Genomic DNA, 113,778 nt, shown 5'->3' on the forward strand with positions numbered 1-113,778 from the left:
GTTTCTTGAAGAAGAGCTTCTAAACCAAACTCCTTATATTTTTACAAATTACTCCAAACAGTTGTTTTATTGCAATCTAGCAGATCCATGATTTCTTTATAACTCTTTTCTTTTGAACGAAAATAAATAATCTGTAGACGTTTGTGATATTTGGCGTACGATGAATCTCTTAGGAGTTTCTCAATTTTTTGTATTTCTTCATTTGTAAGTTTCATAACTACTATTATAAGATGTTTTTTTGATTTTAGTCTAGTATTAAAAGGAAAAAGTGCATTAATGATGTTTGACAAATACGTTAATCTCAAGTACAAGTTTGGGAGTCGGTATTTCTGGGCGGAAGGTTATTATGTAAGTACAGTAGGGTTTAATGAAGCCACAATTATGATATAGCACTAGATAAATTAAGTGTAAGAGAATATGAGGATCCCTTTAGGGATAGTGGTAAGTAATACTAAAGCCTCTTTGAGAAGCAAGTGACGAGTCAAGAGCAATAAGGCTTGAACAACGTGAAAGCCAGCATCTTTAGGCGCTGGCTGGTAATTTGGGTTTATAGCCCTGGTACAAGAGTCTGAGACAAAATAGTTCTCGACTACAAAAAAGCTAGAGATTTCCAATTACGGAACTCTAGCTTTTTAATTTTGAGTCGTTCTCTTATTGTATTTTAGGAGGTTATTGGCCATAAGTACCAATCCCATGTCAATTCTCACTTGACGCTTCCCTCTCAGATTACATCTCTTGTAACCCAAACAAGCCTTTATCTGCCCAAAGACAGGTTCCACATCAATCTTGCGTTGAGCGAAAATCTGTCTACCTTCAGGAGATAAAAGCGCCTGACATTCTTTAGCTTTCAAGTGTTGATAGCGTTCGTTCATATACAGTCCCTTTTGAGGGACTGATTCAGGTTCATCAGCGTAGTAAACCTTGATTTCCTGTTGAAAGTCCGTCTGTGTTTTCTGGTGCTTGATATGGTGAAAACGATAGTACCAGCCATCAGGATGTGTGTAGCTATCCTCCTTGTCATTATAGTGCCAATTCGCTAAGTTTTTAGCTGACTGTTTATACCCTCTCTTTTGTTCCTTATCAAACATGGCATATTTAATCAGATGGTTCACCTCCTTTTCATCTAAACGAAGGAGGTTCTCTTCACTTCCATATCCAGCATCTGCGACAACTGTCTTCAAGTCATGCGGATAAGTTTCAAGGAAGGGGAGAAGAGTCTTGGTGTCTGTCGGATTTGAGAAGACATCATAGTGAAGAACAAATTGGTTTTCAGTAGCGATTTGAAGATTATAAGCAGCCTTGAGTTGGCCATTTTTCATATAATCTTCTTTCATGCACATAAAAGTAGCATCTGGATCGGTGTTGGAAAAGCTGTTGCGCCCTTCAAATGTCTCCTGATAGCTCTCATATTTTTCAGCACATACTGAAAAATCATCTTTGACTCTACGCAAGACTTTCTTGAGTTTACGACGCTGGGTTTTACGTTCATCCTTTCCTTTAACGGGTGCCTCCTCAATGTCCTGGTTCAGTTTTTCCAATTCTTCTTCAAGGACTTGAGCGAATGCAAGCAACTGCTCTGAAGAAATTGGTTCTTCTTCATCCAGCTTAATAGCCTGATGGATAAGGGGTGTGATTTCTTCTTGAAAATAGACCTGTATCTGTTCTTGAAGTTTGGCGGAGAATTTGTCCGTTGCTTTTTTTGGAGATGAGAGACTATTGTCCCAGACTCCATGATTATGTAATTAATAATCTATCTCGTGTTATTAGAGGCGAGACATTTTTCTTGGCTAGAAAAGTTTCAGAGACCTCCATTTTGAGCAATGATAGCACTTAAAACGGCGTTTTCTAAGAAAGATTCTGGTTTGAATTTTTTTTATACTACAAAATCAAATCCAAAATACCTATATAAAAATATTATAGGTATAATAGGGTTTACCCAAAAGTTTTAAGGTGGTCTTTTTAGGACTTTAATCTTTTGAAATTTAGGTAGTAGATTTCTTCCTATTCTGTTAACTTTTCCTTTTTGTTATTTTGTTGAGGTTGGTATTTTAACAATTCAGGAATTGTTAATAACTGTTTATAATTTTTTGTTAGAATAAGGTCATAAAAAGAAAAGGAGTATATATTTATGCTACAAAAAATTTATGAGCAGATGGCGGATTTTTATAGAAATATTGAAGAAGAGTATGGTACTGTATTTGGTGATAATTTTGATTGGGAACATTTCCATTTTAAATTTTTGATTTATTATTTAGTGAGATATGGTATTGGGTGTCGTAGGGATTTTATCGTTTATCATTATCGTGTTGCTTATCGTTTGTATCTTGAAAAGATAATAATGAATCGGGGATTTATTTCGTGTTGAGATGTTTTGAGTAAATTTCCGAACTAATTTACTCTTTTATGAAAATATAATAGTAAATAGCTAGTAATTTTTTTTAAATCTTTTTTAATAGTTGGAAATAGCAAATCTTTCTATTGTTTCTTCTTGATAAAAAGGCGATTTTTTCTTATAATAAATTGTAAGATATAATTGCAGGTGAGAGTCCTGCCATGTATGTGAGAAAGGAAGAGCCTAAGGGCTCAGACAAGATTATGACTTCAGTTGTTGTTGTAGGTACCCAATGGGGTGATGAAGGTAAAGGGAAGATTACAGACTTCCTTTCAGCGAATGCAGAAGTGATTGCACGTTATCAAGGTGGTGATAATGCAGGGCACACGATTGTGATCGATGGTAAGAAATTTAAGTTGCACTTGATTCCATCTGGGATTTTCTTCCCTGAAAAAATCTCTGTTATTGGAAACGGAATGGTTGTAAATCCTAAATCTCTTGTAAAAGAGTTGAGCTATCTTCATGAGGAGGGTGTGACAACTGATAACTTGCGTATTTCTGATCGTGCGCATGTCATTTTGCCATACCATATCGAGTTGGATCGTTTGCAAGAAGAAGCTAAGGGCGACAATAAGATTGGGACTACAATTAAGGGAATTGGTCCTGCTTATATGGACAAGGCTGCTCGTGTTGGGATTCGTATCGCAGATCTTTTAGATAAAGATATTTTCCGTGAGCGTTTAAAACGTAACCTTGCTGAAAAGAATCGTCTTTTTGAAAAATTGTATGACAGTAAAGCGATTGCTTTTGATGATATTTTTGAGGAATATTATGAATATGGTCAACAAATCAAAAAATATGTGACCGATACATCTGTTATTTTGAATGATGCGCTTGATAATGGTAAACGTGTACTTTTTGAAGGTGCACAAGGTGTCATGCTCGATATTGACCAAGGGACCTATCCATTTGTTACGTCATCAAACCCTGTGGCTGGTGGAGTGACAATTGGTTCTGGTGTTGGTCCAAGTAATATTGATAAGGTTGTAGGTGTATGTAAAGCCTATACGAGTCGTGTAGGAGACGGTCCTTTCCCAACTGAGTTGTTTGATGAAGTGGGAGAACGTATCCGTGAAGTTGGTCATGAATATGGTACAACAACTGGTCGTCCACGTCGTGTGGGTTGGTTTGATTCAGTTGTCATGCGTCATAGCCGTCGCGTTTCTGGTATTACTAACCTTTCTTTGAACTCTATTGATGTTTTGAGCGGTTTGGATACTGTGAAAATCTGTGTGGCCTATGATCTTGATGGTCAACGTATTGACTACTATCCAGCTAGTCTTGAGCAATTGAAACGTTGCAAGCCTATTTATGAAGAGTTGCCAGGTTGGTCAGAAGATATTACTGGAGTTCGTAATTTGGAAGATCTTCCTGAGAATGCGCGTAACTACGTTCGTCGTGTGAGTGAATTGGTTGGCGTTCGTATTTCTACTTTCTCAGTAGGTCCTGGTCGTGAACAAACAAATATTTTAGAAAGTGTTTGGTCTTAAGAGATTTTTAAGATTTGTTTAAGATAGGTCGGGTATACTATAGACAGTTACAAGAAGACCTCCTAACTTGTTGTAACAAATATCCTAAACTTTTCTTTTTCATAATAATCTCCCTATAAAGTCACCGCATTCGGTGGCTTTTTTTGTCTTGGGATTCATGATATAATAATAAAATCGAGAAGTAGAAAAAGGGAAATTGATGAATTATACAGTTGAAGAAAAAGAAAGATTCATGAGAGAGGCTTTGAGAGAGGCTGAGATTGCTCTTGAACACGATGAAATTCCAATTGGTTGTGTGATTGTCAAGGACGGAGAAATCATTGGTCGTGGGCATAATGCGCGTGAGGAGTTGCAGCGAGCGGTTATGCATGCGGAGATTATGGCTATAGAGAATGCGAACTTGAGTGAGGAGAGCTGGCGCTTGCTGGATTGTACACTTTTTGTGACCATTGAGCCTTGTGTCATGTGTAGTGGGGCGATTGGGCTTGCCCGTATTCCAAACGTGGTCTATGGGGCTAAAAACCAGAAATTTGGTGCTGCTGGGAGTTTGTACGATATCTTGACAGATGAGCGTCTCAATCATCGTGTAGAGGTTGAAATAGGAATTTTGGAAGATGAATGTGCAGCTATTATGCAGGATTTTTTTAGAAATAGACGGAAAAAATAATTTTGCTTTTAAAATGAATAGGAATGTGATATAATAAACAGTGGAGCAACAGTTCTGCGTGAAGCGGGTCAGGGGAGGAATCCAGCAGCCCTAAGCGATTTGAATTGTGTGCTCTTTTTTTCGTGCTTTTTCCGAATAAATAAGATAGAATAATCTAGAATAAATGATAATAGAAAAGAGAAGATGATGAAAATTCGTGGTTTTGAATTGGTTTCGACTTTTACAGATGAAAATTTATTGCCCAAGCGTGAGACAGTGTATGCGGCTGGTTACGACTTAAAGGTTGCTGTGCGTACGGTTATTGCGCCAGGAGAGATTGTCTTGGTTCCGACAGGGGTTAAGGCTTATATGCAGCCGACGGAGGTTCTATACCTCTATGATCGCTCTTCAAACCCTCGTAAGAAGGGCTTGGTTTTAATTAACTCGGTTGGGGTCATTGATGGGGATTATTATGGAAATCCTGGGAATGAAGGGCATATTTTTGCTCAGATGAAGAATATTACAGATCAAGAGGTTGTTCTTGAAGTGGGAGAACGTGTTGTCCAGGCTGTCTTTGCTCCTTTCTTGATTGCAGATGGAGATGCGGCTGATGGTGTGCGGACTGGTGGTTTTGGGTCAACTGGACACTAAGATGAAGATTATCTTTGTACGCCATGGGGAGTCAGATTACCGTGAGTTAGAGGAGCGTTCTTATACGGGATTTGGGATAGATTTGGCGCCCTTATCTGAGAAGGGACGGCAGCAGGCTCAGGAACTGAGCAAAAATCCTTTACTCTCGTCAGCTGAAATAATCGTATCTTCTGCAGTCACAAGAGCTTTAGAAACGGCTTCGTATGTGGTTTGTGCTACGGGTCTTCCTTTGAGAGTGGAGCCATTATTGCATGAATGGCAGGTCTATGAAAGTGGCACAGATAATTTTGAAAAAGCTCGTACTATGTTTCTAGAAAATAAGGGGGAATTACTTCCTAATAGTCCTATTCAATATGAGACAGCTGCGGAGACGAAGTCTCGTTTTCTAGAATGTATGTCTAAGTATCGAGAACATCAGACTGTGGTAGTTGTTGCTCATCGAATGCTCATGCGCCAATTTGTACCAGACGAGAAGATTGATTTTTGCCAAGTGATTGAGTATGAGTTAGAGATATAGAAAGAGGTTTATCATCGCAAAGAAAAAAGCGACATTTGTATGTCAAAATTGTGGGTATAATTCCCCTAAATATCTGGGACGTTGCCCCAACTGTGGGTCTTGGTCTTCTTTTGTGGAAGAGGTTGAGGTTGCCGAGGTCAAGAATGCGCGTGTGTCCTTGACAGGCGAGAAAACCAAGCCCATGAAACTGGCTGAGGTGACGTCAATCAACGTCAATCGAACCAAGACAGAGATGGAGGAATTCAACCGTGTACTTGGAGGCGGAGTGGTACCGGGAAGTCTTGTCCTCATCGGTGGGGATCCTGGGATTGGGAAATCAACCCTTCTTTTACAAGTTTCAACCCAGCTGTCTCAAGTGGGGATAGTTCTCTATGTCAGTGGGGAGGAGTCTGCTCAGCAGATTAAACTACGTGCAGAGCGTTTGGGTGATATTGATAGCGAGTTTTATCTCTATGCAGAGACTAATATGCAGAGTGTTCGCGTAGAGGTAGAGAGAATCCAGCCAGACTTCCTCATTATTGACTCCATTCAGACTATTATGTCTCCTGAGATTTCAGGGGTACAGGGATCTGTTTCTCAAGTGCGTGAGGTGACAGCTGAACTTATGCAGCTGGCCAAAACCAATAACATTGCCATCTTTATCGTAGGGCATGTGACCAAGGAAGGAACCTTAGCTGGTCCTCGTATGTTGGAGCATATGGTGGATACGGTGCTTTACTTTGAAGGGGAGCGTCACCATACCTTCCGTATTCTGAGAGCGGTCAAAAACCGTTTTGGTTCAACAAATGAGATTGGAATTTTTGAGATGCAGTCAGGTGGCTTGGTTGAGGTCCTCAATCCGAGTCAAGTTTTCCTAGAAGAGCGTTTGGATGGAGCGACTGGTTCGTCAATCGTTGTGACCATGGAAGGGACGCGTCCGATTTTGGCGGAGGTTCAGGCTTTGGTAACACCGACCATGTTTGGAAATGCCAAGCGTACTACGACAGGACTTGATTTTAATCGTGCGAGTCTGATTATGGCTGTTTTAGAAAAGCGTGCAGGGCTTCTCTTGCAAAATCAGGATGCCTATCTCAAATCTGCTGGCGGTGTCAAATTGGATGAACCTGCGATAGACTTGGCCGTTGCGGTTGCTATTGCTTCGAGCTACAAGGACAAGCCAACCAACCCTCAGGAATGTTTTGTGGGAGAACTTGGTTTGACGGGAGAAATTCGCCGTGTCAATCGTATCGAGCAACGCATCAATGAAGCTGCTAAACTGGGCTTTACTAAGATTTATGTACCTAAGAATTCCTTGACAGGAATCACTCCACCTAAGGAAATTCAGGTTATTGGGGTGACAACGATTCAGGAAGTCTTGAAAAAGGTATTCTCCTAATAGTTATGGTCAGCTTTAGATGACTAATTATTTTATTACTAACATTTATTAAAACAAGGAGGAATTTCTTATGAAATTTTCTATGGACAGTCATATGCAATTTCCTTTGGTAGAGTTGTCACTCAATCAAGGAGAAACCGTCTATATCCAGCGAGGTAGTATGGTTTATCACACGCCTAACGTAAGTCTCAATACCCAGCTCAATGCTAGCGGTTCAGGTTTGGGACGTTTTGTTAAAGCTGTAGGACGTTCAATGGTTTCTGGTGAAAGCACCTTCATTACTCAAGCTGTAGCAGAGTCTGATAACGGGAACCTTGCTCTAGCACCAGATACTCCTGGGCAAGTAATTGCTCTTGAACTAGGTGAAAAACAATATCGACTGAATGATGGGGCTTTTCTAGCTCTTGATGGTACAGCTTCCTATACTATGGAGAGTCAGTCTATTGGTAAAGCTCTGTTCGGAGGGCAAGGCGGTCTCTTTGTGATGACTACCCAAGGCCAGGGAACTCTCTTGGCCAATGCTTTTGGCTCTATCAAGAAAATTGAGCTACAAAACCAAGAAATAACCATTGACAATGCCCATGTGGTGGCTTGGAGTCAATCTTTGGACTATAATATCCACTTAGAAAATAGCTTCTGGCAGTCTATTGGTACAGGCGAAGGAGTGGTGAATACCTTCCGAGGAACTGGTGAGGTCTACGTACAAAGTCTCAATCTTCAGAGCTTTGCAGGATCGCTCAATAAGTATATCCAAAAAGGTTCATAAAAATAAAACTAGGACAGAAGCCCAAGCTAGAAGCTGGATGTCTCTGTCCCAGTTTTTTTATATGAAGGTTGACAACTGACAAGACAAAGAAAAGATGGTAAGATAGGATATAAATAATTTGGTTTTCAAATTATCTGATAGACTAGAAAGTGAGTTGTCATGTCCTATTTTGAAAATTTTTTAAAAGCCAATCAAGCCTATGTAGAACTGCATGGAGATCTTCATTTATCAATCAAACCAAAGACCAAGGTTGCAATCGTAACTTGTATGGACTCGCGTTTACACGTTGCGCCAGCTCTTGGGTTGGCTCTGGGAGATGCTCATATTTTGCGGAATGCGGGTGGTCGAGTGACGGAGGATATGATTCGCTCGCTTGTGATTTCCCAGCAACAAATGGGGACAAGGGAAATTGTGGTGCTCCATCATACAGACTGTGGTGCACAGACATTTGAAAATGGTCCTTTTCAGGAGTATTTGAAAAAAGAACTAGGAGTGGATGTTTCTGACAAGGACTTTTTGCCTTTTCAAGACATTGATGAAAGTGTTCGTGAGGATATGAGATTGCTACAGGAAACTCCTCTAATCCCAGATGATGTTGTTATTTCAGGTGCAGTTTACGATGTGGATACAGGAAGGATGACAGTCGTAGAATTATAAATATTTCATTTAGAAAGAAAGTGTATGAAGAAAAACAGTATTTTATTTATTTTTATCTTATTGCTATGTATTGGTTTACAGTATGAAACCATCTACTATACGGATGGTTCGATGTCAGCTGCGGAATATGGACTCATGGGAGTTTCTATCTTTCTAGCTCTCTTTTACATGATTCCGGCTCTTTATTTCCTTTTCTGTATTGGGAAAAAATGGGAATTGCCAAAGAATGCCTTGATTTTGTCTTTATTGGGTGGGATGTTCCTTTCGGGTTGGTTGTCTAGCTTTGCGAATACCTATATCCATGATTTGCTGGGTGCTCTTTTCCCAGATAGTGCATTTTTAAATGCCTTTGAAAGTGCTATTGTGGCTCCTTTGGTAGAAGAACCCTTGAAATTGTTGCCACTTGTCTTTGTTTTAGCTTTGATTCCTGTCCGAAAATTAAAATCTTTGTTTTTACTAGGGATTGCTTCTGGTTTGGGATTCCAAATGATTGAGGATATTGGCTATATTCGTACAGATTTACCAGAGGGCTTTGACTTTACTATTTCGAGAATTTTAGAGCGTATCATCTCAGGAATTGCCTCTCACTGGACTTTTTCAGGTCTGGCTGTAGTAGGTGTTTACTTGCTTTACAGAGCCTATAAAGGGCAGAAGGTTGGCAAGAAACAGGGGCTTATTTTCCTAGGTTTAGCCTTGGGAACTCACTTTTTGTTTAATTCTCCTTTTGTAGAATTAGAGACAGAGTTGCCACTAGCGATTCCAGTGATTACGGCTATTACTCTTTATGGTTTTTATCAGGCTTATCGCTTTGTTGAGAAGCACAATGAGATAATGAACTAGAATATTTTTCAAAAGAATGATGCAGGGGTACAAATATGGTGCCCTTCTTTTATTTTTGATTGAAAAATAGTGTAAAAAGCGCTACAATGGTAGATAGAAAAATCTTGTGAAAAGCACAAGTGATACATATATACCGGAGGAAATCATGTCTTTTTCTGATTTAAAGCTGTTTGCCCTTTCTTCTAATAAAGAATTGGCAAAACGTGTGGCGCAGGAGATTGGGATAGAGTTGGGGAAATCAAGTGTTCGCCAATTTTCAGATGGAGAGATTCAGGTCAACATCGAAGAATCAATCCGTGGGAAACACGTCTTTATCCTACAATCAACTAGTTCGCCTGTAAATGACAATCTGCTTGAAATTTTGATTATGGTGGATGCTTTGAAGCGTGCGAGTGCAGAATCTGTCAATGTTGTCATGCCTTACTATGGGTATGCACGTCAGGATAGAAAGGCGAGAGCGCGTGAGCCAATCACTTCAAAACTTGTCGCAAATATGCTTGAAGTAGCTGGAGTGGATCGTTTATTGACCATCGACTTGCATGCTGCGCAGATTCAAGGATTCTTTGATATTCCTGTGGATCATTTGATGGGAGCTCCTCTGATTGCGGATTATTTTGAGCGTCGTGGTATGGTTGGTTCTGACTATGTGGTTGTCAGTCCAGACCATGGAGGGGTGACTCGTGCTCGTAAGTTGGCAGAATTTTTGAAAACATCTATTGCTATCATTGACAAACGTCGTAGCGTTGATAAGATGAATACCAGTGAAGTCATGAACATCATCGGTAAGGTCGAAGGCAAGACTTGTATCTTAATTGATGATATGATTGATACCGCTGGAACGATTTGTCATGCGGCAGATGCCCTTGCGGAAGCTGGTGCTGTTGAAGTCTATGCAAGCTGTACGCACCCAGTTCTTTCTGGTCCTGCTATGGACAATATCCAAAAATCAGCTATTAAGAAATTGGTTGTTTTGGATACCATCTATCTGCCAGAAGAGCGTTTGATTGATAAGATTGAACAGATTTCGATTGCTCATCTACTGGGTGATGCTATCGTGCGTATTCATGAAAAACGCCCATTTTCTCCACTTTTCAGTATTGAGAAAAAGATTTAATGACCAAGCCTGAGATAATTCTCAGGTTTTTTTCGTCTCTTTTGCGAATAAATAGATAGTAGCAGTGAATCTAGTAAACCTAGATTTAAAACTGTGGTATAATAAAAGGAGGAAAAGGATGATTCTAAGACATCCGGGCATCAGCCCGACTAACGATTTGGTTGCTAAGAAAATTTTTAGCAATCCAGAAATCACTTGTCAATTTATCCGCGATATGCTGGATTTACCAGCAAAAAATGTAACCATTTTGGAGGGGAGCAATATTCATGTCTTGCCTTCCATTCCGTACTCGGCGCAGGACTTCTATACAAGTATAGATGTTTTGGCTGAGTTGGACAATGGGACACAGGTTATCATTGAGATTCAAGTTCATCATCAGAATTTTTTCATCAATCGTCTGTGGGCTTATCTGTGCAGTCAGGTCAATCAAAATCTTGAAAAAATTCGCCAACGAGAAGGTGATACCGACCAGAGCTATAAACACATCGCACCAGTCTATGCCATCGCCATTGTGGATAGCAACTACTTCCAAGATGATTCTGCCTTTCACAGTTTTAGTATGCGAGAGGATACGACAGGTGAGGTTTTAACTATCACAAATAACGGTCAAGAAAACCATCTGGTTAAGATGGCATTCTTGGAACTAAAAAAATATAGAGAAACCAGCAAAGATAGTATTCGCAAACCATGGTTGGAGTTTTTCGGGAACAAACCCTTTACTCAACAACCCGAGCGAGCTATCAGCCAAGCAGACCAACTGCTGGACTACAAGAGTTGGTCCGAGGAGGACAGAAAAATGTTTAGTCAACTACGTATGCGCGAAGAACAGGCCTTGTTAGCACAGGACTATGCCTTGGAAACTGCTAGGGTGGAAGGTATTGAACAGGGACTGGAGCGTGGTCTTGAACGCGGTCGTGCTGAGGGTCGTGAACAAGGACGAGAAGAAGGCATTGAAGAGGGATTAAAAGTAGGTTTAGTAAATCTAGTACGTCAAGGTCTTTTGACTTCAGAGGTTGCCAGCCAACAATTGGGTATGTCAGTAGCTGAGTTTGAAGAACTATTGAAGGGTCATCATACATAAGAACTAAAAAAATACAGAGAAACCAGCAAAGACGAGGTTCTCAAGCCGTGGTTGGAGTTTTTCGGGAACAAACCTTTTACCCAGGAACCCGAGCGAACCATCAGCCAAGCAGACCAACTGCTGGACTACAAGAGCTGGCCCGAGGAGGACAGGGAGATGTTTAGTCAACTACGCATGCGCGAAGAACAAGCCTTGTTAGCGCAGGACTATGCCTTGGAACAAGCTGAGGAGAAAGGTTTAGAGCGTGGGAAAGTTGAAGGAAGTCTGTCTATGCTACTAAATCTCGTTCGCCAACATCTTTTAACTTCCGAGGTTGCCAGCCAGCAGCTAGGCATGACTGTCGCTGAGTTTGAGTCCTTGCTATGAGGTCACATTTTAAATAGTAGAAAGTTAATGAAGTGGCGAGTTATTTCTAAAATACTTGTCATTTTTGCTTGACATTTGGAAGAGGTTATAGGATAATATCATGGAAGTGAGTTCTGTCCAACTATCGATGTGGATTAGCTATGTGAGGTTTGACTCAAGGTTTAAGAAATTTGCGAGATTTTCACTTGGGAGATACGGTATTTGAAGAGTATTTCATCCCACAAAGACGTTTTTTCACCTTTTTTGAGAAAAATAGGTAAAAAGTTAAAGAAAACCCTTGACAAATCCTGCAAATATTTATATACTGTATGGTAGTAAGATAGTCTTACGAAAAAATTTTAAAGAAAAACAAAGGAGATAAAACGATGAAAAAAGTTTTATTGACAAGCGCAGTCGCTCTTGCAGCATTTGGTGCTGTACAAGCTGTTTCAGCAGCTGATGATTATACAGTTGATTACAACAAACAACAGCAAGCTGAAGCTGATGCTGCAGCTAAGAAAGCAGCAGAAAAGGCATCTCAGAAAGCAGCAGAAATTACAAAAGCTTTGCAACCAAAAAATAGAGAAGTTCTTAAGACTTATAATGAACTTCAAAAAGCAGAAAAAGCTTATTCTACAGTAGAAGCACGTCTTCGTGCAGTTCAAGATGAGTTGACAAAACTATATCTTGCTTCAAAAACAATTGCAGATATCGAAGGTGATATTACTCAGTTTGACAAATATCTAGATGCTTCAAAAGCAGCTTTGAAAGTAGCTGAGAAGTTTGTTGATGGATATGCTGAATACACAGATGAAAATGGTGCTACAGTAGCTACAACTGTTGCTGCACTTAAAACTGAACGTGATCAAAAAGAAACTGAAAAAGAAGCAGCTGATAAAGCGCTAGCTGAAGCAGACTTAGATTTGACAAGTGCTCGTCAAGCTGGTCAAAAAGATCTAAAAGCACTTGAAGATAAATTTAAAGATGCTGAAAAGAAATCAAAAGATGCAGGCAAAGCACTTGAAACTGCGGAAAAACGTTACAAAGAATCTGTTGCAAAACAAGATGCTTCAATTGTTGAAGTAGCAGAGATTACTGCTCGTATTGCTGCAATTCAAGCAAAACAATCTAATGACGCTGTTGGTTATGGCCGTGCAGTTGCAGGATTAGATCGCAAACTTGAGGAAAAAGAAGCAGAAAAAGCAAAACTTCTTGTAGAACTAAGCGACCAAAACGGCAACGTTCGTAAAAATCGTGATAAAGCTAAGGCCGCATTTGAAGCAGCGGAAAAAGCAGCAAAAGAAGCTTATGCTGAGTATGGTTTGACATATAATCTTGATTCTATCACTGCATCTAATGATGTTCCAAATCAAGTAAAAGTTGGTTGGGTTAAAGATGATAAAGGACAATGGAGTTATGTTGTCAATACAAAAGGTCAAAAAGCTACTGGTTGGCAATTAGTTGATGGTGCATGGTACCACTTTAACGCTGAAGGCGTAATGCAAAAATGGTGGGTTAAAGATGGTAACACTTGGTACTACCTAAATGGTTCAGGTGTAATGCAAACTGGTTGGTTGCAAGACGGTGGTAAATGGTACTACCTTGAAAACTCAGGTGCTATGAAAGCTAGCCAATGGTTTGAAGTTGGTGGTAAATGGTACTATGTTGACGGTTCAGGTGCCCTTGCAGTAAATACTACTGTAAATGGTTACACTGTAAACGGAAACGGTGAATGGGTTTAATTTTAAGTAATTAAATCATAACAGGAGAGAAATCTCCTGTTTTTTTGTGGTATATAATGGCGTGAGGGTTTTGTTGGACAGTATAATGGATTGAATTTAGAATAGTATGCTACGGATTCTAAAACATCTCTAGAAATTAATTGGACTTTCCTAATCAATTTATTCATATCTTATTTCAATCTACTATAGAAAATAAAAAGTGAACAAGACAATATTTCATTCTTGTTCGCTTTTATGTTATTAGTGATTGTATAATCTTATAACAATGCTTCAAACTCAGCGACAGTCATGCTCAACTGCTGGCTGGCAACCTCGGAAGTCAGGAGACCTTGGCGGACTAGATTTACTAAACCTACTTTTAATCCCTCTTCAATGCCTTCTTCTCGTCCTTGTTCACGACCACGCTCTAAGCCTTTTTCTTCAGCTTGTTCCAAGGCATAATCATGAGCCAATAATGCTTGTTCTTCACGCATACGTAGTTGACTAAACATTTTCCTGTCCTCCTCAGACCAGCTCTTGTAGTCCAGCAGTTGGTCTGCTTGGCTGATGGCTCGCTCGGGTTGTTGGGTAAAGGGTTTATTCCCGAAAAACTCCAACCACGGTTTACGAACCTCGTCTTTGCTGGTTTCTCTATATTTTTTTAGTTCCAAGAATGCCATCTTGACCAGATGGTTTTCTTGTCCGTTATTGGTAATGGTTAAAACCTCACCTGTCGTGTCCTCGCGCATACTAAAACTATGAAAAGCCAAATCATCTGAGAAGTAATTACTATCCACAATTGCGATAGCATATACTGGTGCGATATGCTTGTAGCTCTGGTGAGTATCACCTTCACGTTGGCGAATTTTTTCAAGATTTTGATTGACCTGACTGCAAAGGTAAGCCCACAGGCGATTGATGAAAAAATTCTGATGATGCACTTGAATCTCAATGATAACTTGCGTTCCATTATCTAACTCCGCCAAAACATCTATACTGGTATAGAAATCCTGTGCCGAGTAAGGCAGGGAAGGCAAGACATGAATATTACTTCCCTCCAAAATGGTTACATTTTTGGCTGGTAAATCCAGCATATCGCGAATAAATTGACAAGTGATTTCTGGATTGCTAAAAATCTTCTTAGCAACCAAATCATTGGTCGGGCTAATGCCCGGATGACGTAAGGTCATATTTCTTCTCCTTTCATTATAGCACATTTTTTAATCTAGGTTTGCTAGATTCTATGCTTCTATCTATTTATTCGGAAAAAGTATGAAAAATATTGGGTATGGCTCTTTCCAATGGTATTTTTTGGTGCTTTCCTTTATAATGGGTGTATGGATAAGAAAAAATTATTATTGATTGATGGGTCTTCTGTTGCTTTTCGGGCGTTTTTTGCGCTCTATCAGCAGTTGGACCGTTTTAAGAATGCGGCTGGTTTGCATACCAATGCGATTTATGGTTTCCAGTTGATGTTGAGTCATTTGTTGGAGCGGGTTGAGCCTAGTCATATTTTAGTAGCCTTTGATGCGGGAAAGACGACCTTCCGGACAGAGATGTATGCGGACTATAAGGGTGGTCGGGCTAAGACTCCTGATGAGTTTCGTGAGCAATTTCCTTTTATTCGTGAGTTGCTGGATCATATGGGGATTCGTCACTATGAGTTGGCTCAGTATGAGGCGGATGACATCATTGGGACACTGGATAAACTAGCTGAGCAAGATGGTTTTGATATTACCATTGTCAGTGGGGACAAGGATTTGATTCAGCTGACGGATGAGCATACGGTGGTTGAAATTTCCAAGAAAGGTGTGGCTGAGTTTGAGGCCTTTACGCCAGACTATCTCATGGAAAAGATGGGCATCACACCGACTCAGTTTATCGATCTCAAGGCGCTTATGGGTGATAAGTCGGATAATATCCCTGGAGTAACCAAAATCGGTGAAAAGACGGGTATCAAGCTCTTGCTGGAGCATGGTTCGCTTGAGGGTATTTATGAAAATATCGATGGGATGAAGGCTTCTAAGATGAAGGAAAATCTCATCAATGATAGGGAACAGGCCTTTTTGTCTAAAACACTGGCGACCATTGATACCAAGGCACCGATTGAGATTGGTTTGGAGGATTTGGTCTATAGTGGTCCGGATGTGGAAAATCTCGGGAAATTCTACGATGAGATGGGCTTCAAACAGCTCAAGCAGGCTTTAAATGTGTCGTCAGCTGATGTTGCTGAGAGTTTGGACTTTACTATCGTTGACCAAGTCAGTCAAGATATGCTGAGTGAGGAGTCTATTTTCCATTTTGAACTTTTTGGTGAGAATTACCATACGGATGATTTGGTTGGTTTTGCTTGGTCTTGTGGGGCTAAGCTTTATGCTACAGACAAACTTGAGCTTTTGCAAGAGCCTATTTTCAAGGACTTTTTAGAAAAAACACCTCTGAGAGTTTATGACTTTAAGAAGGCTAAAGTCCTCTTGCATCGTTTTGGTGTGGATTTGCAGGCACCTACTTTTGACAGCCGTTTGGCTAAATACCTCCTTTCGACTGTGGAGGACAATGAAATTGCGACTATTGCTAGTCTTTATGGTCAGACTTATTTGGTTGATGATGAAACTTTCTACGGTAAGGGGGTCAAGAAGGCTATTCCTGAACGCGAGAAATTCTTGGAACACTTGGCTCGTAAGCTTGCTGTTTTGGTTGAAACAGAGCCTATTTTACTTGAAAAACTCAGCGAAAATGGGCAATTAGAGCTTCTTTATGATATGGAGCAACCTCTGTCTTTTGTCCTTGCTAAGATGGAAATTGCTGGGATTACGGTCAAGAAAGAGACCTTACTTGAGATGCAGGCTGAAAATGAGCTTGTCATTGAAAAACTGACTCAGGAGATTTACGAGTTGGCTGGTGAGGAGTTTAATATCAACTCGCCTAAGCAGTTGGGCGTACTTCTCTTTGAAAAATTGGGACTTCCTCTAGAATACACTAAGAAAACCAAGACTGGATACTCGACTGCGGTGGATGTCTTAGAGCGCCTAGCTCCTATTGCGCCGATCGTTAGGAAAATTCTCGACTACCGTCAGATTGCTAAGATTCAGTCTACTTATGTGATTGGCTTGCAGGACTGGATTTTGGCGGATGGCAAGATTCATACGCGTTATGTGCAGGATTTGACCCAGACTGGGCGTTTGTCTAGTGTGGATCCAAACTTGCAAAATATCCCTGTTCGTTTGGAACAAGGGCGTCTCATTCGTAAGGCTTTTGTGCCTGAGTGGGAGGATAGTGTATTGCTAAGCTCGGACTATTCACAGATTGAATTGCGTGTTTTGGCGCATATTTCTAAAGACGAGCACTTGATTAAGGCCTTCCAAGAGGGGGCAGATATCCATACCTCGACAGCCATGCGGGTCTTTGGCATTGATCGTCCTGAGGATGTGACTGCAAACGACCGTCGCAATGCCAAGGCCGTTAACTTTGGAGTGGTTTACGGGATTTCAGATTTTGGTTTGTCTAATAATTTGGGCATTAGCCGTAAGGAAGCCAAAGCCTACATTGAGACCTACTTTGAACGCTTCCCAGGTATTAAAAACTACATGGATGAGGTGGTGCGTGAGGCGCGTGATAAGGGCTATGTAGAGACCCTCTTCAAGCGTCGTCGTGAATTGCCAGATATTAATTCGCGTAACTTCAACATTCGTGGTTTCGCAGAGCGGACAGCTATCAACTCTCCTATCCAGGGTTCGGCAGCAGATATTCTCAAGATTGCTATGATCCAGTTAGATAAAGCTTTGGTTGCCGGTGCTTATCAGACTAAGATGCTTCTGCAAGTGCACGATGAAATCGTCCTTGAGGTTCCTAAATCTGAATTGGCAGAGATGAAAAAATTAGTGAAACAAACCATGGAAGAAGCTATTCAACTCAGTGTTCCCCTCATCGCAGATGAAAATGAAGGGGCAACCTGGTACGAGGCTAAATAAAAAGGGGGGCTAGTCCTCCTTTTTTGTAGTAGAATTTTGCAAGCCTTTTCAAAATGTGCTATACTGATGAAAAAGGAGGATTTATATGAGTCAAGAATTTATCAATCCAAGTGATGGCGTGATTCGTCAATATCTAACAGCGAGTAAAACCCTTGCTGTGGTGGGTTTGTCTGACCGCGAGGAAACAACCAGCAATCGAGTGACTAAGGAAATGCAGGCTCGGGGTTATAAAATTATTCCAGTCAATCCCAAGGCGGCAGGTGGCGAAATCTTGGGTGAAAAGGCTTATGCTAGCTTCGCAGAGATTCCTTTTCCTGTAGATATTGTCAATGTTTACCGTCGCAGTGAATTTCTGCCAGATGTTGCACGTGATTTTCTCAAGGCTGATGCCAAGATTTTTTGGGCACAGCTGGGACTTGAAAGTCTAGAAGCGGAAGAAATCTTGCGTGCTGGTGGATGTGATGACATCGTGATGAATCGTTGTATCAAGAGAGAACATACACGCTTGATTGAGGAAGCATAAGAAAAAGGTAGCTGATGGGCTACCTTTTGTGTTAGAAAATACCGATAAGAGTCTGCATACCAAGACTAGTGAGGATGATGGCAATCCAGCAGATGGCTCCGAGAACAATGGATTTTCCGCTGGATTTGACCATAGCGACCAGATTAGTTTTGAGACCGATAGCACTCATGGCCATGATAATGAGGAATTTGGAAAGTTGTTTGAGAGGGGTAAAGAAACTACTGGACACACCGAGAGAGGTCAGGAGGGTAGTTAGAAGAGATGCGAGGATAAAGTAAAGGATAAAAAGTGGGAAGACTTTTTTCAGTTGCAAGCCTTGCTTATTTTTTTGTTCACGACTTTGCCAGTAGGAGAGAAAGAGAGTGATGGGGATGATAGCTAGGGTGCGCGTGAGTTTGACAATGGTTGCGGATTCGAGGGTATTGGTCTGGTAGAGACTGTCCCAGGCGCTGGCGGTAGCAGTTACAGAGGAAGTATCATTGACCGCAGTTCCTGCAAAGAGGGCGAAGCCTTCATTAGATAGATGAAGCCAGGTGCCGAGGGTTGGAAAGATGAGCGCAGCCAAGACATTGAAGAAAAAGATAACGGAGATGGCTTGGGCTACTTCCTTTTCCTTAGCATGGATAACAGGCGCTGTCGCTGCAATGGCAGAGCCCCCACAGATAGAAGAACCTACTCCAATCAAGGTGGCCAGTTTTGTGTCCAGTGCAAAGAAGCGCTGGAAGAGATAGGCAACAATCAAGGCTATTGAGATGGTGGACAGAATGACAGGGAGTGAAGATTGCCCAACTGCGAAGACTTGCGAGATATTGAGACCAAAACCAAGCAAGATAACAGCATACTGGAGCAATTTCTTGGAACTAAAGGTCAATCCAGCATCCAGTTGTTTATATGACGAGAGAAAGGGATGTAGGAGCATGCCCATAAAAATCGCAAAAACAGGAGCGCCAATAACAGGGAAGAATCCTCCTAAGTACCAAGATAGGATGGAAATGAGAAGGCAGGCCAAGATGCCTGCTCCATTTTTTGATAGAAATGACATAAAAACCTCCAAATAGAATCTGTTACCATTATAGACCTGTAAACAGGAAAAGTAAAATAGAAAGTGGAGCCTAATAATTATTTGACAAGTAGTGCTAATTATGTAATAATAATCTTACAAGAACTGTAACGAAGTCTTGGCAAAAACAAAAATACCAGAGCTCCACCTCTGGTATTTCTTTTTGTCCAGTTACATTAAAACTAAACTCAGGTTATATTTTTTTGTCGCGCTTATCTAACCACTTTCTGACTATCCACTCAGAAATGACATTACCGATAATAGTAATCAGTAACGGTGCTAGAATAACTGTAACGAAGATTAGCAAAAACTCACCTCCAAACTAAGTTCGTTAGTGGAGTTGCGACAACTCCATTTTAACATACTTCAATTTGTCATGCTAGCGTTATTCTATCATGTATTTTTGCGGTCGGGGGGCTTTTGTAGTATAATAGAGATACGTTTTGAAAGTAGGAGGTATCTATGGACTTAACTAAGCGCTTTAATAAACAGTTAGATAAGATTCAAGTTTCGTTGATTCGTCAGTTTGACCAGGCTATTTCGGAGATTCCTGGGGTTTTGCGTTTGACCTTGGGGGAGCCTGATTTTACAACGCCAGATCATGTCAAGGAGGAGGCCAAGCGAGCGATTGACCAGAACCAATCCTACTATACAGGGATGAGTGGTTTACTGACTTTACGTCAGGCAGCTAGTGACTTTGTTAAGGAAAAGTACCAACTGGACTATGCTCCTGAGAATGAAATCTTGGTTACAATTGGGGCGACAGAGGCCTTATCTGCTACTTTGATGGCTATTTTGGAAGAGGGAGATAAGGTGCTCTTGCCAGCTCCTGCTTATCCAGGTTATGAACCGATTGTCAATCTAGTTGGGGCAGAGATTGTCGAGATTGACACGACTGAAAATGGGTTTGTCTTGACTCCTGAGATGTTGGAAAAGGCCATCTTGGAGCAAGGCGATAAGCTCAAGGCGGTTATTCTCAATTATCCAGTCAATCCGACAGGAATTACCTATAGTCGGGAGCAGTTGGAAGCTTTGGCAGTTGTTTTGCGTAAGTACGAAATTTTCGTAATCTGTGATGAGGTTTACTCAGAATTGACCTACACAGGGGAAGCCCATGTATCTCTAGGTATCATGCTAAGAGATCAGGCTATTATCATCAATGGTTTGTCTAAATCGCATGCCATGACAGGTTGGCGTTTGGGCTTGATTTTTGCTCCTGCGGCCTTCACAGCCCAGTTAATCAAGAGTCACCAATATTTGGTCACTGCCGCAAATACCATGGCGCAACATGCTGCGGTGGAAGCCTTGACGGTTGGTAAAAATGATGCGGAGCCTATGAAGAAGGAATACATCCAGCGTCGAGATTATATTATCGAGAAAATGACTGCTCTTGGTTTTGAGATTATCAAACCAGACGGTGCCTTCTATATCTTTGCTAAGATTCCAGCTGGCTACAATCAAGATTCCTTTGCTTTTCTGAAGGATTTTGCTCAGAAGAAGGCTGTTGCCTTTATCCCTGGAGCAGCCTTTGGGCGTTATGGTGAAGGTTATGTTCGCCTATCTTATGCAGCCAGCATGGAGACTATCAAAGAAGCCATGAAACGACTTGAGGAGTACATGAGAGAATCATGATTCAGTCTATCACGAGTCAAGGCTTGGTGCTCTACAATCGCAATTTTCGTGAGGATGATAAGCTCGTCAAGATTTTTACTGAGCAGGCTGGCAAGCGCATGTTTTTCGTTAAACATGCTGGCCAGTCTAAGCTGGCGCCGGTTATTCAGCCCTTGGTTCTGGCTCGATTTCTCTTACGAATCAATGATGATGGGCTCAGTTACATTGAGGACTATCATGAGGTGATGACTTTTCCCAAGATTAATAGCGACCTCTTTGTCATGGCTTATGCGACCTACGTGGCAGCTCTTGCAGATGCTAGTTTGCAGGATAATCAGCAGGATGCTCCCTTGTTTGCTTTTTTGCAAAAGACTTTGGAGTTGATGGAAGCTGGCTTGGATTATCAGGTTTTGACTAACATTTTTGAAATTCAAATCTTGACTCGATTTGGGATTAGCCTCAATTTTAATGAGTGTGTCTTTTGCCATCGGGTCGGTCAGGCTTTTGACTTTTCTTTCAAATATGGCGCTTGCCTCTGTCCAGACCATTATCATGAAGATGAGAGACGTTGCCATCTAAACCCTAATATCCCTTATCTGTTCAATCAATTTCAAGCCATTGATTTTGAAACCTTGGAGACCATTTCGCTCAAGCCTGAAATCAAGCAAGAGCTACGCCAATTTATGGATCAACTCTACGAAGAGTACGTTGGGATTCACCTAAAATCAAAGAAATTTATTGATTCCCTATCAGACTGGGGACAATTACTAAAAGAGGAAAAGAAATGAAAAAAATCGCAGTAGATGCCATGGGGGGAGATTACGCACCTCAGGCCATCGTTGAGGGTGTCAATCAAGCCCTAGCTGACTTTTCAGATATCGAGATTCAACTCTACGGAGATGAAGATAAAATCAAGCAATATCTGACAGCGACAGAGCGCGTCAGCATTATCCATACGGATGAGAAGATTGATTCAGACGATGAACCTACGAGAGCTATTCGGAAGAAGAAGGATGCCAGTATGGTATTGGCGGCCAAGGCTGTCAAAGAGGGAGAAGCAGACGCTGTTCTCTCAGCTGGGAATACAGGTGCTTTACTAGCAGCAGGATTTTTCATCGTGGGTCGTATCAAGAACATCGATCGTCCTGGGCTTATGTCAACTTTACCGACTGTAGATGGGAAGGGGTTTGACATGCTGGACCTCGGTGCTAATGCGGAAAATACAGCCCAGCACCTCCATCAATATGCGGTTCTAGGTTCTTTCTATGCTAAAAATGTTCGTGGCATTGCGCAGCCACGCGTTGGCTTGCTCAACAACGGAACAGAGAGTAGCAAGGGCGACCCGCTTCGTAAGGAAACTTATGAACTACTAGTAGCTGATGAAAGTTTGAATTTTATCGGAAATGTGGAAGCGCGTGATTTGATGAATGGCGTTGCGGATGTTGTCGTGGCAGATGGTTTCACGGGAAACGCTGTGCTCAAATCCATCGAAGGGACAGCCATGGGAATCATGGGCTTACTCAAGACCGCTATTACAGGTGGTGGTCTTCGAGCAAAACTCGGCGCACTTCTTCTCAAGGATAGCCTCAGAAGTTTGAAAAAACAGCTCAACTACTCAGATGTTGGTGGAGCGGTCTTGTTTGGTGTCAAGGCACCTGTTGTCAAGACTCATGGCTCAAGCGATGCCAAGGCTGTTTATAGTACAATTCGCCAGATTCGTACCATGCTAGAAACAGACGTAGTTGCCCAGACTGCGCGTGAATTTTCAGGAGAATAAAAGAGATGACAGAAAAAGAAATTTTTGACCGTATTGTGACCATTATCCAAGAGCGACAGGGAGAGGACTTTGTCGTGACAGAATCCTTGAGTTTGAAAGACGACTTGGATGCTGACTCCGTTGACTTGATGGAGTTTATCTTGACACTGGAAGATGAATTTAATATCGAAATCAGTGACGAGGAAATTGATCAACTCCAAAGTGTAGGGGATGTTATCAAGATCATTCAAGCAAAATAAAGATAAGAAGTTCCAAGGCATTTGCTTTGGAATTTTTTCTTTGACTTAATACTCTTCGAAAATCTCTTCAAACCACGTTAGCTCTATCTACAACCTCAAATCCGTGCTTTGAGCAACCTGCGGCTAGCTTCCTAGTTTGCTCTTTGATTTTCATTGAGTATAAGTGACAGTTTAGGAACAGATTTAGTCTTTCTAGGGACAGTAGAAATCTGAGGAGAAATAAGGGATATAATAGAGTCAGAAAAAATCAATCTCCAAAAAGGAGAAAAAAGAAAGGATTTTTATAGAGTTGTATCAATACGGTATTACTCAAAATACAATTCGTAGATATTGGTAATATTGTCTAATTTTTCACAATATTATTGACTTTGACAATGAAAAGTATTAGAATATAGCTAAATAAAGAGGGGAAGCCCTCTTATAGCTGTTCGATAAAGGAGGAAATAGCTATGAAAAAATCTAAATTACTTACTCTTGGTTTGCTTGCAGGTGCTGGTCTGCTTTTGTCTATTAACCAAGCACAGGCTGCAGATACTTGGGTTAAAAATGGTGCTGACTGGAATCTTTCACAAGATGGCAGTCTAGCTAAGGATAAATGGGTACAAAATGCTGGGTCATGGTATCACTTCGATAGCGCTGGTAAAATGCAGACAGGATGGCTCAAAGACGGTGATACATGGTATTCACTAGCAGATAGTGGAGCTATGCGTACTGGCTGGTACAAGGAAGGCAACACATGGTACTCACTAGCTAATAGTGGTGCCATGCGTACAGGTTGGTACAAAGAAGGGTCTACATGGTACTATCTTCATTTTAGTGGTTCTATGATGACAGGTTGGGAGTTCATAGATGGTAAATGGTCTTACTTTGAAAAATCAGGTGCTATGGTCGCAGATAGAGCTGTTCCAGCCAGTGATGGGGAAAGTTATGTCATTGGTAAGGATGGCTATCTAGCAAATAGAAAAGATGCTGGATACAATATTCATGATATTGTCAAACTTGGAGATGGGCAAGAATATTTGCTAAATGCTAAAGGTGACGATGTTATTATTGAAAAAAACACTTGGTATATCAGACCAGAGTTCAAGAAGTTTTCTAATAAATATGGAGATGAGGTTGCAAATACTACCTTAGCTTTAGTGGATAATAAAGAAGAAGGACAAGAAATTGATCCTAAGGCAGTTGTACAGAACTTCCAAAACTTACCAAATCGCTACTACTTTGATGAAAATGGACATCGTGTGGTTAATATCCCAGCAATGACAACCTATTCAGAGATTAAAAAAGTTGGCAATGATGTCTATTTAGAAAATCCAGGTGCACGACTTCGTCTTGGAGCTACCCACTTTACAATCAATAACAATAAACTATACTATTTAGAAAATGAGCAAGGTAAGCTCAAAACAGGTTACTTTGTATTAATTGATGATGGTATGGCTACAACCCACTATCACTTCCTAGCCTATGCGGATCAATCTGGTGAAATTCTTAAGATGAAACGCTTGCCATCAGGAGTTTCAGATTATCTGGATAAAGAAATCGATGGTTTATACGGTGAAAAAATTAAGATTGAATCTCCACACTCAAACGAATATTATAAAGTGGTTGTGGTTAAATAAAAATAACATCTTCACAACTAATCGTTAACGCTCTAACCAATATACCATTTTCAGGAGGCTTTAGATTTCTTGTATTTTAAAAGGAAACTAAAGCCTTTTGTAGATGGAGCAGGGGATAGAGTTATCTATAAAATAATGAAAAGGAGTCTGTCATGGAAATGAAAAATACATTTGTAGAATTGGAACAATTTGAAGAGTTAACTCCAGAGGTTTTGGAGGAAGTGAATGGTGGAGGGATTTTTGAAGATACTGTAAAATGGTGCAATAAATTATTTGGTACGGGTAGACACGTTGCTTAAATTCACAGTATTAGTTAGAGATTAGATTTATTTATGCTTATTTTAGAATTCTTATTTTCTGTGATATATCTACTGTTGGTAGTCGTTTCAACCATAGTGCCTACTATTTATTTGGGTGCTCAAATTTCCCCAGAATTTTATAAAAAACGTTATTGGATACTCATATTTTTAATTAGTTTATCTGCTCGTCAAACATTTGGAGAATTATTTCATATAGGAGTTCTTATCTACTTTTACTGTATTTTTTTATTAGTATTGCACAAGGGAAAAGGGGAATCTCTTTTTCTTTCTCTGTATCTTTTTCTCTTCTTTCAAAGTATTCGTTATTTATTTTTGACAATTTGGATTCGTGTATTATCTGGTGAGCATTGTTGTTTCGTAGATTCGTTTTCTACTTTATATATATCTATATTTGATTTATTATCAATCTTTCTATGTTGTAAAATTATGAAGCGTTGGTCTTTGGATTTGGATTTATTCTTTTCAGATACTTTTAAAACCCACTATCGTAAGAGCTTTTTCATTATCCTACCTCTGACTGGATTTAGGATATTCTCTTCGTTCATGACCAATAGAAATAGTTCTTTTTACGTTCGCTTTGACACGACCATTTCTCTCCTGATTTTCATTCTCTTTTTCTCCTGGCTCTTTTATATCAGACACTTAGAGCAGGTTTATCGTGATGAGCAGACCATTCAGAGACAGGAAGAAGAAAATCGTTCCTTGCAAGGGATGGTGGATAAGTTGGGTCATCTCTATGATGAGGTTCGAGGTTTCCGTCATGATTTTGCAGGGATTGTCGCTAGCATGGAGCCTGCCATAGCGAATCAAGATATGGCTGAGGTGTCTACCATTTATCAAGATGTCTTTCTGAAGACCAATGAAAAGCTGAGAAAGGCGGACTACACGGCCTTTAATCTTCACAATATCCATGACATAGCCATTCGTAATACCTTGGCAAAAGCCATGATTGTGGCAGATAATCAGGGAATTCATTTTAGTTTGGAGACGGTGGGGGTTGTCGAAGAGCTGGCTTTGCCTATGTTGGAGGCTATCCGTATCCTCTCTATCCTCACGACAAATGCCTTAGAGGCAGCCAGTGAGGCGGAAAATCCGCAGATTAGGGTTGCTTTGTTGGCAAGTGATAGGAGTGTCCATTTTATCATTGAAAACACTCGTAAGAAGGAAGAACTAAATCCCAGCATTCTCAGTCAAAAGGGATACTCTACCAAGGGAAACCACAGTGGACTGGGTTTAGCGACCTTGGAGGATATGGTTTTTCATTATGATTTAAACTTAGATACCCAGCTAGGAGAGACGACTTTTAGACAAGATTTAGAATTGCCATTTAAGGATGAGAAACGAGGGGGAGAGGAATGAGAATTTTAGTTTTGGAAGACGATAGAGTCCAGCAAGGACGGATAGAGCAGACTTTACTAGATATCGGTCGCTCTCGCAATTTGAGATTGGAAATTGATATTGCTAAAAACTATGGAGATGTTGAAAAGTATTCTCAGTATTTTGACCATTACCAGCTCTATTTATTGGATTTAGAGATTGATGGAGAGCGTGAACGGGGCTTTCAGGTTGCTCAACAGGTTCGGGAGCGGGATCCTTTTACAAGCATTGTCTTTGTGTCCACACACTCGGAGGCCTTGCCTCTAGCTTTTCGCTACCACTTGTCTGCCTTGGATTTTATTTCCAAGGATCAGCCAGAGGCGGACTACTGTCATCAGATGGAGCGCTGTCTGGACTATGTACTGGCAGTGGACAAGAGGGAAAATATGCGTCTCTTCACCTATAGTTTTGAGGGAAGACGGGGCTTTACTCTGCCCTACCATGAAATTTTAGCCTTTGAAACCTCAGTGGAATCCCATCGTATCAAGGTCTACTATGCCAATCATTCTATCAAAACCATTTATGGTAGTCTCAAGGATATCGCTGCCAAGGCTGAAAAAGATTACTTTGTCTATGCCAATCGCAATACTTTAGTCAGTTTACAGGCAATTGAAGAGATGACTGCCACAGAAGTGACCTTGTTAGAAGGCTTGCACTTCCCCGTATCACGAACAGCCAGAAGAACACTTAAAAAACATCTCAATGTCTAATATCTGTTAGAATTGGATGAGTTTATCAATAAGAATGTCGGAAAATTTTCTGATATTCTTATTTTTTTGACTTCCTTTTCGAATAGATAAGTAAGAGGAAAAGGAAAGGAGCCTAGTTCATGTTTATATCAATGTTCTACCCATGGTTGACTGAGTTATTTTTTAAATAAATTTAATTTAGTTGTACATTTTCGAAAATTTTTTCGAATAGATAAGTAAGAGGAAAAAGAAAGGAGTCTGGTTTATGTATCTACCAATTTTCTATTCATGGTACATTAAATTATTTTTCAAATAAATTTTGATTTAGTTGTTTATTTTCGAATTCTTTTTCGAATAAATAAGTGAGAGGAAAAGGAAAGGAGTTTGCTTCATGTATCTACCAATTTTCTATCCATGGTTTACTAAATTATTTTTCAAATAAATTTAATTAGTTGTACATTTTCGAATTGTTTTTCGAATAGATAAGTAAGAGGAAAAAAGAAAGGAATAAAATAATGAAAGAACATTACTATGGATTTGTTGAGCTAACTTCGGAAGAATTGACCGATATTCAAGGTGGAGAAAATTGGGTGAAGACCCTTGCAGATTGGTACATTGGATTTCGTAGAGGTTTTGGTTTTTAGGAGGATAAGAGATGAATGAAATGAATGATAAGTATACTATTGAAGTATTAAAGGAGAGCGACTTAGCTTTGCTGGTGGGTGGTAGCAAGGAAAGTTATCAACGGGGTCTAATTACAGGTCTATTGTTACGCGGTATATTTATTGGAACCCCATTTTTTAGAAGATAAGATTTAGAAAAAATAGAACAAGAGGAGAAAAAAGATGACAAATTTTGACAAAATGGAACAGAACTTTGTAGCTCTTACAGAAGAAGAGTTGATGGATGTGGATGGGGGAGCATTGCCTCTTGTAATCGCCGGAGTGTCTATCTGGAAGATAGGTGCAGCAGTAGCAGGTGGAGCAGCAGCGCTTTTTGCTGGAGGAGCAGCTTTGGGGTATTATGCGAATAGACCATAATCTGATTATAGTCAGAGAGGCATTTCTATGTTTTTAAAAAAAGAAGTGATATTACTAGGGGTATTGTTATCGCTACGTATTATTTTTACTATCGTTCAAATTTTAATTGACTATAAAATATTATCTGGACAGTATAGTATAAATTTTATGGATATTTCAGAAGTATTTACTTATCCAATACTCATTTTAATCATTTACATAGCAATAAAATATAATACAAAGGAGTAATGACGAACATGAACTTAGAACAATTTTATCAATTATCTGACGATGAATTAGTGGGAACAAAAGGTGGTTTTGGTCTTGTGGAAGCAGTTGGGATTGCAGGAGTACTGAATGCTGCTGTACAAATTTTTAATGCTGGTTACAAATTTGGTTCAGATTTTGCTCGTCGTGGGCGTTAGATAATGAACAGTCGCAACCTTAATCTCAATACATTGTTACCTAAACTAGCCACTATATTTCCTTTGTTGGGAATAATTCTTAATGTCGCGCTTCATGTGATTCGTACAGGTTCGTTAGTATCCTTTAATTGGCAAGGGACTTTAGTTGGGTTGCTTTTCTCAGCATATTTTGGTATTTTTCGCAAAGATTTGTCAAAAAATAATCAAAACTATAAATGAAGAACATGAATCAAAAGGATTTTGTGCATATGAATGGTAGCGTTTTTCCGCCATTCTTGTCAGGTAATTAGGAGTTTCTTATGAAAACATTTTTATTAGGCTTTGCTGAGGGTTATTTTACCGTATCGCTCATAATCTACATCGTAACGTATTTGATTTTGAAAAATCCAATCAATACCCTATTTTATCCAGAAATTTACCCCGTTTTATTTGGGCTCTTTTATCTAGGATATAAGGCCAATAAAAAGCAAGTAGAGTGAGCAGTTAAGAATGATTTGTTAGTCTGTGCTAAAATGACTAGGCTAGAATCTCAGAATGCATCACATTGGAGTTTAATATGAAATTTGTTAAATCAATACTGAAAGTTTGGCCTGAAATCATGGTATTACTTAGTTCAATGTCTTATATCATCATCAGATTAGTAGCTGACATAAATAAAGTATCTTTACCTACTTGGCTTGATAGTTTCAATATACCAACGATTGCATTATTTATGATGGTCTTCATTCTTTTATATAGAAGTAAAGAAAAAAAGAATAGATAAATTTGAAGCAGTAGACGCTCTATAGGGAATAGGTGTCTTATAGTAACGAATCAACAAAAGGAGTAACTATGAATCGTAATTTAGAACGGTATAATCTATTCTGACTATGAATAGATCATACCATAGGTGGCTTAGAAATAGCAGGGACATTAAAAATTGAAGTAACTTTAAATAGGATGTCGTAAAGGTTACTATCAATGATTTATTTGTCCCAAGCTTGCCTAGGGTGTCAGAAAAAAATCATTTTCCTTTCAATAGCATATTTTTAGTAGGTAGGACGTTTGTTCTGCCTATTTTTTGCCAAAAAAAGTGTAGTTGAGGTGTTTATTTGGAGTTTTATACTCTTCGAAAATCAAATTCAAACCACGTCAGCGTCGCCTTACCGTACTCAAGTACAGCTTGCGGCTAGCTTCCTAGTTTGCTTTTTGATTTTCCTTGAGTATTACATGTATTTTTGATAAAATAGTTATAGAAATTAGGAGAGTTGAAGAAAAAAATGAATAAGATTTTAAAATATTTTTTAGTATTTGTTTTTCTATTTTTGATGAATATTTTCATCTTTAAGATACTAGCAACTCTGGGATTTCATCTGACAATGAGTGAAAAGAGTTATATTGTACCACCGCTGTTTTCGATTATCATTTTGTACATGATTGACAAAAAAGTTAGGAAGAAAAAGAAATAAATATATATTTTAGGTAGGACGTTTGTTCTGCCTATTTTTTTATCTTAAAAGTGCAGTTGGGAGGGAGATAGGTGCATTTGGGAAGGAAGTCCAGTTTTTGTTTGGGGATTGGGGTAAGATAGTTGTTATCAGATGAGTTTATACTCTTCGAAAATCAAATTCAAACCACGTCAACGTCGCCTTACCGTATATATGAGACTGACTTCGTCAGTCCTATCTACAACCTCAAAACAGTGTTTTGAGCAGCCTGCGGCTAGTTTCCTAGTTTGCTCTTTGATTTTCATTGAGTATTAGGAAAAAGGAGATGAATATGAAATTTGGGAAACGTCACTATCGTCCGCAGGTGGATCAGATGGACTGCGGTGTAGCTTCATTAGCCATGGTTTTTGGCTACTATGGTAGCTATTATTCTTTGGCTCACTTGCGAGAATTGGCCAAGACAACCATGGATGGGACAACGGCTTTGGGCTTGGTCAAGGTGGCAGAGGAGATTGGTTTTGAGACGCGAGCAATTAAGGCGGATATGACGCTCTTTGACTTGCCAGATTTGACTTTTCCTTTTGTTGCCCATGTTCTTAAGGAAGGAAAATTGCTCCACTACTATGTGGTGACTGGGCAGGATAAGGATAGCATTCATATTGCCGATCCAGATCCTGGGGTGAAATTGACCAAACTGCCACGTGAGCGTTTTGCGGAAGAATGGACAGGAGTGACTCTTTTTATGGCACCTAGTCCAGACTACAAGCCTCATAAGGATCAAAAGAATGGTCTGCTCTCTTTTATCCCTATATTAGTGAAGCAGCGTGGCTTGATTGCCAATATCGTTTTGGCAACACTCTTGGTAACCTTGATTAACATTGTGGGTTCTTATTATCTGCAGTCTATCATTGATACCTATGTGCCAGATCAGATGCGTTCGACGCTTGGGATTATTTCTATTGGGCTGGTTATCGTCTATATTCTCCAGCAGATTTTGTCTTACGCTCAGGAGTATCTCTTACTTGTTTTGGGGCAACGCTTGTCGATTGATGTGATTTTGTCCTATATCAAGCATGTTTTTCACTTGCCCATGTCCTTCTTTGCGACACGCAGAACAGGGGAAATCGTGTCTCGTTTTACAGATGCTAACAGTATCATTGATGCGCTGGCTTCGACCATTCTTTCGATTTTCCTAGATGTGTCAACGGTTGTCATTATTTCCCTTGTTTTATTTTCACAAAATACCAATCTCTTTTTCATGACCTTATTGGCGCTGCCTATCTACACAGTGATTATCTTTGCTTTTATGAAGCCGTTTGAAAAGATGAATCGGGATACCATGGAAGCCAATGCGGTTCTGTCTTCTTCTATCATTGAGGACATCAATGGTATTGAGACTATCAAGTCTTTGACCAGTGAAAGTTCACGCTACCAAAAAATTGACAAGGAATTTGTGGATTATCTGAAAAAATCCTTTACCTATAGTCGAGCAGAGAGTCAGCAAAAGGCTCTGAAAAAAGTTGCCCATCTCTTGCTCAATGTCGGCATTCTCTGGATGGGGGCTGTTCTGGTCATGGATGGTAAGATGAGTTTGGGGCAGTTGATTACCTATAATACCTTGCTGGTTTACTTTACCAATCCTTTGGAAAATATCATCAACCTGCAAACCAAGCTTCAGACAGCGCAGGTTGCCAATAACCGTCTAAATGAGGTTTATCTGGTAGCTTCGGAGTTTGAGGAGAAGAAAACGGTTGAGGATTTGAGTTTGATGAAGGGAGAGATGACTTTCAAGCAAGTTTACTACAAGTATGGCTATGGTCGAGATGTCTTGTCAGACATCAATTTGACCATTCCCCAAGGCTCTAAGGTGGCTTTTGTGGGAATTTCGGGGTCAGGTAAGACGACCTTGGCCAAGATGATGGTTAATTTTTACGATCCAAGTCAGGGAGAGATTAGTCTGGGTGGTGTCAATCTCAATCAGATTGATAAAAAAGCCCTGCGCCAGTATATCAACTATCTGCCTCAACAGCCCTATGTCTTTAACGGAACGATTTTAGAGAATCTTCTCCTTGGAGCCAAGGAGGGGACGACACAGGAAGATATCTTACGGGCGGTCGAATTGGCAGAGATTCGGGAGGATATCGAGCGCATGCCTCTGAATTACCAGACAGAATTGACTTCGGATGGGGCAGGGATCTCAGGTGGTCAACGTCAGAGAATTGCTCTGGCGCGTGCTCTCTTGACAGATGCGCCGGTCTTGATTTTGGACGAGGCGACCAGCAGTTTAGATATTTTGACAGAGAAGCGAATTGTCGATAATCTGATGGCTTTAGACAAGACCTTGATTTTCATCGCCCACCGCTTGACCATTGCTGAGCGGACAGAGAAGGTGGTTGTTTTGGATCAGGGCAAGATTGTTGAAGAAGGAAAGCATGCTGATTTGCTTGCACAGGGTGGATTTTACGCCCATTTGGTCAATAGCTAGAAAGAGGAGAGGATGAAACCAGAATTTTTAGAAAGTGCGGAGTTTTATAATCGTCGTTACCATAATTTTTCCAGTCGGGTGATTGTACCCATGTCCCTTCTGCTCGTGTTTTTGCTTGGCTTTGCAACATTTGCAGAGAAGGAGATGAGTTTGTTTACTAGAGCTACTGTTGAGCCTAGTCGAATCCTTGCAAATATCCAGTCAACTAGCAACAATCGTATTCTTGTCAATCATTTGGAAGAAAATAAGTTGGTCAAGAAGGGGGAGCTTCTTGTTCAATATCAGGAAGGGTCAGAGGGTGTCCAAGCGGAGGCCTATGCTAGTCAGTTGGACATGCTTAAGGATCAAAAAAAGCAATTGGAGTATTTGCAAAAAAGTCTGCAAGAAGGGGAGAACCACTTTCCAGAGGAGGATAAGTTTGGCTACCAAGCCACCTTTCGCGACTACCTCAGCCAAGCGGCTAGTCTTAGGGCTAGTACATCGCAACAAAATGAGACCATCGCGTCCCAGAATGCAGCAGCTAGCCAAACCCAAGCTGAAATCGGCAACCTCATCAGCCAAACAGAGGCTAAAATTCGCGATTACCAGACAGCTAAGTCAGCTATTGAAACAGGCACTTCCTTGGCCAGTCAGAATCTAGCCTACTCTCTCTACCAGTCCTACAAGTCTCAGGGGGAGGAAAATCCGCAAGCTAAGGCACAAGCAGTTGCGCAGGTTGAAGCACAGCTTTCTCAGTTAGAATCTAGTCTTGCTACTTACCGTGTTCAGTATGCAGGTTCAGGTACCCAGCAAGCCTATGCTTCAGGCTTAAGCAGTCAATTGGAGTCCCTTAAATCCCAACACTTAGCAAAGGTTGGTCAGGAATTGACCCTTCTAGACCAGAAAATCTTGGAAGCAGAGTCAGGTAAGAAGGTACAGGGAAATCTTTTAGACAAGGGGAAAATTACGGCGAGTGAGGATGGGGTGCTTCATCTTAATCCTGAGACCAGTGATTCTACCATGGTAGCAGAGGGGACTCTACTAGCCCAACTCTATCCGTCCTTGGAAAAAGAAGGGAAAGCTAAACTAACAGCTTATCTTAGTTCAAAAGATGTAGCAAGAATCAAGGTCGGTGATTCTGTTCGCTATACGACGACTCATGATGCCAATAATCAACTTTTCCTAGATTCTACTATTACAAGTATTGATGCGACAGCTACCAAGACTGAAAAAGGGAATTTCTTTAAAATCGAGGCGGAGACAGATCTGACTGTTGAGCAGGCTGAAAGACTTCGATATGGGGTGGAAGGCCGCCTACAGATGATTACGGGCAAGAAAAGTTACCTACGTTATTATTTGGATCAATTTTTGAACAAAGAGTAATGTTCGTGTTTTTAGAGTTAAATGATTTTAAAACTGTGAGAAAGATACTTCTTGCAGTTTTTTCTTTACGATTTTTGAGACGACCATTCTATTTATTCGGTTAAATTCTTGTAATTTTAAGTTTTTTATGGTAGAATGTGCTCAAGTAATACGAAAGGCGAACTTTTAAATGTCAAAACAATTGATCTATTCGGGAAAAGCTAAAGATATCTATACAACTGAGGATGAAAATCTTATTATTTCAACTTACAAGGACCAGGCGACTGCTTTCAATGGTGTCAAGAAGGAGCAGATTGCAGGTAAGGGAGTGTTGAATAATCAGATTTCATCTTTTATTTTTGAGAAATTAAATGCGGCTGGTGTGGCGACTCACTTTGTGGAGAAGCTTTCAGACACGGAACAACTCAATAAAAAGGTTGAGATTATTCCTCTCGAGGTTGTGCTTCGCAACTACACGGCTGGTTCCTTTTCAAAACGTTTTGGCGTAGACGAAGGTATAGCATTTGAGACTCCGATTGTCGAATTTTACTACAAAAATGATGATTTGGATGATCCATTTATCAATGATGAGCATGTGAAATTTCTACAGATTGCGGATGACCAGCAGATTGTCTATTTGAAGGAAGAAACGCGTCGTATCAATGAACTCTTGAAGGCTTGGTTTGCTGAGATTGGGCTTAAGTTGATTGACTTTAAGCTAGAGTTCGGTTTTGACAAGGATGGTAAGATTATCTTAGCAGATGAATTTTCACCAGATAACTGCCGCTTGTGGGATGCGGATGGCAACCATATGGATAAGGATGTTTTCCGTAGAGGATTGGGAGAACTAACCGACGTTTATGAGATCGTCTGGGAGAAGTTGCAAGGTTTGAAATAATCTGTTTGCAACGGAAAACCTTCGTCTCTCAAATAAAAGGACTCAGGCTGAAAAGGTCCCCCAGACCTTTTCACTCCGTAGAGAATTGGGAGAACTAACCGACGTTTACGAAATTGTTTGGGAAAAGTTGCAGGAATTGAAATAACAGTCTCAAGGCTGTTTAGGAACATTGCAAGAGCTGAAATAAAGGAATAAGGATTGATGGATAAACGTATTTTTGTTGAAAAAAAGGCTGATTTTCAGGTCAAGTCAGAGAGTTTGGTAAGAGAGCTCCAGCACAACTTGGGACTTTCAACTTTGAAAAGTATTCGTATTATGCAAGTGTATGATGTCTTTAACTTGGCTGAGGACTTGTTTGTGCCTGCAGAGAAACATATTTTCTCTGAGCAGGTGACAGACCATGTTTTGGACGAAGCGGCTGTGCAGGCGGATCTTGCCAACTATGCTTTCTTTGCCATTGAAAGCCTACCAGGGCAGTTTGACCAACGTGCAGCATCTTCACAGGAAGCTTTGCTTTTACTAGGAAGTTCGAGTGATGTAACGGTTAATACAGCCCAACTTTACTTGGTGAATAAAGATATTGATGCAACTGAGTTGGAAGCGGTCAAGAACTACTTGCTCAACCCAGTTGATTCTCGTTTCAAGGACATCACGACAGAGATTGCCAAGCAGGAATTTTCAGAGTCAGACAAGACCATTCCAAAATTGACTTTCTTTGAAAACTATACAGCGGAAGACTTTGCTCGCTACAAGGCCGAGCAAAGGATGGCCATGGAAGTGGATGATTTGCTCTTTATCCAAGACTACTTCAAGTCAATCGGGCGCGTGCCAACTGAGACAGAGCTCAAGGTTTTGGATACTTACTGGTCTGACCACTGCCGTCATACGACTTTTGAGACAGAGTTGAAACACATCGACTTTTCAGCTTCTAAATTCCAAAAACAATTACAGGCGACCTATGAAAAGTATATTGCCATGCGTGATGAGTTGGGGCGTTCTGAAAAACCGCAAACCTTGATGGATATGGCGACTATTTTCGGTCGTTATGAGCGTGCTAATGGACGTTTGGACAACATGGAAGTATCAGACGAAATCAATGCCTGTTCGGTTGAAATCGAAGTGGACGTTAATGGTGTGAAAGAACCCTGGCTCCTCATGTTTAAAAATGAAACCCACAACCACCCAACTGAGATTGAGCCATTTGGTGGGGCTGCTACCTGTATCGGTGGAGCCATTCGTGACCCATTGTCAGGTCGTTCTTATGTTTACCAAGCTATGCGTATCTCAGGTGCGGGTGATATTACAGCACCGATTTCGGAAACGCGTGCTGGGAAATTGCCACAACAGGTTATTTCTAAGACAGCGGCTCATGGTTATTCTTCATATGGTAACCAGATTGGGCTTGCGACGACCTACGTTCGTGAGTATTTCCATCCAGGCTTTGTAGCTAAACGCATGGAGCTAGGTGCTGTTGTCGGTGCGGCTCCCAAGGGCAATGTGGTTCGTGAAAAACCGAAAGCGGGTGATGTCATTATTCTCCTTGGAGGTAAGACTGGACGTGATGGTGTCGGTGGTGCGACAGGCTCTTCTAAGGTTCAAACGGTTGAGTCTGTGGAAACTGCTGGAGCTGAGGTTCAAAAAGGGAATGCTATCGAAGAACGCAAGATTCAACGACTTTTCCGTAATGGTGATGTCACTCGTCTCATCAAGAAATCCAACGACTTTGGTGCTGGTGGTGTCTGTGTAGCCATCGGTGAATTGGCAGACGGTCTTGAAATCGACCTCAACAAGGTGCCTCTTAAATACCAGGGCTTGAATGGTACCGAAATTGCCATCTCTGAATCTCAAGAACGGATGGCTGTGGTGGTTCGTCCTGAGGATGTGGATGCCTTCGTTGCTGAATGTAACAAAGAGAATATTGATGCTGTTGTGGTGGCGACAGTGACTGAAAAACCAAATCTTGTCATGCACTGGAATGGTGAAACCATTGTTGATTTGGAACGTCGTTTCCTTGATACAAACGGTGTACGTGTGGTTGTAGATGCTAAGGTGGTTGACAAGGATGTCAAGCTTCCAGAAGAACGTCAAACATCTGCTGAAACCCTTGAAGCTGATACTCTTACGGTTCTATCTGACCTCAATCATGCGAGTCAAAAAGGCTTACAAACCATCTTTGACTGTTCGGTTGGTCGTTCAACAATCAATCATCCGCTTGGCGGTCGTTACCAACTCACACCAACTGAGGCATCTGTGCAGAAATTACCAGTTCAACACGGTGTGACTCATACTGCGTCAGTCATGGCTCAAGGATTCAACCCATATGTAGCTGAATGGTCTCCATACCACGGTGCTGTCTATGCGGTGATCGAAGCAACTGCTCGTTTGGTTGCTGCTGGTGCCAACTGGTCTAAGGCTCGCTTCTCTTACCAAGAGTACTTCGAGCGCATGGACAAACAAGCTGAGCGTTTTGGTCAGCCAGTAGCAGCTCTCCTAGGCTCTATTGAGGCACAAATTCAGCTTGGTTTGCCATCTATCGGTGGTAAGGACTCCATGTCTGGTACTTTTGAAGAATTGACAGTACCGCCAACCTTGGTCGCTTTTGGGGTGACGACAGCGGATAGCCGTAATGTGCTCTCTCCAGAATTTAAAGCTGTTGGGGAAAATATCTACTACATCCCAGGTCAAGCCCTCTCTGCAGAAATTGATTTTGACTTGATTAAGTCTAACTTTACTCAGTTTGAAGCCTTTCAAAAGGCTCACAAAGTAACAGCAGCTTCAGCTGTTAAATACGGTGGTGTGCTTGAAAGTTTGGCACTTGCTACCTTTGGAAATCATATCGGTGCAGAAGTAACCTTGCCTGAACTTGAAACGGCTTTGACAGCTCAATTAGGCGGATTTATCTTCACATCGCCTGAAGAAATCGCTGGAGTAGAGAAGATTGGTCAAACGAAAGCAGACTTTACACTGACTGTAAACGCTGTGAAGCTAGATGGACACAAACTTGACAGTGCCTTCCAAGGGACATTGGAAGAAGCTTACCCAACAGAATTTGCCCAAGCTAAAGAACTGGCTGAAGTACCAGCTGTGGTATCAGATGTTGTGATTAAAGCCAAAGAAAAGGTTGAAAAACCTGTGGTTTATATCCCAGTCTTCCCAGGAACCAACTCAGAGTATGACTCAGCTAAGGCCTTTGAGAAAGAAGGTGCAGAGGTTAACTTAGTGCCATTTGTGACCTTGAATGAAGAAGCCATTGTCAAGTCAGTTGAAACCATGGTTGACAACATCGGCAAGGCTAACATCCTCTTCTTTGCAGGCGGTTTCTCAGCTGCGGACGAGCCAGATGGTTCAGCTAAGTTTATCGTCAACATCCTGCTCAATGAAAAAGTGCGTGTAGCTATTGATAGCTTTATCTCTCGTGGTGGTCTGGTTATCGGTATCTGTAATGGATTCCAGGCCTTGGTCAAATCAGGTCTTCTTCCATACGGGAACTTCGAGGATGCCAGCAGCACGAGCCCAACCCTTTTCTACAATGATGCCAACCAACACGTGGCCAAGATGGTGGAAACTCGCATTGCCAATACTAACTCACCATGGCTTGCTGGGGTGGAAGTTGGTGAGATTCACGCCATTCCTGTTTCGCACGGTGAAGGGAAATTTGTCGTGATGGCTGAGGAATTTGCAGAGCTCCGTGACAATGGACAAATCTTCAGCCAATATGTTGACTTTGATGGAAAACCAAGTATGGATTCTAAGTACAATCCGAATGGTTCTGTCCATGCCATCGAAGGAATTACTAGCAAGAACGGCCAAATCATCGGTAAGATGGGACACTCAGAACGTTATGAAGACGGTCTTTTCCAAAATATCCCAGGCAATAAAGACCAGCACCTGTTTGCGTCGGCGGTTAAATACTTTACTGGAAAATAAGACTTACAGATTTTCTAATAGATAGTATCAGTAATGTAAAAGTCATGTAGATTTAGCTCTTGGTGCTACACAAATAAAAATTAGGTATATAAAATGACATACGAAGTAAAATCTCTTAATGAAGAATGTGGTGTTTTCGGTATCTGGGGACATCCAGATGCTGCTAAGTTGACCTATTTTGGTCTCCACAGTCTTCAACACCGTGGTCAGGAGGGGGCAGGAATCCTCTCCAATGATCAGGGACAATTGAAGCGCCATCGTGACATGGGACTTTTATCAGAAGTCTTCAGAAATCCTGCTAATTTGGATAAATTGACGGGAACTGGTGCGATTGGGCATGTGCGTTACGCGACTGCTGGCGAAGCTTCTGTAGATAATATCCAGCCTTTCCTCTTCCGTTTTCACGATATGCAGTTTGGTTTGGCTCATAATGGGAACCTGACCAATGCGGCCTCTCTCAAGAAAGAATTGGAAGAACGAGGAGCGATTTTCAGCGCGACTTCGGACTCTGAAATCTTGGCTCACCTCATTCGTCGCAGTCACAATCCGAACTTGATGGGAAAAATCAAGGAAGCGCTCAGCCTTGTTAAAGGTGGTTTTGCCTATATCTTGCTGTTTGAGGACAAGCTGATTGCTGCCCTTGACCCCAATGGTTTCCGTCCGCTTTCTATCGGGAAAATGGCCAACGGAGCGGTGGTTGTTTCCTCTGAAACCTGTGCTTTTGAGGTTATTGGTGCTGAATGGATTCGTGATTTGAAGCCAGGTGAGATTGTGATCATTGATGACCAGGGCATCCAGTATGACAGCTATACAGATGATACCCAGTTAGCGATTTGCTCTATGGAGTATATCTACTTTGCTCGCCCTGATTCTAATATCCACGGTGTTAATGTCCATACGGCACGTAAACGTATGGGTGCCCAATTGGCGCGTGAATTTAAGCATGAGGCGGATATTGTGGTCGGTGTACCCAATTCCTCACTCAGCGCAGCTATGGGCTTTGCGGAAGGATCTGGTTTACCAAATGAAATGGGTCTTATCAAGAACCAATACACCCAGCGAACTTTTATCCAACCGACTCAAGAATTGCGGGAGCAAGGGGTGCGGATGAAACTGTCTGCTGTTTCAGGCGTTGTAAAAGGCAAGCGTGTGGTTATGATTGATGACTCTATTGTACGTGGGACGACCTCTCGTCGTATCGTCCAGCTTTTGAAAGAAGCGGGTGCGACTGAGGTTCACGTTGCCATTGGTAGTCCAGCGCTAGCTTATCCATGCTTCTATGGAATTGATATCCAGACTCGTCAGGAACTGATTGCGGCCAATCATACGGTTGAAGAAACGCGCCAAATCATTGGTGCGGACAGTCTGACCTATCTTTCTGTTGAAGGATTGATTGAGTCGATTGGTATTGAAACGGATGCGCCAAATGGTGGTCTCTGTGTCGCTTACTTTGACGGTGACTACCCAACGCCTCTCTACGACTATGAAGAAGACTATCGTAGAAGTTTGGAAGAAAAGACCAGTTTTTACAAATAGACAATAGATCCTCCATTAAAGAAAAGGAATATAAAAATGGCAAATAAAAATGCGTACGCTCAATCTGGTGTGGATGTTGAAGCGGGTTATGAAGTTGTTGAACGAATTAAAAAGCATGTGGCTCGTACGGAGCGTGCAGGTGTCATGGGAGCTCTTGGTGGTTTCGGTGGCATGTTTGACCTTTCAAAGACTGGGGTCAAAGAGCCCGTCTTGATTTCAGGGACTGACGGTGTCGGAACCAAGCTCATGCTTGCCATCAAGTACGACAAGCACGATACCATCGGTCAGGACTGTGTTGCCATGTGTGTCAATGACATTATCGCTGCAGGTGCGGAGCCCCTCTATTTCCTTGACTACGTAGCGACAGGGAAGAATGAACCAGCTAAGCTAGAGCAAGTCGTTGCTGGTGTGGCAGAAGGTTGTGTGCAGGCATGCGCTGCCCTCATCGGTGGGGAAACGGCTGAAATGCCTGGCATGTACGGCACAGATGACTATGACTTAGCTGGTTTTGCGGTCGGTGTGGCTGAAAAATCTCAAATCATTGACGGTTCAAAGGTGGCAGAAGGAGATGTTCTTCTCGGACTTGCTTCAAGTGGGATTCATTCCAATGGTTACTCTCTCGTCCGTCGTGTCTTTGCGGATTACACAGGTGAGGAAGTTCTGCCAGAATTGGAAGGCAAGAAACTCAAGGAAGTTCTTCTTGAGCCGACTCGTATCTATGTCAAGGCTGTTTTGCCACTCATCAAGGAAGAGTTGGTCAACGGTATTGCCCACATCACAGGTGGGGGCTTTATCGAAAATGTTCCTCGTATGTTTGCAGATGACTTGGCTGCTGAGATTGATGAAAGCAAAGTTCCAGTGCTTCCTATTTTCAAAGCTCTTGAAAAATATGGTAAAATCAAACATGAAGAAATGTTTGAAATCTTCAATATGGGTGTGGGACTTATGCTAGCAGTCAGCCCTGAAAATGTAGGTCGTGTCAAGGAATTGCTGGATGAACCAGTCTATGAAATTGGTCGTATCGTCAAGAAAGAAAACGAAAGTGTCATCATCAAATGAAAAAAATAGCGGTTTTTGCCTCTGGTAATGGCTCAAATTTTCAGGTGATAGCGGAACAATTTCCAGTAGAGTTTGTCTTTTCAGACCATCGTGACGCCTATGTGCTCGAACGTGCAGACAAGCTCGGCGTTCTGTCCTATGCTTTTGAACTCAAGGAGTTTGAGAGCAAGGCAGACTACGAAGTAGCCATTGTCGAACTCTTGGAAGAGCACCAGATTGACTTGGTTTGTCTAGCAGGCTACATGAAAATTGTTGGGTCAACCTTATTGGCAGCTTATGAAGGCAGGATTGTCAACATTCATCCAGCCTACCTGCCAGAATTTCCAGGAGCTCATGGGATTGAGGATGCTTGGAATGCTGGTGTTGCTGAGAGTGGTGTGACCATTCACTGGGTAGATTCGGGTGTGGATACAGGAAAGGTTATCAAACAAGTACGTGTGCCACGGCTGGCTGATGATACCATTGACAGTTTTGAAGAACGGATTCATGAAGCGGAGTACAAGTTGTATCCAGAGGTTCTGGATAGTTTGGGAGTAGGGAGAAGATAAGAAGTAAATCAAATTTTGATTGTGCAATTTTGCTAGGAGAAAAAATGATTGAGATAAAATTAGTAGATGAGAGCAGTTTTCAGGCAGTGCTGGATTTGAAAATATCTGAAGCTGATGAACGAGCACGTTTCGTGTCTCCAAATGTACGCTCTTTAGCTGACGCATGGCTCTACCGAGAGAATGGGGATGTGTTTCCAATGGCAATTTATTGGAATGAGCTTGTAGTTGGTTTTCTCCTGTTGGAAATAGATAAGGATGAAGCGGAATACTTTATCTGGCGGATAATGATTGGCCAGCAGTACCAAGGAAGAGGTTATGGACGAAAAGCCGTGGAATTTCTGATCAAAAAGGCTCAGATGGATAGCACTTGCAATCATATTATCGCAGATTATGTGGTTGGAAATGAAAAAATGAAGCACCTGTTGACTAGTTTGGGTTTTCAGGAAACAGGATTTATAGAAGAAAATAATGAAGTCGCTATGCGCTTGGACCTAAAGAAAGAGGAATAGAATGACGAAAAAAGCTTTAATCAGTATCTCAAACAAAGATGGTATTGTTGAATTTGCCCAAGAACTTAAAAAAACTCGGTTGGGACATCATCTCAACAGGTGGAACCAAGGTTGCCCTTGATAATGCTGGGGTGAGCACCAGTGCCATTGATGATTCATATGATATCTTTGATTTAAAATTGGAGTCAGTGATTGTCGAAGACGACTTCAAACGGAGGTATTTGTAATGTTAGAATCTAAAAAAACAACTCGATATGTATTTTATGTCTATCTGATGTTATTAACTTGGGGAATCTTATTTAAGTTTGAAACAAATCCTGAATTTATAGCATTTTTCTTAGCTCCAAGGTATATCAATTGGATTCCATTTTCAGAACCACTAATAGTAGATGGAAAAATTGTTTTTACTGAAATGTTATTTAATCTGATTTCCTTTATTCCATTAGGTGTTTGTTTCCCTCTGATAAAAACTAGTTTATCTAGTTTAAGAATAGTCGGGACAGGTTTCTTGATTAGTTTATTGTTTGAGTGCTTACAGTATATTTTAGCAATAGGTATAACAGATATAACGGATTTGGCTTTAAATACGCTAGGTGTTTGTGTAGGCTTATTGATTTATCAAATTTTTATAAGAGTGTTCAAATCACAGACTAGAAAATGGGTCAATATCTTAGGTATGCTTAGCCTTAGTTTTGCTTATTTTGTTTTACTGTTACTGCATTTAATTGGTGTTTAACTAATGATTAAAAAGGAGAATATAATGACTAAACGCGCCTTAATCAGCGTATCAGACAAAGCGGGCATTGTTGAATTTGCCCAAGAACTCAAAAAACTTGGTTGGGAGATTATCTCAACAGGTGGAACTAAGGTTGCCCTTGATAATGCTGGGGTGGATACCATTGCTATCGATGATGTGACTGGTTTCCCAGAAATGATGGACGGTCGTGTGAAGACCCTCCACCCAAATATCCACGGAGGGCTTCTCGCTCGTCGTGACTTGGATAGCCACTTGGAAGCGGCTAAGGACAACAAGATTGAGCTTATTGACCTTGTAGTGGTCAACCTTTATCCTTTCAAGGAAACGATTCTCAAACCAGACGTGACTTACGCTGATGCTGTGGAGAATATCGATATTGGTGGGCCATCTATGCTTCGTTCAGCAGCGAAGAACCACGCTAGCGTAACAGTTGTGGTGGATCCTGCTGACTATGATGTGGTGCTTAACGAATTGGCAGCCAACGGCGAAACCACTTACGAAACTCGCCAACGTTTGGCAGCCAAGGTTTTCCGTCACACAGCAGCTTATGATGCCTTGATTGCAGAGTATTTTACAGCTCAAGTGGGTGAAAGTAAGCCTGAAAAGTTGACTTTGACCTATGACCTCAAACAAGCCATGCGTTACGGTGAGAACCCTCAACAAGACGCGGACTTTTACCAGAAAGCTTTGCCTACAGACTACTCCATTGCTTCAGCCAAACAGCTCAATGGTAAGGAATTGTCCTTTAACAATATCCGTGATGCGGATGCTGCTATCCGTATCATCCGTGATTTCAAAGACCGTCCAACTGTTGTGGCTCTCAAGCATATGAATCCATGCGGTATCGGTCAGGCTGATGACATTGAGACTGCTTGGGACTACGCTTATGAGTCTGACCCAGTGTCTATCTTTGGTGGAATTGTCGTTCTCAACCGTGAGGTGGATGCTGCGACAGCTGAAAAGATGCATGGTGTTTTCCTTGAAATCATCATTGCACCAAACTATACGGATGAAGCGCTAGCTATTTTGACTAATAAAAAGAAAAACTTGCGTATCCTTGCCTTGCCATTTGATGCTCAAGAGGCTAGCGAAGTAGAAGCAGAATACACAGGTGTTGTCGGTGGACTTCTGGTGCAAAACCAAGATGTTATCAAAGAAAGTCCAGCTGCCTGGCAAGTGGTGACCAAACGCCAACCAACTGAGAAAGAAGCGACAGCTCTTGAGTTCGCTTGGAAGGCTATCAAGTACGTCAAATCAAACGGCATCATCATCACCAATGACCACATGACACTTGGTGTTGGCCCAGGTCAAACCAATCGCGTGGCTTCTGTTCGTATTGCGATTGACCAAGCCAAAGACCGTCTTGACGGTGCTGTGCTTGCTTCTGATGCCTTCTTCCCATTTGCGGATAATGTGGAAGAAATCGCCAAAGCAGGTATCAAGGCCATCATCCAGCCAGGTGGATCCGTCCGTGACCAAGAATCCATCGAAGCCGCTGACAAATATGGCTTGACTATGGTCTTCACAGACGTGAGACATTTTAGACATTGAGAATGTTAAAGGGAAGAAAACAGTTTCTTTCCTTTTTTGCGTAAAAATGCGGAGTGAAATAAGATTAAAACGAACGTTTGTGGTATAATATTAGTAAATAATTCGCAAAAGAGGTTGAGGAATGAAGCTGTTAGTTGTCGGTTCGGGTGGTCGTGAACATGCGATTGCTAAGAAGTTGCTTGAGTCAAAAGAGGTAGAAAAGGTTTTTGTTGCTCCTGGGAATGATGGGATGACTCTGGATGGTTTGGAATTGGTAAATATCTCTATTTCCGAACATTATGAATTGATTGAGTTTGTAAAAGCCAACGATATTGCTTGGTCATTTATCGGGCCAGATGACGCCCTTGCGGCTGGTATCGTGGATGATTTCAATGCGGCAGGACTCAAAGCTTTTGGTCCGACAAGATTGGCAGCTGAGCTGGAGTGGTCCAAGGATTTTGCTAAGGAAATCATGGTCAAATATGGCGTTCCGACAGCAGCCTATGGCACATTCTCGGACTTTGAGGAAGCTAAGGCCTATATCGAAAAGCAGGGGGCTCCTATCGTAGTTAAAGCGGATGGCTTGGCGCTTGGGAAGGGCGTCGTCGTTGCTGAGACGGTTGAGCAAGCGGTCGAAGCAGCTCACGAGATGCTTTTGGACAATAAATTTGGTGACTCAGGTGCGCGTGTGGTTATTGAGGAATTCCTTGATGGGGAGGAGTTCTCCCTCTTTGCCTTTGTCAATGGGGACAAGTTCTACATTATGCCAACAGCTCAGGACCACAAACGTGCCTACGATGGCGACAAGGGACCTAACACAGGCGGTATGGGAGCTTATGCGCCAGTTCCTCACTTGCCACAGAGCGTAGTTGCCACAGCAGTTGACACTATTGTCAAGCCAGTCCTTGAGGGCATGATCCAAGAAGGGCGTCCGTATCTTGGCATCCTCTACGCAGGGCTTATCCTGACAGCTGATGGACCGAAAGTCATCGAGTTCAACGCTCGGTTCGGAGATCCCGAAACTCAGATTATCTTACCTCGATTAACATCTGACTTTGCACAAAATATTACGGATATCCTCGATGGCAAGGAGCCAAACATCACCTGGACGGACAAGGGTGTGACTCTGGGTGTGGTTGTCGCATCAAACGGTTACCCGCTTGACTATGAAAAAGGTATTGAATTGCCAGCCAAGACAGAAGGCGACATCATCACCTACTATGCAGGGGCTAAGTTTGCGGAAAATAGCAGAGCACTGCTCTCAAATGGCGGACGTGTTTACATGCTCGTCACCACCAACGATACCGTCAAAGAAGCCCAAGATACCATCTACAGCGAACTCAACACACAAAACACAGAAGGCCTCTTCTACCGAACGGATATCGGAAGCAAGGCGATAAAAGATTAACAGATACTAAATTTGTCATGGTGAGCGAAAGCGAACCAAAATAGAATAATCGTCGCAGTAGTGGAACTCCTAGTAGCTTTGCTACTAGGAGCGGAAAACTGGAGACCTAGGCTCCAGTTTTAGTAATGGAACGCCATAGGCGGTCGCTTACGTCCGTACTACATTAAACGATTATTAAAAAGAAAAATAAAAATTCATAAAATACGCTAATGGACGCATAACCCTGCGAGCGTTAGCGAGCTAATATAGAACAATCACCGCCGTTGTGAAAGAACGCTTGGATGACAATCCAAGCGTTCAGGGAAATTGGAAGACCTTGGGCTTCCAATTTAGGCATGAGACTGCTGCCGTCCCTCACAACCTAAGGTGATTGAAAAAAGAAAGGAAAGAAAAGGAAAATTATGACCAAACCAATTATTTCCATCATCATGGGCTCAAAATCCGACTGGGCAACTATGCAAAAAACAGCAGAAGTCCTAGACCGCTTTGGTGTAGCCTACGAAAAGAAAGTTGTCTCTGCCCACCGTACACCTGACCTCATGTTCAGACATGCGGAGGAGGCCCGTAGCCGTGGCATCAAGGTTATCATCGCAGGTGCGGGAGGCGCAGCTCATTTGCCAGGAATGGTAGCTGCCAAAACAATCCTTCCTGTCATTGGTGTACCAGTCAAATCACGCGCGCTTAGTGGCGTGGACTCACTCTACTCTATCGTGCAGATGCCGGGTGGAGTACCTGTTGCGACCATGGCTATCGGTGAAGCAGGAGCGACAAACGCTGCCCTCTTTGCCCTCCGTCTCCTTTCAGTAGAAGATCAGGCTATCGCGACAGCATTGGCAGATTTTGCAGAAGAGCAAGGAAAAATCGCAGAGGAGTCGACAAATGAGCTCATCTAAAACAATCGGAATTATCGGTGGCGGTCAGCTGGGTCAGATGATGGCTATTTCTGCCATTTATATGGGGCACAAGGTTATCGCGCTGGATCCTGCGGCGGATTGCCCAGCCTCTCGTGTGGCGGAAATCATCGTGGCTCCTTATAATGATGTGGACGCTCTTCGTCAGTTGGCGGAACGTTGCGATGTCCTCACTTATGAGTTTGAAAATGTCGATGCTGACGGTTTGGATGCTGTCATCAAGGAGGGAGAACTCCCTCAAGGAACGGATCTGCTCCGCATTTCTCAAAATCGTATCTTTGAAAAGGATTTTCTCTCAAATAAGGCACAAGTCACTGTTGCCCCTTATAGGGTTGTGACTTCTAGCCATGACTTGACAGATATTGACCTGTCGAAAAATTATGTCCTCAAGACGGCGACTGGTGGCTACGATGGGCATGGACAAAAGGTCATTCGCTCGGAAGCAGACTTGGAAGAAGCCAATGCACTAGCCGATTCAGCAGACTGTGTTTTGGAAGAATTTGTCAACTTTGACCTTGAGATTTCTGTCATCGTGTCAGGCAACGGCAAGGAAGTGACAGTTTTCCCAGTTCAGGAAAATATCCACCGTAACAACATCCTCTCTAAGACCATTGTGCCTGCTCGCATTTCTGAGAATCTAGCAGAAAAAGCCAAAGCTATGGCGGTGCGAATAGCTGAACAGCTGAACCTCTCTGGTACGCTCTGCGTGGAAATGTTTGCGACCGCTGACGACATTATCGTCAATGAGATTGCTCCACGTCCACACAACTCTGGGCACTATTCTATCGAAGCCTGCGACTTCTCCCAGTTTGATACCCATATCTTGGGCGTTCTGGGAGCACCATTGCCAGCTATCAAACTGCATGCCCCAGCTGTCATGCTCAATGTTCTCGGCCAGCATGTCGAGACCGCTGAAATATTTGTCACAGAAAATCCAAGCGCCCACCTCCACATGTATGGTAAAATAGAAGCAAAGCATAACCGCAAGGTGGGACATGTGACTTTGTTTAGTGATGCGCCGGATAGTGTGGATGAGTTTGAGAAAGGGATTGATATAGATAATGAATAATGTTTTTAGGATAATGGTTGGGTTTGAAGGACTAAGGATCGATGCAGGTGTTTTAAATAATGCGTCCTATCTTTTTTATGATGGAGCTAAAGAGCACTCTCAGCCTCTCATTATTTGTTATGATAAACAATTTTTAGATAATATTTTTAATATTGATTTTTTGGAGAATCCTCAATCTGCTAACTTAGCTACAAATATATATAGAGAGACTTATGGTCTGCAAGTTTTGGGGAAGTTACGTGAATACCCGTATTTATATTTCTCGCTAGACAATTTTCAGATTCTAGAAAATGATGTCAGAAAATATACATATATTTCATTTCTTAATGCTGTACAAGTAAGTAGAGCAATGTGGTTTGTTAAAGATAACTCTATAACTCCGGATAGTGCTATTACATACAGTGGCCCTGAAATACCTGAAAAGTACCCTGACAGTTATAATGGGTTTGGTGTTAACTATTTAGCTACTGGTGAAAGAAAAGATGTACCTTTTTCTAAAGAGGAATTAGATGAGGCTAGTGAATGGTATAAATTAATATTAGAACATACAATTTTTGCAGAAGTTAAAGGATTTAAAAGTGAAGGTCCAGAGTTTGATAATATTCCGAATTTGCCAAGTTTTCACAGAGCGTTAGATTTTTTAAATTATGCACGTAGGGAAAAAAATATTTCTTCTAAGATTGCTTTATATGTTTCTATTTTAGAATGTATTTTTGGTGTAAAAGGAGAAAATACTCAAAAGGTATCTGAGAGAGCGGCATGGTTCATTGGAACTTCTGCACTTGAGCGTTTAGATATATTTGAAACTTTGAAAAATTCTTACAAAGAACGCTCAAATTATATTCATGGAACAATGATTAAACAATCAGAACAAGTTGTTAGATATAGAAAAGAAGTTGTTCAGAAACTGGATAATGTTGTTCGTAATCTCTTTAAGAAGATTATGAATCCAAAATATAAATTTTTAAATTATGAATCTAAAGATTTAAATAAGGTAGATAGTTGGTTTAATAAGTTAGTTATTTTAGGAGAGGAACCTGATAGTTCTTTGAAAAAACAAGAGGAATAGCCAAGTATTTGAATACAGTTTAATACTTTTTAATAATATTGGGATAAGACATCAAGTTGATGGATTTCATATTATAAAGAACTAAAAAAACCACGACATGTATGCTAAACTAAAAACGATGTACAACTACAAGATAAAATATATGATAGTGGTAGTCTAGAATACAGAATAATTAAGTTAGGGGAGAACTATGGGAAAAAATTTTTATGCAGTTCGAGTTGGCGCAATTCCTGGAATTTATACAGATTGGGAAGAAGCTAAAAAGCAGATAAATGGTTTTCCTAATCAACAGTACAAAGGATTTGAAACAGAAGAAGAAGCAGTAAAATATCTGTACAATCTTGAAGGAAAATATAATCATTTAGAGAAGTTAGGAGAGGGTGGTTTTGCAGAAGTATACAAAATTCTAGATTCTACAAAACCTATAGTAATCAAAATACTAAAAAAAGATTTGCTAGAAGATCAGGGAGCGGTTAGTCGGTTTCATAGAGAGTATGAGATAACAAAATCTTTGTCAGATTTACCAGGTGTGGTTAATGTTTATGATTTTACAGAGACAGATATATCATATAGTATGGAATATTTAGACACTACACTAGCTAATTTTATTTATCAAAAGAAAGATTCACTTGAATTATCTGAGCAACTAGATATTATAAGGAAAATTCTTTTAATCATTACTCAAGTTCATGAGAGAGGTATTATCCATAGGGATATTACTCCAAGAAATATTTTTTTGAACAATGGTCAGATTGTTTTAGCAGATTTTGGTTTAGGTAAGGATTTAAATTCTTTAAGTAGCCATGAAACAATGTATACTAGAAATTTTGGAGTATACGATTATTGTTCGCCAGAACAATATCAGCAGTTAAAAGATGCTACCAAGCAAAGTGATATATACTCTCTAGGTAAAGTGATAAATTACATTATGACTGGTAGTCCTAGAGATAAAAATCATATTTTTAAAAGTGTTGTTGAAATTTGTACTACCTCTGATCCAGACCGAAGATATATTGACTGCGAAGCAATTTTAGATAATATAAATCAAATATATGAGTTCAGCCAGAAAAAGGATGCAGAGTCTGTTGTAGATTTGAATTTAAGAAACGGGAATTTGACAGTTTATGTACAAGATTATTTACAAAAGGTATCAGGGGAAGATTTATGTCAAAAATTAAATGATAAAAATTATCTAAATTTTAACAACTTATTGATTCAATATATGTACATTTCCAAAAATAATGGGGAAGAAATAATCAATAAAATAGCAAAATCATTCAAAGGGTATTGTGGAAATAGCTTTGCATCGTATGATGCATTTGCGACCTTTGCTAGACAGATTATTGATGAAGATTTTTCGCAAGTTATTAAAAATATATCAATCTCTATTCTAAATTATGTTGCTTGGGGAGTGAATAGATTTTATGCACAAGATTTAGTAAGAAACTTAATAGATAGTAATCAAAATGCTACACAATTTATAACTTTACAAAAATTAAAAAGTAAATCTTGGGATGAGTTTGACTAAAAACATATAGTCGTACTTCTTTTTTAGAAAATAAAATAAAGAAAGTAAAAGAGGGCAAGTTCAAGTATTTGAACTCGAGATAAAAGTTGTCTCTCTCCTGTAAAAAAATAAATAATTAGAAAGGAACAAGGGTACCGTATTTCTTAAACTGAATACGGGCTATGGACTTGGCCAAAAAGATAGTTTTCCTAGAAGCTGACGCTTCTTCGTCTAAACTCCTATTTTGACTTTGTCCGCTTAACGCCCTTAATATCTTAATTATGATCAACCGTTACTCTCGCCCTGAGATGGCGAACATTTGGAGTGAAGAAAATAAATACCGTGCTTGGCTTGAGGTGGAAATCTTGGCTGACGAGGCATGGGCTGAGTTGGGGGAAATCCCTAAGGAAGATGTGGCTTTGATTCGCGAGAAGGCGGACTTTGACATCGACCGTATTTTGGAAATTGAGCAGGAGACTCGCCACGATGTGGTTGCCTTCACACGTGCGGTTTCTGAGACTCTTGGCGAAGAGCGCAAGTGGGTCCACTACGGCTTGACTTCTACTGATGTGGTGGATACTGCCTACGGTTACCTCTACAAGCAGGCCAACGACATCATTCGTCGTGATCTTGAAAACTTCACCAACATCATCGCTGACAAGGCCAAGGAGCACAAGTTCACCATCATGATGGGTCGTACCCACGGTGTGCACGCTGAGCCTACAACCTTTGGGCTTAAATTGGCGACTTGGTACAGCGAAATGAAGCGCAATATCGAGCGTTTCGAGCATGCGGCTGCTGGTGTGGAAGCTGGTAAGATTTCTGGTGCGGTTGGTAACTTTGCCAACATCCCACCATTCGTAGAGCAATACGTCTGCGACAAATTGGGTATCCGTGCCCAAGAAATCTCTACACAGGTCCTTCCTCGTGACCTTCACGCTGAGTACTTTGCGGTTCTTGCCAGCATCGCAACTTCTATCGAACGTATGGCGACTGAGATTCGTGGTTTGCAAAAATCTGAACAACGCGAAGTAGAAGAATTCTTTGCCAAAGGTCAAAAAGGTTCATCTGCTATGCCTCACAAACGCAACCCTATCGGTTCTGAAAATATGACAGGTCTTGCGCGTGTTATCCGTGGTCATATGATTACAGCCTATGAAAACGTTGCTCTCTGGCACGAACGAGACATTTCCCACTCATCAGCTGAACGCATCATCACACCAGATACAACTATCTTGATTGACTACATGCTCAACCGCTTTGGAAATATTGTCAAGAACTTGACGGTCTTCCCAGAAAATATGATCCGCAATATGAACTCGACATTTGGTTTGATTTTCAGCCAACGTGCTATGTTGACCTTGATTGAAAAAGGGATGACCCGTGAGCAAGCCTATGACTTGGTACAACCAAAAACAGCCTACTCTTGGGACAACCAAGTAGACTTCAAACCACTGCTAGAAGCAGATCCAGAGGTGACATCACGCCTCACACAAGAAGAAATCGACGAGATCTTCAACCCTCTTTACTACACTAAACGAGTGGATGATATTTTTGAACGTCTTGGATTAGGATAATTAAAATAAAATCGAATTTCTATTACTCCATTTATAGGAGTAGCAGAACTTCGATTTTTCTTTTTTATTAAAGTGCTTTAGAAAAAAATAACCAATATTTTATAATATGTTGAATATAGAATAGTATACTGTGACTTCTAAAATATTACTAGAAATTGATTTGAATTTCCTAATCGATTTGTCCATATTCTATTTCAATCTACTATGTTATATAATAAGCATAGAAAAAGCCCAAGCGCTTAGGCTCAGGCTTTCTTCTTAGTGATCACGATCACATGAGATGAATTTAATCTTGTAATAATCAGATCGTTTGTAAGTTTCACTGTATCCTAAAACTTGACCAGTTGATTCGAGTTTGGTGATTTTAGTTTGTAGGACAGTAGGGAATTGTTCATCGACTCCGAGGACTGAAGCCGCATGTTCTGGAGTTGGAAAGACTATTTCGTTGATTTCTTCAAAGTGTTCATCATTCATGTGAATGTGGTAGTCTAACTTGAAACGGTTATAGATAGAACTATAGTATTCAAGGTTTGGATAATTTGCGTTGATATATTGTTCTGGGATGTAGGATGTATGGTAGATATAAACGACACCGTTTGATTCGCGGACACGTTCAATCTTGTAGTAGAATTGATCGCCGCGTAGACCCAATTTTTCCAAGTAAGCGAGTTTGTTTCCGCGTTCAATTGAAAGAACAGTTACCTTATCATCTTTAGCATTAAAGAGTTCAATATCTGAAAACTCTACAAGCTTGTGTTTGCGTGCACGTGAAACGAAGGTTCCTTTTCCTTGTTGGCGGACAATATAGCCATCTTTAGCAAGGTCGTTTAAGGCGCGGACAACTGTGATAGAACTGACATCGTACATTGAAATGAGCTCTGCTTCAGTGTAAAATTTATCTCCACTGCTAAACTGCCCAGAGATGATTTTATTTTTTAATTCGTCTTTTATGTATTGATATTTGGGAATTGCCATATTTTTACCTCTATTTTCCTTCTCCACAGAAAATTTTACCATAAAAGCGAAAAAAATAGTAGTCTTTTGAATAAAAAATTAGAAAAATAGTTTGAAAAATTAAGGTACATAAGCATTACTCATATTTTATAAATGTATTTTATACAAAATTATTTTAGGTTCCATATTCTGAATGTAAAGAGCGTTTGAAATGGGTCTGAAAATGTTTGAAACTAATTGAACGTGTGTATAATGGTAAAATTACAGTAAATATTCCGACAATTTCTATTGACAATTCAAACAGATTGGTTTATAATTACTATAACAACGAGTGAAAGCGCAAACTTTGCAATCAAAAGGTAGTTTTATGACACGATTTGAGATACGAGACGATTTCTATTTAGATGGGAAACCGTTCAAGATTTTGTCCGGCGCCATTCATTATTTTAGGGTTCCTCCAGAAGATTGGTATCATTCGCTCTATAACTTGAAGGCTCTTGGCTTTAATACGGTAGAGACTTATGTGGCTTGGAATTTACACGAGCCTCGTGAGGGTGAGTTTCACTTTGAAGGGGCTCTGGATTTGGAGAGGTTTCTTCAGACAGCACAAGATTTGGGTCTTTACGCTATCGTTCGTCCGTCACCATTCATCTGTGCGGAGTGGGAATTCGGTGGTTTACCAGCCTGGCTCTTAACCAAGGATATGAGGATTCGTTCATCAGATCCAGCCTATATTGAGGCTGTCGGTCGCTATTATGACCAGCTCTTACCACGATTGGTTCCACATCTGTTGGACAATGGTGGCAATATCCTCATGATGCAGGTTGAAAATGAGTATGGTTCTTACGGAGAAGATAAGGATTATCTGAGAGCAATTCGACAGCTAATGGAAGAGCGTGGCGTAACCTGTCCCCTCTTTACGTCAGATGGTCCATGGAGAGCTACTCTAAAAGCTGGAACCTTAATCGAAGATGACCTCTTTGTAACAGGAAACTTTGGTTCTAAGGCACCTTACAACTTTTCACAGATGCAGGAATTCTTTGATGAGCATGGTAAGAAATGGCCACTCATGTGTATGGAGTTCTGGGATGGCTGGTTCAATCGTTGGAAAGAACCGATTATCACACGGGATCCAAAAGAATTGGCAGATGCAGTTCGAGAGGTTTTGGAACAAGGCTCTATCAATCTCTACATGTTCCACGGTGGTACAAACTTTGGCTTCATGAATGGTTGCTCAGCTCGAGGAACTTTGGACTTGCCACAAGTTACATCTTATGATTACGATGCCCTTCTGGATGAAGAAGGAAATCCAACTGCTAAATATCTTGCAGTCAAGAAGATGATGGCGACACATTTCCCAGAGTATCCACAGTTGGAACCACTCTACAAAGAGAGTATGGAGTTGGATGCTATTCCACTAGTTGAAAAAGTTTCCTTGTTTGAAACCTTAGATAGCTTGTCAAGTCCGATAGAAAGTCTCTATCCTCAAAAGATGGAGGAGTTGGGACAAAGCTATGGCTACCTACTCTATCGAACAGAAACAAACTGGGATGCAGAAGAAGAAAGACTTCGTATCATTGATGGTCGAGATAGGGCCCAGCTGTATGTCGATGGTCAGTGGGTTAAAACCCAATATCAGACAGAGATTGGGGAAGATATTTTCTATCAAGGTGAAAAGAAAGCGTTATCTAGGATTGATATATTGATAGAAAATATGGGGCGTGTCAACTATGGGCATAAGTTCTTAGCGGATACGCAACGTAAGGGAATTCGGACAGGGGTTTGTAAGGATTTGCATTTCTTACTAAACTGGAAACACTATCCACTCCCACTAGACAATCCTGAGAAAATTGATTTTTCAAAAGGATGGACTCAAGGACAACCAGCCTTTTATGCTTATGACTTTACAGTCCAAGAGCCAAAAGATACTTACCTAGACTTGTCTGAGTTTGGTAAGGGAGTTGCCTTTGTCAATGGGCAGAATCTAGGACGTTTTTGGAACGTCGGCCCAACACTCTCGCTTTATATTCCTCATAGCTATCTCAAGGAAGGTGCCAACCGCATCATCATCTTTGAAACAGAGGGCCAATATAAAGAAGAGATTCATTTAACTCGTAAACCTACACTAAAACACATAAAGGGGGAAAACTTATGACAATTGTAGGATGCCGTATCGATGGACGTTTGATCCACGGACAAGTAGCCAATCTTTGGGCTGGGAAACTAAATGTTTCACGTATTATGGTTGTAGATAACGAAGTTGTCAACAATGACGTTGAAAAGAGTGGTTTGAAACTTGCGACACCACCAGGTGTAAAATTGAGTATTTTGCCAGTTGAGAAAGCCGCAGCCAATATTCTTGCTGGTAAATACGATAGCCAACGTCTCTTTATCGTGGCTCGTAAGCCAGACCGCTTCCTTGGTTTGGTAGAAGCAGGTGTACCACTTGAAACCCTTAATGTTGGGAATATGTCTCAAACACCAGAAACTCGTTCTATTACACGTTCTATCAACGTAGTGGACAAGGATGTGGAAGACTTCCGCAAACTAGCAGAAAAAGGTGTTAAACTTACTGCTCAAATGGTTCCAAATGATCCAATTTCAGACTTTTTGAGCTTATTAAAATAGGAAAAAATTTTTTAGGAGGTCATTGTTATGATACAATGGTGGCAAATTTTACTTCTCACTTTGTACTCAGCTTATCAAATCTGTGATGAGTTGACGATCGTTTCATCTGCAGGTTCTCCTGTATTTGCTGGTTTCATTACTGGTTTAATCATGGGAGATGTGACTACTGGTTTGCTTATCGGTGGTAACTTGCAACTGTTCGTTCTTGGGGTTGGTACCTTCGGTGGTGCTTCTCGTATCGACGCAACTTCTGGTGCGGTTCTTGCGACAGCCTTCTCTGTTTCACAAGGAATTGATGCACCGCTTGCAATTACTACAATCGCTGTACCAGTAGCAGCTCTCTTGACTTACTTCGACGTTCTTGGACGTATGACTACTACCTTCTTCGCTCACCGTGTGGATGCTGCAATCGAACGCTATGACTATAAAGGTATTGAACGCAACTACTTACTTGGTGCGATTCCGTGGGCTCTATCTCGTGCCCTTCCAGTCTTCTTTGCCCTTGCTTTTGGTGGTGAATTTGTACAAGGCGTAGTAGACTTCGTTACAGAATACCAATGGGTTGCAGATGGTTTGACACTTGCAGGACGTATGCTTCCAGGTCTTGGATTTGCAATCTTGCTTCGTTACCTTCCAGTTAAACGTAACCTTCACTACCTTGCTATGGGATTTGGTTTGACAGCTATGTTGACTGTTCTTTACTCATATGTAACAGGTCTTGGTGGCGCTGTTGCTGGTATCGTAGGTACTCTTCCTGCTGAAGTTGCTGAAAAAATTGGTTTCGTGAACAACTTCAAAGGTTTGTCTATGATTGGTATCTCTATCGTAGGTATCTTCCTTGCAGTGCTTCACTTCAAAAATAGCCAAAAAGTAGCTGTAGCAGCACCTTCTACACCATCAGAAAGTGGGGAAATCGAAGATGACGAATTCTAATTACAAACTAACAAAAGAAGATTTTAATCAAATCAACAAACGTAGCTTGTTTACTTTCCAATTAGGTTGGAACTACGAACGTATGCAAGCTTCTGGTTACCTTTACATGATCTTGCCTCAATTGCGTAAAATGTATGGTGATGGAACTCCTGAATTGAAAGAAATGATGAAAGTTCATACTCAATTCTTCAATACTTCACCATTCTTCCATACCATTATCGCTGGTTTTGACCTTGCCATGGAAGAAAAAGATGGTGTAGGTTCAAAAGACGCCGTTAACGGTATCAAGACAGGTTTGATGGGACCATTCGCTCCTCTTGGGGATACAATCTTTGGTTCACTTGTACCTGCTATCATGGGGTCAGTCGCAGCAACTATGGCTATCGCTGGTCAACCTTGGGGTATCTTCCTTTGGATTGCAGTTGCAGTAGCGTATGACATCTTCCGTTGGAAACAGTTGGAATTTGCCTACAAAGAAGGGGTTAACCTTATCAACAACATGCAAAGTACTTTGACAGCTTTGATTGACGCTGCATCTGTACTTGGTGTCTTCATGATGGGTGCTCTTGTAGCAACAGTGATTAACTTTGAAATTTCTTACAAGTTGCCAATCGGTGAAAAGATGATTGATTTCCAAGACATCTTGAACCAAATCTTCCCACGTTTGCTTCCAGCAATCTTTACTGCCTTTATCTTCTGGTTGCTTGGTAAGAAAGGTATGAACTCTACTAAAGCTATCGGTATTATTATCGTACTTGCTTTGGTTCTTTCTGCCCTTGGTCACTTTGCACTTGGAATGTAATTTTTATGGCGAAATCATTGATTTTGGTGAGCCATGGTCGCTTCTGTGAAGAGCTTAAAGGTAGTACGGAAATGATTATGGGCCCACAAGACAACATTCATACAGTAGCTCTTCTTCCAGAAGATGGGCCAGAAGACTTTACTGCAAAATTCGAAGCTGCTATTGAAGGATTGGATGATTTCCTAGTCTTTGCGGATCTTCTCGGTGGGACACCTTGTAACGTGGTAAGCCGTTTGATTATGGAAGGTCGTGACATCGAACTTTACGCAGGGATGAATCTTCCAATGGTGATTGAATTTATCAATGCGAGCCTTACAGGCGCAGATGCGGACTATAAGAACCGTGCTGCAGAAAGCATTGTGAAAGTTAATGACCTGTTAGCGGGCTTCGATGATGACGAAGATGAATAAGATGTGACAACGTGAACATCGTCAGAACAACTTATATAGAATATACATGGGAATGGGGCTTACTCCCATTCCCATATTTGATAGAAAAAGAGGAACTCAATGCTACATTATACAAAAGAAGACTTGATCGAATTGGGTGCAGAAATCACTACACGTGAAATCTACCAACAGCCTGACGTATGGAAAGAAGCTTTTGAATCTTATCAAGCAAAAGGTGAAGAAATTGCAGCCTTCCTACAAGGGATTGCTGATAAACATGACTATATCAAGGTTATTTTGACAGGTGCTGGGACTTCTGCTTATGTGGGAGATACCTTGGTGCCTTACTTTAAGGAAGTCTATGACGAACGCAAATGGAATTTCAATGCTATTGCGACCACAGATATTGTTGCCAATCCAGAAACTTATTTGAAAAAAGATGTGGCAACTGTCCTAGTATCTTTTGCTCGCAGCGGAAATTCACCTGAAAGTGTGGCGACTGTTGATTTGGCCAAGGCCTTGGTGGATGAGCTTTACCAAGTGACGATTACGTGTGCAACGGACGGTAAATTGGCTCTTCAAGCCCACGGTGATGACCGTAATCTCTTGCTCTTGCAACCAGCTGCTTCTAATGACGCTGGATTTGCTATGACCTCTAGCTTTACGTCTATGATGTTGACAGCTCTCTTGGTCTTTGATCCTACAGAATTTGCTGTGAAAGCTGAACGTTTTGAAGTTGTATCTAGTCTTGCCCGTAAAATCCTAGACAATCCAGAAGATGTCAAAGAACTTGTTGACCTAGACTTTAACCGTGTCATCTACCTTGGTGCAGGTCCTTTCTTTGGACTTGCTCATGAAGCTCAGCTCAAGATTTTGGAATTGACAGCTGGCCAAGTGGCGACCATGTATGAAAGTCCAGTTGGCTTCCGTCACGGTCCAAAATCTCTGATCAACGAAGATACAGTTGTCTTGGTCTTTGGGACAACGACAGACTACACTCGTAAGTACGACTTGGACTTGGTTCGTGAGGTTGCTGGTGACCAGATTGCTCGTCGTGTTGTGCTTTTGAGTGATCAAGCCTTTGGTCTTGAAAATGTCAAAGAAGTGGCCCTTGGTTGTGGCGGTGTCTTGAATGATATTTACCGTGTCTTCCCTTACATCGTTTATGCTCAACTCTTTGCCCTATTGACTTCACTTAAGGTCGAAAATAAACCAGATACACCGTCTCCTACTGGTACAGTAAACCGTGTGGTACAAGGTGTTATCATCCACGAATATCAAAAGTAAGACAGTGTTTATGAATTCTTGATAAAGGAGTTTGTAAATCATACAAGTAAACCATAGATTGTCAATTCGCTTTCTATGGTTTGTTTGATTGAGAGAAATAGTAAAAGGAGAACAGAATGAAAGCATACACAGAGCGTGTGTTTGGAAATGTTGAGGGACAAGATGTCTTGGCCTATCGATTTGAGACGGACGGTGGTTACCAACTTGAGGTTATGACTTATGGTGCGACCATCTTGCGTTATGTCACACCTGACAAGGATGGAAATTTTGCCAATGTTATCTTGGGATTTGATGATTTTGCTAGCTATGTAGGTAATAGTCCCAAGCATGGAGCAAGTGTAGGTCCTATGGCGGGTCGTATTGCAGGTGCGACATTTGAGCTCAATGGTAAGATCTATGACCTTGAAGTCAACAATGCTAGCAACTGTAACCACAGTGGTTCAACTGGTTGGGATTCCAGCTTGTTTGAAGTTGTAGAAGTAAGTAATCATGGCTTGACCCTCTACACAGAGCGTACAGATGGGACAGGAGGATTTCCTGGGAATCTCAAGATCTGGATTAGTTATCACTTGGAAGAAACTGGTGCCTACGAAATTAGCTACAAGGTAACAACTGATCAGGATACGCTGGTCAATCCGACCAACCACAGCTATTTTAACTTGTCTGGTGATTTCACGCAGACGATTGACCGTCATGTCTTCCAACTAAACACAGAGGGTATTTATCCAATCGCTCCCGATGGTGTTCCGGCCAAAACTCCAGATGTAAATCGTGATGTGGTCAAACACATCTACAATGGTGCCTTGTTGAAAGACATCTTTGCAGAAGAAGATGAGCAAATCCAGCTGGTATCTGGTTTGGATCACCCATTTGCTCTTCCTGCAGGTCATGACAATGCTGGTTTCCTTTATGACCAAAACTCAGGCCGCTTCCTGCTTTTCAAGACAGAGTCTCCTTGCTTTGTAGTCTACACAGCAAACTTTGTGGATGAGAGTGTCATCATAGGAGGTCAGCCAATGGTACAGCACAATGGGATTGCCCTTGAAGCGCAGGCTTTACCAGATGCCATTCACAGTGACTTCAAAGACCAAGTCATCCTTAAAGCTGGTCAAACCTTCACTAGTAAGACACGTTATGAACTTGTTGTGAAATAAAGAATCATTGCGCCTACTTTTGGAATTTAGGAATAGGTAAGCAAAGACAAATAGTAGGAAAATATGATATAATTAAACGTTGAAAGGTATCTGTTAAGATAATATTCAAACTACAATAAGGAGTAAGAAAGAAATGAAGAAAATTGTATTTGCTAGTGCCTTGGCTTTGACTTTGGCAGGAGCAGTTTTGACAAATGATGTTTTTGCGAACGACAGACTGGTTGCAACGCAATCTGCTGATGGTAATGTATTGACCTCAGAGGTGCTAAAACCTTCTAGTGGCAATGTTTTGGTTGGAATCAAGGGAGAATTTTTGCCTCCTCATCAACAATCTATTTTAGATGCTATCAATAAAATTCGTAAAGAAGCAGCCGACGAAGGTTTGGTAGATAAGTATGTTCCTGTCAAATGGTCAGTTGACCATGAGAAAACGGCTTTTGTACGCGCTGCTGAGGTATCTGTTGCGCTGAAGGCTGAACGTCTTTCCAGTAAAAACAACTGGACTGCCTTTCCATCTGGTAATAGCCTAAGTGGAGAAGCTTTAGATTTGAATCCTGATGGATTTCTAAAAGCAATTGAAAACTGGCATGCTGAAAAGGCGCAATATGTGGCGAAAAAGAAAGATAAAACATCAAAAGAATTTTCATCTTATTATGAGAACTTGATTAACCCTAAATTTACCCATGTGGGTCTTGCTGCTTTTAAAAATGCAGCTAGTCCTCAGAAGGCAGCAACGGTTGCTCTGGCTCTAGGAACTACGACTTCTTCAGAGGAATTGGCTGGTGGATATGGTTCTGCTGTTCAGTACACAGAAGTGACTGCCTCAAACCTTTCAACAGTTAAAAGTAAAGCTATAGTTGTAGAAACACCGCTGAAAGATTTCAGAAAATCCACATCTGATCAGTCTGGCTGGGTGCAGTCTAATGGCAAGTGGTATTTTTATGAGTCTGGTGATGTGAAGACAGGCTGGTTGAAAACAGGTGGTCAATGGTACTACTTGAATGATCTAGGTGTCATGCAGACTGGATTTGTAGAAGTTGATGGATCGGTGTATTATCTAAGTAACTCAGGTGCTATGTTTACAGGCTGGGGAACAGATGGTAGCAGATGGTTCTACTTTGATGGCTCAGGAGCTATGAAAACAGGCTGGTACAAGGAAAATGGTACCTGGTATTACCTTGATGAAGAAGGGATCATGAAGACGGGCTGGTTTAAAGTAGGTCAACACTGGTACTATGCAAATGGTTCAGGCGCTTTGGCCGTTAGCACAACAACACCAGATGGTTACCGTGTCAATGCTAATGGTGAATGGGTAAGCTAGGCTGAAAATAGCAAGTCATAGGTAAATTATTCATCTTACTAGCAAAAAGAATGAACGATAAGAAAGAGGTTGATGGCAAACATTGACCTCTTTTTTGGAGTGTCTCGAGTCAGTTGCTACTAGCTGAAAACAAGGGCGAGTCACCATCTATCGCAAATATACCACAGTTATCACTAGACTATTCCTAATTCAAAAATCAACCTTTTGATATATGGAAATGTGAGTTTTATCTGCAATCGAAAAGCAAATACACACCTTGTCTTTGAAGTCAAGTGAGTATAAAAGAGAAACTCTAAGGGAGAGAATGTAAAGAAATACAAAAGTTTTCAAAACGATTTTCATAAAAACTTTGATAAAACAAATAAAATTCCGAACGAAAATGTAACACAATTGTAATATAAAACACTTGACAAGTATTTACGGGGGGGGGGTATACTTAATATAGTATAGTCTGAAAATGATTATCAGAAAAGAGGTAAATTTAGATGAATAAGAAAAAAATGATTTTAACAAGTCTAGCCAGTGTCGCTATCTTAGGGGCTGGTTTTACTACGGTTCAACCGTTATTAGTTGTAAACGCTGACGAAAATGCTACTCAACCAGCTGTACCAAAAGTTATTCAAGATGCTCAATCGGATGCTGATAAAGCGGATGCTAAAGTTAAAGAACTTGAGAAAAAAGTAGCTGATAAAACAACAGAAGCTACAACAGCAAACACTAAATTAGAAACAGAGAAAAAAGAAGCTGCTGATGCTAATCAAGCAAAAGCTGATGCTGAAACAGCAAAAACTGATGCAGAAAAAGCTAAATCTACTGCAGACGAAGAATTAGCTACTGCTAAAGATAAAGCCGCGGAAGCTGATACTAAAGCCAAAGAAGAAGCTGATAAAGAAGCTGCTAAGAAAAAAGAGGAAGCTGATACTAAAAAACAAATCTCAGACGCTTTAGATAAATTATTAGCAGATGGTGAAAAAGCTATCAATGAAAACGCAAAAATCATTGATAAAGAAAAAGCTATTAAAGAATTCAAAGAAAAAATTGGGAAAGAAGACCTATTAGCTGCAATCGAAGCAGGTGAAATCTCAATTGATGATATTGCTGCTGAGTTAAACGACGATGCTGCAAAAGCTGAGGCGAACGAAGTTGCTGATAAAAAAATGCGCGATAAAGAGCAAGCCGCTGGATCAACAACTATGGAGGCTGGTGCTACAGCTGTACAACCAAAAGAGAAAAAAGCTATCACTTCTGACTCTGATCTAAAATCAAAACTTGATGAAGCTGAAAAAGCAGACGCTGCTCGTCCACAATCAGAAAAACTTCAAGACAAAGCTGATCAATTAGAAGATGGACTTGATCGTTTAGAGAAACAATATGACGAAGCTAAAAAAGTAACTGATGAAAAGGCTGCTGTTTTAGCAAAACAAGAAAAAGCTCTTAAAGAAGCTAAAGAGGCAGCTGATATCGTTGAAGAATACAAATTTGAAGATGGTATCGTTAGCCCATTAAAAAATGTGGTAATAGAAATCGAAAAAACTCACAAAGAAGCTTTAGCTGAATTTGAAGAAGCTTATACAGCTACTGCATACTACGCAGAACAAGGTAAAGAGCTAGAAGCAGAGTACAATAAAACAGTTGCTGCTGTGAAAGTTGCTAAAGAAGAAGAAGCTAAAAATCCTAAGTCAGCAGAAAAACCTGTAGAAAAACCAAAAGTAAAAACAGAAGCTGAAAAAGCTGCTGAAGCTAAAGCTGAAGCTGATAAAAAAGTAACGGAGGCAGAGGCTAAAGTTAAAGAAGCTGAAGCAAAAGTTAAGGAAACAACTAAAGCTCTTGAAGAAGCTACATCTAAGGCTGCTAACGAAAACGCTGATGTCCAACCTGCTGAAACAGCAAAAACTGAAGCTGAAACAGCAAAAGCTAATGCAGAAGCTGAATTAGCTAAAGCTAAAGAAGCAGCTGAAAAAGCAAAACAAAAAGTTGAAGAACTTAAAAAAGAAGAGGCAGATAACTTAAACGATCTTAAAGCATCTTTAGATGAACTTGAAAAAGAAGCTGAAGCTAAAATCAATGCAAATGATAAAATCACTGACAAAGCTAAAGCTCTTGAAGAAGCTAAAGCTGCTATCGGTAAAGAAGATTTATTAAAAGCTGTTAACGAAGGTATTCTTTCAGCAACTGAAGCTGTTAAAGAAATCAAAGATGATTTCGCTAAAGCTGAAGCTGCCAAAGATCAAGATCCTCAAGCTGATAACATTGGAGCCGCAACTCCAACTATCCAAGATGGAGATAAAGTTTCTGAAGCAGATAAAAAAGTATTTGCTGACGCAGACAAGAAAACAGCAGATGAAGAAGCTGCTCGTCCTGAATCAGAAAAACTTCAAGAAAAAGCTGATCAATTACTTAAAGAAATTAATTATTTAACTGGGATTGCTGATAAAGATAAAGCAGATGCCGATGTTAAATTTGAAAAACTGAAAAAAGCTAGAGAAACTCTATTAGAAGCTAGACAAGCTCTTAGAGCAGCAGAAGAAGCTAATTCTAAACCTGAAGTTATTAAAGCATTGAAGAAAGTTGTTTATAACCTAAGATTAGATCGCGACACTGCAAAACAAGATTTAGATAAATCTACAAAACCGTTAGAAGCTTACACAGTTGCAATCAACAAACTTACTGACGAGTACAATCAAACTCTTAAAGATTTAGAAGCAGCTAAGAACAAAGAAGCTGAAAAACCTACTGAGCCAACTCAACCAGAAAAGCCAGCTGAAGAAGCTCCAGCCCCAGAGCAACCAACTGAGCCAACTCAACCAGCTCCAGCTCCTCAACCAGAGAAAACAGATGATCAAAGAGCTGAAGAAGACTACGCTCGTAAATCAGAAGAAGCATATAACCGCTTGACTCAACAGCAACCTCCAAAAACTGAAAAACCAGCTGAAATTCCAGCAAAACCAGAGAAACCAGCTGAACCAGCTGAACCAGCTCCAGCTCCATCCTCAGATCAACCAGCACAACCTTCTGTTCCTGCAAGACCATCTAATCCGACATATGTCCCTTCATACTCTTCATATGTTCCATCATACAGCTCATATTCTGTAGTGGCACCAGCTAAACCAGCCGCTCCAAAAACAGGTTGGAAACAAGAAAACGGTATGTGGTACTTCTACAATACTGATGGTTCAATGGCGACAGGATGGCTACAAGACAATGGCTCATGGTACTACCTCAACAGCAATGGCGCTATGGCGACAGGATGGCTCCAATACAATGGCTCATGGTACTACCTCAACGCTAACGGCGCTATGGCAACAGGTTGGGCTAAAGTCAACGGCTTATGGTACTACCTAAACGCTAATGGTTCAATGGCAACAGGTTGGCTTAAAGATGGAGGTACTTGGTACTATCTTGAAGCGTCAGGTGCTATGAAAGCAAGCCAATGGTTCAAAGTATCAGATAAATGGTACTATGTCAATGGCTCAGGTGCCCTTGCAGTCAACACAACTGTAGATGGCTATAGAGTCAATGCCAATGGTGAATGGGTTAACTAAACCTAATGTAACTAGTTAATACTAACTTCCTGTAAGAATCCTTTAAAGTATTCCCTACAAATACCATATCCTTTCAGTAGATAATATACTCTTGTAGGAAGTTTAGATTAAAAAATAACTCTGTAATCTCTAGCCGGATTTATGGGCTCTATAATATTTGTAGTGGGTAAATCCCCTATAGATATTATGGCTCTTTGTCAACTGTAGTGGGTTGAAGTCAGCTAAGCTCGAGAAAGGACAAATTTCGTCCTTTCTTTTTTGATGTTCAGAGCGATAAAAATCCGTTTTTTGAAGTTTTCAAAGTTCCGAAATCCAAAGGCATTGCGCTTGATAAGCTTAATGAGATTATTAGTGGCTTCCAATTTTGCGTTAGAATAGTGTAGTTGAAGGGCATTGACAATCTTTTCTTTATCCTTTAGAAAGGTTTTAAAGACAGTCTGAAAAAGAGGATGAACCTGCTTTAGATTGTCCTCAATAAGTCCGAAAAATTTGTCTGGCTCCTTGTTCTGGAAGTGAAAAAGTAAGAGCTGATAGAGATTGTAGTGGTGTTTCAAGTCTTCTGAATAGCTCAAAAGCTTGTCAAGAATCTCTTTATTCGTTAAGTGCATACGAAAAGTAGGGCGATAAAAACGTTTATCGCTGAGTTTACGACTATCCTGTTGAATGAGTTTCCAGTAGCGTTTAATAGCCTTGTATTCATGGGATCTTCGTTCAAACTGATTCATAATTTGGACACGGACACGACTCATAGCACGGCTAAGATGTTGCACAATGTGAAAGCGATCCAGAACGATTTTAGCGTTTGGAAAAAGTCGCCTAGCTAAGTCATAATAAGGACTAAACATATCCATAGTAATAATTTTCACTCGACATCGGACGACCCTATCATATTTAAGAAAGTGATCTCGAATGACGGCTTGTGTTCTACCCTCAAGAACAGTGATGATATTGAGCTTATCAAAATCTTGCGCAATGAAACTCATCTTTCCCTTGGTAAAGGCATACTCATCCCAAGACATAATCTCAGGCAGATGTTTAAAATTACACTCAAAGTGGAAGTCATTGAGCTTTCGAATGACAGTTGAAGTTGAAATGGCCAGCTGATGAGCAATATCGGTCATAGAAGTCTTTTCAATCAACTTTTGCGCAATTTTTTGGTTGATAATACGAGGAATTTGGTGATTTTTCTTGACGATAGAAGTTTCAGCGACCATCATTTTTGAACAGTGATAGCACTTGAATCGACGCTTTCTAAGGAGAATTCTAGTAGGCATACCAGTCGTTTCGAGGTAAGGAATTTTCGACGGTTTTTGAAAGTCATATTTCTTCATTTGACTTCCGCACTCAGGGCAAGATGGGGCGTCGTAGTCCAGTTTGGCGATGATTTCCTTGTGTGTATCCTTATTGATGATGTCTAGAATTTGGATATTAGGGTCTTTAACCTACACAGGTGGGGATATCTACATCAACGGCGAAAAACAAACTGATATTGTCAATTCTATGCCTGGGGGCGGTGGACCAAATGGAGGTCCTCAAGGCGGCGGCCCAGCCCCTGGCGGACGAGGATAAACAAAAACGAGGCTGGGCAAGAAGTCTTTGAAATCAGACAAACGCATAGTATCAGGTCTTGAGAAACCTTGGTACTATGCGTTTTATTGTGGGGAGATTTACTTCATTTTCTCCTGAAGTCGACTTTTTGCCCAACCTCGTTTTGTCCTGCTATTTGAGTTGTTCTACTTGACTCCAAGTAAAAAAGGAGTATAATGTTGTAATAAATAAAGTTACAATAAAAAAGAACAAAGGAGAAATAGATGACCTACGCATACAATAGTAAGATTTATTTGGCAGAGGCTGTTTTAAATGTTAAGGACTTGGCAAGTCAGACTGCCTTCTATCATCAGATTCTAGGCTTGGAAATCCTTTCTCAGACAGAATCTGAAAGTATTTTAGGAGCTGGTGGAAAGGCTTTGGTTCATTTACTGAAAACAGACAGGCTAGAGGAGGGGCAAGATCACTATGATCTCTATCACCTAGCTATCCTTTTACCAAGTCGTGAGGATTTGGCAAATCTGTTTAAGCATATAGCAGAGCTGCAAATTCAGCTAGTCGGTGGGGCGGATCATGGCTACAGTGAAGCAATCTATCTGGAAGATTTAGAAGGGAATGGGATTGAAATTTATCGGGATAAGCCTGTAGAGGACTGGGATATTCGTGAGGATGGGCGCATTGTCGGAGTGACCGAAGCCTTATCTGCTCAAGAAATATATGAGATGGGACGTAAAGTAGAACCTTTTGAGATAGCCTCTACTACGCGCATGGGGCATATCCATCTTTCCGTCAGGGATAGTCAAGTAGCAAGCCAGTTTTATCAAAAGGTTTTAGGACTAGAGGATAAATTCAGTGTGCCTAGCGCTAGTTGGATTGCGTCTGGGGATTATCATCATCATTTAGCAGTCAACGAGTGGGGAGGAAAAAGGCTAGCCAGAAGTGAACAAGGATTACCTGGCTTGGCCTACTATGTCATTGAAGTCGCAAGCAAAGAAGAACTGTTAACGATTGCTGGAAGAGGACAAGAAGTTGAAGCGCCAATCAAGTGGCTGACATCAACTCAGTTAGAAGTGACAGACCCAGATGGAATTGTGACCCGTATCCGCTTAGCTAGATAGGATGTGATAAAGACCAGCATCTCATACTCAATGAAAATCAAAGAGCAAACTAGGAAACTAGCCGCAGGCTGCTCAAAACACTGTCTTGAGGTTGTAGATAAGACTGACGAAGTCAGCTCAAGACACTGTTTTGAGGTTGCAGATAGAACTGACGAAGTCAGCTCAAAACACCGTTTTGAGGTTGCAGATAGAACTGACGAAGTCAGTAACATATATACGGCAAGGCGACGTTGACGCGGTTTGAAGAGTATAAAATGTAGAAAATGCTCCTTATCGTAGTCAGATATGTAGAAAATTTGATATGATAGTAGGGAATAAGGAGAAGAACACAATGACTAGTGAATACCAGAAAATGATTGCAGGAGAGGTTTACCGTCCATCGGATCCAGAACTGCGTGCCTTGGCTCAAGCTTCTCGCCAAAAACAGGCTGCCTTTAACAAGGAAGAAGACCCCTTAAAGGGAGCTGAAATCATTAAGGCTTGGTTTGGCTCGACTGGGAAAAATCTTTATGTCAATCCACGCCTAGTGGTCGATTAAGGAGTCAATATCCATCTAGGGGAAAATTTTTATTCTAACTGGAACTTGACCATGCTGGATGTTTGTCCGATTCGTATTGGAGACAATGCCATGATTGGTCCCAACTGTCAGTTCCTGACTCCACTTCATCCGCTGGATCCACATGAGCGTAATTCAGGTATTGAGTACGGTAAGCCTATCACAATCGGAGACAATTTCTGGGCTGGTGGTGGCGTCATTGTCCTGCCTGGAGTCACACTTGGAAATAATGTCGTCGCAGGAGCAGGGGCAGTGATTACCAAGTCCTTTGGGGACAATGTTGTATTAGCTGGCAACCCTGCGCGCGTGATTAAGGAGATATCTGTGGAATAGAAGTAAAAAGGAACAGCGGGTGTTGTTTTTTTCTATCATTCTCTTGTTCTTCAATAATGGAGAAAAAGGGAGTGGAGATAAAAACTTCTTCTACATTTTTACCCGGTTCACATTCACCTACTCTATATCTTAGCAAGTCTGCTTCATTAAGCAATTGCAAAGCATCTTGTAATTGGGATGCTTTTTGATACAAGAAGTATTAGTGTAGGAGAGAGTTTTTGTGGATGACTAGATGATATCAATGATTTTTCTATTTATTTTCAGTCAAAGATGATACAATAGTAAGGTCGCAAACACTAGACTGCGCAGGCAGGAGGTGATCTTATGTGCGTTTTCATCGAACTTGTCTTGCTACCTATTCTTGCTGGTACACTAGCGAATGTCTTATCGGAGTGGCTTATCCGATTTGTAGCAAGCAAATGCGACAAGAAAAAGAAATAGCTTGAGCGCCTTGAGCAAGCGCAAAAAAACACCACTGGCGGCAACCGGTGGTGTTTTCTTATGTGCTTATTTCATCGAACTTTTAAGCAAGTCCATTGTACCATTAAAAAGAGTCTCTGTCAAAAATATTGTTATTGTATTGTTTCTCTCCTCAGTTCATCAGCCCCTCCTTGACACTCCGTCAATTTTTGATACAATAGTACAAAATTAGAGGAGGCAGGCTATGATTCAGAAACATGCGATTCCTATTTTAGAGTTTGATGACAATCCCCAAGCGGTCCTTATGCCAACGCATGAGAGGTTGGATTTGCAGTTGCCAAAGAAGTGTGTCTATGCTTTCTTAGGTGAGGAGATTGACCGCTATGCGAGGGAAGTAGGGGCCAACTGTGTCGGTGAATTTATTTCTGCCACCAAGACCTATCCAGTCTATGTCATCAACTATAAGGGTGAGGAGGTCTGCCTGGCTCAGGCTCCTGTCGGCTCCGCTCCAGCAGCCCAGTTTATGGATTGGTTGATTGGCTATGGTGTGGAGCAGATTATTTCCACAGGTACCTGTGGTGTGCTAGCCGATATAGAGGAAAATGCCTTTCTAGTCCCTGTTCGCGCTCTGCGAGATGAAGGAGCCAGTTACCACTATGTGGCACCTTCTCGTTATATGGAAATGCAGCCAGAGGCTATTGCTGCCATTGAGCGAGTTTTGGAAACCAGAGAGATTCCTTATGAAGAAGTCATGACCTGGTCTACAGACGGTTTTTACCGAGAAACGGCTGAAAAGGTGGTTTATCGTAAGGAAGAAGGCTGTGCTGTTGTGGAGATGGAGTGTTCTGCGCTTGCGGCAGTAGCGCAATTTCGTGGGGTTCTCTGGGGTGAATTGTTGTTCACAGCAGATTCCCTAGCTGACTTGGACCAGTACGATAGTCGTGACTGGGGCTCGGAAGCTTTTGATAAGGCGCTAGAACTGAGTTTAGCAAGTGTTCACCTCCTTTAGTTGTGCTGACAAAAGGTCTGCTTTATCATAAAATGTCTAGCTCATACTTTGCGAAAATAGTGTTAAACGAGGTCATCTTCCTCTTTTTGGACGCATGTTGAGATTGGGAAAAATCTTTAAAATCAGAAAAACGCATCATATCAGGTGATGAAAACTTTGATACTATGCGTTTTTATTGTGGTAATATGAAATAAAATCTCAACAAATTGATTAGGTAAGTTACATCAATTTCTAGTAATGTTTGAGAAGTTGTAGCCTACTATTTCAGATTCAAAATGGTGTGTTTCATTTTCTCCTGAAAAGCATAAGAGTAGCTGGCGTTAAAAGCTCCTGTCTTGCTTTTTTGATCTATAGTCACATCTATCAAGTATTGTTCTTGCCTAGGCTATCAACAAAAAGGTGGCATTTTTTAGGTTTGGTGTTAGTGGATTTTGCCTTATCCTATCTAAGTCATTTCGAGCTTTTTATGGTACAATGGAAACATGTTATTCAAATTATCTAAGGAAAAAATAGAGCTAGGCTTATCTCGTTTATCGCCAGCCCGTCGTATTTTTTTGAGTTTTGCCTTGGTCATTTTACTAGGCTCTCTTCTTTTGAGCTTGCCTTTTGTCCAAGTTGAAAGCTCACGAGCGACTTATTTTGATCATCTCTTTACAACTGTATCCATGGTCTGTGTGACAGGTCTTTTTACCCAGCCTGTCGCTGACACCTACAATATTTGGGGTCAGCTCATTTGTATGTTCTTGATTCAGATTGGTGGTCTGGGGCTCATGACCTTTATTGGGGTTTTCTATATCCAGAGCAAGCAAAAGCTTAGTCTTCGTAGCCGTGCAACTATTCAGGATAGTTTTAGTTATGGAGAGACTCGATCTTTGAGAAAGTTTGTCCATTCTATTTTTCTCACAACTTTTTTGGTTGAAGGTTTGGGAGCTCTATTCCTCAGTTTTCGTTTTGTTCCTCAACTTGGCTGGGGGCGCGGTCTCTTTAGTGCTATTTTTCTAGCTATATCCGCCTTCTGTAATGCAGGTTTTGATAATTTTGGAAGTACGAGCTTGATTGCTTTTCAGACTGATCCCTTGGTCAATCTGGTCATCGCAGGCTTGATTATTACAGGTGGTCTTGGATTTATGGTCTGGTTTGACCTTGCTACGCATATAGGGAAAAAGAAAAAAGGGCGCCTGCATTTTCACACCAAACTGGTTTTATTACTGACGGTGGGGCTACTAGCTTTTGGGACGGTGAGCAGTCTCGTTCTTGAATGGAACAATGCAGGGACGATTGGCAATCTCCCTGTTGCAGATAAGGTCTTGGTCAGCTTTTTCCAAACTGTCAGCATGAGAACGGCTGGTTTTGGGACAATTGATTACAGCATGGCTCGTCCTGTTACCTTATTGATTTATATCTTGCAGATGTTTCTAGGTGGGGCTCCAGGAGGGACAGCTGGGGGGCTCAAGATTACCACATTTTTTGTCCTCTTGGTCTTTGCACGAAGTGAGCTTCTAGGCTTACCTCATGCCAATGTCGCTCGACGGACGATTGCGCCACGAACAGTTCAAAAATCCTTTAGTGTCTTTATTATCTTTTTGATGACCTTCTTGCTGGGCTTGATTTTACTAGGGATCACAGTCAAGGGAAATCCTCCCTTTATCCACCTCATATTTGAAACCATTTCTGCTCTTGGGACAGTCGGAGTGACGGCAAATTTAACTCCAGATTTAGGGAAATTAGCTCTAAGTGTGATTATGGTTCTCATGTTTATCGGACGAATTGGTCCCTTGACCCTGCTGGTCAGTCTAGCAGATTACCATCCAGAAAAGAAAGATATGATTCACTATATGAAAGCAGATATTAGTATTGGTTAAGAAAGGAAAGAGCATGTCAGATCGTACGATTGGAATTTTAGGCTTGGGAATTTTTGGGAGTAGTGTCCTAGCTGCCCTAGCCAAGCAGGATATGAATATTATCGCTATTGATGACCACGCAGAGCGCATCAATCAGTTTGAGCCAGTTTTGGCGCGTGGAGTGATTGGTGACATCACAGATGAAGAATTATTGAGATCAGCAGGGATTGATACCTGCGATACCGTTGTAGTCGCGACAGGTGAAAATCTGGAGTCGAGTGTGCTTGCGGTTATGCACTGTAAGAGTTTGGGGGTACCGACTGTTATTGCCAAGGTCAAAAGTCATACTGCTAAGAAAGTGCTGGAAAAGATTGGAGCTGACTCGGTTATCTCGCCAGAGTATGAAATGGGGCAGTCTCTAGCACAGACCATTCTTTTCCATAATAGTGTTGATGTCTTTCAGTTGGATAAAAATGTGTCTATCGTGGAGATGAAAATTCCTCAGTCTTGGGCAGGTCAAAGTTTGAGTGAATTAGACCTCCGTGGCAAATACAATCTGAATATTTTGGGTTTCCGAGAGCAGGAAAATTCCCCATTGGATGTTGAATTTGGACCAGATGACCTTTTGAAGGCAGATACCTATATTTTGGCAGTCATCAACAACCAATATTTGGATACCCTAGCAGCATTGAATTCGTAAAAGAGGGATCTTCCCTCTTTTTTGATGCCCAAGATGGCAAAGAGAGACAGAAGCCTTGTATTCTAGTAAAAGTTCTTCAAAGGCTGGACTTTATGGTAAAATAGAAAGAAGTGACAAGAGAGAGTAATACTCAATGAAAATCAAAGATCAAACTAGGAAACTAGCCGTAGGTTGCTCAAGACAGTGTTTTGAGGTTGCAGATAGGGTTGACGCGGTTTGAATTTAATTTTCGAAGAGTATAAGAAAAAATCAGTCCCCTAAAGGAGCAGATTATGAAGTTATTGTCTATCGCCATCCCTAGCTATAATGCTGCAGCCTATCTTCATTACTGTGTGGAGTCGCTAGTGATTGGTGGTGAGCAAGTTGAGATTTTGATTATCAATGATGGGTCTCAGGACCAGACTCAGGAAATTGCTGAGCGTTTAGCCAGCAAGTATCCTAACATCGTTAGAGCCATCTATCAGGAAAATAAAGGCCATGGCGGTGCCGTCAATCGCGGCTTGGCGGAGGCTTCTGGGCGCTATTTTAAAGTAGTTGACAGTGATGACTGGGTGGATCCTCGTGCTTACCTGAAAATTCTTGAAATCTTGCAGGAACTTGAGAGCAAGGGTCAAGAGGTTGACGCCTTTGTGACCAATTTTGTCTATGAAAAGGAAGGTCAGTCTCGTAAGAAGAGTATGAGTTATGAGTCAGTCTTGCCTGTCCAGCAGATTTTTGGCTGGGACCAGGTCGGAAATTTCTCCAAAGGCCAGTATATCATGATGCACTCGCTGATTTATCGGACAGATTTGTTGCGTGCTAGCCAGTTCCAACTGCCTGAACATACTTTTTATGTCGATAATCTCTTTGTCTTTACCCCCCTTCAGCAAGTCAAGACCATGTATTATCTGCCTGTCGATTTCTATCGTTATTTGATTGGGCGTGAGGACCAGTCTGTCAATGAGCAAGTGATGATTAAGCGCATTGACCAGCAACTGAAAGTCAATCGACTCTTGGTAGACCAGCTTGATTTATCCCAAGTGAGCCACCCCAAAATGCGAGAATATCTGCTGAATCATATTGAAATCACGACGGTGATTTCCAGTGCCCTGCTCAACCGAGCTGGAACAGCAGAGCATCTTGCCAAAAAACGGGAGCTGTGGACCTATATTCAGCAGGAAAATCCAGAGGTCTTTCAGGCTATTCGCAAGACCATGCTCAGCCGTTTGACCAAACATTCTGTCTTGCCAGCTCGCAAACTGTCCAATGTTGTCTATCAAATCACCAAATCTGTTTATGGATTTAATTGATATAAGTATTTTATAAGAGGGATTTAAGAAAAATTTTAACTTTTTCTTAGTCCTTTTTAATTTTAGGAGATTATACTAGAGTCATCAAATAAAGAAAAACTCTAAGGAGAATCCTATGAAATTCAATCCAAATCAAAGATATACTCGTTGGTCTATTCGCCGTCTTAGTGTCGGTGTTGCCTCAGTTGTTGTGGCTAGTGGCTTCTTTGTCCTAGTTGGTCAGCCAAGTTCTGTACGTGCCGATGGGCTCAATCCAACCCCTGCTCAAGTCTTACCTGAAGGGGAATCGGTAACGAAAGAGGGTGACTTAGCAGAAACTCAGGGAGACACTGTTCTTGCTGAAGCGAAACCTGAGGGCCTTGCTGGAAATACGAATTCACTTCCGACACCTACAGAAGGAACTGAAGTGAGCGAGGAAACAAGCCCTTCTCGTCTGGATACACTTTTTGAAAAAGGTGAAGAACCTCAAGAAAATCCAGAGCTAACAGATGTCTTAAAAGCAGCTGTAGATACAGCTGATGCGGATGGGAAACAAGCAAGCCCAGAAGATATTAAAAAAGCTGTCGATGAGGATGTTAAAGACAGTATCGATGTCCCAGCGGGCTACCTAGAACAAGCCAAAGCTTCCGGTCCTTTCTTGGCTGGTGTAAACAAACCGCTTAAATATGAACTCTTCGCAGGCGATGGTATGTTGACTCGTCTCTTGCTAAAAGCATCCGACAAGGCTCCATGGTCAGATAACGGTGTCGCTCAAAACGCGAAAATTCCACCAGTGAAAAATTTACCTGATGGCAAGTATTACTATCAAGTATCTTTGAATGGTAACACTACAGGTAAGCAAGATCAGGATTTATTAGATACACTTCGTACTAATGGTACAAATACCTATGAAGCTACCCTGACTGTCTATGAAGCAGCCGGAGATAAACCTGATTTGACTAAGGTTGTCAAGGAACGTAAAGTCAATATTACCTTGAACGGTCTTGTAACAAGAAGCGATGTTAACTCTGCAGTTGAAAACAACGTTAAAGACAGTATCGATGTTCCTGCTGCTTACCTAGAAAAAGCTAAGGGCGAAGGTCCATTTACAGCAGGTGTAAACCAAGTAATTCCTTATGAACTATTCGCTGGTGATGGTATGTTGACTCGTCTCTTGCTCAAAGCTTCTGATAAGGCTCCATGGTCTGATAATGGTGTAGCTAAAAATCCTGCTTTATCTCCATTAGGAGAAAATGTGAAAACAAAAGGTCAATACTTCTATGAAGTAGACTTAAATGGCAATACTGTTGGTAAACAAGGTCAAGATTTAATTGATCAGCTTCGTGCTAATGGTACTCGAACTTATAAAGCTACTGTTAAAGTTTACGGAAATAAAGACGGTAAAGCTGACTTGACTAATCTAGTTGCTACTAAAAATGTAGACATCAACATCAATGGATTAGTTGCTAAAGAAACTGTCGAAAAAGCTGTTAAAGATAACGTTAAAGACAGTATTGATGTTCCTGCTGCTTATCTTGAAAAAGCTGAAGGAAAAGGTCCTTTCACTGCCGGTGTAAACCAAGTAATTCCTTATGAACTATTCGCTGGTGATGGTATGTTGACTCGTCTATTACTAAAAGCTTCTGATAAAGCTCCATGGTCTGATAATGGTGTAGCTAAAAATCCTGCTTTATCTCCATTAGGAGAAAATGTGAAAACAAAAGGTCAATACTTCTATGAAGTAGACTTAAATGGCAATACTGTTGGTAAACAAGGTCAAGCTTTAATCGATCAGCTTCGTGCTAATGGTACTCAAACTTATAAAGCTACTGTTAAAGTTTACGGAAATAAAGACGGTAAAGCTGATTTGACAAATGTCGTAGCAACTAAACAAGTTACTATTAAGATAAATGTTAAAGAAACATCAGACACAGCAAATGGTTCATTCTCACCTTCTAACTCTGGTTCTGGCGTGACTCCGATGAATCATAATCATGCTACAGGTGCGACTCATCAAACAGCTGCTGACCATAAGGACATGATGGCACCAGCCAAAGAGACTGATAAAGCAATGCCAGCAAATGACCAAATGGAAAAATCAGGTATGAAGACTGAGACTCCAGCTCCAGGTACTACAGATAGCATGCCTGCTGACACCATGACAAGCTCTACCAATACGATGGCAGGTGAAAACATGGCTGCTTCTGCTAACAAGATGGCTGATACGATGATGTCAGACAAGATGATGTCAGATGATAAACCTATGCTACCAAATACTGGTGAAGCTCAAACATCAATGGCAAGTATTGGTTTCCTTGGGCTTGCGCTTGCAGGTTTACTCGGTGGTCTAGGTTTGAAAAACAAAAAAGAAGAAAACTAATCAGCTAAGGAAATAAATGATGGATAGTGGGCTGACTAAGGCTAGTTTACCAACTCAATCAGCAATCAGGACTTTCTTTCAATAGCAGATTAAAATCATCGTAAAACAATAAAAATAGTGTTATACTTAAAGCAGTATAGCACTGTTTTTATCAAAGGAGAGACAGATGGGAAAGACAATTTTACTCGTTGACGACGAGGTAGAAATCACCGATATTCATCAGAGATACTTAATTCAGGCAGGTTATCAGGTCTTGGTAGCCCATGATGGACTGGAAGCGCTAGAGCTGTTCAAGAAAAAACCGATTGATTTGATTATCACAGATGTCATGATGCCTCGGATGGATGGTTATGATTTAATCGGTGAGGTTCAATACTTATCACCAGAGCAGCCTTTCCTATTTATTACTGCTAAGACCAGTGAACAGGACAAGATTTACGGTCTGAGCTTGGGAGCAGATGATTTTATTGCTAAGCCCTTTAGCCCTCGTGAGCTGGTTTTGCGTGTCCACAATATTTTGCGCCGTCTTCATCGTGGGGGCGAAACAGAGCTGATTTCCCTTGGCAATCTGAAAATGAATCATAGTAGTCATGAAGTTCAAATAGGAGAAGAAATGCTGGATTTGACTGTTAAATCATTTGAATTGCTGTGGATTTTAGCTAGCAATCCAGAGCGAGTTTTCTCCAAGACAGACCTCTATGAAAAGGTCTGGCAAGAAGACTATGTGGATGATACCAATACCTTGAATGTGCATATCCATGCTCTTCGACAGGAGTTGGCAAAATATAGTAGTGACCAAACGCCCACTATTAAGACCGTTTGGGGGTTGGGATATAAGATAGAGAAACCGAGAGGACAAACATGAAACTAAAAAGTTATATTTTGGTTGGATATATTATTTCAGCCCTCTTAACCATTTTGGTTGTTTTTTGGGCTGTTCAAAAAATGCTGATTGAGAAAAGCGAGATTTACTTTTTGCTTGGAATGACCATCGTTGCCAGCCTTGTCGGTGCTGGGATTAGTCTCTTTCTCCTATCGCCGGTCTTTACGTCGTTGGGCAAACTCAAGGAACATGCCAAGCGGGTAGCGGACAAGGATTTTCCTTCAAATTTGGAGGTTCAAGGCCCTGTAGAATTTCAACAATTAGGGCAAGCTTTTAATGAAATGTCCCATGATTTGCAGGCCAGCTTTGATTCCTTGGAAGAAAGCGAACGAGAAAAGGGCTTGATGATTGCTCAACTTTCGCATGATATTAAGACTCCTATCACTTCAATCCAAGCGACGGTAGAAGGGATTTTGGATGGGGTTATCAAGGAGTCGGAGCAAGCTCATTATCTAGCAACCATTGGACGCCAGACGGAAAGGCTCAATAAACTGGTTGAGGAGTTGAATTTTTTGACCCTAAACACAGCTAGAAATCAGGTCGAAACGACCAGCAAAGACAGCATTTTTTTGGATCAGCTCTTGATTGAGTGCATGAGTGAATTTCAGTTCTTGATTGAGCAGGAGAGAAGAGATGTCCACTTGCAGGTAATCCCAGAGTCTGCCCGGATTGAGGGAGATTATGCCAAACTGTCTCGTATCTTGGTGAATCTGGTCAATAACGCTTTTAAATACTCAGCTCCAGGAACCAAGTTGGAAGTGGTGGCTAAGCTGGAAAATAACCAGCTTTCAATCAGTGTGACCGATGAGGGACAGGGGATTGCCCCAGAGGATTTGGAGAATATTTTCAGACGCCTTTATCGTGTCGAAACTTCACGTAACATGAAGACAGGTGGGCATGGCTTAGGCCTTGCAATTGCGCGTGAATTGGCCCATCAATTGGGTGGAGAAATCACAGTTAGCAGCCAGTACGGCCTCGGAAGCACCTTTACCCTTGTTCTTAACTTAAAATAAAGTCTAAACCCCCTTTACAAATCTAGCTATTCATGGTAGAATGGATTTTGTGTGAAATATCAGCAGGAAAGCATGAAGCTCGTCAACAGGTGTCTTATGATAAGTAACCTTGGCTGTTTAGGCGAAGGGCATCTGCACGAATCAGGGCTTTCTAAGTGACTATTTCCACCGAAATATTATTTATATCAGGAGGACATTCACATGTCACGTTATACAGGACCATCTTGGAAACAAGCTCGTCGCCTTGGCCTTTCACTTACAGGTACAGGTAAAGAATTGGCACGTCGTAACTACGTACCAGGACAACACGGACCAAACAACCGTTCTAAATTGTCAGAATACGGTTTGCAATTGGCTGAAAAACAAAAACTTCGTTTCACTTACGGTGTAGGTGAAAAACAATTCCGTAACTTGTTCGTACAAGCTACAAAAATCAAAGGTGGAATCCTAGGTTTCAACTTCATGCTTCTTTTGGAACGTCGTTTGGATAACGTTGTTTACCGTCTTGGTCTTGCGACTACTCGTCGTCAAGCTCGTCAATTCGTAAACCACGGTCACATCCTTGTTGACGGAAAACGCGTTGATATCCCATCATACCGCGTAACTCCAGGTCAAGTGATCTCAGTTCGTGAAAAATCATTGAAAGTTCCAGCTATCCTTGAAGCAGTAGAAGCTACTCTTGGACGCCCAGCATTCGTATCATTCGACGCTGAAAAATTGGAAGGTTCATTGACTCGCTTGCCAGAACGTGACGAAATCAACCCAGAAATCAACGAAGCACTTGTCGTTGAATTCTACAACAAGATGCTTTAATTTTAAGAAATATCTTACAGAAAGCCTACAACAGTGGGCTTTTTGCTTTGTCTTAAAACGTTGATTTCTGGGTTTGTTCAGTTATTTGTTCAGTTATAAACTTTTTAGCGCAGTTTCATAGAATGAGACTGCTTTTTTTGCGTTCTCTTTTGAGAGATGACTGTATATATCCATGGTCATAGATAATTGGGAATGTCCTAGACGGTGCTGAAGTTCCTTGTAAGGTATTCCAGAGTTAAGCAAGAGACTAGCGTGAGTATGGCGAAAACCATGAAAACCAATGTTAGGTACGTCAGCACGTTTAAAGTGAGTTCTTAACCTGGTTTGTAGAGTTCGATTATTGGGGTACTCATTTATGAAGTCAGAAAAGACTACAGTTTCAGAGCGCCCAAGTTGCCAAGCTTCTTGTACTTGTCTATGTTTGTACTGCTTCAGCATACTAACAGTAGCTTGATCTATATCTATATCCCTTAGACTTGTTTTTGATTTTGGACTATTGATTTCTTGTTTATAGTTTAAAGTCTTTGTGATATGCACAACTGCATTATCTAGGTCAATATCAGACCAGGACAAGGCTAAAGCTTCATTGATACGACAACCAGTAGCAAGTAGAAACTTATAAAGTGTTATCTCATAATAATAGCGATACCTACTTACATCCAGAGTATCTAAGTATTTAAGAAAGCTTTTTAATTCATCATTATCAAAGTGCTTTACTTTTTCTCGCTTTGCTTTTTGTGTGTTGCGAGGTAATATTACCTCACGAGCAGGATTAAATGGTATGGCTTGCATAACTACACCATACTGTAAAATACGCTTATTTAAAGCGTGTAAGCTATCGTAGTATAAAAAAGCGCCTTCTTCCCCTTTATTGGTTTTGTCAGCAAGTTTATTGACTACGTTTTGAATAAGTGGAGTAGTTAGTTTATCCAACTTATAAGAGCCAAATAAAGGTAAGATATGGTTATCTAGCAGTCTTCTAACGTTTAATTGTGTGTTAGGTTTTACTGTATGCTTGTAACTTTCCCACCATAAGGAAGCTAATTCCTTGTAAGTAGTAATATTTGAAGCCTGGAATCTAGTAGATCCATTTTGTAAAAAAGCAATTTCAGCTTCTTTTGTCTTTTGCTTAACTTCTTTTTTTGTTCTCCCTGTTATGCTTGTTTTTACATCTTTTCCAGTGACTTTATCAACACCAAGATAGACATTAGCACGATATACTATTGAACCGTCTTTTTTTGTGATTTGTTTTATTTGCATAGTATTCCTTTCCATCAGCAGGCAAGCAATTAGAAAAGGTTTTGAGTTTATACTATGCTAGGAGCTACGAGAACCCCTCTATTTTCGATTTTAAGAGGACGAACGGTAAAATGTACCAGGTAAGAAAATAAAGCGATTATGGGGCTTATATAGTGACTAGTGGTTTTATGTTAGTCCTCATAATCTTTATGAAGAACAGGATTATCAGCTAATGAGGAAATTATTGTACTAATTGCTTCTCTATCTCTCTTGTCTAGGGACAAGAAGTCGATAATAGTAATTTTAGTCTTATCAGGAAATGTCATTAGCCCTGCTAGAAATCTTCCGATACTAGTATCAGCATAGTTTTGCATTTCCTTGAGCATGAAATCTTTTTTCTCTTGATTCCAATTTTTAAACTCTTCCTTGGAAAACCTTTTATGACCATAATAATCAGTGATTTCTCTAAGATTTTCAATCACAGTATCTCTTACTTTTTCACCACGAGTTAGCGCTAATAAACCATATCCTGCGAAGTCTACGGGAGATTCCATGTTATCACTATATTTCTCTATAGTAGATGATAGGTAGGTTGTTCTTCTTTCATCATCTCCCAAAAGATATCCAACGCCGACCTTAAAGTAATCGGCAAGTTGCTGGGCTTTGTCTGATTTTATTGCGTTTTCACCATTTTCCCATCGGGATATAGTTTTTTCACTTACTTCTAGGAGATCAGCTATTTCTTTTTGAGATAGCTTTTTTTCTTGTCTTAATTCTTTCAATCTATTCATTAATCATAATACCTTTCATTAATAATTATAACACTTATTTTCAAAAAAGACAAAAAAGTCTGCAAAAAATTTAAAAAAACGCTTGACACAGACAAAAATGTCTGCTATCATAAAAACTGTAAGGGACAAAAAAGTCCGTTCTCTCCAATCTTTCATACTTTCAATCTATTCATGGAGGGGGATTTTTAGAAAGGAGGAAACCTATGAGCAAACTACGAGGTTATCGGGTTATGTTGGGACTGACTCAACAACAGATGGCAGACAAGTTAGATATTTCTTTGCAGTCATATAATAACAAAGAATTAGGGAAAACGCCATTCAATGACAAAGAACGTCTAGCAATTAAGTCAATGGTTGCAGAAATCAAGCCAGATATAACCATAGATGAACTATTTTATAGCTAGAAAGGAGCGAACCAATCGCAATACTAGTCTACATTTACAGATTTCTTAGGTGGTGCTTTACCACCGGGGATTGATAAACGGCCCTAGCTAGATATTTGCTAGAGTGATTTGCTTGCTACCTATGGCAGTATCAAGGGTTTGTAGGGGTGCATTTTCTCCGATTTTACCCTACTTTAATGCTTTACCTTGGTACTGTTTTAGGTGGCAAGCATTGACAAAAACAAGAAAGGAGCTAACCAATGGAACTGGTTTACATGGACGGTAGAAAAGAGCCGTATACACTGAGCAGTATCGTAGCAGAATGTACTGGATTGCAACATCACACAATAACCAAGACAATCCGCAAACATCAAGCAAGGTTTGAACGGTTCGGGAAGGTTGGATTTAAAATCCAAGCTATGGAAAGTGGCCAGAATACTAAGGATTATATTTTGAATGAGCAACAAGCGACCTTGTTAGTTACATTCTTAAAAAATACTGAGCAAGTGGCCAACTTCAAAACCAACCTAGTCAAAGCATTCTTTGAAATGCGTGACGAACTTTCCAAGCGACAATTACAGAGAGAACTGGAAAAGCCAAAGCGTAAAAGCTTAACTGAAGCTATTCAAACATGGGAGAAAGCACCTAAGCATGCCTATAGTACCCTTACAAACTTACTACTAAAGGGAGTGACAGGGAAGAATAAAGCGCAACTCATGAAGGAGCGAAAAAGTAAGAACGGCATTGATGGCTTGACAAGTGCAGAACTGACAAACTATCAACGTTTGGAAGATATGGCAATAGCTATGATTAATTTGAATAGGGGATATTCAGAAATTAAGGAATTAATTTTTAAAGTATAGGAGTATAGAAAATGGAAAATGATTTTAAGACAGTTACAAATGCCAAAGGGTTAGAAATTCCTAAGTATTCCAAGGATTTTAAAAAGCTAGTTGAGAAAGACAGACAACTAGCCGAATATCTTTGTATGAACTATGAGAACTTGGACAGTGAAGACCTGGGCGCATTTCTTGAGACAGTAGAGCAGGGATTCAGTTGGATTCTAGATCTTATCGAAAGTAAAGACTTGCTTTATAAACCAAAGTCAGGTAGTAATCATGCAAAAAGAAAATAAAAAAATCACTTGCTCAAATTTTGACCGAGGAGAGCAAGCGACAAGATTAAGGATATAGAAATTTTTTCTATGCTTTGATTATAGCAGAAAACAGCTATTTTATCAAATACCTAAAGAAAAACCGAAGAGCAGGCAAGCAATTAGAAAAGGTTTTGAAATCAAGCGCTGACAGGGTGATTCTAAGACCTTGTTTAGCTGAAAGATGGGTAATTACTCACGAAACACTGCTACAAGCGTTCGCCAACTTGGGGCAATCGCCCAGCGTTTGGAGTGGTGAAGCATACCATATAGAAAACAGGCAAGAAAAAGGACAAGGAAAGGCTAATGGAGAAAAATATGACTCTAGATCTAGATAACATGACACAATCAGAATTTGACAACCGAATTACTGAAATCAAGGATAGAAATCCGAACCTCTTTCAGTTCATCATTGACTTTTTAGATGATAAAGTAACTCCAGAAGAGGTGTACGACTTTCTAAAGATGGAGCGAAGCTATCAAGTAAATTATATCAAGAATTACAAAGCGAGGGCATAGCATGAATGAATTAGATTTGACCAATATACAATCGGTAATCTTTACGGTGGTACTGATTGGCTTACTGCTTTATCTAAATCACCGAGACCGCAAAAAAAGCGCTCAAATCGAGCGAGAAAGTACACAGACGATTGAAACAACTAGCGAGGATTTAAGCCCTGATTATGGGCGATATATTCAGCTTGGAATGGTCAGTAAAGGGGGCTAAGTATGTTTAGTTTGAGTAAAGAAAGCGAACATGATTTGACTAATAGAATAAGCACGGTTATAGAAAACTATCTAGCAGTTCGAGAACAACCTAAACCACGACTAACTGGTTTAATATCAGCACAAGAAGCTATGGACGAGTTAGATATAAAATACAAAACTTTGCAAAAGTGGGAAGGTGCAGGACTAAGACGTTACCAACCACCACTAGAAGATACTAGAAAAGTCTATTACAAAGTTACGGATATTTTGAAGTTCCTGGGGGTAGATGATGGCAAAGACTAAAATATATTTTTGGTTAAAAGTTGATAAGAAGTTTTTTGATAACCTTTTTATTAAGCGACTTAAAAATATGCCTGGTGGCTACACTATGACAGTGATTTATATCCGCCTTATGTTGGAAAGTTTAGAAGATGATTGTATTTTGTACTATGAAGGATATTTTGATAGTTTGGTACAGGAATTAGCTTTAAAACTGGATGTTTCTGAAGATGATATAAATATGACAGTTGCGTATTTTACAAAATGCGGACTAATTCAGATAGACGATGATGGCCATGCTACATTATCGCAAGCAAAAGCCATGGTTGAGAGTGAAACAAACTGGGCGAAATATAAGCGAGACCAAAGAAAAAATAGTCAAGATATACCAAAATTGGAGAATGTCCAAAATAAAAAGACTATTTCCAACTCATGTCCAACAGAGATAGAGATAGAGATAGATAAAGAGTCAGATAAAGATAAAGAGTTATATAAAGAATATATATTGTCAGGTAAACCGGACTTTACTTTCCCAAATTGGTTAACTCCGAGAATGATCGAGGAAATAACTAAAGGACATCCTGAGAAGTATTTAATAAGAATCCCTCTAGCTTATCTGAATCATACAGTAGGGAAAAATTATAAATATTTGGACAAAAATTTGAAGCCGATAATAGCACGATTCAAAGAAGGCTATACACTTGAAGATTTTAAACAGGTGATAGATATTAAAACGGCAGAATGGAAGGATAGCCCTGAATTTTCTAAATATCTGAGACCAGAAACACTTTTCGGAACTAAGTTTGACGGTTATTTGAATCAAAAGCCTAAAACCATAAAAGGGAAGTTTGAAGATAACTTCCCAGACCTACCATTTTAGGAGTTGCAAAGATGAAGGAACAATTTAAAGAATTTAATAACAGAAAAATATTGGATACGGTTTGCGATATTCACCAGGTAAATTATTGGGAAATTTCTGTACCGGTTTTAGGGAGTTCAGAAAGAAAAGTACAAGCTTTTTGCCCGGAGTGTGTGAAGGGAGAGATTAAACAAAAAGAGCAAGACTTGTTACAGCAGTTTGAGGATAAACAGGCTTACTTTAAAACTTATGATGTCTTAATGCGTGATAGTACGATTCCTAACGAGTTGAAGGGAGCGACGTTTGATAATTTCCTTGTTAAGACGACAGAGGAGCGCCAGATGTTGGAGTTTGTAAAGGGGCAAGCCCAGAAGTACCTGGCAGGTATGACGGGAAATACTTTAATTAGTGGTAGTACAGGAATAGGAAAAAGTCATTTATCGCTTGCACTAGCTAAAGAAATCAATGAGAGCTTCAGGGAGAAAAACGAGCCAAAGAGTGTTTTGTTTGTCAGCCTAACCGAGATTATCAAGCAGATAAAAGAAGGATGGGCATATGGAAGAAATGCAAACTTAACAGAGTATGAGGCGGTTAAAAAGTTAGTTGATGTAGATTTTCTAATCATCGATGACCTGGGGGCAAAAAATGGGACGGTAACACCTAAGAGTGACTGGGAACAGGATTTCTTGTTTGATATTATCAATAATCGAGAAACTACGATTTTCAACACGAACTTAGACAGTAGCGAACTGCGGACGGTATACAATGCTAGAAATTCAAGTAGAATTTTGAAAGGTTTAGAAGGGAACACTTTCAAAGCTTTCACGATCAAAGATAAGAGATACACTATAAATACAGTGAGGGGAGAATATCAATGAATGATGATAAAATGCGATTTGCAACAGAAAAAGGCTTTGTTGTCTACGAAAAATGTGGTATAATAGAAATAGAAAAAGTTCCAAGTTTTGGAGAAATTACTTTATTCTACTCAGATGGGAAATTTACCCATCTAGTCAAAAAAGAAACTAAAAAATAAGTCTATTGAGAACAACTCAGGGACATACCGTAAGCATATAATGCTAGTGGTATGTCCCTTTTTGTTTGCATAGAAAGGGGGTGAGAGCAATGTCAGGAGATACTTCTTTAGGGTATGTAGTAGCCAATAAATTTTCTATGGATCCAAAGAAAAGACAACAAATATTTGCAAAGTGCAAAAAAGATGATGAAAATTTGGAAAAACGGAAAAAAGAAATACTAGAAAAATATGCTAACAAACAAGACAAACCAAAATCTAGAAAAAATGATTCTAAAGGCTCGGAGAGTCATAAAAGAAAAGCTAAGAGCTAAGAATTTTAGAAAAAATTATAAACAAAAATCAGATATTAAAAGATAAAGGAGCAAAAAAATGACAATTAACTTAGCTAAACAAAAAGAAAATCTAGAAGCTTATATCCGAAGTACAGGTTATAACACTAGAGGGATGAATGTAGAAAATAATCATGTACTCATTGAAAAACCAATCCTTGATAGTTACGAAGATGAACATCAACGTAAAGAACTGGTTGATCTAGTAAATGTTATTGAGACTCGTACCCGTGGTGGGAAGTATGAAGTAACTGACTTTGAATCTGATTCATTACAAGAAGTTAGCGAAAATTCGGTTGAGAGAACAGAAGCAGATAAAAAGAAAACTATCAGCGTTGATTACTTAGTTAAATTATTCAGTGGAAAACTTGATTTTTCACAGGAGCAATTAGATGATGGCCAATATAATTTAACGGATTTTCTTGGTAAGAAGATTATTAAATTAAAACGTAGAACACGAAATAGAGAGATTGGGAAAATTCTCCAAACTGCGAAAGTACAGACCGCTACAAGTCTGGATGACTTGAAATCTATTGTTTCTTTAATTAATCCAGAGCGCAATGTATCTATGGTTATTAGTCAATCACTATTTAGTGTCTTAGAAAAAATGAAAGATACTTCAGGAAATTATCTTCTTAAAGTTGATAAAGAGACAGGAACAAGTGAAACATTCTTTGTAGATAACTTTTTAATTGTAGATGATACAACATTAGGGAATAAAGGTGAGAAAAAAGGCTTTATCGGAGATCTAGAAAACTTTGTTACTTTGTTTGATCGCAAGAAAGATACACTTAGTTGGGTGAATGCGAATGGCTATTTTGGGAAACGGTTGATTTTACATACCCGATTTGATGTAAAAAAAGTTGAAGAAGATTGTGGTTACTTTATTCAATGGAACTAGGAGAAAGAAATGGATATTAATCAAGTATTTGAAACACTGGATGATCTAGATGATAAAAAAAGTAAGATTAATTCAGCACGAGAACAGTTAAGCGAAAAAAGGAAAAGCCTGTTAGGCAATCAAACAGTTTCATTTGAGAATATAGATTCTTTTTTGTCAAATAACTTAGAATCTTTAGAGCAGCTTGAAAAGATGGAAAAAGTTATTAATTCTCTTCAGGAAAAATATAATAGTGATTTTTCAGAAGCTAAGGCAGTCATCTTTGAATACATTTTTAAAGAAACTAAGCAACGGATGGAAACTAAGAAGATCTATAAACAATACCGAAAGAAACTTAGACAAATTCTGGACGCATATAATGAAATTCAAGAACTAAAGAAGGATGTGGAAGAAATCCATACAGGTGTAGTCAGAGAAATAAGTCAGAAACATTCTCTATTGCTATATCGAACGGAAGTAAGTCCGCTTACTGTCTTACCATTCTTAAACCCTGATATTAGCGGGTGGATGAATTTTTCTAAGGAATATCGGGACATTAAAGAGTATTTAGAAAAATAGGGAACAAATTAAGTAAGGCTAGTGATATATGGATGAAACAGAAAAAATATCGCTAGTCCTACTTTTATGCTTTACTAAGTTTCACATAACAAAGTAAGCATAAACTGAAAAGAAGTAGTAGCTTGAAAGCAAGGTATATCAGGGGGTTACAGAATGGAGTGAGTTTCACAGAATGTAAGATATGAGAAACTGAGGGGATAAATAAAAGAAATTTCCCTTGAACTTGTCACATTGAAGAGTTGTCAAACTTAAAACAGCAATACCTTCTAACTTGAGTATTAGTAGGCTTTCAGCATTTTTTGTCAGTTTGACAGAATTTACAATTTGACAAATTGCAAGATAAAAAAATTTTTAAATTTAAGTGGAGGTACTTGCCTATGTACGAGTTGAGTAACAGAGACCTGGACGAGATAGATATTGAGTTAGGACGATATAGAACGCTTGCTAATAAAATTTATTTGAGAAGACAGGAACTGATACATAATAAGAAACATAGCACTGAAGATTACACTGGTGGGAAAGGCAAGACAGTATCTAGTCCTACTGAAGCGACAATCATTAGAATTGAAGAAGACCAAACACTAAGATATTTAGAAGGCTTCAAACTAGTTGTAGATACCTTGATGGAAAACTTAATTGAAAGTGATCTAGTAATTTTTAAAATGAGATATTTAGAAGCTGGTGCGACTTGGGAAGACGTGGCAGAGAAACTAAATAAAACTACTCGTTATATAAATAGCCGTAGAAAGGTAATCGCTAAAAGATTTGTGGAATTGAAAGGATATTGACTCCCCCCACCTTTTAAAAAATCTTTCTGCCCAGTAGGGTACCGGTGAAGGGAACTTTTTCCAAGTCGGAGCACTTCAGACAAAAAGGGGGTAAAAAATAACAAATCAGAGGAAAAGTGCTAAGTTTTTATTTAATATTTGAAATGTAAATCAATATTCATTAGGTATTGTTTTAGTATATCTGTAAAACACGATTCAATAATAATCTAAATAAAAGGGTATTGATAATTAATTAGAAGTGTTGTTGAAAAGTATTCAAAAAAGAGTTATACTGAAATCATAGAATAAGATAAAAAGATTTGAATTATCACCTGGAGTTCTAAATTTCAATTTGGAAGGATTGAATGATATGACTAGAAATGATATAAATGATTGGCCAGAAGGAGAAGATGATAACATTGATTTTGATGCCATCCACAAACAAAATAAGGATAAAACCATTGAGGATTTAGATCGTGAATGGGAAGAATACCTTAAAACACTAAAACTTGAAACAATTTAATTAAGCGCCTAGAGAAGTCTAAGTGCTTTTTTTATTTTTTTGCGAATAATAAAGTAGGAGGAAGAAAAATGAACATTTAAACATTGAATTGACAAGTATTGAAGTAACTAATACTAGGTTTTGAACATTGGGGAGAAGTGGCTTATAGTGTACCGATACTAAAGAATGTATACAATCTTAAGTTATTACTCCTATTAGATTTTAAGGTAGAAGATAAAGAGTTACTAGATTACTTAGTATCAACTTGGAAGTATCGTGATCTAGTGCTTCACTTAGTAGAGATACATAAGACAGAAAATTTAAAAAAAAATAGAATTAAACATATTATACTTAACAAGTATGGTATAATAAGAATAATAAAACAATGGAGGTGGCTGTGATGAATATGGAAAAATTTGCAAATCACATTATTGCAGTTGCTAAAGAAAATAAATTACCAATTACTAATCTTCAACTGCAAAAAATTATGTATTTCGCTTTTAAACTAGCAAAAGAAGATGAGATTATTGAAGAATCATTTCTGAGAGAAATGTATGATCAACCTTTTGAGGTTTGGCAGTATGGGCCAGTTGTTCGTGAGCAATATTTGAGGTTTAGAAGGTTTTCATCAGAGATTATTATTGGACATTTTGAAAAATCGCCTTCTTTGAGACTATTAGATCAAATAATCATAGAGTTGTTGAAGACAGATGTATTTACTTTAATTGATATTAGCCACCGTATTCCGTTCTGGTCTATGAACAGTGATAAAATTTGTGGATATACTAGTACAGTAAAATATCGATTTGAGGATATTTAATTATGACTCAATTAGAAAAAAGTTTTACGGGATTAGAGAAAAGTCTCTCAGGAGAACAGCAAGATTTTATTGATTATTTCTCAGAGTTTTTAAAAAAAGCTCCAGATTTTAATTTAAAAACAACAGCAGATGATGATTCTCTAAATACAATTACAAAAAGAATATTATCTAAGGTAAGTCAGCCTGGAAGAAAAAAACAGGGCTACGGAACGAAAGAAATAAAAGACGATTTAAGATTATTAATTGAAATTGCAAAAGTTGACGAACTTTACAGGGTTGGTTATGCTGAAATAACTAAAGCTGTTTTGGAAGTAGATAAAAACAGAAAAGATATTCCTGATAAATTGGGCGATTTTTTAGAAGCTATAAAAAACGAATATCTTGATCTTCTAAGAGAATTTAAAGCGTCTATCTCGTCTAAAGCTCAATTATCTCTTATGGATAGCTATCAACAAAAAGCTATTATTTGTGTTGGAAAAGCAATAGAGCATGCTCGATTAGCTCATATTCAATACGATAGTTTGTATTTAGAAACACAAACTGAACTTTCTGGCATACAGAAAAGTTTAAAAGAAGCAGATGAAAAATTAAAAGAAGCAGATGAAAAATTAAATGATTACCAAACCGAAATAGATAGGCTTTCAAAAAAGCAGACGTCTATGTATACAGATTTTATAGCTATTTTAGGTGTTTTCTCAGCTTTTGTATTTGTGATGTTCGGTGGTTTTGATTCATTGGCTAAGATATTAGAAGGGTTACAAAATAATGATGTATCAATTCGTAAGATATTGCTCATCTCTTCTATTCTAATTGGTTTTTTAATAACAATTCTCTATTCTTTAATGTATTGGGTGTCAGTTATTATTGAGAAACCTATCTTACAAAAAAGTTGTGAGTGTAAGAATGTTTGTTGGCATCCTAAACATCTTTATGCAAGGCATAGATTCTATTTAACATTAATGATTGTTTGTGCAATTGTATTTAGCTTTTCACTTCTAGTTTTTAAGTAGAACTAGTCTAAAATATATTAATTCTTCCTATAACTATAAGTCTCAAAAAAGCACATTCTAAATGTGCTTTTTCTTGCCTGCTGAACTCATTAAAAAAGTAAAGTTTTATGTTCAGTGATTTGTGGAGTAAGGAAGAAACTCCAAAACATTAAAACGAAAAATGAAAATCCCAACCCCTCTATTATCAAGCGTTAAGAAGTGATAAAGCCAATTAATTAATACTTAAAAAAGCGATACAACAAGATGTTGTAATATTTTATTGAATAAGATAGGCTTTAGAACCTTGATATTAAGCACTTTGGGGCGCTTTCCCTTGGTGCTTTTTTGTTTTTAAAATAGCTTTTTAATGTACAGTTATAAGTATCTATACACAATTAGACTGATATAGTTCAAAGTAATATAATATTCTAAAGGAGATGCTACCATGAATGTTTTAGAAAAAAACACACAGGTAAAGTTTAAGACTAACAGAGACTTGTTAGAGAAGGCTAAAGTTATTATCACAGAGCAAAATCTTGATATGACAGTCAGTTTTAACTTGTTTTTAGAGTATATTGTAGAACATAAAGCCTTGCCATTTGAAACTCAAGTAGATAAAGAAAGAGAAGAACTTCTATCAGGGTTGCGTGCTGAAATTGCCCGTAGCTTTGAAGATTTAGAACATGGAAGAACTTGCAGCCTTGATGAAGTGAGGGCTAACCTTGGAATTTAACGAGAACTCATATGGCCTTATTATCTCCGAAACGGTACAAGAACATCTAAGAGGTATTAAAGACTATATCTCAGCTAACTATTTTTCAGAGCAGGTAGGAGCAAACACAGTTAAAAATATTCTTTACGGATTGGCGCGTCTTGAGGTCTTCCTAGAAGTGGGATTTGATGCTGACGAAAGAGTAGGAGATATTATATATCCACCACACAAAACTTGATGCATCATTTTAGGAGATTACCTAGTCTTCTATCATATTTTAGAGGATAGAAAAGCTGTCTTTATATCAGATATTATTCATAGCAAACAGGACTACATTCGCTTGTTCAAGAAAAAATAGCGCCTATAGGAAGGCGTTTTTGTTTGGGAATGACGAGGTGTTGATGATATAAATCTGGTATGATATAATGTTTTGGCCTCCTCAATTTAATGAAGGGAGGTGTTATATATGCTAGAGTTACTTTCCCTTTTTCTAGCTCCGTTACTTGTTAACGTACTATCTGAGCTTTTCAAGCTATGGATAAAGAAACGTAGCAAGTAGCTTTTAACCCTTTTAGAGGGTAGCAAAAAACCCCATCGGTGGCACGGTGGGGCTTTTTAGTTACATATGCTAGAAGCATTGTTTTCCCTTTATGTTTTCATTCTAACACATAAGCCCTGATATTTCAAGCGTTTGTTTTGATCTTTCCTCAGAGTGTGTTTGTGGTTTGAGTTCATTTCACTGAAATTAGAACCCGTGTCACCAAGTTCCATTTTACAGATTAAATGATGAAAAAACTATTTTACACATCATGTATAATATAGGTGAAAAATGACGATCGAGTGCAGTAAAGTGCAGTAAAGTGCAGTAGAGTGCAGTAGAGTGCAGTAGAGTCCTAAAATTACCTGAATCAAATCAGTTTTACAAAAAAGATTGTAGGATAAGTAGAGTTTGAATTGAAATATAAGTATTGTTGACAAAAAGAAAAAACGCTTGAATTGCGTTTTTCTTCTGTATTGATTCGTATTGAATGATTACTTAACTTCTGTAAGAGTTAAATAATTTCTATTTTAGCTGTTAGAAACGTTGGTACATCAATGTTTCTAGAATGCTACCTAATAAAAGGTAGAGTGAATGGTAGAGTAGTTATTGCGTTAGCTCAGCAATCTTTTCAAGATAAATCCCCACAGCTTCTAACTTTCGTTGTGGTGCTAATTCAGCGTAAGTATCCATTGTAGTTGAAATTGATTTATGTCCCATTCTGACTTGAAGTTCTTTCCAATTTGTGCCAGCGTTGAGCAACATTGAAGCATGAGTATGTCGGAACAAATGGAAACCATAGTTTGGTAATCCAAGACCTACTAACCTTTTCTTAAGAGTTGTTCTCTCGTTTCTATCACACATATAGTTGCCATAGATTGTAGGGAAAATCAGTTTTGTTCTATGTCTGTTGTGCAATTCAAGATACAAGTTCATTTCGTGGTGGAAATCTCTGAGTTTTTCTACTATGGGGAGAGGGACAGGGACAGAGCGATTTCCTGCATCAGTTTTTGGTGTAGCTTTACAGATAACTTCCCCTTTTGTCCCATCTTTTTTATTTGCGGTTTTCCACATCAATGTTTTACTGACATTAATAGAAGAATTTTCAAAATCTAGGTCATCAATCGTCAACGCAAGTAGTTCATTTATTCGCAAAGCGGAGGCTAATAAAGTATTACAAATTAACTTAAATCTACGATTGGCTCTATTGTTATCTAAACTTTCAAGATAATTAAGCCATATTACAAGACTATCATCATGTAATACCATGATGCGTTGCTTATTTGATTTTGGCTTAGGTGGTATCTTAACAGAGCTAACAGGATTAGTGATTAGTCCATAGTTTGTAATTCCATAGTCAAAAATATCTTTCAACTTATGGATAACAGCACCAAAATCTTTAGCATTACCTTTATCAGCACGCTTTATACCAGATTCAATGGACTCTTTTGATTTCTTTGCCAAACCATTTAACCAAAGCTGGATATCCGCAGATTCAATTTTATCTGGTTTGTAATCTCCAAATTTAGGGATAATATAATTATCAAGATAACCTCTTACTCTGTTCAGAGTATTATGTGAGTTGACCCAGGTCTTATATGATTTAAACCATTCTTCAGCTAAATCTTCCAGTGTATCAATGACGATAACTTTTTCTCGTGTTGAGCCATTTTTTTCAAATTCTAGTCGTGCTCGAATGATTGCTCTATCTAACTGTTTTAGTGTCTTAGCTGTAATGGTAGTAGTGACTTGCTTACCAGTTTTGATATCTTTTCCCAGAAATGCCCCCTTCAAAGTGTATGAGATGGACTTATCTTTTTTGATTTTTTTAATGACTTTTTTGCCATTATGAATAATTGTTTCAGTTTCCATATTTGCCTTTCTTCATGGATATTGAAGTAGGCTAAAATAGTTACCACTCTTTCTTTTAGATAGAACTATTTTAGCAAAAATTTTCAGAATTAGGATTGTAAAAAGTTGATAATATCATCTAGTAGATAGAAGACGGTTCGAGTTCCCTCTATAGGAGGTTCTAATCTTTTTAATCCTTTTTGTTCCCAAGTTTTTAATGTGTTTGGGGAGATATTTAGCTGTTTTAGCAATTCTCGCTGTTGTATTATCTTTAGTGGTATGTTCTGTTCTTTGATTTGAATGAGTTTGATAAGTGTTTGCAATAGTTGTTCAATTTGTTCTAATTTTTCGTTATTCATTATTCTCTTTCTCCTCTGTGTTTGAATTATGGAGTCGATTAGGATTGTATCTTCGTGAATCTAGGTATTTGGCGAAGAAATATGTACGTTCAATAATGAGTCCTAATAAATTGGTATTGTTTGCTCGGGCATACCAGACCAATTCTTCAAATTCGGTAAAGTCGTTCTCTTCGATAATATCAACTACTTCATGTATAAAATCCGAGGAGTTCATCTCCATCAAGAATTTTTCTAAATTAAAGCCACAACCGACTTCAATATCCTCAATGTTGTAGGGGGTCTTATCTGGATTTTCCGCATGGGTAAAGTAGTCAAATAAACCAGTGGGAGACATAACTACCTCCACATGTGCTGGACCGTTTAGTTTGTCACTGATGATATTTGATACTTGTGAATAGCTTTTCAGTGAATCAAAGAAGAAAGCACCGTGTTTGTGCGATTTCTTGAACTCTCCCGTCTGTCTATTAACATCCTTATCGTGCCAAGGACTAAGAATAAACGGAATATGGAGTTCCTCTAATATATTCAAGTAGTTCTCTGGTGCGCTTTCCTCGTAGAAGAGAAACGTCCATTTGGTTGAGCGCTGTTCTTTTGCCATAGGCAGTTACCTCATTTCTTTTGGGTTCTATTACTAAGGAGAAATGACAGGTCGTATGCAAAGTTTTTTTGAAAAAATTGAATTTTTTGTGATTATTGATTATTGACCTATTGGGGGTCGTAGTAACCCCAATAGGTCATGATAGAAAAGAATATAAAAAGGGGCTGTCTGGCTTTTGCTTAACGCAAGCCACAGCCCCAAGGGATTAACGTTTTTGTCCAGTGAACCACAATTGGTTACGAACTCGAATAGGAGAGGAGAAATAATAGTCTGCGTGTTGGCTGACGATTTCTTCTTTTAATTGTGCTTCCATCTCTTTTAGGATTTTTTGCCCTTGTTGGTCTCTAGGGACTTTTAGAAAAATAGTGATGGTATCTTTTCGTATATCTACAATACACTTGCGAACAGCTCGGTTAAATCCTTTATGGATTGGATTGATGGTGGTAACGGTCTGGTGTTCAAGGTTACTTATCTTCTGTACTCGTTCACGCTGAAACAGGAAGTGTCGCAACAGGAAAGTGTGATAGACAGATTGGATATAGTTCCGAAGACTATCTGTTTTCAACCGTTGTATTATCTCTAATCCAGTCAATAGTAAGGCAAGTAGTAGTGAAATAAGAGCGGATTTGTGACTTACAGAACTAATGGTATCAGTAATGTTTTTAACTGAATCTAGGTTGACAAATAAGATGTTGGCTAATTGGACGGAAAGAAAATTGAATAGCCAGCCGAAGACAGAGCAGATAGGAGTAGAGAGAACCAAATATAGTATAAGATTGAAACTTCTTATAAAGTAGTTTTTTGTGGTCATAGGATACCTCGCTTAGTGTAGTAGGTTGGACAGAGTAGGGGCAGAACTTGGTAGGGGTGTTCATTGTCGATAACTTGGATGATACCTGTACCATGTCCTGTTGGAATGACAATCCCCTCTGGATCGAGGTCAGGAAATAAAAATTGAGTAGTTTTCTGATTGATATTTCCAATTTGTAACAATACGTTTAGCTGTTCCCTTACTGAAATTGGGATAGTATTGTGGTCAAAACGCTGACTTACTAAAAATAGATGGATTTTGGTAGCACGTCCTAACAAGGCAATCTGTGAGAGTAAGGAGAAAAATGCTTCTTTGATATTCTTATTGACTCCCTCTGATAGAGCTAGGACTTCATCAATAACAATAGTTAGATGGGTAAATTGATGGTTGGGATTATCATACAAGATAGCTTGTCGTTTTTGAATGAGATTTGCACATTGACTTAATTGTTCGTTGACCTGTGATACAAAATCAGATTTTGAACGGTTTTCGACAGGGTGGATAACGGAAATATGATTTTCTCTTGCCCAACGACTTGGGGTATCAAATTTCGGGTCAATGATAATCAAGTCAGACATATGCTTCAGTACACTCAAGAAGTAAGTGAGAGCATACGATTTCCCAGAACCTGAATTTCCAGCAATAGCCCAGTGATTGACCTTGTCTAAATTGAGTTCAAAGTGCTTCATGATAGGGATTTTCCCATGTGGCAATCTGGCTGAAAACTTATCCAAATCAGGAATCGCTAAACGTTCTGAAATCCCTCTTTTCCAAGGGAAGAATAAACCACGTTGAATGTGTAAGTCATCTGTGTCTAGAGGGACAAAATAGGTAGCATTTTGTTTTAGAAGCGTATATTGTGGGTAAAGTGAAGCATTGGCAATCAGAAAGATTTTCTTGTATAAGTCGTCATCGAGGATATAAGCGCACGGTAGGCGAGGGACAAAGACAAAGCCGTCTTCTTGAATAATGACGTTAAAAGAATTAGTATAGCTGGTTTCCCCCTGCATTAAAGCCCCTAGAGCCATGTTTAGGCTCTGGAGCAGGTAAGATTGCAGGAAAGATTGGTTCAGCACATCACGAGATTGTGAGGTCATTACCGAACCTCCTTGATACCATTTGCTTTGAAGTAAACGTTATATTTTACTTCGCAGGCTTGTAGGGTGTCAAATTGAATCATGGATTGAAACGCTGGAAGCTCAATCGTATCTTCGAATTTTACTTGGAAAGGGTCTTGCCCTTCCTGTACAAACCATGCTTTATAGGCTACGATTTCTCCTGTTGGTTTTCCTTCTTCAAACCGTTGTTGTGGTTCAAGTTCGGTACTAAGTGAGTAAATCGGTTGTTTTTGACTGATAATTTTATCAGCCAATGTAGTTGTATAACCACCTTTTGTTGTTTTCATTTTAAACGCCATAGGGTTGTTCCTCCTTTATTATTGAGAAATAATACGAATGAGACTTGCTCGGTTTTGGTCGTGAGCTGGACGTAGTTGCTCTAGTTATGTATCACCTCCTTATTACTAAGGAGAATGAGACAACCAAACGCAAAGTTATTTGTTAAATTTTTAATTTTTTTATAAAAAATCCAGTGACAGAGACACTGGATTTGAGGTATTAGCGATAACTTTTTAATAAAGGAGCTAATTTTTTTAGTGCTTTACAATAATGAGATTTGACAGTTACATCACTCATTTTCTTGTAATGTTCAGTGATATAGCGAGCCGTTTCTTTATAGCTTGAACCTTGTTCCGCTATCATTTCAACAATCTTACTGTCAATTTCTGATAGGGATGCTTTAGCTTCACGAATAGCTTGTCTTAACTCCGCTAGGATTAAAGCTTCTTCGGGATTCAAATCAGAACTTGCAACTACTTCATAGCGTTCACGTCGTTTACCGTCATTACGAGATATGCTTTCTTCCATACTTCGTTTATGGTGGTATCGGTCACGCCGTTCTGCATTACTTTGTTCTTGTTGAAGCAAACGAGTTACTTCATTCCAATTTTTAGCTTTAAAAGCTTCTTTGATTTTACGCTCACGGCGTTCTTGTACTTTATTGCTCATAATGATGAGCTCCTTTCCGTCCTTGGACAGAAGGAAACAAAATGAGCAAATATTGAACGCTGAGTATGCTAAAAGGCACAACAAAGAAACAGCGAAACAATTCTATGCAAGACATGACCTTTATCGTCATATCATCATATTTGTTTCAATCTGTCCTTTGATGGCCATCAATTTGGACTATTAAAATTTTTATCAAGAGTTTTTCTTGATATATTCAGTATAAGGCATAATGTTCTTTTATTTTTTACTTCTTTTTTTACTTCAATAAACTAATTTGTAAAACGAAGTGCAAAAAAAAACTAGGCGATTCACCTAGTTTTTAAAGAGCAAATTTTCGTATCTCTTCTTCGCTTAATAGCTTAATAAATGCTTGTTGAACTCTATCTAAAGCCGAAGCCATTGCGAGTAATTCCTCGTTTAATTGTTCTTGGAAATAGTATGTTACTTGTGTATTATTCGTCAATAATCCCTCAATATAGCGAGTGACATTTGTATTATCTAAATTGATATCATAGAGTTCAACTAAATCAACAAGGTCGATGTCGTTTATTCCCTGAGAGGCAATTTTTTCAATACGTTTCTTATCCTCTAGTGAAAATCTTGTTGGCTCTAATTGAATAGTGTGCCTTTCTTGAATTGGTCTTGTTGCATAAGGGTTAGAAACCCAACTGATAATTTCATCAAAAGTTCTTTCCTCAGTCCTTTCTATATCATTGGATTGATAAATATTAATGCCTAGATTTGCCAACTCTTCTTTAGAATATTTTTGATATAACTCTGTGATATCCTTACCTTGACTGAGTAATTTCATACAGTCCTCAGATATCTGTTTGAATTTTACTCCATCTATTTGTTGACCACCAGTCATACTAAACGAAGAGGTTGTTCTTCCTTTTTGAGAAATAACTAACGGGACGGATGTAAGGTAAGATTTTGGAATATTCTCTTTATACATTCTTTCTAATATATCATTTACCATAAATCCGATATTAAACAAGGGATTTTCTTTGAGTTTTTTTATTAGATTAGGGATAATTTCTGTCGAAACATTATCATACCACCATTTATTGATGAGAGGATCAATGTTTTCTTGCCTAAATATTGAGGGTATGTCATTTCCGCCTAATTCAAATAGGATACCACAGACATTAACTTCAAATGATTTAATTAAATTATCCCCTAACATCAACCAAAGAATATCAAACATTTCTTCAAAATCAATGACAGTCAATTCATTGATGGTACGGGTTCTAAAACTTCTAGCGGGGTTATAACTTTTTCCACCAACCCATACGTCAATGTCATCTTTCGTGTGAAAAGTATCCATTTCAGTTTCAGTAGAAATCATAAATCTTTTTCTTTGAATATTGAAATTTGCAAATGTCTTGGCAATACTTAGACAACTTGATTGGATTGAAATTAAATCATCACTCATGAAAGAATATAGTTTTTCATCTACAGCCTCTAAATCTCTATATAAAATAGAACTGAAAAAATAATGAAACAGATTCTCAATAAACTCATCTAACTCTCCAAAAACGATATACGTATAGCTCGAAGCGGTTAGAGCATTTAAATAAACTAACATCGAACTCGTAATTGGTCGCTTACCACTTTCAACTTGACTAACTTGACCTGCATTGCCTAGTTCGCTTTGTGTAATATTGTATTTTTTTCTTAAATTTTTGATACGAGTAGGTATTTCTTGTGAATAATTTTCTTCAAAAAATTTCATATATAATCCCCCTATAATCATGGAAAAGTAGAAAGTAGTAAAAATAGTTGTTATCCTAGTTGATTAAAAAAATCTCTGATTTCCTCATCTTTTATAAAATAATATATAATTTTCCCCTCTCTTCTAGTGTCCAAGATGTTTTGATTGGCTAGTTTACGAAGATGGTGGGAGGCAGATGCCATACTGAGATTTAATAAACAGGCTATATCGCAGACACAGAGTTCTTCGACGGCAAGGAGATAAAAGATGATATTTATCTGTTTATTATCGGTAAATTTTGATAAAATGCGAAGTGATTTTTGGACTTTTTCCTTTTCAAGGTAGTTCGTTGCGGTTGTAACATTTTGTTGATTTATAACATCCACTTGACAGATACTATCTTTTTTCATAATATTTTCTCCTAGCCTAATATAGTCCATAGTATGTCAAAACTGTTATTTTCAATCAGGATATATATCCCCAATCCTAAATAAACAACGGCAATAAACCATCTGCTATATTTTTCCAAAATTTCTCCAACAGAAGAGACTTGTGCCAATTTTTGGGCAGAAAAAACCAAGAGATAAATCATGACTAGAAAGGTAAGTAAAGCTACTATCAAATTTGCTAAATTTAAGGTAGTAAAATATGGAACAAAGACACCAATATTGTCAGCACCACAACTTGCAAAAGTAATCATAGCGACTAGAAATATCAGGTTTTTATTATCTTTGCGCAAACCTTCTTTGGCAATAGCTTCTCCATCAGAATCTCCTAAAAGCAAAACTTTGAGACCTAGGAAAATTGGAATCAAACCGAGTAAACCTAAAATCTCTTTACTAGGAATATAATTTAAGACAAATGCAAAAAGCAAACTTAGCAATATTAGACTAACAGAGCCTAGAAATTGTCCTAAATAGATGTTAATGATGTCTTTTCTGCTTTTTCTTTTGGCAAAAAATAACATTAGGATAATAAGTAAGTCTACGGCTGTCCCAGAATACAGTATTATTGAAGTAACAACATTTTGAATCATAAAACACCTCATTCAAATATATTTTTGAATGTATTTTAACATTAAACTTTGTAGATGTCAACTTAAAATTCACCAAAATATAGATAAGGCGTTAGTGTACCAAATATTAAAAAGCCCTGCCATCGAAATGATAGCAGGGCTTAACTTCAATATCCAGATGATATATTTATCTAAAAAAGGTAGAGTAAAAGGTAGAGTTTTTATTGATTTGTAGTGCGATATAATGAGTTTCAAAAAATCAAAAATCACTTTAAATCAATATTTTGACGTCTATTGACGTGTACTGAAACCCTTACTTAACTTCTGTAAACACAACGTGTTTGCGAAGTTTTGGTGAGTATTTCTTCAATTGAAGACGGTCTGGAGTGTTACGTTTGTTTTTAGAAGTAAGGTACAAGCGTTCACCAGATTCTTTGTGTTCAAGTGTAATATTTACGCGCATGGTATCTCCCTTCTATTATTCAGCTGATGCAGCTTTAGCGATTTTACGTCCTTTGTAGTATCCTTTAAGTGATACACGGTGAGAACGTGAGTAATCTCCAGTAGTTTCGTCAAAGTTTACAGATGGAGCTGTTACTTTGTAGTGTGTACGACGTTTGTTTTTCTTCGCTTTTGAAGTGCGACGTGCAGGTACTGCCATTTTGATTTCTCCTTTAGGTATTTATATTCGATTCAATCTACTGATTTTCATCAACCATACTAGGATAACACATTTTTTTTGTAAAGTAAAGTTACTTGACAAAAAAAGATGAAAAAATTCTCCTGTCAGACCTAGCAGACAGGAGAAGGTGTTAAATATCAATCTCAAATGGTTCGTCAATGGTTTCTGATACGTATTTTCCGTCTTTTTTCCGTTGCTTGACACATTCTGTGAGGAGATACTCGATTTGCCCATTGACTGATCGGAAGTTATCTTCTGCCCATGATGCGAGTGCAGCGTATAACTTTGTTGAGAGTCGAAGGGGGATCTGCTTTTTTTAGCTTCAGCCATCTTTAGTAAAGACTTCCTGTGTTGACAATTGGTTGTGCATCATGATTGCCACAAAGAACGACAAGGAGATTTGAAACCATGGCAGCTTTTCGCTCTTTGTCAAGCTCTACCAATTCCCCTTAATTGAGCCGTTCTAGTGCCATTTCAACCATTCCTATTAATTGTTATCTAAATGATATCGCTTTAATTTATAACGTCAAGAAAAAGTAGAAAAATAATTACTAAAAACTTTCAGCCCAATAATTTCTTTTAAAAGGTGAGATTATATTGTGCTCAAATACTCTTTTATTCTTATAACTTTTACACTATAATTGTAGTTAGAAAGGAAGAGAAATGTTTGATTATAGAGCACTAGTTATTTTGATGACTTTGATGGATCATTGTGAGCTATCATTATATGAATTATCTGTTAAGGTGAGCTTACCTATAAAGGAAGTCAAAGAAGGAATAGATTATTTAGTGCCTTATCTAGCTAATAAAGGGATAGTGCTGGATAAAAAGCAAGGTCGCTATAGTTTATCAAATCGTACGAAGCAGTCTTTGACAGATATTATTAAGTCGGATGAATTGGTTTTACCAAAGTCGACTCGCTTAGCATTAATCTATCTTTACACTTTTTGCCGATTAGATTTTATATCGAATAATCATTACCAAGACTTTTTGAAAGTAAGTAAGAATACAACCTTATCTGATATTCAATCATTAAGAAAGATTATATTAGATAATGATTTGGAGCTAGGGTACAGTAGAGCAAAAGGTTATACTTTACACGGCTCAGAGTGGAATAAGCACCGTTTAGCTTTTCAAATGGTTAGTGAGTTGCTGGAATCCTCCATAGGGATTTGGGGTTTGGATTATGTTTTATCCAGTTGGGGGTATTCATTAACTTATGATTTGATAAATCAGGTAGTTAAAGATTATTATGAGAAGCTACAGCTAGTACCTATTGTTAATCAATTAAAAGTTTGCCTTTTCGGTTTAGTATTCATTCTGTGTAGGTATCAAAGGGATGTTGAAAGAGTATGTCTTTCAGAGACATTAGTATCTCCTGTTATTCAAGATATAACCACTATTTTATTGGATACAGTGGTTGATTTGGGAATTATAGATACGGTGTTTTCTGAGGATGATTATCGCTATATCACAGTTTTATTATCAAGTTGCTTTGAAGGTGAAGTAGATGTTGCTCCGGTTTACTTTAATCAATTAACAGAGGCTATTATAAGTAGAATGGAAGATATTTCTTTATTACATTTTAAACAAAGGGAAGGATTGAGAGAAAATCTTCGCCGCCACCTTATACCGGCTTACTATAGATTAAAGTTCGGCTTACCTAGTTCAAATGAATATGTATTGCATGTTAAAGAACATTATCCTGATTTATTTGAGTTAGTCAAAGATTCTTTGATGCCCTTGATGGATGCTATTGACAATCCCATACCTGATAGTGAAACAGCATATTTTGTTATCCATTTCGGAGGTTATTTAAAGAAAGCAGATACTTTGCCTCAAAAATGGTATAAAGCAGCAATCATTTGTCCTAATGGTGTTAGTTCTTCATTGATGTTAAAAGAGAATCTATTAGCATTATTTCCTCAAATTGAGTTTATAGGAACTTCAAAGATTGATGATTTACAGGTGAAAGCTAGTAGTGACTATGATATGGTTTTTTCTACCATAAAGGTGGAGACAGAAAAGCCAAATTATCTAGTCTCGGTTATGATGACTGAAGAGCAAGCAATACAACTAGTAGAACTAGTGTTAAAAGATTTTCCGAATTTAGAGTATGGGGATTTTGAGATTGAACAAATCCTGAATATTGTCAAAAGATATGGAATTATTACACAAGAATTGGAATTAAGATTGGCGTTAAAGAATTATCTTTATCAAAAAAATGATAGAAAGGAAATTGTACCAGTGCTAGAACAACTTATTACCAAAGAAACCTATCAGGTTAGTTCGCAAAAATTAGGATGGAAGGAGGCGATTCGTTTAGCAGCTAAACCGCTTTTGGATCAAGATAAGATAACGGAGAACTACCCTGAGGCAATGATTCAAAAAGTAGAAGAGTTTGGGCCTTTTATTAATTTAGGGAAGGGAGTAGCAATTCCTCACGCTCGGCCAGATGAAGGTGTGAATGAAATAGGAATGTCAATGTTAGTTTTGGAAGAACCGATTTATTTATTGGATAATCCAGAACAAGAGGTAAGATTGTTGATTTGTATTGCAGCCATTGATAATGAAAGTCATTTAAAGGCTTTGTCACATTTAACAACAATTTTAAGAGATAAAAATCATGTTCAAACTTTAATATCATCAAAAAACTATGATGACATTGAAATGATAATTAAACAGGAGGATTAAATAATGTTAAAAATTGGTACAGCTTGTGGTTCAGGATTAGGTTCAAGTTTTATGGTACAGATGAATATTGAATCTGTATTGAGTGATTTGAATGTTTCAGATGTAGAAGTTGAACACTATGATTTAGGTGGAGCAGATCCAAATGCTGCTGATATTTGGATTGTTGGTCGTGATCTAGCTGATTCAGCTAGTCATCTTGGAGATGTTCGTATCTTAAATAGTATTATTGATATGGATGAACTACGAGAATTAATTACTAAACTTTGTGAAGAAAAAGGACTTATATAGGAGGCTAGCGTCATGATGAAGTTCATATTGGATATTGTTAGTACACCAGCTATTTTAGTAGCTTTAATTGCAATCTTAGGATTAGTTCTTCAGAAGAAGAAATTACCTGATATTATTAAAGGTGGAATTAAGACCTTTGTTGGTTTCTTAGTTGTATCTGGTGGTGCAGGAATTGTACAAAATTCTTTAAATCCATTTGGTACCATGTTTGAGCATGCTTTTCATTTATCTGGCGTTGTGCCGAATAATGAAGCGATTGTAGCTGTAGCTTTAACAACATATGGCTCAGCTACTGCAATGATTATGTTTGCAGGTATGGTATTCAATATCTTAATTGCTCGTTTTACTCGATTCAAATATATCTTTTTAACAGGGCACCACACTCTATATATGGCGTGTATGATTGCAGTCATTTTATCAGTTGCTGGCTTTACAAGTTTGCCTCTTATCTTACTAGGAGGATTAGCACTCGGTATTATTATGAGTATTTCCCCAGCATTTGTGCAAAAATATATGGTTCAATTAACTGGAAATGACAAGGTGGCTTTAGGTCATTTCAGTTCTTTGGGATATTGGTTGAGTGGTTTTACTGGTAGCCTTATCGGTGACAAATCAAAATCAACAGAGGACATTAAATTTCCAAAGAGTCTAGCTTTTTTACGTGATAGTACTGTTAGTATTACTTTATCCATGGCAGTTATTTATATTATTGTAGCTATCTTTGCAGGGTCAGAATATATAGAAAAAGAAATCAGTAGTGGTACAAGTGGTCTAGTTTATGCTTTACAATTAGCAGGTCAATTTGCAGCAGGTGTATTTGTTATTTTAGCAGGTGTTCGCCTTATTTTGGGTGAAATTGTTCCAGCCTTTAAAGGTATTTCAGAGCGTCTTGTACCTAATTCAAAACCTGCTTTGGATTGTCCGATTGTTTATACTTATGCACCCAATGCAGTTCTAATTGGATTTATCTCTAGTTTTGTTGGTGGTTTAGTAAGTATGGCAATTATGATTGCTTCAGGAACGGTTGTTATATTACCAGGCGTTGTGCCTCATTTCTTCTGTGGAGCGACTGCAGGTGTTATTGGGAATGCATCTGGTGGTGTTCGTGGAGCCACTATTGGAGCATTTTTACAAGGTATTTTAATCAGTTTTCTTCCAGTCTTTTTAATGCCAGTTTTGGGAGGACTTGGTTTCCAAGGATCAACTTTCTCAGATGCAGATTTTGGTCTATCAGGAATTATTTTAGGAATGTTAAATCAATTTGGCTCACAAGCAGGCATTGTGATTGGTCTTGTTCTTATTTTAGCAGTTATGTTTGGAGTATCCTTTATTAAAAAGCCATCTGTAAAGGAGGAATAAGGGATGATTTTAAGTAAAAATAGAGAAGATGAGTTAAGAAAATTTGCGACTAACATCCGATTAAATACTCTTGAAACCTTGAATCATCTTGGATTTGGTCATTATGGAGGGAGCCTGTCTATCGTAGAAGTTCTAGCAGTGCTTTATGGTGAAATAATGCCAATGACTCCAGAAATATTTGCATCGCGAGATAGAGATTATTTCATATTATCAAAAGGTCACGGAGGACCAGCTCTATACAGTACACTCTATTTGAATGGTTTCTTTGACAAAGAATTCTTATATTCTTTAAATACAAATGGAACCAAATTACCGTCTCATCCTGATAGAAATCTAACGCCAGGCATAGATATGACAACGGGCTCTTTAGGACAAGGAATTAGTGTTGCAACCGGACTTGCATATGGTCAGAGAATAAGAAAAAGTCCCTTTTATACCTATGCTATTGTTGGAGATGGTGAGTTAAATGAGGGACAATGTTGGGAGGCTATACAGTTTGCTTCTCATCAACAGTTATCTAATTTAATTGTATTTGTAGACGATAACAAAAAACAATTAGATGGTTTTACAAAGGATATTTGTAATCCAGGTGATTTTGTAGAAAAATTCTCATCATTTGGATTTGAATCCATTAGGGTCAATGGTTCAGATATTAGAGAAATTTATGAAGGGATTATCCAATTAAAACAGTCAAATAATTCATCCCCTAAGTGTATTGTATTAGACACTATTAAAGGTCAAGGAGTTCGAGAGCTGGAAGAAATGAAATCCAATCATCATCTTCGCCCTACTGTAGAGGAGAGACAAATGTTAACTTCAGTTGTAGAAAGATTAAGTCAGGAATTGGAGGAAACAGAATGATGAGAAGTACGAAAGAATTACGACATGTGTATAGAGATTTCCTTCTAGAGGCTAACCAAAGTTATTCTGATATAGTAGTTTTAGAAGCAGACTTGTCAAGTTCTATGGCTACTAATAATCTTGAAAAGGACTTTGGAGACCGTTATGTGAATGTTGGAATAATGGAAGCAGAAATGGTCGGGCTTGCAGCAGGTTTATCTATTCAGGGGTTTAGACCTTATCTTCATACATTTGGCCCTTTTGCTTCAAGAAGAGTATTTGATCAATTATTTATTTCTCTTGGGTACGCACAATTGGATGCCACTGTGATTGGCTCAGATGCAGGAGTAACGGCAGAGATGAATGGTGGAACACATATGCCATTTGAAGAAATTGGATTGTTACGTTTAATTCCTAAATCAATCATTTTTGAAGCAACTGATGATATCCAATTTCATGAAATCTTGAACCAGACATTATACTTAAAAGGACTAAAATATATTCGAACAATTAGAAAAGCTCCAGAGGCTGTATATCAAGGTGGAGAAGACTTTTCTAAAGGCTACATTGAGTTAAGACACGGTGAAGATGTTGTAATAGTTGCTTCTGGCATAATGGTTGCTCCAAGTATTCGAGTTGCGGATGAACTGTCTAAATTAGGTTATTCAGAGGTGTGATAGATTTATTTAGAATTAAACCGATACCAGAACAGATAAAAACAATGTTAAGTGGAAAAACTATATTTACTGTAGAAAACCACAATCAGATAGGTGGAATTGGCAGTGCTTTATGTGAATTATTCTCTGATGATGGAATAACAAAAATTCATCGGATGGGTGTTCAAGAAAGATTCGGTCAAGTTGGGAAAATGGATTATCTTCTTAATGAGTATGGTTTGAGTGAATCGAATATAAAAGAGAAAGTTCTAGAGTTTTATAATGCAAGATAGATGTTAAATACACTTATCTGAAAGAACTTCTGTAAAAATTACATTACGTTATTTAAAGCAAGCGGATTAAAAGCATATTCTGGTCATCAGAAAGTGCCCTGATCCGCTTTGTTGTTTTTAATTTAAAATGTTTATATGTATATAGAATTTTCTGAAAATTCAAGAATTTTCTTCTGTTCATTGCTTTTAAAATGTGCTATAATAGTAAAAACTGAAATGGGAGGGAACAAATGACTGAATTAGATAAACGTCACCGCAGTAGCATTTATGACAGCATGGTTAAATCACCAAACCGTGCTATGCTTCGTGCGACTGGTATGACAGATAAGGACTTTGAAACACCGATTGTGGGAGTGATTTCGACTTGGGCGGAAAATACACCATGTAATATCCACTTGCATGATTTTGGGAAATTGGCGAAAGAGGGTGTCAAATCGGCAGGTGCTTGGCCTGTGCAGTTTGGGACTATCACTGTAGCGGACGGGATTGCTATGGGAACACCTGGTATGCGTTTCTCTTTGACATCTCGTGATATCATTGCAGACTCAATCGAGGCGGCTATGGGTGGGCACAACGTCGATGCTTTTGTTGCTATCGGTGGCTGTGACAAGAACATGCCGGGTTCTATGATTGCCATTGCTAATATGGATATTCCAGCTATTTTTGCTTATGGTGGAACTATTGCACCGGGAAATCTTGATGGCAAAGATATTGACTTAGTTTCTGTTTTTGAGGGGATCGGAAAATGGAACCACGGTGATATGACGGCTGAGGACGTGAAACGTCTTGAATGTAATGCCTGCCCTGGACCTGGTGGCTGTGGTGGTATGTATACTGCTAATACCATGGCGACAGCTATCGAAGTTCTCGGTATGAGTTTGCCAGGCTCTTCATCTCATCCAGCTGAATCAGCAGACAAGAAAGAAGACATCGAAGCAGCAGGACGTGCTGTTGTTAAGATGTTGGAGCTTGGTCTCAAGCCATCAGACATCTTGACTCGTGAAGCCTTTGAAGATGCCATCACTGTAACTATGGCTCTCGGTGGTTCTACAAATGCCACTCTTCACTTGCTTGCCATTGCCCACGCCGCAAATGTTGACTTGTCACTTGAGGACTTTAATACCATCCAAGAACGTGTGCCTCACTTGGCCGACTTGAAACCATCTGGTCAGTATGTCTTCCAAGACCTCTACGAAGTCGGTGGTGTGCCTGCGGTTATGAAGTACTTGCTGGCAAATGGATTCCTTCACGGGGACCGTATCACATGTACGGGTAAGACTGTCGCTGAGAACTTAGCTGACTTTGCAGACCTTACACCAGGTCAAAAAGTCATCATGCCACTTGAAAATCCAAAACGCGCGGACGGTCCGCTTATCATCTTGAACGGGAACCTTGCTCCTGACGGTGCAGTTGCCAAGGTATCAGGTGTTAAAGTTCGTCGTCACGTTGGTCCAGCTAAAGTCTTTGATTCAGAAGAAGATGCGATTCAGGCTGTTCTGACAGATGAAATCGTTGATGGCGATGTAGTCGTTGTTCGTTTCGTTGGACCTAAGGGTGGTCCTGGTATGCCTGAGATGCTGTCACTTTCATCCATGATTGTTGGTAAAGGTCAGGGAGATAAGGTTGCCCTCTTGACGGATGGCCGTTTCTCTGGTGGTACTTATGGTCTGGTTGTTGGACATATCGCTCCTGAAGCTCAGGATGGTGGACCAATTGCCTACCTTCGTACAGGCGATATCGTTACGGTTGACCAAGATACCAAAGAAATTTCCATGGCCGTATCCGAAGAAGAACTTGAAAAACGCAAGGCAGAAACAACCTTGCCACCACTTTACAGCCGTGGTGTCCTCGGTAAATATGCCCATATCGTATCATCTGCTTCACGCGGAGCCGTGACAGACTTCTGGAATATGGACAAGTCAGGTAAAAAATAAACTCACACTCTTCGAAAATCTCTTCAAACCACGTCAACGGCGCCTTGCCGTAGGTATGGTTACTGACTTCGTCAGTTCTATCCACAACCTCAAAACAGTGTTTTAAGCTGACTTCGTCAGTTCCATCCACAACCTCAAAACAGTGTTTTGAGCTGACTTCGTCAATTTTATCCACAACTTCAAAACAGTGTTTTGAGCAACCTGCGGCTAGTTTTCTAGTTTGCCCTTTGATTTTCATTGAGTATCAAAAAGCAAGCCATTTTCGGCTTGCTTTTTTCATCTTTAAAAGTGATTGGTCTGATTAACGAGGTGGTAGTCCAAGGGCAATACGGCCATAGCGACTGATTCGTGTGATTTTCCAAGCAGGCGACCAGGTAACTTCAACCTTGACATCTTCGATCCCCTCGATTTGTTTCAGACCTGCAACGATTTCAATAGGCAGGCTTTCGGCACAATCACAGGCGGTGTCAGTGAAGGTCATGACAATCTTGCAGAGACCTGTTTCGTCCAGATTGATTTCATAGATCAGCCCTAGATTGTAAACATCCAATTCCACATCTGTATCAAAAACCTTCTCTAGTTTTTCGATAATTTGATCTTGCAAGGCCAAAGCACGGTCATTGATTTTGATATCCTCTCTCATTACAGTCCCTCCACATGATAAATATCCCCTATTTTCTCATAACTCTGACAATTTGGCAAGCTTTTGATGAATTTTCTGAAAAATATGATAAAATGAAGAAAATACGGAATCAAGGGGAAGTCTATGGAGCAGATTGGAAAAGTCTTTAGACAATTACGAGAGTCAAGAAATATCTCACTGAGACAAGCAACCGGGGGACAATTTTCGCCGTCTATGTTGTCCCGCTTTGAAACAGGTCAGAGTGAGCTTTCGGTGGAAAAGTTTCTATTTGCCTTGGGAAATATATCTGCCAGTGTAGAGGAAATTCTCTTTCTGGCGAGAGGTTTTCAGTATGATACAGATTCTGAGTTGAGAAAAGAAATCATAGATGTCTTGGATCCAAAGAATATAGCTCCTCTTGAGGACTTGTATCGCAAGGAGTATCAAAAGCATGTCCATTCTCAAAACAAACAGAAACATATTTTAAATGCCATTATGATTAAGTCTTATATGAAGAGCATGGATGATACGGTAGAGTTAACGGCAGAGGAAGGGAAAGTCCTTCATGATTATTTGTTTTCTACCGAGATTTGGGGAATCTATGAACTCAATTTATTTTCAGTCAGTTCTCCCTTTTTATCTGTTTCTCTTTTTACTAGATATGTACGAGAAATGGTACGCAAATCTGATTTTCTAATGGAAATGTCTGGCAATCGAAACCTTTTTCACACTATACTATTGAATGGCTTTTTAGCTAGCATTGAGTGTGAAGAATTTACCAATGCCTCTTATTTTAAACGTGTTATCGAAGAGCATTTCTACAATGAAAATGAAACCTATTTCCGAATTGTCTATTTGTGGGCAGAGGGTCTCCTTGATAGTAAACAAGGCAGAGTCAAGGAAGGTCAGAAAAAGATGGAGGATGCTGTCCGTATTTTTGAGATGCTTGGTTGTAATAAATCTGCCGAATACTATAGAAATACGACCGATTGTTGAATATCTGCAAACTACGAAAATAATTTGAAATTTTAAGCGATAGAACTATTGAGCTTTCTCAGGCCATCAAAGAAATTCTATCGTTTCTTTTTTCTCATTTTATTTGTTGCATATATTCAAAAGTTTTTCTTCTAAAATTTCTAAGTGCTATACTATAGTCATACTTCACATAAGAACTTATACTCTTCGAAAATCTCTTCAAACCACGTCAGCTCTATCTGCAACCTCAAAACAGTGTTTTGAGCAGCCTACGGCTAGCTTCCTAGTTTGCTCTTTGATTTTCATTGAGTATTTGAACAAGAAGGGAGATTATCTATGAAACTATTGTTCAGAAATCAAGCTTATCGTCTCTTGACTTTGTCACGCTTCTTCAATGCTTTTGGTGCTTCAATTTTTAATCTGGTCTTTATCGTCTATGCATCGACCCTACCACAAGCCTCCTTTGCTGTTGCTATGGCGAATATTGTCATGCTTCTTCCGACTCTCTTTACAGTTTTTGTAGGGGTTCGGGCAGATTACACGAGGGACAAGGTCAAATGGATGGTCTATAGTGGTTTGTTTCAGGCGGTTCTATTTTTTCTAGCAGCCCTAGTTGTTCAGCAAGCTAGTCTCTTTGCCTTTTCTAGCCTGTGTTTAATCAATGTCATTAGTGATGTCATCAGTGATTTTGCAGGTGGCTTGCGCATGCCTCTCATTAAGGAAAAAGTAGCTGAAGACGATCTGATGGAGGCTTATTCTTTTAACCAGTTTATCACCTATATTTCAGCTATTGGTGGTCAAGCTTTTGGAGTCTGGCTCTTAGGTCTATCTGTCAACAATTTTTCCCTCGTTGCGGGAATCAATGCCTGTTTCTTCCTAGTATCAGCCGTCATCCTCTTTTTAGGAAAAAGCAAATTGAGCCTGTCAATGTCATCTGCTGATGGTGAAATTCTAAAAAATGAGAAGCTTCCGATCAAAGAGCAGTTCCTAACGATTTATCGAAATTTACGTCTCGTTTTTCTTAAAGGTGGACAGAAAAACTTTGGATTCATGATCTTTGCTGTCTTGCTTATCAATGCCTTGGGTGGCGCTTTAGGAAGCATCTATAACATCTTCTTTTTGAGCCATTCTCTTTTGGACTTTTCTTACACAGAGGCATTATTTATCAGTCAATTCTGTGCTTTGTTAGCAATCATCATCAGTAGCCTTACGGGCAATGATTATTTTGGGAAGCAGTCCTTGCCTAGATTGATGATGTGGGTGACCGTAGGACTCAGTCTAGTTGGTCTGGCTAATGTGTTCAATCAAGTCGTACTTGGTTTACTATTTCTCTGTTCAACTCTGTATGTGTCTGGTAAAGTTCAACCAAAGATTAGTGCCATGCTCCTGAAAAATCTAGCTCCAGAGGTTCTAGCTCGTACCAGTAATTTTTTAGGTTTATTGTTCACCTTATCCATACCTGTGGGAACAGCTTGTTTTTCACTTGTAGCCGTATGGAATATACAGTTGACTTGGATGCTATTTGTTGGTCTTTCCTTGCTAGCTATTCTTTTGACAGTTATTAATCTCAAAAATGATATCTAAATCCTAAATTTTTTCTCACTGTTTTAATCCCTCTATTTATGGTAAAATAAGACTATTAAGTTTAAAGAGGATCCCCTATGAAATTACAAAAACCAAAAGGAACGCAGGATATCTTACCTGCTGAATCTGCCAAATGGCAGTACGTTGAGGGCTTTGCCCGTGAGATTTTCAAGCGCTATAACTATGCAGAAGTGCGCACGCCTATTTTTGAGCATTACGAGGTTATCAGCCGCTCTGTCGGAGATACAACGGATATCGTAACCAAGGAAATGTACGACTTCTATGACAAGGGAGACCGTCATATTACCCTCCGTCCAGAAGGAACTGCACCCGTTGTCCGTTCCTATGTGGAAAATAAACTTTTCGCCCCAGAAGTGCAAAAGCCAAGTAAGTTCTACTACATGGGCCCTATGTTCCGTTATGAGCGTCCACAGGCAGGTCGTTTGCGCCAATTCCACCAGATTGGTGTTGAGTGTTTTGGCTCTAGCAATCCAGCTACTGATGTGGAAACCATCGCTATGGCAGCTCACTTCCTGAAAGAAATCGGTATCCAAGGTGTCAAATTGCACCTTAACACTCTTGGAAATCCTGAGAGCCGTGCGGCCTACCGTCAAGCCTTGATTGACTATTTGACACCGCTCAAGGAGACCTTGTCTAAGGATAGCCAACGCCGTTTGGAGGAAAATCCTCTTCGTGTTTTGGATTCTAAGGAAAAAGAAGACAAGGTAGCAGTAGAGAATGCACCGTCTATCTTGGACTTTCTTGATGAAGAGAGCCAAGCTCATTTTGATGCTGTGCGTCAGATGTTGGAAAATCTTGGTGTAGACTACATCATCGATACCAATATGGTGCGTGGTTTGGACTACTACAACCACACGATTTTCGAGTTTATCACTGAGATTGAGGGCAATGACCTGACAGTCTGCGCGGGTGGTCGTTACGATGGCTTGGTTGCTTACTTTGGTGGCCCTGAAACTGCTGGATTTGGTTTTGGACTTGGTGTAGAGCGTCTGCTTCTCATTCTTGAAAAGCAAGGTGTGTCTCTCCCTATCGAAAACGCCCTAGATGTCTATATAGCAGTCTTGGGAGAAGGAGCAAATGTCAAGGCCTTGGAATTAGTACAGGCTCTTCGCCAACAAGGATTCAAAGCAGAGCGTGATTACCTCAACCGTAAACTCAAAGCTCAGTTCAAGTCAGCCGATGTCTTTGCAGCTAAGACCCTCATCACCCTAGGTGAGAGTGAAGTCGAAAGCGGACAAGTAACGGTCAAGAACAACCAAACCCGAGAAGAAGTGCAAGTGTCGCTTGAGACAATCAGCCAAAACTTCTCAGAAATCTTTGAAAAATTAGGCTTTTAATAGTAGATAAACTGGTTAGGATCTTATTCCTGACCTTTTTCTTTTGCAAAATGACAAAAATCATAAACTTTTTGACAAATATTCTTGTCAAAAAGAAAAAGATGTGTTACAATATAAGCAAGTTAAGAAATAGGAGGGAGCCACATGTGGGTATGGATTTTGTTTCCTTTTCTCGTCTTGATTTATATGAGTCAATCTAAGAAAATCAAGCGGATAGAGAAGAGGTTAAAGGTAATCGAAAGAAAAGAGAAAGGAAACGCAGAAATGTCGAGATTATTGCAAGAAATGATTGGAAAGAAACCAACAATCATTGGAGAACTATTTGGAACAAATTTTTGGGAAGTTGTGGATGTTGATGAGGAATGGGTCAAGCTACGATACGTAGATAAGACGGGAAAAGAAAAAATCAAGTTGCAACGTATTGAGGATATCCAAACAGTTGAATTTGATGGAGAGTAGGTGTGTAACATGCAACTAAAAAATCGTCTAAAAGAGCTTCGGGCTCGCGATGGCCTCAATCAAACCGACCTAGCTAAACTGGCAGGGGTTTCCAGACAGACCATTAGCCTACTAGAACGGGATGAGTACACCCCATCCATTATCATTGCCCTGAAAATATCTCAGATTTTCAACGAAACAGTCGAATCAGTATTTCGCTTGGAGGAGGACGAGTGATGAACAAGTATAAAGTGATTTATTACATGAGTGTTCTTGCCCTCATTGTGAATGCTTTCGCTATGGTTGGAACATTACTGGGGTGGTTCTATTTTGTTGAAAGTAAGTATTTGTTTTGGGTTAACTTAGTCCTCTTGTCCATTTTCAACTGGTTAAAGAAAAAGG

The 113,778-nt window shown here is 39.5% G+C and carries 119 protein-coding genes, 1 other RNA gene and 8 pseudogenes (2 of these 128 running past the window's edge); 106 read left to right on the forward strand and 22 right to left on the reverse strand.

Translation table 11 applies throughout. The features are described from left to right. A pseudogene (locus SP4011_RS00210) lies at positions 1–215 on the reverse strand (helix-turn-helix domain-containing protein); its annotated part reaches 136 nt to the left of the window's first position; the annotation flags it as partial. On the opposite strand from SP4011_RS00210, the gene SP4011_RS11405 reads away from it, so the two are divergent. Beyond that, positions 151–390, forward strand: a complete 240-nt coding sequence (locus SP4011_RS11405) for a transposase (RefSeq protein WP_419992023.1) — start codon at positions 151–153, stop codon at positions 388–390. The pseudogene SP4011_RS00210 and the gene SP4011_RS11405 sit on opposite strands and share 65 nt — an antisense overlap. A gap of 242 nt (positions 391–632) precedes the next feature. On the opposite strand, the pseudogene SP4011_RS00220 reads toward SP4011_RS11405, so the two are convergent. Beyond that, positions 633–1,700 (reverse strand): annotated as a pseudogene (locus tag SP4011_RS00220) (transposase); the annotation flags it as partial. 428 nt (positions 1,701–2,128) lie between these two features. On the opposite strand from SP4011_RS00220, the gene comW reads away from it, so the two are divergent. From comW to SP4011_RS00290, 14 genes and pseudogenes are all read left to right on the forward strand, one after another. Then, on the forward strand, positions 2,129–2,365 hold the full coding sequence (gene comW, locus SP4011_RS00225) for a sigma(X)-activator ComW (RefSeq protein WP_338619413.1): 237 nt from the start codon (positions 2,129–2,131) through the stop codon (positions 2,363–2,365). 230 nt (positions 2,366–2,595) lie between these two features. After that, positions 2,596–3,882, forward strand: coding sequence for an adenylosuccinate synthase (locus SP4011_RS00230; RefSeq protein ID WP_338620376.1), 1,287 nt, complete (start codon positions 2,596–2,598; stop codon positions 3,880–3,882). 199 nt (positions 3,883–4,081) lie between these two features. Next, positions 4,082–4,549, forward strand: a complete 468-nt coding sequence (tadA, locus tag SP4011_RS00235; RefSeq protein ID WP_338619414.1) for a tRNA adenosine(34) deaminase TadA — start codon at positions 4,082–4,084, stop codon at positions 4,547–4,549. A gap of 34 nt (positions 4,550–4,583) precedes the next feature. Continuing rightward, positions 4,584–4,679: signal recognition particle sRNA small type (ffs, locus tag SP4011_RS00240), an RNA gene on the forward strand. 56 nt (positions 4,680–4,735) lie between these two features. Beyond that, positions 4,736–5,179, forward strand: a complete 444-nt coding sequence (locus SP4011_RS00245) for a dUTP diphosphatase (protein ID WP_338619416.1) — start codon at positions 4,736–4,738, stop codon at positions 5,177–5,179. Continuing rightward, positions 5,139–5,696: a histidine phosphatase family protein gene (locus SP4011_RS00250; protein WP_338619418.1), complete on the forward strand. Its 558-nt coding sequence runs from the start codon at positions 5,139–5,141 to the stop codon at positions 5,694–5,696. Before SP4011_RS00245 ends, SP4011_RS00250 begins: the two co-directional genes overlap by 41 nt. Positions 5,697–5,709: 13 nt before the next feature. Next, entirely contained in the window at positions 5,710–7,071 is a 1,362-nt protein-coding gene (gene radA / locus SP4011_RS00255) for a DNA repair protein RadA (protein ID WP_419992027.1), read from the forward strand. A 70-nt stretch (positions 7,072–7,141) separates the two neighbouring features. Continuing rightward, positions 7,142–7,837 (forward strand): TIGR00266 family protein, encoded by a 696-nt coding sequence (locus tag SP4011_RS00260; RefSeq protein ID WP_000672726.1) that lies wholly within the window; start codon positions 7,142–7,144, stop codon positions 7,835–7,837. A 159-nt stretch (positions 7,838–7,996) separates the two neighbouring features. After that, positions 7,997–8,494, forward strand: a complete 498-nt coding sequence (locus SP4011_RS00265) for a carbonic anhydrase (protein WP_338619419.1) — start codon at positions 7,997–7,999, stop codon at positions 8,492–8,494. A 24-nt stretch (positions 8,495–8,518) separates the two neighbouring features. Further along, entirely contained in the window at positions 8,519–9,334 is an 816-nt protein-coding gene (locus SP4011_RS00270; protein ID WP_338619420.1) for a PrsW family intramembrane metalloprotease, read from the forward strand. A gap of 145 nt (positions 9,335–9,479) precedes the next feature. Continuing rightward, positions 9,480–10,448, forward strand: a complete 969-nt coding sequence (locus SP4011_RS00275) for a ribose-phosphate diphosphokinase (RefSeq protein ID WP_338619421.1) — start codon at positions 9,480–9,482, stop codon at positions 10,446–10,448. A 118-nt stretch (positions 10,449–10,566) separates the two neighbouring features. Further along, entirely contained in the window at positions 10,567–11,529 is a 963-nt protein-coding gene (locus SP4011_RS00280) for an Rpn family recombination-promoting nuclease/putative transposase (RefSeq protein WP_338619422.1), read from the forward strand. Then, positions 11,530–11,895, forward strand: a pseudogene (locus SP4011_RS00285) (hypothetical protein); the annotation flags it as partial. It lies immediately after the preceding gene. 365 nt (positions 11,896–12,260) lie between these two features. Further along, the gene (locus SP4011_RS00290) at positions 12,261–13,616 is read left to right on the forward strand and encodes a hypothetical protein (protein ID WP_338619423.1); all 1,356 of its coding nucleotides are present in this window, start codon (positions 12,261–12,263) and stop codon (positions 13,614–13,616) included. Positions 13,617–13,873: 257 nt separating this feature from the next. On the opposite strand, the gene SP4011_RS00295 is transcribed toward SP4011_RS00290, so the two are convergent. Then, a complete protein-coding gene (locus SP4011_RS00295) occupies positions 13,874–14,785 on the reverse strand; it encodes an Rpn family recombination-promoting nuclease/putative transposase (protein ID WP_338619424.1) in 912 nt (303 codons plus the stop codon). 147 nt (positions 14,786–14,932) lie between these two features. Here SP4011_RS00295 and polA point away from each other — a divergent pair, with 147 nt between their 5' ends. Beyond that, positions 14,933–17,566 (forward strand): DNA polymerase I, encoded by a 2,634-nt coding sequence (gene polA / locus SP4011_RS00300; protein WP_338619425.1) that lies wholly within the window; start codon positions 14,933–14,935, stop codon positions 17,564–17,566. 85 nt (positions 17,567–17,651) lie between these two features. Further along, entirely contained in the window at positions 17,652–18,089 is a 438-nt protein-coding gene (locus SP4011_RS00305; RefSeq protein WP_338619426.1) for a CoA-binding protein, read from the forward strand. A gap of 31 nt (positions 18,090–18,120) precedes the next feature. Here SP4011_RS00305 and SP4011_RS00310 read toward each other — a convergent pair whose 3' ends face one another. Then, a complete protein-coding gene (locus SP4011_RS00310) occupies positions 18,121–19,131 on the reverse strand; it encodes a YeiH family protein (protein ID WP_338619427.1) in 1,011 nt (336 codons plus the stop codon). Positions 19,132–19,611: 480 nt separating this feature from the next. Here SP4011_RS00310 and SP4011_RS00315 point away from each other — a divergent pair, with 480 nt between their 5' ends. The 36 genes and pseudogenes from SP4011_RS00315 to purB all read left to right on the forward strand — a co-directional run bounded on the left by SP4011_RS00315 (position 19,612) and on the right by purB (position 51,783). Beyond that, the gene (locus SP4011_RS00315) at positions 19,612–20,781 is read left to right on the forward strand and encodes a pyridoxal phosphate-dependent aminotransferase (protein WP_338619428.1); all 1,170 of its coding nucleotides are present in this window, start codon (positions 19,612–19,614) and stop codon (positions 20,779–20,781) included. Continuing rightward, complete coding sequence (gene recO / locus SP4011_RS00320; protein ID WP_338619429.1) at positions 20,778–21,548, forward strand: DNA repair protein RecO; 771 nt, start codon at positions 20,778–20,780, stop codon at positions 21,546–21,548. Before SP4011_RS00315 ends, recO begins: the two co-directional genes overlap by 4 nt. Beyond that, positions 21,545–22,537 carry a phosphate acyltransferase PlsX gene (gene plsX / locus SP4011_RS00325; protein ID WP_338619430.1) on the forward strand — a complete coding sequence of 331 codons (993 nt, stop codon included), beginning with the start codon at positions 21,545–21,547 and terminating at the stop codon, positions 22,535–22,537. The genes recO and plsX overlap by 4 nt, the downstream gene beginning before the upstream one ends. Before the next feature lie 5 nt (positions 22,538–22,542). Then, on the forward strand, positions 22,543–22,776 hold the full coding sequence (locus tag SP4011_RS00330) for an acyl carrier protein (protein ID WP_173277364.1): 234 nt from the start codon (positions 22,543–22,545) through the stop codon (positions 22,774–22,776). Positions 22,777–23,225: 449 nt separating this feature from the next. Then, positions 23,226–24,395: an N-acetylmuramoyl-L-alanine amidase family protein gene (locus SP4011_RS00335; protein ID WP_338619433.1), complete on the forward strand. Its 1,170-nt coding sequence runs from the start codon at positions 23,226–23,228 to the stop codon at positions 24,393–24,395. 152 nt (positions 24,396–24,547) lie between these two features. Next, the gene (locus SP4011_RS00340) at positions 24,548–24,694 is read left to right on the forward strand and encodes a smi_0057.1 family bacteriocin-like peptide (protein WP_000425304.1); all 147 of its coding nucleotides are present in this window, start codon (positions 24,548–24,550) and stop codon (positions 24,692–24,694) included. A 564-nt stretch (positions 24,695–25,258) separates the two neighbouring features. Then, positions 25,259–26,074, forward strand: coding sequence for a GHKL domain-containing protein (locus SP4011_RS00345; RefSeq protein WP_338619435.1), 816 nt, complete (start codon positions 25,259–25,261; stop codon positions 26,072–26,074). Continuing rightward, on the forward strand, positions 26,071–26,802 hold the full coding sequence (locus tag SP4011_RS00350; RefSeq protein ID WP_001221867.1) for a response regulator transcription factor: 732 nt from the start codon (positions 26,071–26,073) through the stop codon (positions 26,800–26,802). The genes SP4011_RS00345 and SP4011_RS00350 overlap by 4 nt, the downstream gene beginning before the upstream one ends. Positions 26,803–27,296: 494 nt before the next feature. Beyond that, the gene (locus SP4011_RS00355; RefSeq protein WP_000658223.1) at positions 27,297–27,425 is read left to right on the forward strand and encodes a smi_0059.1 family bacteriocin-like peptide; all 129 of its coding nucleotides are present in this window, start codon (positions 27,297–27,299) and stop codon (positions 27,423–27,425) included. Between the two features lie 11 nt (positions 27,426–27,436). Then, positions 27,437–27,592, forward strand: a complete 156-nt coding sequence (locus SP4011_RS00360; RefSeq protein WP_001004584.1) for a hypothetical protein — start codon at positions 27,437–27,439, stop codon at positions 27,590–27,592. Between the two features lie 34 nt (positions 27,593–27,626). After that, positions 27,627–27,821, forward strand: a complete 195-nt coding sequence (locus SP4011_RS00365) for a class IIb bacteriocin, lactobin A/cerein 7B family (RefSeq protein WP_000180815.1) — start codon at positions 27,627–27,629, stop codon at positions 27,819–27,821. A 27-nt stretch (positions 27,822–27,848) separates the two neighbouring features. Then, positions 27,849–28,049 (forward strand): hypothetical protein, encoded by a 201-nt coding sequence (locus SP4011_RS00370; RefSeq protein WP_000478865.1) that lies wholly within the window; start codon positions 27,849–27,851, stop codon positions 28,047–28,049. Between the two features lie 8 nt (positions 28,050–28,057). Continuing rightward, positions 28,058–28,225 (forward strand): class IIb bacteriocin, lactobin A/cerein 7B family, encoded by a 168-nt coding sequence (locus SP4011_RS00375; RefSeq protein WP_173219503.1) that lies wholly within the window; start codon positions 28,058–28,060, stop codon positions 28,223–28,225. 3 nt (positions 28,226–28,228) lie between these two features. Continuing rightward, the gene (locus SP4011_RS00380) at positions 28,229–28,444 is read left to right on the forward strand and encodes a bacteriocin immunity protein (RefSeq protein ID WP_240147170.1); all 216 of its coding nucleotides are present in this window, start codon (positions 28,229–28,231) and stop codon (positions 28,442–28,444) included. A gap of 80 nt (positions 28,445–28,524) precedes the next feature. Then, complete coding sequence (locus tag SP4011_RS00385; protein WP_173283047.1) at positions 28,525–28,704, forward strand: hypothetical protein; 180 nt, start codon at positions 28,525–28,527, stop codon at positions 28,702–28,704. A gap of 77 nt (positions 28,705–28,781) precedes the next feature. Further along, on the forward strand, positions 28,782–28,988 hold the full coding sequence (locus tag SP4011_RS00390; protein WP_173283045.1) for a bacteriocin immunity protein: 207 nt from the start codon (positions 28,782–28,784) through the stop codon (positions 28,986–28,988). Positions 28,989–29,484: 496 nt separating this feature from the next. Then, a complete protein-coding gene (locus SP4011_RS00395; RefSeq protein ID WP_338619437.1) occupies positions 29,485–29,673 on the forward strand; it encodes a hypothetical protein in 189 nt (62 codons plus the stop codon). Positions 29,674–29,983: 310 nt separating this feature from the next. Continuing rightward, complete coding sequence (gene comA, locus SP4011_RS00400) at positions 29,984–32,137, forward strand: peptide cleavage/export ABC transporter ComA (RefSeq protein ID WP_338619438.1); 2,154 nt, start codon at positions 29,984–29,986, stop codon at positions 32,135–32,137. Positions 32,138–32,149: 12 nt separating this feature from the next. Further along, complete coding sequence (gene comB / locus SP4011_RS00405; RefSeq protein ID WP_338619439.1) at positions 32,150–33,499, forward strand: competence pheromone export protein ComB; 1,350 nt, start codon at positions 32,150–32,152, stop codon at positions 33,497–33,499. A gap of 169 nt (positions 33,500–33,668) precedes the next feature. Then, positions 33,669–34,376 carry a phosphoribosylaminoimidazolesuccinocarboxamide synthase gene (gene purC / locus SP4011_RS00410; protein ID WP_338619440.1) on the forward strand — a complete coding sequence of 236 codons (708 nt, stop codon included), beginning with the start codon at positions 33,669–33,671 and terminating at the stop codon, positions 34,374–34,376. A 1-nt stretch (position 34,377) separates the two neighbouring features. Next, positions 34,378–34,521 carry a phosphoribosylaminoimidazolesuccinocarboxamide synthase gene (locus tag SP4011_RS00415; protein ID WP_338620379.1) on the forward strand — a complete coding sequence of 48 codons (144 nt, stop codon included), beginning with the start codon at positions 34,378–34,380 and terminating at the stop codon, positions 34,519–34,521. Between the two features lie 56 nt (positions 34,522–34,577). Then, the gene (locus tag SP4011_RS00420) at positions 34,578–38,303 is read left to right on the forward strand and encodes a phosphoribosylformylglycinamidine synthase (protein ID WP_338619441.1); all 3,726 of its coding nucleotides are present in this window, start codon (positions 34,578–34,580) and stop codon (positions 38,301–38,303) included. 93 nt (positions 38,304–38,396) lie between these two features. Further along, positions 38,397–39,839: an amidophosphoribosyltransferase gene (gene purF / locus SP4011_RS00425; RefSeq protein ID WP_338619442.1), complete on the forward strand. Its 1,443-nt coding sequence runs from the start codon at positions 38,397–38,399 to the stop codon at positions 39,837–39,839. 36 nt (positions 39,840–39,875) lie between these two features. Then, positions 39,876–40,898, forward strand: a complete 1,023-nt coding sequence (purM, locus tag SP4011_RS00430) for a phosphoribosylformylglycinamidine cyclo-ligase (RefSeq protein WP_164226444.1) — start codon at positions 39,876–39,878, stop codon at positions 40,896–40,898. Then, on the forward strand, positions 40,895–41,446 hold the full coding sequence (gene purN, locus SP4011_RS00435) for a phosphoribosylglycinamide formyltransferase (RefSeq protein WP_338619443.1): 552 nt from the start codon (positions 40,895–40,897) through the stop codon (positions 41,444–41,446). Before purM ends, purN begins: the two co-directional genes overlap by 4 nt. A 44-nt stretch (positions 41,447–41,490) precedes the next feature. Beyond that, positions 41,491–41,955: a GNAT family N-acetyltransferase gene (locus SP4011_RS00440; protein ID WP_000569798.1), complete on the forward strand. Its 465-nt coding sequence runs from the start codon at positions 41,491–41,493 to the stop codon at positions 41,953–41,955. A 1-nt stretch (position 41,956) separates the two neighbouring features. Then, positions 41,957–42,110, forward strand: a pseudogene (locus SP4011_RS00445) (bifunctional phosphoribosylaminoimidazolecarboxamide formyltransferase/IMP cyclohydrolase); the annotation flags it as partial. A 71-nt stretch (positions 42,111–42,181) separates the two neighbouring features. Continuing rightward, on the forward strand, positions 42,182–42,691 hold the full coding sequence (locus tag SP4011_RS00450; protein WP_173277312.1) for a VanZ family protein: 510 nt from the start codon (positions 42,182–42,184) through the stop codon (positions 42,689–42,691). A gap of 24 nt (positions 42,692–42,715) precedes the next feature. Beyond that, complete coding sequence (gene purH / locus SP4011_RS00455; RefSeq protein ID WP_338619444.1) at positions 42,716–44,263, forward strand: bifunctional phosphoribosylaminoimidazolecarboxamide formyltransferase/IMP cyclohydrolase; 1,548 nt, start codon at positions 42,716–42,718, stop codon at positions 44,261–44,263. A 121-nt stretch (positions 44,264–44,384) separates the two neighbouring features. Then, the gene (purD, locus tag SP4011_RS00460) at positions 44,385–45,650 is read left to right on the forward strand and encodes a phosphoribosylamine--glycine ligase (protein WP_338619445.1); all 1,266 of its coding nucleotides are present in this window, start codon (positions 44,385–44,387) and stop codon (positions 45,648–45,650) included. A 265-nt stretch (positions 45,651–45,915) separates the two neighbouring features. Further along, a complete protein-coding gene (locus tag SP4011_RS00465) occupies positions 45,916–46,020 on the forward strand; it encodes a phosphoribosylaminoimidazole carboxylase (protein ID WP_079211595.1) in 105 nt (34 codons plus the stop codon). A gap of 31 nt (positions 46,021–46,051) precedes the next feature. After that, positions 46,052–46,543, forward strand: a complete 492-nt coding sequence (gene purE, locus SP4011_RS00470) for a 5-(carboxyamino)imidazole ribonucleotide mutase (protein WP_054435011.1) — start codon at positions 46,052–46,054, stop codon at positions 46,541–46,543. Next, positions 46,530–47,630, forward strand: a complete 1,101-nt coding sequence (purK, locus tag SP4011_RS00475; RefSeq protein ID WP_338619448.1) for a 5-(carboxyamino)imidazole ribonucleotide synthase — start codon at positions 46,530–46,532, stop codon at positions 47,628–47,630. Before purE ends, purK begins: the two co-directional genes overlap by 14 nt. Positions 47,631–47,643: 13 nt before the next feature. Then, a complete protein-coding gene (locus SP4011_RS00480; RefSeq protein ID WP_338619449.1) occupies positions 47,644–48,699 on the forward strand; it encodes a hypothetical protein in 1,056 nt (351 codons plus the stop codon). A gap of 190 nt (positions 48,700–48,889) precedes the next feature. Further along, positions 48,890–50,227, forward strand: a complete 1,338-nt coding sequence (locus SP4011_RS00485) for a viroplasmin family protein (RefSeq protein WP_338619450.1) — start codon at positions 48,890–48,892, stop codon at positions 50,225–50,227. A 260-nt stretch (positions 50,228–50,487) separates the two neighbouring features. Further along, the gene (gene purB / locus SP4011_RS00490) at positions 50,488–51,783 is read left to right on the forward strand and encodes an adenylosuccinate lyase (protein WP_012972422.1); all 1,296 of its coding nucleotides are present in this window, start codon (positions 50,488–50,490) and stop codon (positions 51,781–51,783) included. Positions 51,784–52,041: 258 nt separating this feature from the next. On the opposite strand, the gene SP4011_RS00495 is transcribed toward purB, so the two are convergent. After that, positions 52,042–52,758: a GntR family transcriptional regulator gene (locus SP4011_RS00495; RefSeq protein WP_173277324.1), complete on the reverse strand. Its 717-nt coding sequence runs from the start codon at positions 52,756–52,758 to the stop codon at positions 52,042–52,044. Positions 52,759–53,104: 346 nt separating this feature from the next. Between SP4011_RS00495 and SP4011_RS00500 the strand changes: the two genes are divergently transcribed. The 9 genes and pseudogenes from SP4011_RS00500 to SP4011_RS11410 form a co-directional block, all read left to right on the forward strand. Beyond that, the gene (locus tag SP4011_RS00500; protein ID WP_338619451.1) at positions 53,105–54,892 is read left to right on the forward strand and encodes a beta-galactosidase; all 1,788 of its coding nucleotides are present in this window, start codon (positions 53,105–53,107) and stop codon (positions 54,890–54,892) included. Continuing rightward, positions 54,889–55,365, forward strand: coding sequence for a PTS sugar transporter subunit IIB (locus SP4011_RS00505; RefSeq protein ID WP_173283545.1), 477 nt, complete (start codon positions 54,889–54,891; stop codon positions 55,363–55,365). The genes SP4011_RS00500 and SP4011_RS00505 overlap by 4 nt, the downstream gene beginning before the upstream one ends. A 27-nt stretch (positions 55,366–55,392) precedes the next feature. Next, positions 55,393–56,298, forward strand: a complete 906-nt coding sequence (locus SP4011_RS00510; protein ID WP_000617006.1) for a PTS mannose/fructose/sorbose/N-acetylgalactosamine transporter subunit IIC — start codon at positions 55,393–55,395, stop codon at positions 56,296–56,298. Further along, positions 56,285–57,100 carry a PTS system mannose/fructose/sorbose family transporter subunit IID gene (locus SP4011_RS00515; protein WP_173282998.1) on the forward strand — a complete coding sequence of 272 codons (816 nt, stop codon included), beginning with the start codon at positions 56,285–56,287 and terminating at the stop codon, positions 57,098–57,100. The genes SP4011_RS00510 and SP4011_RS00515 overlap by 14 nt, the downstream gene beginning before the upstream one ends. 5 nt (positions 57,101–57,105) lie before the next feature. Beyond that, entirely contained in the window at positions 57,106–57,510 is a 405-nt protein-coding gene (locus tag SP4011_RS00520) for a PTS sugar transporter subunit IIA (RefSeq protein ID WP_173218987.1), read from the forward strand. A 99-nt stretch (positions 57,511–57,609) separates the two neighbouring features. Continuing rightward, positions 57,610–58,776, forward strand: a complete 1,167-nt coding sequence (locus tag SP4011_RS00525; protein WP_173218985.1) for an SIS domain-containing protein — start codon at positions 57,610–57,612, stop codon at positions 58,774–58,776. A gap of 116 nt (positions 58,777–58,892) precedes the next feature. Beyond that, positions 58,893–59,930, forward strand: a complete 1,038-nt coding sequence (locus SP4011_RS00530) for an aldose epimerase family protein (protein ID WP_173282996.1) — start codon at positions 58,893–58,895, stop codon at positions 59,928–59,930. 133 nt (positions 59,931–60,063) lie between these two features. Continuing rightward, positions 60,064–61,251 (forward strand): CAP domain-containing protein, encoded by a 1,188-nt coding sequence (locus tag SP4011_RS00535; protein WP_173249693.1) that lies wholly within the window; start codon positions 60,064–60,066, stop codon positions 61,249–61,251. Positions 61,252–63,998: 2,747 nt separating this feature from the next. Beyond that, positions 63,999–64,793, forward strand: a pseudogene (locus SP4011_RS11410) (cell surface protein); the annotation flags it as partial. 221 nt (positions 64,794–65,014) lie between these two features. On the opposite strand, the gene SP4011_RS00545 reads toward SP4011_RS11410, so the two are convergent. Continuing rightward, on the reverse strand, positions 65,015–66,220 hold the full coding sequence (locus tag SP4011_RS00545) for an ISL3 family transposase (protein ID WP_173249698.1): 1,206 nt from the start codon (positions 66,218–66,220) through the stop codon (positions 65,015–65,017). Here SP4011_RS00545 and SP4011_RS00550 point away from each other — a divergent pair. The 12 genes and pseudogenes from SP4011_RS00550 to rpsD all read left to right on the forward strand — a co-directional run bounded on the left by SP4011_RS00550 (position 66,201) and on the right by rpsD (position 78,675). Beyond that, the gene (locus SP4011_RS00550; RefSeq protein ID WP_205380638.1) at positions 66,201–66,362 is read left to right on the forward strand and encodes a hypothetical protein; all 162 of its coding nucleotides are present in this window, start codon (positions 66,201–66,203) and stop codon (positions 66,360–66,362) included. The genes SP4011_RS00545 and SP4011_RS00550 overlap by 20 nt on opposite strands. A gap of 242 nt (positions 66,363–66,604) precedes the next feature. After that, on the forward strand, positions 66,605–67,459 hold the full coding sequence (locus SP4011_RS00555) for a VOC family protein (RefSeq protein WP_338619453.1): 855 nt from the start codon (positions 66,605–66,607) through the stop codon (positions 67,457–67,459). 30 nt (positions 67,460–67,489) lie between these two features. Then, entirely contained in the window at positions 67,490–67,693 is a 204-nt protein-coding gene (locus SP4011_RS00560; RefSeq protein WP_338619454.1) for a hypothetical protein, read from the forward strand. Positions 67,694–67,790: 97 nt separating this feature from the next. Then, positions 67,791–68,348: pseudogene (locus SP4011_RS00565) on the forward strand (sugar O-acetyltransferase). A 664-nt stretch (positions 68,349–69,012) separates the two neighbouring features. Beyond that, the gene (locus SP4011_RS00570; protein WP_338619455.1) at positions 69,013–69,777 is read left to right on the forward strand and encodes a nucleoside phosphorylase; all 765 of its coding nucleotides are present in this window, start codon (positions 69,013–69,015) and stop codon (positions 69,775–69,777) included. Positions 69,778–70,259: 482 nt separating this feature from the next. Continuing rightward, positions 70,260–71,639 carry a potassium transporter TrkG gene (locus tag SP4011_RS00575; protein ID WP_338619457.1) on the forward strand — a complete coding sequence of 460 codons (1,380 nt, stop codon included), beginning with the start codon at positions 70,260–70,262 and terminating at the stop codon, positions 71,637–71,639. 13 nt (positions 71,640–71,652) lie between these two features. Beyond that, positions 71,653–72,318, forward strand: a complete 666-nt coding sequence (locus SP4011_RS00580) for a potassium channel family protein (protein ID WP_050226157.1) — start codon at positions 71,653–71,655, stop codon at positions 72,316–72,318. Positions 72,319–72,590: 272 nt separating this feature from the next. Then, complete coding sequence (locus tag SP4011_RS00585) at positions 72,591–73,607, forward strand: glycosyltransferase family 2 protein (protein ID WP_338619458.1); 1,017 nt, start codon at positions 72,591–72,593, stop codon at positions 73,605–73,607. A 115-nt stretch (positions 73,608–73,722) separates the two neighbouring features. Next, positions 73,723–75,966 carry a PavB family fibronectin-binding SSURE repeat adhesin gene (locus SP4011_RS00590; protein WP_338619460.1) on the forward strand — a complete coding sequence of 748 codons (2,244 nt, stop codon included), beginning with the start codon at positions 73,723–73,725 and terminating at the stop codon, positions 75,964–75,966. 166 nt (positions 75,967–76,132) lie between these two features. Next, complete coding sequence (locus SP4011_RS00595) at positions 76,133–76,831, forward strand: response regulator transcription factor (RefSeq protein WP_000520637.1); 699 nt, start codon at positions 76,133–76,135, stop codon at positions 76,829–76,831. Further along, positions 76,828–77,862 (forward strand): HAMP domain-containing sensor histidine kinase, encoded by a 1,035-nt coding sequence (locus SP4011_RS00600; RefSeq protein WP_338619461.1) that lies wholly within the window; start codon positions 76,828–76,830, stop codon positions 77,860–77,862. Before SP4011_RS00595 ends, SP4011_RS00600 begins: the two co-directional genes overlap by 4 nt. A 201-nt stretch (positions 77,863–78,063) precedes the next feature. Continuing rightward, on the forward strand, positions 78,064–78,675 hold the full coding sequence (gene rpsD / locus SP4011_RS00605) for a 30S ribosomal protein S4 (protein ID WP_000092756.1): 612 nt from the start codon (positions 78,064–78,066) through the stop codon (positions 78,673–78,675). A 93-nt stretch (positions 78,676–78,768) separates the two neighbouring features. Here the strand turns inward: rpsD and SP4011_RS00610 are convergent, their stop codons facing one another. Next, a complete protein-coding gene (locus tag SP4011_RS00610) occupies positions 78,769–79,935 on the reverse strand; it encodes a tyrosine-type recombinase/integrase (RefSeq protein WP_070837698.1) in 1,167 nt (388 codons plus the stop codon). 170 nt (positions 79,936–80,105) lie between these two features. Continuing rightward, positions 80,106–80,705, reverse strand: coding sequence for a helix-turn-helix domain-containing protein (locus tag SP4011_RS00615; RefSeq protein ID WP_070837701.1), 600 nt, complete (start codon positions 80,703–80,705; stop codon positions 80,106–80,108). Positions 80,706–80,908: 203 nt separating this feature from the next. Here SP4011_RS00615 and SP4011_RS00620 point away from each other — a divergent pair, with 203 nt between their 5' ends. The 19 genes and pseudogenes from SP4011_RS00620 to SP4011_RS00705 all read left to right on the forward strand — a co-directional run bounded on the left by SP4011_RS00620 (position 80,909) and on the right by SP4011_RS00705 (position 91,059). Next, entirely contained in the window at positions 80,909–81,109 is a 201-nt protein-coding gene (locus tag SP4011_RS00620) for a helix-turn-helix transcriptional regulator (RefSeq protein WP_070837703.1), read from the forward strand. A 239-nt stretch (positions 81,110–81,348) separates the two neighbouring features. Then, positions 81,349–81,951 carry a Rha family transcriptional regulator gene (locus SP4011_RS00625; protein WP_338619466.1) on the forward strand — a complete coding sequence of 201 codons (603 nt, stop codon included), beginning with the start codon at positions 81,349–81,351 and terminating at the stop codon, positions 81,949–81,951. Between the two features lie 11 nt (positions 81,952–81,962). After that, entirely contained in the window at positions 81,963–82,223 is a 261-nt protein-coding gene (locus SP4011_RS00630) for a hypothetical protein (RefSeq protein WP_042900400.1), read from the forward strand. Positions 82,224–82,559: 336 nt separating this feature from the next. Further along, positions 82,560–82,760: a hypothetical protein gene (locus tag SP4011_RS00635; RefSeq protein ID WP_049490570.1), complete on the forward strand. Its 201-nt coding sequence runs from the start codon at positions 82,560–82,562 to the stop codon at positions 82,758–82,760. A gap of 1 nt (position 82,761) precedes the next feature. Next, positions 82,762–82,968, forward strand: coding sequence for a hypothetical protein (locus SP4011_RS00640; RefSeq protein ID WP_070837710.1), 207 nt, complete (start codon positions 82,762–82,764; stop codon positions 82,966–82,968). Positions 82,969–82,970: 2 nt separating this feature from the next. Beyond that, positions 82,971–83,252, forward strand: a complete 282-nt coding sequence (locus SP4011_RS00645) for a transcriptional regulator (RefSeq protein WP_070837713.1) — start codon at positions 82,971–82,973, stop codon at positions 83,250–83,252. Continuing rightward, on the forward strand, positions 83,239–84,108 hold the full coding sequence (locus tag SP4011_RS00650) for a conserved phage C-terminal domain-containing protein (RefSeq protein ID WP_070837716.1): 870 nt from the start codon (positions 83,239–83,241) through the stop codon (positions 84,106–84,108). Before SP4011_RS00645 ends, SP4011_RS00650 begins: the two co-directional genes overlap by 14 nt. Positions 84,109–84,119: 11 nt before the next feature. Further along, positions 84,120–84,965, forward strand: coding sequence for an ATP-binding protein (locus tag SP4011_RS00655; protein WP_070837718.1), 846 nt, complete (start codon positions 84,120–84,122; stop codon positions 84,963–84,965). Next, positions 84,962–85,123 carry a hypothetical protein gene (locus tag SP4011_RS00660; RefSeq protein ID WP_162837499.1) on the forward strand — a complete coding sequence of 54 codons (162 nt, stop codon included), beginning with the start codon at positions 84,962–84,964 and terminating at the stop codon, positions 85,121–85,123. Before SP4011_RS00655 ends, SP4011_RS00660 begins: the two co-directional genes overlap by 4 nt. A gap of 89 nt (positions 85,124–85,212) precedes the next feature. Continuing rightward, the gene (locus SP4011_RS00665) at positions 85,213–85,434 is read left to right on the forward strand and encodes a hypothetical protein (protein ID WP_049506193.1); all 222 of its coding nucleotides are present in this window, start codon (positions 85,213–85,215) and stop codon (positions 85,432–85,434) included. A 58-nt stretch (positions 85,435–85,492) separates the two neighbouring features. Further along, positions 85,493–86,353: a phage major capsid protein gene (locus tag SP4011_RS00670; protein WP_070837720.1), complete on the forward strand. Its 861-nt coding sequence runs from the start codon at positions 85,493–85,495 to the stop codon at positions 86,351–86,353. A 9-nt stretch (positions 86,354–86,362) separates the two neighbouring features. Further along, entirely contained in the window at positions 86,363–86,911 is a 549-nt protein-coding gene (locus tag SP4011_RS00675) for a hypothetical protein (protein WP_049506188.1), read from the forward strand. A gap of 377 nt (positions 86,912–87,288) precedes the next feature. Then, complete coding sequence (locus tag SP4011_RS00680; protein ID WP_247921162.1) at positions 87,289–87,699, forward strand: DUF722 domain-containing protein; 411 nt, start codon at positions 87,289–87,291, stop codon at positions 87,697–87,699. Between the two features lie 349 nt (positions 87,700–88,048). After that, positions 88,049–88,201 (forward strand): hypothetical protein, encoded by a 153-nt coding sequence (locus tag SP4011_RS00685; RefSeq protein WP_247921161.1) that lies wholly within the window; start codon positions 88,049–88,051, stop codon positions 88,199–88,201. Positions 88,202–88,338: 137 nt separating this feature from the next. Beyond that, complete coding sequence (locus SP4011_RS11415) at positions 88,339–88,581, forward strand: DUF7720 family protein (RefSeq protein WP_419992024.1); 243 nt, start codon at positions 88,339–88,341, stop codon at positions 88,579–88,581. Next, entirely contained in the window at positions 88,581–89,000 is a 420-nt protein-coding gene (locus tag SP4011_RS00690; RefSeq protein WP_201058493.1) for a Panacea domain-containing protein, read from the forward strand. Before SP4011_RS11415 ends, SP4011_RS00690 begins: the two co-directional genes overlap by 1 nt. Positions 89,001–89,002: 2 nt before the next feature. After that, positions 89,003–90,010, forward strand: a complete 1,008-nt coding sequence (locus SP4011_RS00695) for a hypothetical protein (protein ID WP_247921160.1) — start codon at positions 89,003–89,005, stop codon at positions 90,008–90,010. Between the two features lie 424 nt (positions 90,011–90,434). Then, positions 90,435–90,722 (forward strand): type II toxin-antitoxin system RelB/DinJ family antitoxin, encoded by a 288-nt coding sequence (locus tag SP4011_RS00700; RefSeq protein ID WP_338619471.1) that lies wholly within the window; start codon positions 90,435–90,437, stop codon positions 90,720–90,722. Continuing rightward, a pseudogene (locus tag SP4011_RS00705) lies at positions 90,712–91,059 on the forward strand (type II toxin-antitoxin system RelE/ParE family toxin). Before SP4011_RS00700 ends, SP4011_RS00705 begins: the two are co-directional and overlap by 11 nt. A gap of 786 nt (positions 91,060–91,845) precedes the next feature. On the opposite strand, the gene SP4011_RS00710 reads toward SP4011_RS00705, so the two are convergent. From SP4011_RS00710 to SP4011_RS00755, 10 genes are all read right to left on the reverse strand, one after another. After that, positions 91,846–93,111 carry a site-specific integrase gene (locus SP4011_RS00710; RefSeq protein ID WP_338619472.1) on the reverse strand — a complete coding sequence of 422 codons (1,266 nt, stop codon included), beginning with the start codon at positions 93,109–93,111 and terminating at the stop codon, positions 91,846–91,848. A gap of 89 nt (positions 93,112–93,200) precedes the next feature. Next, positions 93,201–93,449 (reverse strand): MerR family transcriptional regulator, encoded by a 249-nt coding sequence (locus SP4011_RS00715; RefSeq protein WP_001058391.1) that lies wholly within the window; start codon positions 93,447–93,449, stop codon positions 93,201–93,203. After that, a complete protein-coding gene (locus SP4011_RS00720) occupies positions 93,442–94,047 on the reverse strand; it encodes a replication protein (protein ID WP_001040935.1) in 606 nt (201 codons plus the stop codon). Before SP4011_RS00720 ends, SP4011_RS00715 begins: the two co-directional genes overlap by 8 nt. A 205-nt stretch (positions 94,048–94,252) precedes the next feature. After that, positions 94,253–94,858, reverse strand: a complete 606-nt coding sequence (locus SP4011_RS00725; protein WP_338619473.1) for a hypothetical protein — start codon at positions 94,856–94,858, stop codon at positions 94,253–94,255. After that, on the reverse strand, positions 94,855–95,955 hold the full coding sequence (locus SP4011_RS00730) for a type IV secretion system DNA-binding domain-containing protein (RefSeq protein WP_045610914.1): 1,101 nt from the start codon (positions 95,953–95,955) through the stop codon (positions 94,855–94,857). Before SP4011_RS00730 ends, SP4011_RS00725 begins: the two co-directional genes overlap by 4 nt. Continuing rightward, the gene (locus SP4011_RS00735; protein WP_000874693.1) at positions 95,955–96,275 is read right to left on the reverse strand and encodes a hypothetical protein; all 321 of its coding nucleotides are present in this window, start codon (positions 96,273–96,275) and stop codon (positions 95,955–95,957) included. Before SP4011_RS00735 ends, SP4011_RS00730 begins: the two co-directional genes overlap by 1 nt. A 199-nt stretch (positions 96,276–96,474) precedes the next feature. Further along, a complete protein-coding gene (locus tag SP4011_RS00740; protein WP_338619474.1) occupies positions 96,475–96,924 on the reverse strand; it encodes an RNA polymerase sigma factor in 450 nt (149 codons plus the stop codon). Positions 96,925–97,243: 319 nt separating this feature from the next. Further along, complete coding sequence (locus tag SP4011_RS00745) at positions 97,244–98,659, reverse strand: helix-turn-helix transcriptional regulator (RefSeq protein WP_338619475.1); 1,416 nt, start codon at positions 98,657–98,659, stop codon at positions 97,244–97,246. A 50-nt stretch (positions 98,660–98,709) separates the two neighbouring features. Then, on the reverse strand, positions 98,710–99,048 hold the full coding sequence (cadX, locus tag SP4011_RS00750; protein ID WP_000711078.1) for a Cd(II)/Zn(II)-sensing metalloregulatory transcriptional regulator CadX: 339 nt from the start codon (positions 99,046–99,048) through the stop codon (positions 98,710–98,712). Between the two features lie 11 nt (positions 99,049–99,059). After that, complete coding sequence (locus tag SP4011_RS00755) at positions 99,060–99,674, reverse strand: CadD family cadmium resistance transporter (protein WP_000615750.1); 615 nt, start codon at positions 99,672–99,674, stop codon at positions 99,060–99,062. 28 nt (positions 99,675–99,702) lie between these two features. Here SP4011_RS00755 and SP4011_RS00760 point away from each other — a divergent pair, with 28 nt between their 5' ends. Continuing rightward, positions 99,703–99,888 (forward strand): FanG protein, encoded by a 186-nt coding sequence (locus SP4011_RS00760; protein WP_082242376.1) that lies wholly within the window; start codon positions 99,703–99,705, stop codon positions 99,886–99,888. A gap of 78 nt (positions 99,889–99,966) precedes the next feature. Here the strand turns inward: SP4011_RS00760 and rpmG are convergent, their stop codons facing one another. The 3 genes from rpmG to SP4011_RS00775 form a co-directional block, all read right to left on the reverse strand. Then, positions 99,967–100,116 (reverse strand): 50S ribosomal protein L33, encoded by a 150-nt coding sequence (gene rpmG / locus SP4011_RS00765; protein WP_001265622.1) that lies wholly within the window; start codon positions 100,114–100,116, stop codon positions 99,967–99,969. Between the two features lie 15 nt (positions 100,117–100,131). Beyond that, a complete protein-coding gene (gene rpmF / locus SP4011_RS00770; RefSeq protein WP_000290417.1) occupies positions 100,132–100,314 on the reverse strand; it encodes a 50S ribosomal protein L32 in 183 nt (60 codons plus the stop codon). A 151-nt stretch (positions 100,315–100,465) separates the two neighbouring features. Beyond that, the gene (locus tag SP4011_RS00775) at positions 100,466–100,642 is read right to left on the reverse strand and encodes a PTS ascorbate transporter subunit IIC (protein WP_050243118.1); all 177 of its coding nucleotides are present in this window, start codon (positions 100,640–100,642) and stop codon (positions 100,466–100,468) included. A gap of 356 nt (positions 100,643–100,998) precedes the next feature. Between SP4011_RS00775 and SP4011_RS00780 the strand changes: the two genes are divergently transcribed. The 6 genes and pseudogenes from SP4011_RS00780 (at position 100,999) to ilvD (ending at position 108,399) form a co-directional block, all read left to right on the forward strand. Continuing rightward, the gene (locus SP4011_RS00780) at positions 100,999–103,029 is read left to right on the forward strand and encodes a BglG family transcription antiterminator (RefSeq protein ID WP_265477588.1); all 2,031 of its coding nucleotides are present in this window, start codon (positions 100,999–101,001) and stop codon (positions 103,027–103,029) included. Positions 103,030–103,032: 3 nt separating this feature from the next. Next, positions 103,033–103,317, forward strand: a complete 285-nt coding sequence (locus SP4011_RS00785; protein ID WP_000912476.1) for a PTS sugar transporter subunit IIB — start codon at positions 103,033–103,035, stop codon at positions 103,315–103,317. Positions 103,318–103,329: 12 nt separating this feature from the next. Then, complete coding sequence (locus tag SP4011_RS00790) at positions 103,330–104,676, forward strand: PTS ascorbate transporter subunit IIC (RefSeq protein ID WP_000975300.1); 1,347 nt, start codon at positions 103,330–103,332, stop codon at positions 104,674–104,676. Positions 104,677–104,679: 3 nt separating this feature from the next. Further along, positions 104,680–105,537, forward strand: a complete 858-nt coding sequence (locus SP4011_RS00795) for a transketolase (protein ID WP_166732271.1) — start codon at positions 104,680–104,682, stop codon at positions 105,535–105,537. Continuing rightward, positions 105,534–106,465: pseudogene (locus tag SP4011_RS00800) on the forward strand (transketolase family protein). Before SP4011_RS00795 ends, SP4011_RS00800 begins: the two are co-directional and overlap by 4 nt. A gap of 230 nt (positions 106,466–106,695) precedes the next feature. Beyond that, positions 106,696–108,399, forward strand: coding sequence for a dihydroxy-acid dehydratase (gene ilvD, locus SP4011_RS00805; protein WP_000137343.1), 1,704 nt, complete (start codon positions 106,696–106,698; stop codon positions 108,397–108,399). Between the two features lie 301 nt (positions 108,400–108,700). On the opposite strand, the gene SP4011_RS00810 is transcribed toward ilvD, so the two are convergent. Beyond that, on the reverse strand, positions 108,701–109,042 hold the full coding sequence (locus SP4011_RS00810; protein WP_001206380.1) for a metal-sulfur cluster assembly factor: 342 nt from the start codon (positions 109,040–109,042) through the stop codon (positions 108,701–108,703). Positions 109,043–109,165: 123 nt separating this feature from the next. On the opposite strand from SP4011_RS00810, the gene SP4011_RS00815 reads away from it, so the two are divergent. From SP4011_RS00815 to SP4011_RS00840, 6 genes are all read left to right on the forward strand, one after another. Then, positions 109,166–110,017, forward strand: a complete 852-nt coding sequence (locus SP4011_RS00815; RefSeq protein WP_338619479.1) for an Rgg/GadR/MutR family transcriptional regulator — start codon at positions 109,166–109,168, stop codon at positions 110,015–110,017. A gap of 315 nt (positions 110,018–110,332) precedes the next feature. After that, complete coding sequence (locus SP4011_RS00820) at positions 110,333–111,580, forward strand: transporter (RefSeq protein WP_338619480.1); 1,248 nt, start codon at positions 110,333–110,335, stop codon at positions 111,578–111,580. A 77-nt stretch (positions 111,581–111,657) separates the two neighbouring features. Further along, the gene (gene hisS, locus SP4011_RS00825; protein ID WP_050253603.1) at positions 111,658–112,938 is read left to right on the forward strand and encodes a histidine--tRNA ligase; all 1,281 of its coding nucleotides are present in this window, start codon (positions 111,658–111,660) and stop codon (positions 112,936–112,938) included. A 144-nt stretch (positions 112,939–113,082) separates the two neighbouring features. After that, the gene (locus SP4011_RS00830; RefSeq protein ID WP_173277668.1) at positions 113,083–113,397 is read left to right on the forward strand and encodes a hypothetical protein; all 315 of its coding nucleotides are present in this window, start codon (positions 113,083–113,085) and stop codon (positions 113,395–113,397) included. A gap of 9 nt (positions 113,398–113,406) precedes the next feature. Next, a complete protein-coding gene (locus tag SP4011_RS00835) occupies positions 113,407–113,613 on the forward strand; it encodes a helix-turn-helix transcriptional regulator (RefSeq protein WP_001176227.1) in 207 nt (68 codons plus the stop codon). Beyond that, on the forward strand, positions 113,613–113,778 hold the 5' portion of the coding sequence (locus SP4011_RS00840) for a hypothetical protein (protein ID WP_050365217.1). It continues 23 nt past the right edge of the window; the window shows 166 of its 189 coding nt (coding positions 1–166); its start codon is at positions 113,613–113,615; its stop codon lies beyond the right edge, outside the window. The genes SP4011_RS00835 and SP4011_RS00840 overlap by 1 nt, the downstream gene beginning before the upstream one ends.

It is taken from the genome of Streptococcus parapneumoniae (assembly GCF_037076355.1).
GTDB lineage: Bacteria > Bacillota > Bacilli > Lactobacillales > Streptococcaceae > Streptococcus > Streptococcus parapneumoniae.

What these genes read in the sequence shown, in the direction of transcription:
- comW (WP_338619413.1), top strand. Translation starts at nt 2,129, where the DNA reads ATGCTACAAAAAATTTATGAGCAGATGGCGGATTTTTATAGAAATATT.
- SP4011_RS00230 (WP_338620376.1), top strand. Translation starts at nt 2,596, where the DNA reads ATGACTTCAGTTGTTGTTGTAGGTACCCAATGGGGTGATGAAGGTAAA.
- tadA (WP_338619414.1), top strand. Translation starts at nt 4,082, where the DNA reads ATGAATTATACAGTTGAAGAAAAAGAAAGATTCATGAGAGAGGCTTTG.
- SP4011_RS00245 (WP_338619416.1), top strand. Translation starts at nt 4,736, where the DNA reads ATGAAAATTCGTGGTTTTGAATTGGTTTCGACTTTTACAGATGAAAAT.
- SP4011_RS00250 (WP_338619418.1), top strand. Translation starts at nt 5,139, where the DNA reads ATGGTGTGCGGACTGGTGGTTTTGGGTCAACTGGACACTAAGATGAAG.
- SP4011_RS00260 (WP_000672726.1), top strand. Translation starts at nt 7,142, where the DNA reads ATGAAATTTTCTATGGACAGTCATATGCAATTTCCTTTGGTAGAGTTG.
- SP4011_RS00265 (WP_338619419.1), top strand. Translation starts at nt 7,997, where the DNA reads ATGTCCTATTTTGAAAATTTTTTAAAAGCCAATCAAGCCTATGTAGAA.
- SP4011_RS00270 (WP_338619420.1), top strand. Translation starts at nt 8,519, where the DNA reads ATGAAGAAAAACAGTATTTTATTTATTTTTATCTTATTGCTATGTATT.
- SP4011_RS00275 (WP_338619421.1), top strand. Translation starts at nt 9,480, where the DNA reads ATGTCTTTTTCTGATTTAAAGCTGTTTGCCCTTTCTTCTAATAAAGAA.
- SP4011_RS00280 (WP_338619422.1), top strand. Translation starts at nt 10,567, where the DNA reads ATGATTCTAAGACATCCGGGCATCAGCCCGACTAACGATTTGGTTGCT.
- SP4011_RS00290 (WP_338619423.1), top strand. Translation starts at nt 12,261, where the DNA reads ATGAAAAAAGTTTTATTGACAAGCGCAGTCGCTCTTGCAGCATTTGGT.
- SP4011_RS00295 (WP_338619424.1), bottom strand. Translation starts at nt 14,785, where the DNA reads ATGACCTTACGTCATCCGGGCATTAGCCCGACCAATGATTTGGTTGCT.
- polA (WP_338619425.1), top strand. Translation starts at nt 14,933, where the DNA reads ATGGATAAGAAAAAATTATTATTGATTGATGGGTCTTCTGTTGCTTTT.
- SP4011_RS00305 (WP_338619426.1), top strand. Translation starts at nt 17,652, where the DNA reads ATGAGTCAAGAATTTATCAATCCAAGTGATGGCGTGATTCGTCAATAT.
- SP4011_RS00310 (WP_338619427.1), bottom strand. Translation starts at nt 19,131, where the DNA reads ATGTCATTTCTATCAAAAAATGGAGCAGGCATCTTGGCCTGCCTTCTC.
- SP4011_RS00315 (WP_338619428.1), top strand. Translation starts at nt 19,612, where the DNA reads ATGGACTTAACTAAGCGCTTTAATAAACAGTTAGATAAGATTCAAGTT.
- recO (WP_338619429.1), top strand. Translation starts at nt 20,778, where the DNA reads ATGATTCAGTCTATCACGAGTCAAGGCTTGGTGCTCTACAATCGCAAT.
- plsX (WP_338619430.1), top strand. Translation starts at nt 21,545, where the DNA reads ATGAAAAAAATCGCAGTAGATGCCATGGGGGGAGATTACGCACCTCAG.
- SP4011_RS00330 (WP_173277364.1), top strand. Translation starts at nt 22,543, where the DNA reads ATGACAGAAAAAGAAATTTTTGACCGTATTGTGACCATTATCCAAGAG.
- SP4011_RS00335 (WP_338619433.1), top strand. Translation starts at nt 23,226, where the DNA reads ATGAAAAAATCTAAATTACTTACTCTTGGTTTGCTTGCAGGTGCTGGT.
- SP4011_RS00340 (WP_000425304.1), top strand. Translation starts at nt 24,548, where the DNA reads ATGGAAATGAAAAATACATTTGTAGAATTGGAACAATTTGAAGAGTTA.
- SP4011_RS00345 (WP_338619435.1), top strand. Translation starts at nt 25,259, where the DNA reads ATGACCAATAGAAATAGTTCTTTTTACGTTCGCTTTGACACGACCATT.
- SP4011_RS00350 (WP_001221867.1), top strand. Translation starts at nt 26,071, where the DNA reads ATGAGAATTTTAGTTTTGGAAGACGATAGAGTCCAGCAAGGACGGATA.
- SP4011_RS00355 (WP_000658223.1), top strand. Translation starts at nt 27,297, where the DNA reads ATGAAAGAACATTACTATGGATTTGTTGAGCTAACTTCGGAAGAATTG.
- SP4011_RS00360 (WP_001004584.1), top strand. Translation starts at nt 27,437, where the DNA reads ATGAATGAAATGAATGATAAGTATACTATTGAAGTATTAAAGGAGAGC.
- SP4011_RS00365 (WP_000180815.1), top strand. Translation starts at nt 27,627, where the DNA reads ATGACAAATTTTGACAAAATGGAACAGAACTTTGTAGCTCTTACAGAA.
- SP4011_RS00370 (WP_000478865.1), top strand. Translation starts at nt 27,849, where the DNA reads ATGTTTTTAAAAAAAGAAGTGATATTACTAGGGGTATTGTTATCGCTA.
- SP4011_RS00375 (WP_173219503.1), top strand. Translation starts at nt 28,058, where the DNA reads ATGAACTTAGAACAATTTTATCAATTATCTGACGATGAATTAGTGGGA.
- SP4011_RS00380 (WP_240147170.1), top strand. Translation starts at nt 28,229, where the DNA reads ATGAACAGTCGCAACCTTAATCTCAATACATTGTTACCTAAACTAGCC.
- SP4011_RS00385 (WP_173283047.1), top strand. Translation starts at nt 28,525, where the DNA reads ATGAAAACATTTTTATTAGGCTTTGCTGAGGGTTATTTTACCGTATCG.
- SP4011_RS00390 (WP_173283045.1), top strand. Translation starts at nt 28,782, where the DNA reads ATGAAATTTGTTAAATCAATACTGAAAGTTTGGCCTGAAATCATGGTA.
- SP4011_RS00395 (WP_338619437.1), top strand. Translation starts at nt 29,485, where the DNA reads ATGAATAAGATTTTAAAATATTTTTTAGTATTTGTTTTTCTATTTTTG.
- comA (WP_338619438.1), top strand. Translation starts at nt 29,984, where the DNA reads ATGAAATTTGGGAAACGTCACTATCGTCCGCAGGTGGATCAGATGGAC.
- comB (WP_338619439.1), top strand. Translation starts at nt 32,150, where the DNA reads ATGAAACCAGAATTTTTAGAAAGTGCGGAGTTTTATAATCGTCGTTAC.
- purC (WP_338619440.1), top strand. Translation starts at nt 33,669, where the DNA reads ATGTCAAAACAATTGATCTATTCGGGAAAAGCTAAAGATATCTATACA.
- SP4011_RS00420 (WP_338619441.1), top strand. Translation starts at nt 34,578, where the DNA reads ATGGATAAACGTATTTTTGTTGAAAAAAAGGCTGATTTTCAGGTCAAG.
- purF (WP_338619442.1), top strand. Translation starts at nt 38,397, where the DNA reads ATGACATACGAAGTAAAATCTCTTAATGAAGAATGTGGTGTTTTCGGT.
- purM (WP_164226444.1), top strand. Translation starts at nt 39,876, where the DNA reads ATGGCAAATAAAAATGCGTACGCTCAATCTGGTGTGGATGTTGAAGCG.
- purN (WP_338619443.1), top strand. Translation starts at nt 40,895, where the DNA reads ATGAAAAAAATAGCGGTTTTTGCCTCTGGTAATGGCTCAAATTTTCAG.
- SP4011_RS00440 (WP_000569798.1), top strand. Translation starts at nt 41,491, where the DNA reads ATGATTGAGATAAAATTAGTAGATGAGAGCAGTTTTCAGGCAGTGCTG.
- SP4011_RS00450 (WP_173277312.1), top strand. Translation starts at nt 42,182, where the DNA reads ATGTTAGAATCTAAAAAAACAACTCGATATGTATTTTATGTCTATCTG.
- purH (WP_338619444.1), top strand. Translation starts at nt 42,716, where the DNA reads ATGACTAAACGCGCCTTAATCAGCGTATCAGACAAAGCGGGCATTGTT.
- purD (WP_338619445.1), top strand. Translation starts at nt 44,385, where the DNA reads ATGAAGCTGTTAGTTGTCGGTTCGGGTGGTCGTGAACATGCGATTGCT.
- purE (WP_054435011.1), top strand. Translation starts at nt 46,052, where the DNA reads ATGACCAAACCAATTATTTCCATCATCATGGGCTCAAAATCCGACTGG.
- purK (WP_338619448.1), top strand. Translation starts at nt 46,530, where the DNA reads ATGAGCTCATCTAAAACAATCGGAATTATCGGTGGCGGTCAGCTGGGT.
- SP4011_RS00480 (WP_338619449.1), top strand. Translation starts at nt 47,644, where the DNA reads ATGGTTGGGTTTGAAGGACTAAGGATCGATGCAGGTGTTTTAAATAAT.
- SP4011_RS00485 (WP_338619450.1), top strand. Translation starts at nt 48,890, where the DNA reads ATGGGAAAAAATTTTTATGCAGTTCGAGTTGGCGCAATTCCTGGAATT.
- purB (WP_012972422.1), top strand. Translation starts at nt 50,488, where the DNA reads ATGATCAACCGTTACTCTCGCCCTGAGATGGCGAACATTTGGAGTGAA.
- SP4011_RS00495 (WP_173277324.1), bottom strand. Translation starts at nt 52,758, where the DNA reads ATGGCAATTCCCAAATATCAATACATAAAAGACGAATTAAAAAATAAA.
- SP4011_RS00500 (WP_338619451.1), top strand. Translation starts at nt 53,105, where the DNA reads ATGACACGATTTGAGATACGAGACGATTTCTATTTAGATGGGAAACCG.
- SP4011_RS00505 (WP_173283545.1), top strand. Translation starts at nt 54,889, where the DNA reads ATGACAATTGTAGGATGCCGTATCGATGGACGTTTGATCCACGGACAA.
- SP4011_RS00510 (WP_000617006.1), top strand. Translation starts at nt 55,393, where the DNA reads ATGATACAATGGTGGCAAATTTTACTTCTCACTTTGTACTCAGCTTAT.
- SP4011_RS00515 (WP_173282998.1), top strand. Translation starts at nt 56,285, where the DNA reads ATGACGAATTCTAATTACAAACTAACAAAAGAAGATTTTAATCAAATC.
- SP4011_RS00520 (WP_173218987.1), top strand. Translation starts at nt 57,106, where the DNA reads ATGGCGAAATCATTGATTTTGGTGAGCCATGGTCGCTTCTGTGAAGAG.
- SP4011_RS00525 (WP_173218985.1), top strand. Translation starts at nt 57,610, where the DNA reads ATGCTACATTATACAAAAGAAGACTTGATCGAATTGGGTGCAGAAATC.
- SP4011_RS00530 (WP_173282996.1), top strand. Translation starts at nt 58,893, where the DNA reads ATGAAAGCATACACAGAGCGTGTGTTTGGAAATGTTGAGGGACAAGAT.
- SP4011_RS00535 (WP_173249693.1), top strand. Translation starts at nt 60,064, where the DNA reads ATGAAGAAAATTGTATTTGCTAGTGCCTTGGCTTTGACTTTGGCAGGA.
- SP4011_RS00550 (WP_205380638.1), top strand. Translation starts at nt 66,201, where the DNA reads ATGATGTCTAGAATTTGGATATTAGGGTCTTTAACCTACACAGGTGGG.
- SP4011_RS00555 (WP_338619453.1), top strand. Translation starts at nt 66,605, where the DNA reads ATGACCTACGCATACAATAGTAAGATTTATTTGGCAGAGGCTGTTTTA.
- SP4011_RS00560 (WP_338619454.1), top strand. Translation starts at nt 67,490, where the DNA reads ATGAAAATCAAAGAGCAAACTAGGAAACTAGCCGCAGGCTGCTCAAAA.
- SP4011_RS00570 (WP_338619455.1), top strand. Translation starts at nt 69,013, where the DNA reads ATGATTCAGAAACATGCGATTCCTATTTTAGAGTTTGATGACAATCCC.
- SP4011_RS00575 (WP_338619457.1), top strand. Translation starts at nt 70,260, where the DNA reads ATGTTATTCAAATTATCTAAGGAAAAAATAGAGCTAGGCTTATCTCGT.
- SP4011_RS00580 (WP_050226157.1), top strand. Translation starts at nt 71,653, where the DNA reads ATGTCAGATCGTACGATTGGAATTTTAGGCTTGGGAATTTTTGGGAGT.
- SP4011_RS00585 (WP_338619458.1), top strand. Translation starts at nt 72,591, where the DNA reads ATGAAGTTATTGTCTATCGCCATCCCTAGCTATAATGCTGCAGCCTAT.
- SP4011_RS00590 (WP_338619460.1), top strand. Translation starts at nt 73,723, where the DNA reads ATGAAATTCAATCCAAATCAAAGATATACTCGTTGGTCTATTCGCCGT.
- SP4011_RS00595 (WP_000520637.1), top strand. Translation starts at nt 76,133, where the DNA reads ATGGGAAAGACAATTTTACTCGTTGACGACGAGGTAGAAATCACCGAT.
- SP4011_RS00600 (WP_338619461.1), top strand. Translation starts at nt 76,828, where the DNA reads ATGAAACTAAAAAGTTATATTTTGGTTGGATATATTATTTCAGCCCTC.
- rpsD (WP_000092756.1), top strand. Translation starts at nt 78,064, where the DNA reads ATGTCACGTTATACAGGACCATCTTGGAAACAAGCTCGTCGCCTTGGC.
- SP4011_RS00610 (WP_070837698.1), bottom strand. Translation starts at nt 79,935, where the DNA reads ATGCAAATAAAACAAATCACAAAAAAAGACGGTTCAATAGTATATCGT.
- SP4011_RS00615 (WP_070837701.1), bottom strand. Translation starts at nt 80,705, where the DNA reads ATGAATAGATTGAAAGAATTAAGACAAGAAAAAAAGCTATCTCAAAAA.
- SP4011_RS00620 (WP_070837703.1), top strand. Translation starts at nt 80,909, where the DNA reads ATGAGCAAACTACGAGGTTATCGGGTTATGTTGGGACTGACTCAACAA.
- SP4011_RS00625 (WP_338619466.1), top strand. Translation starts at nt 81,349, where the DNA reads ATGGAACTGGTTTACATGGACGGTAGAAAAGAGCCGTATACACTGAGC.
- SP4011_RS00630 (WP_042900400.1), top strand. Translation starts at nt 81,963, where the DNA reads ATGGAAAATGATTTTAAGACAGTTACAAATGCCAAAGGGTTAGAAATT.
- SP4011_RS00635 (WP_049490570.1), top strand. Translation starts at nt 82,560, where the DNA reads ATGACTCTAGATCTAGATAACATGACACAATCAGAATTTGACAACCGA.
- SP4011_RS00640 (WP_070837710.1), top strand. Translation starts at nt 82,762, where the DNA reads ATGAATGAATTAGATTTGACCAATATACAATCGGTAATCTTTACGGTG.
- SP4011_RS00645 (WP_070837713.1), top strand. Translation starts at nt 82,971, where the DNA reads ATGTTTAGTTTGAGTAAAGAAAGCGAACATGATTTGACTAATAGAATA.
- SP4011_RS00650 (WP_070837716.1), top strand. Translation starts at nt 83,239, where the DNA reads ATGGCAAAGACTAAAATATATTTTTGGTTAAAAGTTGATAAGAAGTTT.
- SP4011_RS00655 (WP_070837718.1), top strand. Translation starts at nt 84,120, where the DNA reads ATGAAGGAACAATTTAAAGAATTTAATAACAGAAAAATATTGGATACG.
- SP4011_RS00660 (WP_162837499.1), top strand. Translation starts at nt 84,962, where the DNA reads ATGAATGATGATAAAATGCGATTTGCAACAGAAAAAGGCTTTGTTGTC.
- SP4011_RS00665 (WP_049506193.1), top strand. Translation starts at nt 85,213, where the DNA reads ATGTCAGGAGATACTTCTTTAGGGTATGTAGTAGCCAATAAATTTTCT.
- SP4011_RS00670 (WP_070837720.1), top strand. Translation starts at nt 85,493, where the DNA reads ATGACAATTAACTTAGCTAAACAAAAAGAAAATCTAGAAGCTTATATC.
- SP4011_RS00675 (WP_049506188.1), top strand. Translation starts at nt 86,363, where the DNA reads ATGGATATTAATCAAGTATTTGAAACACTGGATGATCTAGATGATAAA.
- SP4011_RS00680 (WP_247921162.1), top strand. Translation starts at nt 87,289, where the DNA reads ATGTACGAGTTGAGTAACAGAGACCTGGACGAGATAGATATTGAGTTA.
- SP4011_RS00685 (WP_247921161.1), top strand. Translation starts at nt 88,049, where the DNA reads ATGACTAGAAATGATATAAATGATTGGCCAGAAGGAGAAGATGATAAC.
- SP4011_RS00690 (WP_201058493.1), top strand. Translation starts at nt 88,581, where the DNA reads ATGAATATGGAAAAATTTGCAAATCACATTATTGCAGTTGCTAAAGAA.
- SP4011_RS00695 (WP_247921160.1), top strand. Translation starts at nt 89,003, where the DNA reads ATGACTCAATTAGAAAAAAGTTTTACGGGATTAGAGAAAAGTCTCTCA.
- SP4011_RS00700 (WP_338619471.1), top strand. Translation starts at nt 90,435, where the DNA reads ATGAATGTTTTAGAAAAAAACACACAGGTAAAGTTTAAGACTAACAGA.
- SP4011_RS00710 (WP_338619472.1), bottom strand. Translation starts at nt 93,111, where the DNA reads ATGGAAACTGAAACAATTATTCATAATGGCAAAAAAGTCATTAAAAAA.
- SP4011_RS00715 (WP_001058391.1), bottom strand. Translation starts at nt 93,449, where the DNA reads ATGAATAACGAAAAATTAGAACAAATTGAACAACTATTGCAAACACTT.
- SP4011_RS00720 (WP_001040935.1), bottom strand. Translation starts at nt 94,047, where the DNA reads ATGGCAAAAGAACAGCGCTCAACCAAATGGACGTTTCTCTTCTACGAG.
- SP4011_RS00725 (WP_338619473.1), bottom strand. Translation starts at nt 94,858, where the DNA reads ATGACCACAAAAAACTACTTTATAAGAAGTTTCAATCTTATACTATAT.
- SP4011_RS00730 (WP_045610914.1), bottom strand. Translation starts at nt 95,955, where the DNA reads ATGACCTCACAATCTCGTGATGTGCTGAACCAATCTTTCCTGCAATCT.
- SP4011_RS00735 (WP_000874693.1), bottom strand. Translation starts at nt 96,275, where the DNA reads ATGGCGTTTAAAATGAAAACAACAAAAGGTGGTTATACAACTACATTG.
- SP4011_RS00740 (WP_338619474.1), bottom strand. Translation starts at nt 96,924, where the DNA reads ATGAGCAATAAAGTACAAGAACGCCGTGAGCGTAAAATCAAAGAAGCT.
- SP4011_RS00745 (WP_338619475.1), bottom strand. Translation starts at nt 98,659, where the DNA reads ATGAAATTTTTTGAAGAAAATTATTCACAAGAAATACCTACTCGTATC.
- cadX (WP_000711078.1), bottom strand. Translation starts at nt 99,048, where the DNA reads ATGAAAAAAGATAGTATCTGTCAAGTGGATGTTATAAATCAACAAAAT.
- SP4011_RS00755 (WP_000615750.1), bottom strand. Translation starts at nt 99,674, where the DNA reads ATGATTCAAAATGTTGTTACTTCAATAATACTGTATTCTGGGACAGCC.
- SP4011_RS00760 (WP_082242376.1), top strand. Translation starts at nt 99,703, where the DNA reads ATGTATTTTAACATTAAACTTTGTAGATGTCAACTTAAAATTCACCAA.
- rpmG (WP_001265622.1), bottom strand. Translation starts at nt 100,116, where the DNA reads ATGCGCGTAAATATTACACTTGAACACAAAGAATCTGGTGAACGCTTG.
- rpmF (WP_000290417.1), bottom strand. Translation starts at nt 100,314, where the DNA reads ATGGCAGTACCTGCACGTCGCACTTCAAAAGCGAAGAAAAACAAACGT.
- SP4011_RS00780 (WP_265477588.1), top strand. Translation starts at nt 100,999, where the DNA reads ATGTTTGATTATAGAGCACTAGTTATTTTGATGACTTTGATGGATCAT.
- SP4011_RS00785 (WP_000912476.1), top strand. Translation starts at nt 103,033, where the DNA reads ATGTTAAAAATTGGTACAGCTTGTGGTTCAGGATTAGGTTCAAGTTTT.
- SP4011_RS00790 (WP_000975300.1), top strand. Translation starts at nt 103,330, where the DNA reads ATGATGAAGTTCATATTGGATATTGTTAGTACACCAGCTATTTTAGTA.
- SP4011_RS00795 (WP_166732271.1), top strand. Translation starts at nt 104,680, where the DNA reads ATGATTTTAAGTAAAAATAGAGAAGATGAGTTAAGAAAATTTGCGACT.
- ilvD (WP_000137343.1), top strand. Translation starts at nt 106,696, where the DNA reads ATGACTGAATTAGATAAACGTCACCGCAGTAGCATTTATGACAGCATG.
- SP4011_RS00810 (WP_001206380.1), bottom strand. Translation starts at nt 109,042, where the DNA reads ATGAGAGAGGATATCAAAATCAATGACCGTGCTTTGGCCTTGCAAGAT.
- SP4011_RS00815 (WP_338619479.1), top strand. Translation starts at nt 109,166, where the DNA reads ATGGAGCAGATTGGAAAAGTCTTTAGACAATTACGAGAGTCAAGAAAT.
- SP4011_RS00820 (WP_338619480.1), top strand. Translation starts at nt 110,333, where the DNA reads ATGAAACTATTGTTCAGAAATCAAGCTTATCGTCTCTTGACTTTGTCA.
- hisS (WP_050253603.1), top strand. Translation starts at nt 111,658, where the DNA reads ATGAAATTACAAAAACCAAAAGGAACGCAGGATATCTTACCTGCTGAA.
- SP4011_RS00830 (WP_173277668.1), top strand. Translation starts at nt 113,083, where the DNA reads ATGTGGGTATGGATTTTGTTTCCTTTTCTCGTCTTGATTTATATGAGT.
- SP4011_RS00835 (WP_001176227.1), top strand. Translation starts at nt 113,407, where the DNA reads ATGCAACTAAAAAATCGTCTAAAAGAGCTTCGGGCTCGCGATGGCCTC.